Below are 113,222 nucleotides of genomic sequence, written 5' to 3'. Positions count from 1 at the left end.
ACGAGCATCTGGCCCCATTCGGGCGTCGGCGGCTGGATGCCGAGGCCGAGGAAGCTCAGCGTCGCCACGGCAAGGGCGGCGGTGCCGGCGTCGGCCGTGGCATACACCATCACCGCGCCGATGGTGCCGGGCAGCAGATGGCCGAAATAGATCCGCCACGGGCTGGCGCCCAGGACCCGCAGCGCCTCGATGTGCGGCTTGCTCATGATGCTCACGGCCACGGCACGGCTGATGCGGCCGCTCATCGGCCACCAGGCGAGCGCGAGCGCCATCACCATGGTCCAGTAGCCCGGGCCGACGATGCCGATCACCGCGAGCGCGATGATCAGGCTGGGGATGGAAAGGCCGACGTCGACCATGCGCATCAGCAGGTCGTCGACCCAGCCGCGGTGGTAGCCGGCGATCGTGCCCATGAGGATACCGATCGTCATGGCGATGCCGAGCACCGAGCCCACGCTGACGAGCGAGGTGTTGGCGGCAATGATCAGCCGGCTCAGCGTATCACGTCCGAGATGGTCGGTTCCGAGCCAATGTGCGGCGCTCGGCCCGAGGCTTGCGTCCAGAAGGTTCTGGGCGCTGGGATCCTGAGGGGCCAACCAGGGCGCGAAGGTGCCCAGGGCAACGAACAGGCCGATGGTGATCAATGCCGCGCGCGGCATCTTCTTCAACCGGGCCAGGATGGGATTGAGTTTGTCCATGATCAGCTCCATTGCCGCCGAATGCGGGGATCGGTCAGCAGAACCGCGAGATCGACGATCAGGTTCACGATGATGAAGAAGGTGAGGAAGATGAGCAGGCACGCCTGCACCACCATGAAGTCGCGGAAGCGCACGCCGTTGAGGAAGTAGTCCCCCAGTCCCTGCCAGGCGAAGAGCGGCTCGACGATGATGCCGGTCGCCGTCATCAGGCCGACCTGGGTGCCGAGCGCATTGATGAATACCGGCGTGATGTTCGGCAGCGCATCGCGGAACAGGATCGCGGTGCGACCCAGCCCCTTGCTCTTGGCGGTGAGCACGAAGGGGCTGGTCATCGCCTCCTCCAGCCCGACGCGCACGACGCGGCTCAGCACGGCGGCCGGCAGGACGGCGACGGTGAGCCACGGCAGGATCCAGCTTTCCAGACCTTCGAAGCCAAAGGACGGAAAGAGCTGGAAGGTGACGGAAAAGCCGTAGATCATCAGCGCCCCGACAAAGAATGTCGGTGTCGAGGCGCCGATGAGCGCCAGACCGCGCGATACGCGGTCCGGCAGTTTGTATGGCCAGAGGGCACCCAGGAAGCCAAGCGCAAGGCTGATCAGGGTGGCGATCACGGCGCCGCCGGCGATCAGCGTCCCCGTCACGAACATGCGCTTTGGCAGGTCCGCATTGATTTCCTGGCCAGTCCTGTAGGAGATGCCGAAATCTCCGCGAACGGCGTCGCCGAGCCAATCCACGTACCGCACCAGCAGTGGCTTGTTCAGGCCTATCTCTTCGGCAATCTGATCGACATATCCCGGAACCGAGACCGCACCACGCAGTTCGGCAATCAGGACCGCAACATTGCCCGGGGCAGAAACCACGAGCGTGAAGCAGACCACGGACGCAAGGAAGAGCAGGACCAGGGAGTGCTTCAGCCGCTTGCTGATGAAGTGGATCAAGGCAACCTCCCGTTAGTCGGCCAGCACGATGTTTTCGTACGGCATGTCGTATTCCGTGGCCGCAACGCTGAAGCCTTGGACCCGCTTGGAATGCGCCCAAATGGTGGGGACATAGATCAGCGGCGCGATCGCGTCGTTGTCCCGCAGCCAGTCGTAGAACTTCTGCAGGGCGGGCTCTACCTCGTCTTCCGAAGCCGACGCGGCGGCGTTGATCAGCGGATCGAGGTTGACCGGATCGGTGACCAGCTTGCCCTCGACGTCATTCTTGAACGTGGAGAGGAAGAGGCCGACGATGGTTCCGAAGGGCTCGAAGGGTGCACCATAGGTCAGGAAGAAGCCGAGATCGTACTTCTTCTCCAGCATGTCGGTGTGCTTCGAGGCATGGTCGACCGAACGGACGGTCAGGTCGATGCCGATCTCCTTGAGCTCGGACTGGATGACCTCGGCCACCACACGCGCGCCAGGTATTGCCTCCGGGCTGACGACCATCTCGAGTGTCAGCGGCTTGCCATCCTTCGAGCGCACCGGACCACCGGTCCAGCCGGCCTTCTCGAGCAGCGCAGACGCCGCCGCCACGTCGCGGACCGGAGCGTCATATTGCTTACCCGACAACGGCAGTGCATCGGAGAACAGGTTGCCGGCCGGCCTGGCGTAGCCGAGATAGAGCGCCTGGGCGATCGCGGCACGGTCGATGCCGGTGCTGATGGCCTTGCGCACCAGTGGGTCCTTGAGGACCTCGGCTCGGTCAGGGTTGAAGGCCATCACCAGCGTGACGTTGCCCGGATCGATGACGACGGGGACGCCGGCCGCGTCGAGCTGCTTGGCTTCGACCGGGGTCAACCCGGCCACCCAGAAGCCGCCGATCAAGTCGAGTTCGCCGGCCCGCAGTGCGGCGACGCGCGATCGCGGATCGGGGACGACCTTGGCTTCGAGACGGTCATAGGACGGCTTGTCGCCCCAGTAGCCGTCGTAGCGCTCGAACACGCTCTGGGTGTCGTCGGCGCTGATCTGGCGCCACGGTCCCGTACCTACGGGTTCGCCGAACTTGCCATCGGCTCCGACTGACTTGGGGCTCAGGAAGCGCGGCGGCCGGGTGTAGGAGAGTTCCTGCATCAGCGCGAGCGGGGCTTCCTTGAAACGCAGCGTGATGTGATAGTCGTCGACCACCTCGACCGACTGGAAATACTTGGAGCAGTTCATCCAGCTGAACTGATCCTTCCCCATCCAGCGATCGAGGTTCCACTTGCACGCGGTCGCGTCGAAGACGGTGCCGTCCTGGAAGGTGACGCCCTGGCGCAAGGTCAGCTGGAGCGTCTTGCCGCCGTCCTCATGCTTCCACTCGGTGGCAAGGCACGGTTCGATCTTGCCACCCTTGCCGTACTTCACCAGCGGCTCGAACATCAGGTCCTGGATGGCCCAGATCGCAAAGTGGCTTTGCGGATCGAGATTTCCTGCCGGCTTCGCGATCGCCACGCGCAGCGTGCCGCTCGCACCTTGCGCATAGGCAAGCTTGGTAAAGGCGGCCTCGGCCATGACCAGCCCCAGGGCGCCAGACGTGCCCTGCAAAAATGTACGCCTATTCAATGACATAGGTTTCTCCTCTCTAAGTTTTGGGTCCTCGGCGCCTCAAATCTGCCGTTACGTCAGAAGCGCTCTTTTTGTATAGACATATAATGTGTCTCATGTATACGATTGAACGTCAAGATCGTATTTTAGATGGAATGCGATTGTGATTGCCGACTGTATCGCCATACCGTGGAATGTGGGGCCAGCTCCCCCGGCGCATCGTGTGATCCGCCGGGAGCAACAACCGATCGCCCTGGGCAAACGCCGTGCCAGACAAGGATTTTTTGCACCTTCCGACATAAATCGGCACTGTCTTCGGCCGCATCCAATGCATGAGACGGGTGCTCTGCATCCCAGATATGCATACAACTGAAAATAAGATTGTATACTCAACGAAATACGAGGGGTAGGAAATGCAAATCAAGCTGATAAATCCGAACACGACCGCCTCCATGACTGAACTCATGGGAGAAGCTGCTCGTGCGGTCGCGGCGCCCGGCAGCGAAATTCTTCTCGCGACTTCGCGATCGGGGGCGGCGTCGATCGAAGGACACTACGACGAGGCCCTGAGCGTTCTCGGCGTCCTGGATCAGATTCTGGAGGGCGATCCGGCCGACGCCTATGTGATCGGCTGCTTCGGAGATCCGGGCCTGCTCGCCGCGCGCGAGGCGACCTCTTCTCCCGTCTTCGGCATTGCCGAGGCCGCCATGCACGCAGCGACGTTCGTGGCCACCAGCTTCTCTGTCGTCACCACGCTCGAACGCACCCGCGTGATCGCCGAGCATCTCGTGCGCAACTACGGCATGCAGGATCACTGCCGCCGGGTGAGAGCCACCGACGTGCCCGTCCTCGAACTCGACAGGCCGGAATCGAATGCTCGTGCCGTCATCCTGGCCGAGTGCGAGAAGGCGCTGCGCGAAGATCGCTCCGAAGCGATCGTGCTCGGCTGCGCCGGCATGGCGGACCTGGCGCAGTTTCTCGAAAGAGAGCTCGGCGTGCCGGTGATCGACGGCGTCGCCGCGGCCGTGAAATTCGCCGAGGCGATCGTCGGGATGGGTCTTCGCACCTCAAAGGCCGGCGATCTCGCCTATCCGCTGCCCAAGCCCTACATCGGAAAATTGTCCGGTTATGCTCCGGCGCGGCTGTTTCCAGCCAACGAGCGTCAACGCATCGCTCGCGCGGCGATATAGGGGAAAGACATGGACTTCGATTTCGCCGAACTGCCCGAGAAGGACCGCTACCGCCTGCTCAGCAACTTCGTCGGCCCGCGGCCGATCGCGCTCGTCACCACCATCGACGAGCACGGCTGCAACAACGCCGCCCCGATGAGCTTCTTCAACGTGTTCTCGCACGAGCCGCCGCTGCTCATCCTCGGCATGCAGACCAGGGCCGACGGCACCACCAAGGACACCGTCGCCAACATCCGCCGCTCGGGCGAGTTCGTCGTCCACATGGTCGACATGGCGATCGCAAAGGAGATGATCGTCACCGGCATCAACTTCCCCGCCGATGTCGACGAGATCGAGTTCGCCGGGCTGACCAGCACGCCTTCGGTCAAGGTGGCCGCGCCGCGCATCGAGGAATCGCCCTGCGCCATGGAATGCAAGGTATCGCAGATCCTCGACTACGGCCGCCGCACCATCGTCGTCGGCGAGGTGGTGCAGATGTATGTCCGCGACGAGTGCCTCGACGAGCGTGGCCACTATGTCCGGCCGGAGGTCTACCAGCCGATCGCCCGACTGCACGCCGACAACTACATCGTCGCCGACAACCAGTTCGTGCTGAAGAAGCCCGAGGACCTGCTCCACCACGAATTCTGGGCCAGCGGCGAAGCCCCCTCGAAGGACTAGAAGCGTCCCAGATGATGGGCAGCAGACAGCCAGCGGCAGCGTAGCCCGTATGCGCCTTGGCAGGCGCTCGCATCGGTCAGACGGCGAGCGCCCTCTCGAGCAGGTCCAGGCCTTCGTCGACGATCGCCTCAGGGGCCGTCAGCGGCACCAGGATGCGGATGGTGTTGGCGTTGACGCCGCAGGAGAGCAGCACCAGGCCGTTCTCGTAGGCGGCCCTGGTGACGCGCTTGGTGGACTCGGCATCCGGCACCTCGCCGGCGCGATCCTGGACAATGTCGAAGGCGACCATCGCGCCGGGGCCCCGCACGGCCGCGATCGGCAGCAGATCGTTGCGGGTCCTGAAGCTTTCGAGGCGGGCCCTGAGGCGCGCGCCGATGGCGTTGGCGCGCTCCAAAAGCTTCTCCTCCTCGAACACGTCGAGCACGGCCAGCGCCGCCGCGCAGGCGAGCGGGTTGCCTGCATAGGTGCCGCCCAGGCCGCCGGCCTCGGCCGCGTCCATGACCTCGGCGCGGCCGATGACGCCCGACAGCGGCAGGCCGCCGGCCAGGCTCTTGGCCACGCAGATCAGGTCGGCATGGACGTCGTAGTGCTCCATGGCAAACATCTTGCCGGTGCGGCCGTAGCCGGTCTGCACCTCGTCGGCGACGAGCAGGATGCCATGGTCGTCGCAGACCTTGCGCAGCCCCCGCATCAGGTCGGCCGGCGCCTGGTGGAAGCCGCCCTCGCCCTGCACCGGCTCGATGATGATGGCCGCGACGCGCGCCGGGTCGATGTCGGCCTTGAACAGGAACTGCAGGTATTTCAGCGACTCCTCTACCGAGACGTCGTTCTGCGGGCTCGGGAATGGCACATGCCAGGTCTCCGGCTGCGCCGGGCCGAGCCCCTTCTTGTAGGGCACCACCTTGCCGGTCATCGACATGGCCATGATGGTGCGGCCGTGGAAGCCGCCGGTAAAGGCGATGACGCCGGAGCGGCCGGTCGCGGCGCGAGCGATCTTGATGGCGTTCTCGGTCGCCTCGGCGCCGGTGGTGAAGAAACCGGTCTTGGCCGGCCCCTTGATCGGCGCCAGCGCGTTGATGCGCTCGGCCAGTTCGACATAGGGCTCGTAGAGCAGCACTTGGAAGCAGGTGTGGGTGAAGCGCTCCATCTGCTCGCGCACGGCGGCCACAACCTTGGGATGGCAGTGGCCGGTGTTCAGCACGGCGATGCCGCCGGCAAAATCGACATAGCGCCTGCCCTCGACGTCCCAGACCTCGGAATTCAACGCGCGCGCCGCCGATATCGGCGTGGCATGGCCGATGCCGCGCGGCACGGCGTTCTGTCGGCGGGCGTAAATTTCAGCGTTGGTGCTCACTGCAATTTCTCCGGAACAGAGGAATGCGAGGCGTTCACGATCGGCGGCAACAGGGACCCCGGGCCCGAGCCCCTGCGGGCAATCTGAACTCTATGCCGCCGTCGCCGGCGAGGCAAACGGCAGGGCGGCTACGACCGGCCGGCGCGCCGAGGCCGAGCAAGATGCCAGCCGAGGGCTGACTTGCAGTGTAGAGTTTACCGTTCGAGCCTCAGCACGGCCCGGCCGTGGCAGCGGCTAGCGCCGCCGCTTCGGCTTCTCCAGCAACGCCACCGCCTCGACGTGATGCGACCAGAGGAACTGGTCGATCGGCGTGACGCTCTTCAGCGTGTAGCCGCCGTCGATGAGGATCCTGAGATCCCGCGCCAGCGTCGCCGGGTTGCACGACACGGCCGCGACATAGGGCACGTCGGAGCGGGCGATCTGCTTGCACTGGTCCTCGGCCCCTGCCCGCGGCGGATCGAAGGCGATGCCGTCGAAAGCGTTGAGTTCCTTGAAGGTCAGCGGCCGGCGGTCGAGGTCGCGGCGCTCGACGGTCACGCGCTTCAACCCGCTGGCGAAGCGGAAGCCGCGGTCGAGGGCTGTGAGCGACGCGGCATCGCCTTCCACCGCATGGACCTCGGATTTCGCGGCGAGACGCAGCGAGAATGTCCCGCAGCCGGAATAGAGGTCCGCGACCTTCTTGGCCTTGCGCAGGTGTTCCACGACGAGCCCGGCCATAGCCTCCTCGGCAGCCGCGACCGCCTGGACGAAGCCGCCGGGAGGCGGGGTCACCATTGCGGAACCGAAGGACAGCGTCGGCTTGACCGGCTCGACGATGATCTCGCCGTCGATGGAAAGCCTGGCGATCCCGGACTTGACGACGAAATCGGTCGCGGCGCGGCGGATCGCTTCGGTCGGCTTGCCGCAATCGGCAGCCGCCACGTCGAAACCGGTCTCGGTGGCAGTGACCAGGAACTTGAAAGGCTTGGAGGTGTTGGAAATGATCCCGGCAAGGTGCCGCAAGGTGCCCGCCGCCTCGACGATGGACGGCAGCAGGACCGGGCATTCCTCGATATCGACGAGGGTGTGGGAAAACGCCTTGTTGTAGCCGAGGTGGAGCCCCGTCTCGGTGTTGCGCGCGGTGAAGGCCGCGCGCCTGCGGCTTTGCGGCGGGCAAGCAACCAATTCGCCAACCTGGACATCTATGCCCCTGCCCTTCAGCGCATGGGCCACCAGCCCGCGCTTCCATTCGCGATAGGCGCCGTCCTCGATATGCTGGATCGCGCAGCCGCCGCATTCGGTGAAGTGCCTGCAGGCGGGTGCGATGCGCTCCGGCGATGCGTCCAGCACGGCCAGCAGTTGCGCGCGGTCCTTGTCGCGCGCCGCGGTCACCGTCTCGCCGGGCAGCGTGAAGGGGATGAAGACATGGCCGCCATCGACGTCGGCGACGCCGTCGCCATGTCCGCCCAGCCGCGCGATCTCGAAACGCACCGTCATCGATCCTTCACTCCGCCGAGCAGAAATTCATGATTGCCGTCGCCGCCTTCGACGGGCGAGGCACAGATACCAAGCGCCCGCCAGCCGGGCATCGCGTCGAGCCAGGCGCGCAATTCCTCGGCCATCCGTGGGCCATCCGCCGGGTTCTTCAACAAGCCGCCCTTGCCGATCGCCTCGCGCCCCGCCTCGAATTGCGGCTTGACCAGGAACACGCCTTTGGCTCCGTCTGCAGCCAGTTCGAGCGCATTGGGCAGGGCCAGCCTGAGCGAGATGAAGCTCACGTCCGAGACCAAGAAATCCGGCCGGCGGCCGTCGAGATCGTCGAGCACGAGATTGCGCGCATTCAGCCCTTCCCGGCAGGTGACGCGTGGATCGGCCTTCAGCTCCTCGTCCATCTGGCCGTGTCCGACATCGATGGCGACCACGTGCGCCGCCCCTCGTTCGAGAAGCACCTGGGTGAAGCCGCCGGTGGAGGCGCCGATGTCGAGCGCCTGGGTGCCCGCCGGATCGAAGCCGAAATGGTCGAGGCCTGCGATCAGCTTGAGGGCCGCGCGAGACACATAGGCCCGTGCCGGGTCGTCGACGGCAATCTCGACACTAGCCGACACCGTCTGGCCGGGCTTCCTGGCCGGCTGGCCGTCGACCGTCACGGCACCGCGCGCCACCGCGTCGCGGGCGCGCGAGCGGCTGGCGAACAGCCCACGGCTGACGAGCAGCTCGTCGAGCCTAAGGCCGGCGCTTGCTTGCCTAGATGTTTCCATGGCCTTCAATGGCGAATGCGCAGCCGCAACGCAAGCGCCGGTCAGGCGCGCGCCGCCCGCACCGACTTGCCCAGCGCCGCGAATGCCGCCCGCACGATGCCTGCGGCATCGAGCCCGGCGTCGGCATACATCTTGTCGGGGTTGGCGTGGTCGACGAAGCGGTCGGGCAGCGTCATCGGCCTGACCTTGAGGCCGCTGTCGAGCAGGCCGTTGCGGGCGAGGAAATCCAGCACCTGGCTGGTGAAGCCGCCGACCGAGCCCTCCTCGACCAGCACCAGCACCTCGTGCGAGCGCGCCAGGCGGCGGATCAGGTCCTCGTCCAGCGGCTTGGCGAAGCGCGCGTCGGCAACCGTGGTCGAGAGACCGGCCGCGCCCAGCTCCTCGGCGGCGAGCAGGCAGTCCTTGAGGCGCGTGCCGAAGGACAGCAGCGCCACCTTGGTGCCTTCCTTGACGATGCGGCCCTTGCCGATCTCCAGCACCTGCCCGCGCTCGGGCATGTCGACGCCGACGCCGTTGCCGCGCGGATAGCGGAACGAGATCGGGCCTTCGTCATACTCGGCCGCCGTGCGCACCATGTGGCGCAGCTCGGCCTCGTCGCTTGCTGCCATCACCACGAAATCGGGCAGCGCCGCGAGATAGGCGGTGTCGAAAGCGCCGCAATGGGTCGGGCCGTCGGCCCCGACGAAGCCGGCGCGGTCGATGGGGAAGCGCACCGGCAGCTTCTGGATCGCCACGTCATGCACCACCTGGTCGTAGGCACGCTGCAGGAAGGTCGAGTAGATCGCCACGAACGGCTTGTAGCCCTCGGTCGCGATGCCTGCCGCAAACGTCACCGCGTGCTGCTCGGCGATCGCCACGTCGAAGGTGCGCGACGGAAACGCCTGGCCGAACAGGTCGAGGCCGGTGCCCGAGGGCATGGCCGCGGTAACGGCGACGATCTTGTCGTCCTCGCGCGCTTCCTGGATCAGGCTCTCGGCGAACACCTTGGTATAGCTCGGGGCGTTCGCCGGCGCCTTGGCCTGGGCGCCGGTGATGACGTCGAACTTGTTGACGCCGTGATACTTGTCGGCGGCGGCTTCCGCCGGGGCATAGCCCTTGCCCTTCTGGGTAACGACGTGGATCAGCACCGGCCCGGTGCCGTTGTCGCGCACGTTCTTCAGCACCGGCACGAGATGCTCGAGATTGTGGCCGTCGATCGGGCCGATGTGGAAGAAGCCCATCTCCTCGAACAGCGTGCCGCCGGTGACGAAGCCGCGCGCATGCTCGACGGCGCGGGTGATGGCGCGGTCGACGCGGCGGCCGAGATAGGAGGTCAGCTTCTTGCCGAGTTCGCGCACGCCCGCATAGGTGCGGCCCGAGGCGAGACGCGCCAGGTAGGCGCTCATCGCGCCGGCGGGCGGGGCGATCGACATGTCGTTGTCGTTGAGGATGACGATCAGCCGGGCGTCGAGCGCGCCGGCATTGTTCATCGCCTCATAGGCCATGCCGGCCGACATCGCGCCATCGCCGATCACGGCGATCACGTTGTTCCTGCCGCCCTGGAGATCGCGCGCCACGGCCATGCCGAGGCCGGCCGAGATCGAGGTCGACGAATGCGCCGTGCCGAACGGGTCGTACTCGCTCTCGGCTCGCTTGGTGAAGCCGGAGAGCCCGCCCTCCTGGCGCAGCGTGCGCATGCGCTCGCGCCGGCCGGTCAGGATCTTGTGCGGATAGGCCTGGTGGCCGACGTCCCAGATGATGCGGTCGTCCGGCGTGTCGAAGACGTAGTGCAGCGCCACCGTCAGCTCGACCACGCCGAGGCCCGCGCCGAGATGGCCGCCGGTCTGCGACACGACGTCGATCAGTTCCGCCCGCAGTTCGCTGGCGAGCTGCGGCAGCTGGGCTTCGTCCAGCGCACGCAGGTCCGCCGGCAGGCGAATCTTGTCGAGCAGTGGCGTTTCGGGCTTTGCGTTCATCAATCCGCACCAGTTGAACTTCGGCAGATACGGCGACGGGCCTGGAAAGTAAATGCGTGGCGGTACCGCGCTCACCCCTCAGGCAGCGGGATGAACTCCTCCTCATCGCCTGGAACGATATCGAAGCGGCCGGTCTTCCATTCATTCTTGGCCTGCTCGATGCGCTCCTTCGAGGAAGAGACGAAGTTCCACCAGATATAGCGCTTGGTGCCCAGCGACGCCCCGCCGAACAGCATGAAGTGGGCGCCACGCTCCGACGACACCACGATCTCGTCGCCGGGACGGAACACCAGCAGCCGCTCGATCGGGAAGCGGTCGCCCAGAATGTCGATCTCGCCGCCCAGGGTGTAGATCGCGCGCTCCTCGGCATCGGCCGGGATCTTGATCCTGGCGCCCGGGGCCAGCCGGATGTCGGCATAGAGCGTATCGGAAGCCTGGCGCACCGGCGATTTGACGCCCTTGAACTCGCCGATGATGAGGCGGCCGGAAGCGCCGTCGCCGTCGAAGGTCGGCAACCCGGCGGCGGCCGTGTTCTCGAACAGCGGCGCCATCTCCTCCCTGGCGTCTGGCAGCGCCAGCCAGGTCTGCAGGCCCGAGATCGACATCGGCGCGCCTCGCAGCTCCTCGGGCGTACGCTCGGAGTGCACGATGCCGCGGCCGGCGGTCATCAGGTTCACGTCGCCCGGCGCGATCACCATCTCGGTGCCGAGCGAATCGCGGTGCCTGATCTTGCCGTCGAACAGATAGGTGACGGTTGCGAGGCCGATATGCGGATGCGGACGCACGTCGAGCGCGTGCCCTGCCCTGAGGATCGCCGGCCCCATGCGGTCGAAGAAAATGAACGGCCCGACCAGCCGGCGCTTGGCAGTGGGCAGCGCGCGGCGAACCTGGAAGCCGTCTATGTCCTTGGCGTTGGGCACGACCATCAGTTCGATCTGGTCGCAGGAGAAGGCATCGCCCGGTGTCGGGTCTTCGGCTGGGAAGAAACTCATGGCTGCATCCTGAGCTGGTTGAAGCGTGGTTGTCGCCGGAGCCGGTCCACTCAGGCGAACCTCAGCGCCGAGCGCGCCTTCGCCTTGGCTGCCTCCTCCTCGCGATTGCGGGGATGCTGGTGCGTTTCCATCGCATGCAGCATCTCGTGCGCGGCGTCGGCAATCCGGTCCACCGCGAGGAAGAACGCCTCTTCGTTCTTCTTCGAGGGCTTCGTCGATCCGCTCAGCTTGCGGACGAACTGAAGTGCCGCGTCGCGGATTTCGTCATGCGTCGCCGGCGGTTCGAAATTGAACAGTGTCTTGATGTTGCGGCACATCGCCTGCTCCCGGGCTTCATCAACCTATGGGCACCCCTTAACTGGGCGCAACATACCGCGACGTCAAGCCATTCCGCCGCCGGTCACTCGGCGTCGAGCGGCTCCGTGCCGACGGGCTTGCCGTCGCGCGACAGGCGGATCTTCTCGACCTTGTCCTCGGCCGATTTCAGCAGCCGGTCGCAATGCGCCTTCAGTGCCTCGCCGCGCTCGTAGATCTTGATCGACTGGTCGAGCGGCACGTCGCCGCGCTCGAGGTCGTCGACGATCTTTTCCAGAGCGGCCAGCGCCTGCTCGAAGCTCATCGCCTTGATTTCGTCATTGGGCTCGACGGCCATGGTTCATCCTTTCATCAGGCGTTTAACGTGGGCGGCAACCGAGAAGGCCAGCCCCTGCAGGTCATAGCCGCCCTCGAGCAGGCTGACGAGGCGGTTCGACGAATGCCGCGCGGCGCGGTCCATCAATTGCCCCGTCGCCCAGTCGAAATCGGCTTCGGTCAGGTTGATCTCGGCCAGCGGATCGCGGTGATGCGCGTCGAAGCCGGCCGAAACGATGATCAGATCCGGTGCGAAATTGTCCAGCGCCGGCAGCACGCGCGAGCGGAACGCCTCGCGGAAATGGTCGCTGCCGGTGTCGGGCGACAGCGGCGCGTTGACGATGTTGCCGACGCCGGTCTCGCTCCTCGCGCCGGTGCCCGGAAACAGCGGCATCTGGTGGGTCGAGCAGTAAAGCACGCTCGGATCTTGCCAGAAGACGTCCTGCGTGCCGTTGCCGTGGTGCACGTCCCAGTCGACGATGGCGACGCGCTCGACACCATGCCGTCTCTGGGCATGTCGCGCCGCGATCGCCGCGTTGTTGAACAGGCAGAAGCCCATCGCCGTGGTCTTTTCGGCGTGATGGCCCGGCGGGCGCGAGGCGACAAAGACGTTGTCGGCCTTGCCGGCGAAAACGTCGTCGACGGCCGCATTGGCGGCACCGATCGCCGTCAGCGCCGCCTGCCAGCTCTTCGGGCTCAGCACCGTGTCGCCGTCGATCCGCTCCATGCCCTCCTCCGGCACCCTGCGGCGGATGCCTTCGACGAAGGGCTCGGGATGGACGTAGAGAATCGTCTGCTCGTCGCCGTCCGGCGCCTCGACGCGGTCGAGCGTTTCGAAAGGCTCGTCGTCGAGCACGCGCTGGATGGCGCGCAGCCGGTCAGGCCGCTCGGGATGGCCGGCGGGCGTCAGGTGTTCGAGGTAGATCGGATGGGTGTAGAGCCGCGTGGTCATCGCCCCACTCTATCAGCAATGGTCGGCCAGACCACGCACTACCTGCCAAAGCCCTGGGGAAAATGGGCGGGCTTCACCCGGCAGCCGCGCCGTCCCTTGCGCGCAGGCCTTCGAGCATCGCCTTGGTGGCCTTCACGGCTTTCGGCGCCACGGCCTTGGGATCGTCGGCATTGGCGATCCACTGGGCGGCGTGGATGGTGGCGCCGTTGATCAGCCGCGCCGCGGCCTCGGGATCGATGTCGACCAGCGTCCCGTCCTCGACCAGCCTGCGCAGGCTGTCGGTCATCGCGCGGATGCAGGCGCTCTGGGTCGGCCAGTTCCAGGGATCGCCGAGCACGGCGGGGCCGTCGCGCAGCATGATGCGCTGTATTTCCGGCTCCAGCGCCATTTCGAGGTAGGCGATGCACTCGTCGACGAAGCCCTGCCAGGGGGCTTCGGCCCGGGCGGCGACCGCGCACAGCCGCTCGGACATCTCGGCGTCGATCTGCAGGATCACCGCCTCCAGCAGCCCCTTCTTGTCGCCGAAATGATGGTAGAGCGCGCCGCGCGTCAGCCCCGCCGCGGCGGTGAAGTCGTCCATCGACGCATCGGCGTAGCCAACCGTGCCGAACGCGTGGCGCGCGGCGGCCGTGAGCTTGGCGCGCGTCTCGGCGATCATCTCCTTGCGCGGTTTGTGCATCAGCAAACCCTTAAATGACATACGCAATGTATGTGAATTGACATTTCCAGCTTGCGCCCCTAACTAACTCACATACGCGCCGTATGTAAGTGCCATGCGGCGGAAATTCCAGGATATTCCCATGCCAAACCCCTATGGCGAGATCTTCACCGCGCCTGGCGCGAAGGCCTTTTCGGCAGCAGGTTTCATCGCCCGCCTGCCGCTGTCGATGATCACGCTCGGCATTGTCACCATGCTTTCCGAAACCCACGGCGAATATTGGCTGGCCGGTGCGGTGGCTGCGACCTTCGCCTTCTCCAATGCCCTCATCGCGCCGCAGGTCTCGCGGCTGGTCGACCGCTTCGGCCAGCGCAGGATCATCATCCCCGGCACGCTCTTGACCGTCGCCGCCTTGACCGGGCTCATTCTGGCCACCCGCTACGGCGCGCCGAATTGGTTGCTGTTCGCCTTCGCGGTGCTTGCCGGCGCCATGCCGAGCATGAGCGCGATGATAAGGGCGCGCTGGACCGCGCTCTATAGCGGCACGCCCAAATTGCACACGGCGTTCGCCTTCGAATCTGTGGTCGACGAGGTCATATTCATGACCGGCCCGATCGTTGCCATCGGGCTCAGCGTCGGCGTCTTCCCCGAGGCGGGTCCGCTGGTCGCAACCGTCCTGCTCGCCATCGGCAACATGCTGTTTGCGGCGCAGACGGCGACCGAGCCGCCCGTCCAAGCACGCAACAGGAGCGACGGCGCCTCGGTGATCCGGCTCGGCTCGCTGCAGGTCATCGTGCTGACGCTGATCGCCATCGGCGCGATCTTCGGCACGGCCGAGGTGACGGCTGTGGCTTTCGCCGAGGGCCAGGGTAACAAGGCTGCCGCCGGCTTCGCGCTGTCGGCCTATGCCGCGGGCTCGCTGGTCGCCGGCCTCGCCTTCGGCGCGCTGAAGATCCGGATGCCGCTTGCCCGGCAGTTGCTGATGGCGATCGCGCTGGCGGCGCTGACGACCCTGCCGCTGATGATGGTCTCCAACATCGCCACGCTCGCCGTCGTGTTCTTCTTCGCCGGCCTGGCGGTGTCGCCGACCATCATCCTGTCGATGGCGCTGGTGGAAAAACTCGTGCCGTCGACGAAGCTGACCGAAGGCATGACCTGGGCGATCACCGGCATCTCCATAGGCATGGCCGCCGGCTCGTCGGCCTCTGGCTGGTTCATCGACGTGCTCGGCCCGACCAGCGGCTTCATGATCTCGCTTGCCGCCGGCTTCGTCGCCCTGATCATCACCTTCGTCGGCCAGGGAAAGCTGCATCGCGGCGTCCGCGCGCCCTCACCGGTGGCCGCGGAGTAGCCGGAACCGGCCGGCTGTGCCGCAACAGGCATCGCCGGCCGCACGCGCTGCGTCAGACGCGGCGCGGCGCGCCGTCCCAGCGCGAGGCCTCGCCCGAACCGAAGGCCTTTTCCTTCAGTTCGCGGAACTTGGACGAAGCCTCTTCGAGCTTCCGGTCCCATTCCGGGTTGGGCACCTGGCCCTCGATGACCCGGAAGTAGACCTGCATCAGCGATGCCACGGCGAAGGGCTCGATGAACGCCGCCTTGAAGGCCCAGGCGAACACGATCGCCAGCACGAAGGCCCAGCCGGCGAGCTGGCCCGGCATGAAGTAGAGGATGGCCCCGGCAGGGGCCAGCATGAACAGGAAGATCAGCAGCGACACCACCCAGACGAAAAGCGAGAGCCAGACGGCGTTCTTGACCATGGTCTTGCCGTTCTGGGCGTAGAGCACGACGCCTTGCCGCGCCGTCTGCCAGGGCGAATTGCTGCCGATGCGGATGTTGTAGCCGAGGATGATCTCGTCGACATAGGTGAGCGACATGCGGATCACCGTGTTGACGAACCTGACCAGCCCATCGAGGCCGGGGATGGGCAGGAACGCCGCGATCCCGCCGATGAGCCCGGTGATCGCGCGGACCGCACCCTTCACCAGTTGGTCGAGCACGAACAGGATGCTGGCTTCGCTGAAGCGCTCGGTCACAACTTCGCGGGCATAGGCGATCTGGTTCTGACCACCCGGGATCTCGCGCCCGTCGATCAGATGCACCATGGCCGCGATATGCCCGGCCTTGACCAGGTAGAGGATGTATTCGCGCACCCAGTAGACGGCGACGGAAACCACGCCGAAGCCGGCGATGCCGCCCCACAGCGCGAAGGACACCGGCCCGTCGGGGTCGGAGGCGATTTGGCCGACGCCGTAGCCGACGCCGGCGCCCGCGCCCGTGGCCACGATGTAGGCGAGCGTGATGCCGAAATAGACGACCATGCGCAGCACGATGAAAGGCCACGTACGCGCCATGATCGATAGGCTCTTGCCGATGTCGAAATCCCACATAGCCGACTCGCCCCCAAGAGACGGCACGAGAATGCGCCGACGCGGGCGGAAGTCAATCGCCGCGTCGGCCCCGGGCTCTTGGCTCCCGGCTAGCGGATTTCAGTCTTGGCGATGCGGATGCCGAAGCCCTCGAGGCCGACATACTGGCGCTCGCGCGACGAGACCAGGTTGATCGACGAGATGCCGAGATCCTTGAGGATCTGGGCGCCGAGGCCGATCTGGCGCCATTCGTCCTCGCGGCGCCGCGCCTCCTCGTGGTCCTCGCGTTCGGCCGAAGGCCGGTTGCGGCCGAGATTGGACACGCCGACCGAACCCTCGCGCAGGTAGACGATCACCCCGCGGTTGCACTCGCCGAACGTCTTCATGATGTCGGCCAGGCGGTTGCTGGTGCCGAACACGTCTGTCACCACGTCCTCCGTGTGCAGGCGCACGGGCACGTCCTCGCCGTCGCGGATGTCGCCGAAGACGATGGCGAGGTGGTGCATCACGTCCCAGGGCAGCGTGTAGGTGATCGCCTTGGCCTTGCCGGCCGGCGTCTCGATGTCGAACGTGTCGACACGCTCGATCAGCGTCTCCTGGCGCTGGCGATAGGCGATCAGGTCGGCGACCGACACCTGCTTCAGCCCGTTCTTCTCGGCGAAGGCCGCGACCTGCGGGCCGCGCATCACCGTGCCGTCGTCGTTCATCAGCTCGGAGATCACGCCGACCGGCGGCAGCCCGGCGAGCTTGCACAGGTCGACCGCGGCCTCGGTGTGGCCCGAGCGCATCAGCACGCCGCCCTCGCGGGCGATCAGCGGGAAGATGTGGCCCGGCCGCACGAAGTCGCCGCCGCCGACATTGGGATTGGCGAGGTTGCGCACGGTCAGCGTGCGGTCCTCGGCCGAGATGCCGGTGGTGGTGCCATGCTTGAAGTCGACGCTGACGGTGAAGGCGGTGGTGTGGGCCGAGTCGTTGTCGGCCACCATCGGCGCGAGGTTCAGCCGGCGGGCGTCCTCCTTCAGCATCGGCGTGCAGACGATGCCGGAAGTGTGGCGCACGATGAAGGCCATCTTCTCCGGCGTGCAGTGGACGGCCGCGACGATCAGGTCGCCCTCGTTCTCACGGCCGTCGTCGTCCATCACGACCACGATCTCACCGCGCTCGAAGGCCCTCAGCGCTTCGACTACTTTCTTCTGGTCGTATGGCATGGCGTTTCTCTCTTCTCGGAGGGGAGTAAGGCAGGGCAATAGGGCAGTACATGTCGGCGACTGCCTTACTGCCCTATTCCCCTACCCCCTAGATCCTTCCCGTCTGTCCTCGATGGCGCAGATAGTGGTCGGCAATGGCGCAGGCAACCATGGCCTCGCCGATCGGCACCGCGCGGATGCCGACGCAGGGGTCGTGCCTGCCCTTGGTCATGACGTCGACCTCCTTGCCGTCCTTGTCGATCGACTTGCGCGGCGTCAGGATCGACGAGGTCGGCTTGACCGCGAAACGCGCGATCACCGCCTGCCCGGTCGAGATGCCGCCCAGTATACCGCCGGCATGGTTGGACAGGAACTTGGGCTGTCCGTCATTGCCGATGCGCATCTCGTCGGCATTCTCCTCGCCGGTGATGCGCGCGGCCTCGAAGCCATTGCCGATCTCGACGCCCTTGACGGCGTTGATCGACATCAGGTTCGAGCCGATGTCCTGGTCGAGCTTGCCGTAGATCGGCGCGCCCAGCCCCGCCGGCACGCCCTCGGCGACGATCTCGATGACGGCGCCGACCGACGAACCCGCCTTGCGGATGCCGTCGAGATATTCGGCGAACACCGGCACCGAGGCGCGGTCGGGCGTGAAGAACGGGTTCTCGGCATCGCCGATGAAATCCCAGTCCCAGTTGGCGCGGTCGATCGACTTGGTGCCCATCGACACGAGCGCGCCGCGCACCACCAGGCCCGGCACGACCTTGCGGGCAATGGCACCTGCCGCAACGCGGGCGGCGGTCTCGCGCGCCGAGGAGCGGCCGCCGCCGCGATGGTCGCGCAGGCCGTATTTGACGTCATAGGCGTAGTCGGCGTGACCCGGCCGGAACTGCCGGGCGATCTCGCCATAGTCCTTGGAGCGCTGGTCGACGTTCTCGATCATCATCGAGATCGGCGTGCCCGTCGAAATCAGCGTCTCGCCGTCCTCGTCCAGGATGACGCCCGAGAGCACCTTGACCTCGTCGGGCTCTCGCCGCTGGGTGACGAAGCGCGACTGGCCCGGCTTGCGCTTGTCGAGCTCGTCCTGGATGTCCTTCAGCGTGAAGCGGATGCCGGGCGGGCAGCCGTCGACCACGCAGCCAAGCGCCGGCCCGTGGCTTTCGCCCCAGGTGGTGACGCGGAACAGATGGCCGAAAGTGTTGTGCGACATGGACTGGCCTTTCCAGGATACCGCCGCCTTCTAGCGCATGCCCTCGAAAAGGGAAATTGCTGATTTGCGCGGCGGACGCCCATCCAAAAAGCGACCGCCAAGCCTTGACCCGCGGCATCAACGGCCATAGCGGAGGGGCGGCTCTTGCAGGACGGGGAATTGCCGCATGAATGTCCTCCTTATCGGTTCCGGCGGTCGCGAGCACGCACTCGCCTGGAAGCTCGCCGCGTCGCCGATGCTGACCAGGCTCTATGCCGCGCCGGGCAATCCCGGTATCGCGCAGGAGGCCGAGCTGGTGGCGCTCGACGTCGCCGACCATTCCGCGGTGGCCGCGTTCTGCAAGGAGAAGGCGATCGACCTCGTCGTCGTCGGCCCCGAGGGTCCGCTGGTCGCCGGCATCGGCGACGATCTGCGCGCCCATGGCATCCGCGTCTTCGGACCGTCGAAGGCCGCCGCCCAGCTCGAAGGCTCGAAGGGCTTCACCAAGGATCTCTGCGCCCGCTACGGCATTCCGACGGCAGCCTACGGCCGCTTCGACGATGCGGCCTCGGCCCGCGCTTATGTCGAGAAGACGGGCGCGCCGATCGTCATCAAGGCCGACGGCCTTGCCGCCGGCAAGGGCGTGACGGTGGCGATGACGCTCGACGAGGCGCTCGAAGCTGTCGACGCCTGTTTCGAGGGCGCCTTCGGCGGCGCCGGCGCCTCGGTGGTGGTCGAGGAGTTCATGACCGGCGAGGAAGCGAGCTTCTTCTGCCTCTGCGACGGCAGGACGGCGCTGCCCTTCGGCACGGCGCAGGACCACAAGCGCGTCGGCGACGGCGACGTCGGTCCCAACACCGGCGGCATGGGCGCCTATTCGCCGGCGCCCGTCATGGACCCGGAGACGGTCGAGCGCACCATGCGCGAGATCGTCGAGCCGACCATGCGCGGCATGGCCGAGATGGGCGCGCCATTTGCCGGCGTGCTGTTCGCCGGCCTGATGCTGACCGACAAGGGCCCGAAGCTCATCGAATACAACACCCGCTTCGGCGATCCCGAATGCCAGGTCCTGATGATGCGGCTGAAGGAGGACCTTCTGGTCCTGCTCAACGCCGCCGCCGACGGCCAGCTGAGCCACGTCTGGGCCCGCTGGCGCGACGAGGCCGCGCTGACCGTCGTGATGGCCGCCCGGGGCTACCCCGGCACGCCGGAAAAGGGTTCTGCCATTTCGGGCATCGACAAGGCCGAAGCCTCCGGCGCCCAGGTGTTCCACGCCGGCACGGCGCTGAAGGACGGCAAGCTGGTCGCCAATGGCGGCCGCGTGCTCAACGTCACCGCATCGGGCGGCAACGTCAGCGAAGCGCAAGCCAAGGCCTACCAGGCGGTCGACCTCATCGATTGGCCGAAAGGTTTCTGCCGCCGCGACATCGGCTGGCGCGCGGTCGAGCGCGAGAACAACGGCTAGCGCAATTCCAGGAAAAGTGCGCAGCGGTTTTCCGTCCGGAATTGCGTCAAAACAAAGAGATAGAGTGTTTCCGCGATTCGAAGAAAAGCGGAAACGCTCTATCGTGCCGGGCGGTCGAGTTCGGTCGAGGCCGTCGATACCGGATCGAGATCGGCCCTGCGGTAGGCGACGGCCCGCACGCGCCTCTCCAGCTTGACGGCGGCATATTCGGCCATGCCATAGGCATAGCGGCTGCCGAGCGCCTTCACGGCCGGTACCGTGCCCAGCACCGCCTTGTTCCAGCTCGATCGCAAAGCGTTCGCAAGCAGGTCGAGCCGTACCGGATAGGCGACCGAAGCGTAGCGAATCCGGCTCTCGCCCTTCACACCGTCGTCGCGGGCAATCGGCACCGGCACGCTCGCCACGAATACGTCGGTGGCCTCGATGAGCCAGCCGAACGGCCAGGCGTTGCGCAGCGCATCCGCGTCCATCGGCGCGACGTTGACGTCGATGTCGTTGCCCGTGCCGGCGACGCGATAGGGGCAGCGGCGCTCGCCGCAATTGGCCTGTGCCGAGAACTGCCACAGCGTGTAGCCCTGCCAGTTGCCCTTCGGGAAATGAATGCCGATCTCCGGCTTGTAGCGCGCGTACCAGAGCGGAAGCCGCGACAGGAGGCGGTAGCGGTAGCGGTTGTCGGCGATGTACCGCGAGGTCGCTCCGTTGGTGTAGAGGATCGGATAACGCCCGGTACGCTGGAAGATGTAGCGCACGAATATCTCTGCATCCTCGAGCGACATCCACTTTTCCGGGTCGTTATCCTCGATGTCGAGCGCCATCAGGTCGTCGGGACCGGGCTCGGCGAAATCGAGGAAATTCTGCGCCTGCTCGATCGGATTGCCGGGACGGCCGAGATGGTAGGCGCCCCATTCGAGGCCGAGCGCCTTGGCCACGACCTTGCGGGTGTGGAACAGTTCGCGCGCCACCGCATGACGCTTCCACAGCGCCTTGCACAGCCGGATTTCGGTTTCGGTGCCCGAGCAGGCGTAGGGCGGCGGCAGGCCGTCGGAGCCCTTGTTGATGAAGCCTACGATGCGCTTGTCGCCGGAGAGCTTCTGCCAGTCGATGGAATTGTATTCGTAGGCGTCGACGACGAGTGCCCGGTCGGTCTTCTTCCAGGGTTCGGAAAAGTCCTGCTCGGCAGCTTTCCCCGTCCCGTGCATGGTCCCCGCGGCGAGCAGCGCGGCGAACGCAAATTTCTGCAGCTTAGACGCCAATCCCCTCAAAAGGCGACCCTCGGTGACCGGTAACCGATCCTGAACCCGCATGGTTAAGGAAATGCTGATAAAGCACCACCGCCCTAGGGTTGAAAGCGGCCGCTGCTACCTGAACCGGCTCGGGGCCGCGAATTCGAACGGGTCGGAGGCGGGTTCGGTCGGAAGGCTGCCTTCCGCCTGGCGCTTTCGGAAATGGGTCAGCGAGCATTTCGGCGAGCACAATATGCCGCGATCGGTCCAGTAGGCCGCGTCTTCCTCGACCTTGCCGCCATGATACCAGAAGCCTTCCGAACGGTACGGCAGGCCGCACTCGATACAGCTGTAGGGATCGGGACGGGCGAGCATGGCGAACCTCCTTGTTGCTCCCTTCTAGCAAGGCCCGACTTTAGTGCAAGTACGGCCCCAAAATTTGACGTTTACGTAAAAAGGAGCTTCCCCTCCCAGATCGAAGGCGGTTAGTGTGCGGTGCAAGTGGCCTGCGGCCACGGTGCCCATCAGCAGGAGGAGAGCGTCATGTACCGCGCGCCGGTGGAAGAGATAGGGTTTGCCCTGAAGCATGTTGCCGGGCTGAAGGCGGCGCTGGATGCGGGACGCTTCGGCGATCTCGGCGAGGATCTGGTCGACGCCATCCTTTCCGAGGCGGGGCGCTTTGCCACCGAGGAGGTCGCGCCGCTCTACGAGATCGGTGACAAGGTGGGTGCCAGGCTCAAGGACGCGGCGGTGACCATGCCGCCCGGCTGGAAGGAACTCTACCGGCATTGGACCGAAGGCGGCTGGAACGGCCTCAGCGCCCCCGAGGATTTCGGCGGCCAGGGGCTGCCGATCATGCTCGGCGTCGCCGCCCTCGAAATGTGGAACTCGGCCTCGATGGCCTTCGGCATCGGCCCGACGCTGACCATGGGGGCGATCGAGGCGCTGGAGAAGCATGCCTCGGAGGAGCTCAAGGCCACCTATCTCGAAAAGCTCGTCTCGGGCGAGTGGACGGGCACGATGAACCTGACCGAGCCGCAGGCGGGCTCCGACCTCGCCGCGCTGCGCAGCCGTGCCGAACGCGTCGGCGACGGCACCTACCGCATATTCGGCCAGAAGATCTTCATCACCTATGGCGAACACGACCTGACCGACAACATCGTGCATCTGGTGCTGGCGCGGCTGCCTGACGCGCCGGCCGGCACCCGCGGCATCTCGCTGTTTCTCGTGCCGAAACTCCTGCCCAATGCGGACGGCACGCCTGGGTCCCGCAACGACGTGTTCTGCTCGGGGATCGAGGAAAAGCTCGGCATCCACGCCTCGCCGACCTGCACCATGATCTATGGCGACGGCTTCGCCAAGGACCGTACGCCCGGCGCCATCGGCTGGCTGATCGGCGAGGAGAACAAGGGCCTAGCCTGCATGTTCACCATGATGAACAACGCCCGGCTGTCGGTCGGCATGCAGGGCGTGGCGGTGGCGGAAGCCGCCTTCCAGAAGGCGCTCGCCTATGCCAACGACCGCCGCCAGGGCAAGGCCTCGTCCTATTCCGGCGAGGGCATGGCGCCGATCGTCCATCACCCCGACGTGCAGCGCAACCTGTTGACCATGAAGGCGCTGACCCAGACCGCGCGCGCCATCGCCTACGCCTGCGCGCACGCGCTCGACTTGGCACGCGCGTCGGAGGGCGATGCGAAGGCCTATTGGCAGGACCGCGCCAACCTCCTGACGCCTGTGGCCAAGGCCTTCGCCACCGACGTCGGCGTGGACGTCGCCTCGCTCGGCGTGCAGGTGCATGGCGGCATGGGCTTCATCGAGGAGACGGGTGCGGCGCGGCTGCTGCGCGACGCCCGCATCGCGCCGATCTACGAGGGCACCAACGGCATCCAGGCGATCGACCTCGTCACCCGCAAGCTGCCGCTCGGCAATGGCGACCACGTCTTCGACTATATCGGCGAGCTCGACGCGGTCGCCAACGCGGTCGCGGCGCTGAACAGCGAGGACTACGGCCGCACCGCGGTCTGCCTCGAGCAGGCGCTCGACGACCTGCAGCAGACCACGCGCTTCCTGCGGCGGCAGCTCGAGGACGGCCGAACGGACGATGCGCTGGCCGGCGCCACGCCCTATCTCCGGCTGTTCGCGCTCGCCGCCGGCGGCGCCTATCTGGCACGCGCGGCGCTGGCCGAGGGCGAGGCCGCGCGCATCGCGCTCTGTCGTTTCTTCGCCGAGAACATGCTCGGCGAGACCGCGGCCCTCAGGGACCGCGTCACCATGGGTGCCGCGAGCCTCTCGGACGCCGCCAAGGCTCTGTTTGCGGTTTGAATTCTGGACGAGGGAACAGTCTGAAGTGAGCGACCATATTGTCATCGAGCGGCAGGACGCCGTGCAGATCATCCGGATGAACCGTCCGGACAAGAAGAACGCCATCACCCGCGCCATGTATGCCGAGATGGCGGCGGCGCTGAAGGCGGGCGACGCCGATCCCGCGGTGCGCGTCCATGTCTTCCTCGGCGTGCCCGGCGCCTTCTCGGCCGGCAACGACCTCGCCGACTTCATGGCGATCGCCACCGGCGGCGAAGGCGGCACCGAGGTATGGGATTTCCTCGCAGCCCTTGCGCTGGTCGAAAAGCCCATCGTGTCGGGCGTCGACGGTATCGCCGTCGGCATCGGCACGACCATCAACCTGCATTGCGACCTGACCTTCGCCACGCCGCGCACGGTCTTCCGCACGCCCTTCGTCGATCTCGGCCTGGTGCCGGAAGCCGGCTCCAGCCTGCTTGCGCCGCGCATTCTCGGTCGCCAGGGCGCCTTCGCCCTGCTCGGCCTCGGAGAAGGCTTCTCGGCCGAGCGCGCGCTGGCGAGCGGCCTGATCTACAAGGTGGTCGCCGAAGGCGAACTCGAGGCCGCCACCCTTGCCGCCGCCCGCGAGATCGCCGCCAAGCCGCCGCAGGCGCTGAAGATCGCGCGCGACCTGATGCGCGGCGACCCCGCGGAACTGGTGGCGCGCATCAAGGAGGAAGGCGAGCATTTCCGCGCCCGCCTCATGTCCGACGAGGCACGCGCGGCGCTCATGGCCTTCATGACGCGCAAGAAGTGAGGGCATTTACCCTCATCCGCAATGCAGAGCGGGGGGACTTCGGGGGCTTCTTCAACGTGCTGCGGCGCGACGGCCTTTACCCCCACCCCTGACCCCCTCCCCACAAGGGGGAGGGTCCGATGTCGTCACCGCCTTCGCCAAGAACAGTTGGTAACGCCTGAGCACCCCGGATAGCGCAAGTTTCCCCTCACCCTTGTGGGGAGGGGTCAGGGGTGGGGGTATGCCGATCTGAACGAGCCGGGGACGGTGAGCGGCTTACGGATAGAGCCTGTCCTTGTCCCAGCCGCCAGCAGCGTTGCGGGTGAAGACGACGCGGTCGTGCAGCCGGAAGGGGCGGTCGTGCCAGAATTCGATCTGGCTCGGCACGATGCGGAAGCCCGACCAGTAGGCCGGCCGGGGAATCTCGCCGATGGCGTAGCGGGCCGTGTATTCGGCCACCGCCTTCTCCAGCGCGAATCGGCTTTCGAGCGGGCGTGACTGCTTCGACGCCCAGGCGCCGATTCGGCTGCCGCGCGGGCGCGAGGCGAAATAGGCGTCTGCCTCCGCATCGGTGACGATTTCCACAGGTCCGCGCACGCGGACCTGGCGCCGCAGCGACTTCCAGTGGAAGCACATGGCAGCCTTCATCGTGGCCAGGATCTCGCGCCCCTTGGCGCTCTCGAAGTTGGTGTAGAAGACGAAGCCCTGCTCGTCGAAACCCTTGAGCAGCACCATGCGCGCGTCGGGCAGGCCGTCGGGGTCGACGGTCGCCAGCGCCACCGCATTGGGGTCGTTCGGCTCGCTCGCCGTCGCGTCCTTCAGCCACGCGGCAAACAGCCGGAAAGGCTCCGCGCTCTCGGTGAAGTCACCGCTTGTTAACTCAGTGTCCGTCATAGCTCTTACTCGACCTGCCCATGCCGACCGGAGAATGCCGATTGCCGCGCCCCGCGCAAGCCTTCGAAGGCCAGTGCCTCCCACGATTCCGCAAGCTGGCCCTAAGGAGCACCGTATTGCTTGGCCTGACCACCGTCAGCGCCTGCGCCGTCGGCGGCTTCAGCCTCGAGAAGGCCGAGGTGGACCGCAGCATCCTGACCGGCAGCGTGCCGGACGACCCCGACCGCGCCGCGGATTCCAGCCGGCTCTCCGACGAGACGACGATCCGCAACGCCGTGTCGTCCGCCGACATCGAGGGCCTGAACGGCCAGGCGATTCCCTGGGCCAACGCCGAGACCGGCTCGCGCGGCGCCGTCAGCGCGGTTTCCGAGAGCACCGAACGCGGCGTGCTCTGCCGGCGCTTTGCCGCCTCGCGCGAGAGCTTCGACGGCGTGCGCATGTTCACCGGCGAGATTTGCGCCGCCGGCGCCGGTGCCTGGCAGATGGTGTCGTTCCAGCCGGCCTGAAGCCCGCTCACCTCTGGAATTTCTTCCTAGCGAGGCGCATATAGGGGGAACCAACCCTTTCTCTGCGTGGATTCATCGTATGCGCGACCCCTATGAGGTGCTGGGCGTTGCCAGGAACGCCTCGGCCAAGGATATCAAGGCGGCCTTCCGCAAGCTCGCCAAGAAGCATCATCCGGACCAGAACCCGGACGATCCGAAGGCCAAGGAGCGGTTTGCGGCCGCAAACCAGGCCTATGAAATTCTCGGCGACGAGAAGAAGAAGGCGGCGTTCGACCGCGGCGAGATCGACGCCGAGGGCAAGCAGCGGTTCCACGGCTTCGAGGGTGCCGCCGGCGGCGACCCCTTCGGCGGGTTCCGCCGCCAGCAGGGCGGCCCGGGCGCCAGCCACTTCGAGTTCCGTTCCTCGGGACCGGGCGGCTTCGACACGGGCGACATCTTCAGCCAGATCTTCGGCGACGCCTTCGGCCAGCGCGCCGGCGGGCATGGAGCCGCCGGTCCGGGAGCAGGCGGACATGGTGCCGGCATGGGCGGCCAGCGCGCCCAGCCGGGCGCCGACATCAACGTCAACCTCGACGTGACCATCGAGGAAGCGGCGACCGCCCCCAAGGTGACGGCGCTGTTCCCCGACGGCCGCAAGATCGCCGTCAAGCTGCCGGACTTTGTCGAGGACGGCCAGACGATCAGGCTCAAGGGCCAGGGCGAACAGGGCTTCGGCGGCGCCGGCGACGCGCTGGTCAAGATCCGGTTCCGCCGCCATCCGCGCTATCGCGTCGAGGGCCGCGACCTCCACGCCGACCTGCCGGTCACCCTGCACGACGCGGTGCTCGGCACCAAGGCCGCGGTCGAGACGCCGACCGGCCGCATCGCGGTCAAGGTGCCGGAGTGGTCGAGCTCCGACAAGGTGCTGCGCATCAAGGGCCGCGGCCTGCCCGAGAAGGCCGGCGGTCACGGCGACCTCTACGTCCACGTGCGCGTCATGCTGCCCGAGGGCGGCGATGCGGCACTGGCCGAGTTCGTGCGCAAAACCTCCGGCTGACGCGCCTTGCGAGCGGGGCACCGGTGGTTCGGCTTATGAAAGCTTGAAGGCGGCTGGTGCCTATGCGATAGGGCAGCTTGAAAACCATTCAATTTCAGGAGTGCGTTCATATGGCGGGTGGACAGGGCCTGATGGCCGGCAAGCGCGGCCTTATTCTCGGCGTCGCCAACAACCGATCGATCGCCTGGGGCATCGCCAAGGCCTGCGCCGACCAGGGCGCGGAACTCGCATTCACCTATCAGGGCGATGCGCTGAAGAAGCGCGTCGAGCCGCTGGCCGCCGAGATCGGCGCCTTCGTCTGCGGCCATTGCGACGTGACCGACATGGCCAGCATCGACGCCGTGTTCGAGACGCTGGAGAAGAAGTGGGGCAAGCTCGACTTCGTCGTCCACGCCATCGGTTTCTCCGACAAGGAAGAGCTGACCGGCCGCTACGTCGACACCAGCCACGGCAACTTCCTCAAGACCATGGACATCTCGGTCTATTCGTTCACCGCGATCGCCCAGCGCGCCGAGAAGCTGATGCCGGACGGCGGCTCGCTCTTGACCATGACGTATTACGGCGCCGAGAAGGTCATGCCGAACTACAACGTCATGGGCGTCGCCAAGGCGGCGCTCGAGGCCAGCGTGAAATACCTCGCCGTCGACCTCGGCCCCAAGAAGATCCGCGTCAACGCCATCTCCGCCGGCCCGATCAAGACGCTCGCCGCCTCCGGCATCGACGACTTCCGCTACATCCTCAAGTGGAACGAGTACAACGCCCCGCTGCGCCGCACCGTCTCGATCGACGAGGTCGGCGATTCCGGCCTCTACTTCCTGTCGGACCTGTCGCGCGGCGTCACCGGCGAGGTGCACCACGTCGATTCGGGCTACCACGTCGTCGGCATGAAGGCCGTCGACGCGCCGGACATCTCCACCGTCAAGGATTGATGCCGCAGCAGACCGAACAGCCATGACGCAACTCGTCTATTTCGTGCGCCATGGCCAGACGGCCTGGAACGCCGAACAGCGCCTGCAGGGCCAGGCCGATACCGACATCAACGCGCTCGGCCGCAGCCAGGCCGACCGCAACGGCCGCAGGCTGGCCGAACTGATCGCCGATCCGCTGCGGTTCGATTTCGTCGCGAGCCCGATGCGGCGGACCCGCGAGACCATGGAGCGTGCGCGCGCGGCCATGGGGCTGGCGCCCGCCGCCTATCGTACCGACCCGCGCCTCGTCGAAGTCCATTTCGGCGACTGGCAAGGCCATACCTTCGCGGAACTGGAAGCCCGTCGGCCGGGGTCGACGCAGGCCCGCCGCTTCGACAAGTGGAACTTCGTGCCGCCCGGTGACAGCGCGGAAAGCTATGAAATGCTCACCGCCCGGGTCGCGGCGTGGTTTGCCGAGATTTCCGGACCGACCGTCTGCGTCACCCATGGCGGCGTGGTGCGCGCGATCTTCAGGCTCGTCGAAGGCATGTCCGAAAACAGAGCCGCGGCCCTGGAGGTTCCCCAGGACCGCGTGCTGAAACTCGAAGGCGGCCGGCTCGACTGGCTCTGAGCAATTCCGGGAAAAGCGCGAAGCGCTTTCCGGTCCGGAATTGCGTCAAGACAAGCAGAGCAGCCGCAGATGGCTCCTACTGCGACAGGTCCATGTCGGTGATCAGGTTCTCGCCGCCGACCTCGTCATAGGCGATCATGATGTCCATGCCAGGCTTGATGTTCGCGACGTCGAATTCACCCGGCAGCTTGTAGGACTTGCCGTTGTCGAGGGTGATGATCAGCTTTTCCTTGTCGATCGACTTGACCTGACCTTCCACCTCGGCGGCCAGCGCAGCGCCCGTGATCGCGAGAACGGCGGCTACGGCGCCAATAAGGGTACGCATTATCGTCCTCATTCTTCTTAGCCCCGCAGTCGCGGGGCGTGCTTGCATTGATCGGTCGGAGGGAAGCAGAAACCAACCGAATGTGTCAAAACTAAATCGGCTCCGATCACGCTTTGACCACGGCAAAAACGGCCGGTGAGCCCCTCCGCCCAAGGCCTCCGAAGGCCGCGGCTTGACGCGCGGGCGCCGGCCTGCCACTCCACGCCCATGGAACCCATACAGTCCAAAGCCGGCCAGGGCCGGGTCGCCGACGCCCCCAGCAGGCATTGGGTCTATCGCGCCCTGCCCCGCAGGCTCTGGCCCTACGCCCAGCTCGCCCGCTGGGACCGGCCGATCGGCTGGGTGCTCTTGCTGTGGCCATGCTGGTGGTCCTTGGCGATGGCGGCGAGCGCCTATGCCCGCCCCGGAGACAGCCTCGTCTCGCTGCTGCCCTCGCCCTGGTTCCTGGCGCTGTTCCTGCTCGGCGCCGTCGCCATGCGCGGCGCCGGCTGCACCTACAACGACCTCGTGGACGAGAACATCGACGCCCAGGTCGAACGGACGCGGTCCCGGCCGCTTCCGTCCGGCCAGGTCACCCGCCGGCAGGCGTGGAGCTTCCTCGTCCTCCAGGCGCTCGTCGGGCTGGTGGTGCTGCTCCAGTTCAACAGCTTCGCCGTCGTGCTCGGCATCTCGTCGCTGGCGATCGTGGCGATCTATCCGTTCATGAAGCGCATCACCAATTGGCCCCAGTTCGTGCTCGGCCTCGCCTTTTCCTGGGGTGCGCTGATGGGCTGGGCGGCGGAGTTCGGCGACATCGACGCGCCTGCCCTGCTGCTCTATTTCGGTTCGATCATGTGGGTGATCGGCTACGACACCATCTACGCCCACCAGGACAAGGAAGACGACGCGCTGGTCGGCGTGAAGTCGACGGCGCGCTATTTCGGCGAGAACACCAAGTCCTGGCTGGCCGGCCTCTACGGCGGCGCCCTGATCCTGTTCGCCACAGCCTTTGCCATGGCGCAGGTGCCGATGCCGGCGCTCGCCGGACTGGTCGCGGCTGGCGCGCATATGGCCCGCCAGATCGTCAGCCTCGACATCGACGACCCCGACCAATGCCTGAAGCTGTTCAGGTCGAACGGTCAGGTCGGCTGGATCATCTTCCTCGGGCTGGTGCTTGGCGGCGCCTGGGTGGCGCTCAAGCCGCTGGTCTGACCCGCGCCGTCAGGCGCGGGCGATGATCTCCTCGCCGTCGATGACGAGGCGGACGCCGAGGTGGCCGGACTTGCGTCGGGCAAGGAAGCGAGGCCGGCGCATGCGCGAGACACGGCCCTTGCGGCGGTCCACCGCGGTTCGGGTCTTGATCGCCGCGCCGAGCGATTCCTCCAGCGTGCGGGCCACGCCGTCCGCCTCGATCAGCAGCATCGGCATGCCGTAGAAATCGGCCCAGGCGCGCCAGTCGGCGGCGACGTCGTCGAGATCGTCGGCCACCAGTAGCGGCACGGAAAGCATCGGGTCGTTGTGCAGCAGTTCCAGCGTCACCGTGACGTTGCCGCAGTCGTCCTCCAGCGCCCGCGCGGCAACGCCCCTGAAGGCGCGCGCCGGCAGCGCGATGGTCACAGGCAGGCCGCTCTGCGCGAGCAGGCGACGAACGACGGCACCACGATGGTCGATCGTGAAGATGACATCGCCAAGGTCGTCGCGCGTGGCGTAGCTGACCATCTGCGGCAAGCGGAATGGGTCGAGGCGCATGTTGCGTCCCGCCCAGACTGGCTTCAGTCCGGTGTTCATGTTGTGCCTTCCTGTTTCTCCTGAGAGCCGGTTTCCGGTCTCTCCGGACCAGTTTTCCCGGTCTCGTTTATGGGAAGGACACTAGCGGGGCCTCCTTACCGCCCCGCTTAAGAAAGTCGGTTAAATTTTGCTGATCTCGGCGATGGTTATCGGATTGCCACCGGAATGGATCAAATCACCTTGCCGGGGTTCATGATGCCCGCGGGGTCGAAGACCGCCTTCACCCGGCGCATCAGCTCGATGGCGACCGGCGGTGCCGTGGCGATCAGTTCGTCGCGCTTGAGCTGGCCGATGCCATGCTCCGCCGAGATCGAGCCGTTGAAGCCGCGCACCACGTCGTGGACTGCATCGTTCATGCGCCGGTAGAGCGCCAGGAACGCCTCCCCTCCCAAGCCCACGGGCTGGGAGACGTTGTAGTGCAGGTTGCCGTCGCCCATGTGGCCGAAGCAGACCACGCGCGCCTCGGGGCTGATGCTTGCGACCGCCTTGCCCGCCTGTTCGATGAAAGCGGGTATGCTGGCGACCGGCACCGAAATGTCGTGCTTGATCGACGCGCCTTCGGCCTTCTGGGTTTCGGGCAGCATCTCGCGCAAGCGCCAGAACTCGTTGGCATGGCCGACGCTCGCGGCAATCGCGGCATCGCCGACCTGCCCGGCCTCGAAGCCTGAGGAGAGGATGTCCTCGATCAGCGTCCGCGCATCCTCCGCCGAGCGGCCGGAGGAGATCTCCATCAGCACCTGCCAGTCCCAGTCGCCCTCAAGCGGCGGCCTCGCGTCGGGGATGTGGCGCATGGCGAATTCCATCGGGATCCGTCCGATGAGTTCGAAGGCGGTGAGCGCCCCTCCGCCGAGATCCTGCGCGGTGTTGAGCAGCCCCAGCGCCGCCTCGGCCGAGGGCAGCCCGACCCAGGCAACCTCGCGGCCCTTCGGCTTGGGATAGAGCTTCAGCACCGCGGCGGTGATGACCCCGAGCGTGCCCTCTGCCCCGACGAACAGGTTCTTGAGGTCGTAGCCGGTATTGTCCTTCTTGAGCTTGCGCAGGTCGTCCAGCACCTCGCCGGTCGGCAGCACCACCTCGACGCCGAGGCAGAGTTCGCGCGCATTGCCGTAGGCCAGCACCGCCGTGCCGCCGGCATTGGACGAAAGGTTGCCGCCGATCTGGCACGAGCCCTGCGAGGCGAGCGACAGCGGATAGAGCCTGTCGACCGCGTCGGCGGCGTGGTGAAGCTGGTCGAGCACGACGCCGGCCTCGGCGATGACGGTGTTGGAGACGGGATCGATCTCGCGGATCCGGTTGAGCCGCGACAGCGACAGGACCACCTCGCCTCCCGAGCGATCCGGGACCTGGCCGCCGACGAGGCCGGTATTGCCGCCCTGTGGCACGACCGGCGTGCGCGTCTGGGTGGCGAGCTTCATGATCGCGCTCACCTCCTCGACGCTGCCGGGCCTGAGCACCAGCGAGGTCGCGCCCGTGAACAGCCCGCGCGGCTCGTGGACGTAGGGTTCGATGTCGGGCCCCTGTCTGACGGCGTAGCGCTCGCCGACGATCGCGGTGAAGCGCTCGGCTAGCGCGGGGTCGAGGCCGTTCGGGGTCTTGCTCATGGGATGAAGCTAGTTTCAGCCGTGCAGATTGTCACGTGGGGCAGCCGCACGCGCCAGCCGGTCGTTGATCGCCTCGCCGAGTTCCGCCACGGGGACCGGCTCGACGGCGATGGAGGCGGCGCCGCTCAGGTCCAGCGCCTGGAGGTGCGAGAACAGGTTGGCGGCCGCCTCGCGCAGGTCGCCGGTCTCGGAGAGGTTGAGGAATGCGCGGGCCGCCTGCCAGCCCTCGGCGCGCTGCGGCCCGAAGCCGAGCAGCGCCTCCCCCGCATCGACGCTGCCGGCATTGAGGCGCATGGCGGCGCCCGGAGCATAGTGCGAGGCCAGCATGCCCGGCGCCTCGATACCCGCGGTGACGCCGCGCAGCAGCGGCTGGCCGGCCACCGCCTCGATCTCGCCGGCCGCGATGCCGCCCGGTCGCAGCAGCCGCACGCGGCCGTCCTCGACCTTGACGATGGTCGATTCGAGCCCGACCGATGTCTGTCCGCCGTCGACGACCAGCGGTATCCTGCTGCCGAGGTCGCGCGCCACGGCCTCGCCGCTGGTCGAGCTGATCTTGCCCGAAGTGTTGGCGCTGGGGGCCGCGAGCGGTCGCCCCAGCCTCGCGATCAGCTTGCCGCCGAAGCCCAGGGGCATCCTGAGGGCAATGGTGTCGAGCCCGGCGGTGACCAGCGGGTGGATGCCGAATTCGGGTCTGAGCGGCACGACCAGCGTCAGCGGCCCCGGCCAGAACCTGTCGGCCAGCCTGCGCGACAGCGGATCGAACACGCCGATGCGCTCGGCCATCTCCATGTCGGCGACATGGGCGATCAGCGGATTGAAGCGCGGCCGCCCCTTGGCCTCGAATATGCGCGCGACCGCGGCCCCGTTGGTGGCGTCGCCGGCGAGCCCGTAGACGGTCTCGGTCGGAATGGCCACGACCTCGCCGGCGCCGAGCAGCGCGAGCGCGCGATCCATCGCGTTGTCCGCCGGGATCAGTTCGGTCACGTCGTCGTTTCCCTGTTCACCCGGTCCCTAACGCGGGGTGGCCGCCGCGGCAAGGCCGGGACAATCGAGAATCGCCAGACAGCTAAAATGCGCGGCATCCGCGCAATCGGACTGCAACCCGCGACGGTCTAAGCTGCGCTCCGAGATCGGTTCAATCCCAAGGGACAAATGCAGATCCTTGCCGCGCTATTCGCCGTCACCGTTGTGGCGGCCGCTCCCGCCCATGCCTCGTCGATCGTCGAACTCGGCGGCAACACCTCCGGTCCGTCGATCGTTATGTCCGGAGACGCCGGCCGGTCGGCCTCGGTCATCGAACGCGGCACGCCGACGGTCGATACGGGCAAGGTGGCTGCCATCGCCCGCGCGCCGGCCCGCATGGGCCCGGCGCCATTGGTCATCCGCGGCGGCGAAGTCGGCTCGTCCTCGCCGCGCCCCCCTGCTGTCGCAACCGCACCCGCCGCACCTGCAGCACCCGCCGCGGGCGCCCCGGCGCAACCGACCGCTTCCGCCGCCCCGGCGCCCGAGCCGGCCAAGGCCGACAGCGTCACGGTCGACCCGGCCTACCCGGAGACCGAGTAGGCAGGCCTAGAGCGCTTCCGCTTTCTTCGAATCGCGGAAACGCTCTATCTCTTTGTTTTGACGCAATTCCGGACGGAAAACCGCTGCGCACTTTTCCTGGAATTGCTCTAGCCGGCGATCTTGGAGAAGTCGGCGACCTGGTCGGTGGCGGCGCGGATGCGGGCGAGCAGCGCCAGGCGGTTCGCCCGCACGGCCGCGTCCTCGTCATTGACCAGAACCTTCTCGAAGAATGAATCGACCGGCTCGCGCAGCACGCTGAGCGCGCGCATGGCGCCGGAGAAGTCCTCGTTGCGGATCGCCTGGCCGGCTTCGCTCACGGCCTGGTTGACCGGCACGAACAGCGCATTCTCGGCCGGTTCGCGGAACAGGCCCGGGTCGACGCCGTCGGCGACGACCGTGCCCTTCTTTTCCTCGGCGGCCAGGATGTTGGCCGCGCGCTTGGTGCCGGCGAGCAGGTTCCTGCCGTCGTCGCTGTCGAGGAAGTGTCCCAGCGCCTCGACGCGGCGGGTGATGGTCAAGATGTCGTCGGCGTCGGGGGTGATCACCGCGTCGATCAGGTCGTAGCGGGCGCCGAGCTCGCGCAGGTACACCTTCAGCCGGTCGTGGAAGAACGCCAGCAGGTCGGCCTTGAGCGGGGCCGCGCGCTCGATCGTGTCGCGGCGGATTTCCGCCTCGAAGGCGGCAAGCGCATTGTCGACGTCCTGCTCGCCGTCGACGTCGCCGGTGTCGAGCTTCGCCTGCCCGGCCTCGAACTCGTCGATCCGCTTCTCGATCGAGGCTTCCGCCAGCTGCGTCAGCGCCGCATCGAACAGCGTCTTGAGCGGCAGCTTGCCGCGGGCGGCGAGAATGATGCGGATGACGCCAAGCGCGGCCCGACGCAGCGCATAGGGATCCTTCGAGCCCGTGGGCTTCTCGTCGATGGTCCAGAAGCCGACCAAAGTGTCGAGCTTGTCGGCCAGTGCGACGGTCACCGACACCGGGTCGGTCGGCACGCGGTCGGACGGGCCCTGCGGCTTGTAGTGCTCCTCGAGCGCCGCGGCCACCGAAGGGCTTTCACCCTGCAGCAACGCATATTTGCGGCCCATGGCGCCCTGGAGTTCGGGGAACTCGCCGACCACCTCGGTCTGGAGATCGGCCTTGGCGAGCACGGCGGCACGTTCGGCGAGCCTGGGATCGGCGCCGACCAGCGGCGCGATCTCGCGGGCCAGCGCGCGGATGCGCTCGACCCGCGCCCCTTGCGTGCCCAGCTTGGCGTGGAAGGTGACGCCGAGATGGTCGAGCCGCGCCATGCGCTGGTCGAGCGGCTTGCTCAGGTCGAGCCCGAAGACCAGCGCCGACTCCTTCAGCGTGCCGAGGTCCGGCAGGTCGCCCTGGTCGGTCTTCCAGAAATAGAGTGCGTCGGAAAGGCGGGCGCGCACCACCTTGCCGTTGCCGTGGGCGATTTCCCTGCCGCCGTCCTTGGCCTCGATGTTGGAGGTCAGGAGGAAGTGGTGCGAAAGCGCGTCCTCGCTGCCCTGCGGCCGCGTCACGAAGCACTTCTGGTTGGCGCGGATGGTAAGCCGGATCACCTCGGCCGGGATTTCGAGGAAAGCATCCTCGAACTGCCCCATCAGCACCACCGGCCATTCGACGAGCCCCGAGACCTCGTCCAGCAGCCCCTCGTCCTCGACCAGGTCGAGGCCCTGGGCAAAGGCCAGGTTGCGCGCGTCGGCAAGGATCATCTCCTTGCGGCGCTCGGCGTCGATGACGACCTTGGCCGCCTCGAGCTTGGCGGCATAGTCGTCGAAGCGGCGCACCGTGATCGCCTCGGGCGCGTGGAAGCGGTGGCCATAGGTGACGTTGCCGGAGCGGATGCCGTCGATCTCGAAGTCGATCACGACGGGCTCCTCGGTCTCCGGACCGAAGGTGCAGACGATCGACTGCAGCGGCCGCACCCAGCGCAGGCTGCCCGGCCTGGCCGAGGCCGGGCCCCAGCGCATGGACTTGGGCCACGGGAAGGCCTTGACGATGCCGGGCATCAGCTCGGCGACGATCTCTTCGGCGGCGCGGCCGGGCTTGGAGATGTGGGCGACGTAGAAGTCGCCCTTCTTCGGATCGCTGTGGACATGCGCCTCGGCGATCGAGGCGAGGCCGGCGCTGCGCAGGAAGCCCTGGATCGCCGCCTCGGGCGCCTTGGTGCTCGGGCCCTTGCGCTCCTCGCGGATGTCCTTCGAGCGGGCGGTCAGGCCGCGGATGTCGAGCGTCAGGCGCCGCGGCGTCCAATATTCGCGCGCCGCCTCATAGGTCAGGCCGGCCTCGACCAGGCCGTCGGTCAGCATCTTCTTCAGATCGCCGGCCGCCTTGCGCTGCATGCGGGCGGGGATTTCTTCGGAACGCAACTCAAGAAGCAGATCGGGCATCGGACGGCTCACACGGGGCAATTGGTCCGCGCGGAATAGCAACTCATCCGCCCGCTGTCACCTTCCCGCGCGCGATTGCGAAATTTGCCGCGCCTTGTCGGCACGTCCGCGGCGAAATCGTCCTTAGGGCAGACATTCCCGTGAACCAGTCAGCGCGCTGAAGCGACCAACGCTCAGGCAGACACCTTTTGGCTCGACGACGATGAAAACCGCTTCCGCCCTCCTCCAGATCCTCGCGCTCAGCGCCCTGTTCGCCATGCATGTGGCGGCACCGGCCGAATATCGCATGCCGGGCGTGCGCAGGGCGCTGGAGACCATCGCCATCTCCAGCAAGGTCGCTCTCGCCTGGACGGTCGAGGACATCGCCAGCGGGCTGGCAAGCTGACGGAGAACGATGATGAAGACGCTGTTGCTGATCGCCGCGGTCGCCGCCTCCTGGACGGCGGGCGACGCCATGGCCGGCCAGGCCGCAATGGCCAAGGCGCCCCAGGCGCTCGTGCAGGCCAAGGTGCTGCGCCCCGGCGACCTTGTCGGCCTCAGCCCGCAGCCCGAACCTCCTTCGGCGCGCAAGCGACCCTTGCCGGCCGGCAGCCTCGTTGGACTCAATCCACAGCCCGACCCGCCCTCGATGGGCGGCATCTCGCCAAAGCGGCGCTAGGAACGGCGCCGCCGCTTCACCCTTGCAGGGCGTACCCGCCGGCTTCCGTCTGCAGGAAGGCCTCGCCGCAAGCCTTGGCAAGGTTGCGGACCCGCAGGATGTAGCTCTGCCGCTCGGTCACCGAGATCACGCCACGTGCATCGAGCAGGTTGAAGACGTGGCTGGCCTTGATGGCCTGGTCGTAGGCCGGGAACACCATCTTGTGCTGGGCGGAATTGCCGCCCTCCGCCGGCGCGCCGGCGGCCAGCAGCGCCTTGCACTCGGCTTCCGCGTCATCGAAGTGGCGGAGCAGCATCGCCGTATTGGCATATTCGAAGTTGTGGCGCGAATATTCCTGCTCGGCCTGCAGGAAGACCTCGCCATAAGTGACCTTGTCGTCGCCCTCGAGGCCGTTGAAGTTGAGGTCGTAGACGTTGTCGACGCCCTGCACATACATGGCCAGGCGCTCGAGGCCATAGGTCAGCTCGCCGGCGACGGGCGCGCATTCGATACCGCAGACCTGCTGGAAATAGGTGAACTGCGACACTTCCATGCCGTCGCACCAGCACTCCCAGCCGAGTCCCCAGGCGCCGAGCGTCGGACTCTCCCAGTCGTCCTCGACGAAGCGGATGTCGTGCACCAGGGGATCGATGCCGATCGCCTTCAGCGAGCCGAGATAGAGCTCCTGCAGGTTGGCCGGGTTGGGCTTCAGGATTACCTGGTACTGGTAATAGTGCTGCAGCCGGTTCGGGTTCTCGCCGTAGCGGCCGTCCTTGGGCCGGCGCGAGGGCTGCACATAGGCAGCGTTCCAGCGCTTTGGTCCGAGCGCCCGCAAGGTGGTGGCGGGGTGGAACGTGCCGGCGCCCACTTCCATGTCGTAGGGCTGCAGGATGATGCAGCCGCGCTCCGCCCAGTAGTTATGCAGCGTCAGGATCAGCCCCTGGAATGAGCGGCTGGGATGCATGTGGGCGGGCAGACTGTTGGTCACGGTCAAAGCTCGATCATTGGCGCGCGCCCCAAACGAAAACGGGGCCTGAGTGGCCCCGTCCTATTCCGAGCGAAGATAAGGGTCAAGCAGGGGCAACTTCCGGCCGGTCCCGCGTCACTTGCCCGGCAGCCGCAGTTCCTGGCCCGGCGCGATCCGGCCGGGATCGCCGCGCAGGTCGGGATTGAGGTCGAGGATCTCGCGATAGCGGTCGCCGTCGCCCAGCACTTCGTTGGCGATCGACCACAGCGACTGCCCCGGCTGGACCTTGTAGGCGGCGGGAATGACCTTGGCGGCGGCATCGGCGGTCGCGGGCTTGTCGGCCTCGCTCTTCTTCTGCCCGTCCGTCACGGCCGGCTGCTCTGGGGCCACAGGCTGCTTGAGCGGCGATTCCTGCGCGGTCGGCTTCTCCGGCAGCTCCGGCAGCCCCTCGGCGATCTTCTTCTCCACCTCGGCCAGAAGGTTCGGCTCAGGCTTCATGTCGCGCGCATGGCGCCATTGGAAGGTGGCCTCCAGCTTGCGCCCGACCCGCCAGTAGGCGTCGCCGAGATGGTCGTTGACCACCGGATCGTCGGGCTTCAGCGAGACGGCCCGCTCCAGCTCGCGCACCGCGTCGTCGTAGCGGCCGAGACGGTAATAGGCCCAGCCGAGCGAATCGACGATGTAGCCGTCGCTGGGGCGCAGGTCGACGGCCTTCTTGATCATCGCGAGGCCTTCCTCGAGATTGACGTTCATGTCGACCCACGAATAGCCGAGATAGTTGAGTACCTGCGGCTGGTTGGGGAACATCTCCAGGGCCCTGCGGAAACTGGGCTCGGCCTTCGGCCATTCCTTCAGCCGTTCATAGGCGATGCCGCGCTGGTAGAAGATGTTCCAGTTGGCGTTGGTCGGCGTCTTCAGCCGCTCGACCGCCTTGTCGTAGACCTCGGCGGCGGCGCGATAGTTGTCGGTCGACGCATAGACCCCGCCCAGCGCGAGGTAGCCGCGCATGTCGTCGGGATTCTGCTCGACCAGGGCCGACAGGTGCTTGATGGCCTCGTCGGGGCGCTTGAGGTCGGCGAGGTTGAGGCCGAGCTGCAGTTCCGACAGGCGCTTGAGCGGCGAGCCGGCCGGGACGCGGCGATAGAGCTCGATCGCCCCTTTTCCGTCCTGCTGCTGTTCGGCGACGGCCGCGAGCTGCACCAGCAGTTCGTCGCTCTCCGGCTTGAGCGCCAGCGCATATTGCAGATAGAGCCGGACGAAGGGCTCGCCGCCGCCGCGATTGAGCGCAGTGGACAGGTTGAGCAGGATCTCGGCCGCGCCGTCGCTGGGTCCGGACACGAGCGGCGGGATCTTCTCGCCCTTGTTGATCTGGTCGCGCAGCGCGGCGATCGGCAGCTTGCCGGGCGAGAACTCGTCGGCGCGGTCGAGGATCGCGAGCGCCTCCTTGCTCTTGCCGTCGCGCGCCAGGAAGCCGGCATATGCCTCGGCCGCGCGCATCCAGGTCTCCGGCGCGGCACTGCCGGCGCCGAGATTGTCGATGGCCGAGCGATAGACCTTGTCGGCCTTGACCTTGTCGCCGGCGGCATCCGCGATCAGGGCGCCGTGGTAGGCCTTGAACAGCTCGTACCACTCCGGCCCCTCGAGTTTTTCTAGGAACCCGAGCGCGTCCGCGGGTCGGCCTTCGCCCTGCTTCGCCCAGGCCGTCATGGTTCCGGTGATGAGCCGGTCGAGATCGGATTCGAGCGCCAGCTTCAGCCAGTTCTCGGCAGCCGTATAATCCTTCTTGCGGATGGCATCGACGGCGAGCGCGAGCCGCGAGAAGCGCTCCGCCTCGGGAACCGTCTTCAGCATTTGCGCGTAGGGCAGCGATTCGTCGAAATGCCCCTGGGCGATGAGCGCAAGCATCACGCTCTGCTGCAGCGAAGCATCCTGCGGATCGAAGGCCAGCGCGCGCTTGTAGTAGGCGATCGCGCTGCCGAGGTCGTCGTCGGCCTCGGCGATCTGCGCCGCCAGGTAGGCCCCCGAGAACGAGTTTATCTCGACCGGGTCCGTGGGCTGTTTGGCATATCCCGGCTGGGTCAGGGCGGAAAAGCCGGCCAAAGCCGCCAGCCCGAGGAGCCAGATTGCGCGTCGCTGCCGCATGAATGTCCTTCCTAGTCGGATCGTACGGTCCCCATGCCACCCGAAACGGGTTTCATTCCGCGACCGGTTGTCGATGCCAAGCATGGCCTTTTTGGGGTCGCGCTTCAATCCGCCGCGGCTGCAGAATTCGACAACCGGCTAGCGACTTGCAGAAAGCAACGCCCGTCTTCGACCGGCTGCGGCTAGACGACGCGGCTGATGCAGAAGTCGATGACGTCGAGCAGCGCCGCCTTCTGCGGCGTGTTCTCCAGCGGCGCCAGGGCATCGCGCGCAATCTCGCCGAAATGGCTGGCACGCCCGATCGTATCGGCGATCGCGCCGTGCCGCGCCATCAGGCCGATGGCCTTTTCCAGGGCTGCGTCGTCCGACGCCCCCTCCTCGATCGCGCTCTTCCAGAAGGCCCGCTCGCCCGCGGTGCCGCGGCGGTAGCTCAGGATCACCGGAAGCGTCACCTTGCCCTCGCGGAAGTCGTCGCCGACGTTCTTGCCGAGGTCCTTGCTGGAGCCGCCGTAGTCGAGCGCATCGTCGATCAGCTGGAAGGCGAGACCGAGGTTCATGCCGTAGGAGCGCAGCGCCGCCTTGTCGTTCCTCGACGCGCCGGCGATCACCGGCCCGACCTCGGCGGCGGCCGAGAACAGTGCGGCGGTCTTGGCCTTGATGACGGCGAAGTGCTCGTCCTCGGTGGTCTCGAGGTTCTTCGCCGCCGCAAGCTGCATGACCTCGCCCTCGGCGATGATCGAGGCTGCGGTCGACAGGATGTCGAGCGCCTCGAGCGAACCGACGTCGACCATCATGCGGAAGGCCTGGCCGAGCAGGAAATCGCCGACCAGCACGCTCGCCTGGTTGCCCCAGATGGTGCGCGCCGTCTTCTTGCCGCGGCGCAGGTCGCTCTCGTCGACGACGTCGTCATGCAGAAGCGTCGCCGTATGCATGAACTCGACTGCGGTCGCGAGCTTGACGTGGTGCTCGCCGGAATAGCCGAACATCTGCGCTGCGGCCAGCGTCAGCATCGGCCGCAGCCGCTTGCCGCCGGACGAGATCAGGTGGTTGGCCACCTCCGGGATCATCTCGACATCGGAACCGGCCTTGGACAGGATCAGCTTGTTGACCCTGGCCATGTCGGCCGAGGTCAGGTCGATCAAATCCTTGATCGACGCGGCTTCCCGCTTCCCCTTCTCGATGTTGAGAACGACACCCAAGGCCAATACTCCCGTTGCACAGATGCGCGTTCGCGCGCGCAGCTTTTAGGCGATTCTATGGCGGCATGCACTGCACCTGCAAGTGGCGAATTGGCGCGGAACGACAAGTGCCGTTTACTTCGCCGCGCCGAACTGCAAATTTCGTGCCCATGATCGAGCTCATCCGCACCAACGACGCCGTCGTCCTGTCCTTCGTGCAATCGCTGCTGCGCGACGCCGGCATCGGCTGCTTCATCGCCGACCAGAACATGAGCGTGCTCGACGGCTCTATCGGCATCCTGCCGCGCCGCATCCTCATCGACGAGGACGACGCCGACGAGGCGCGCCAGCTGCTCAAGGATGCCGGCATCGAGCACGAAATCCGCCGCAAGTGACGGCCGTGCCGCAACATCCCGGCGGACCGCCCCTGCCGCCGCACACGCTGGACGCCTTCCACCGCGGCGACTTCTGGCTGGTGCAGCCGAAGAAGGGCGGGCACCGGGCCGGCATGGACGCGATGATGCTTGCCGCCGCCGTCCCCTCGGGCTTTCACGGTCGGCTCGCCGATTTCGGCGCCGGAGCGGGCGCCGCCGGGCTCGCCGTTGCCTCGCGCTGCAAGGGCGCTCAGGTGCTGCTGGTCGAACTGACCGCGGAAATGGCGGCCTTCGCCCGGGCGACGCTGGCCCATCCCTCAAATGCAGGCATCGCCCCGCGGGCCTCGGTGCTGGTGGCGGACGTGGCGCTCTCCGGCAAGGCCAGGGCCGCGGCCGGGCTGGCCGACGGTTCGCTCGACTGGGTCATCATGAACCCTCCCTTCAATCCCGCCCACCACCGGCCGACCCCGGACGCGCTGAAACGGCAGGCGCATGTCATGGAGGACGGCCTGTTCGAAGGCTGGATCCGAAGTGCGGCGGCGGTGGTCAAGCCGCGCGGCGGCTTTGCCATCATCGCCCGGCCTGAATCGCTTGCCGCCATTCTCGGTGCCATGGCCGGCCGCTTCGGCAGGGCCGAAGTCGTCCCCGTGCATCCGCGCGCCGACGCGCCCGCCATCCGGGTCGTCGTCCGCGCCGTACGGGCATCGCGCGCGACGATGGTGCTCTGCCCGCCGCTGGTCCTTCACGAGGAAGGCGACAGGTTCTCGCAACGCGCCGACGACATAAACAACGGCCGCTCGTCGCTTTTCGGCGATTGAGCATCCCCCAGGATTGCGGATCGCAGAAGAATGCATACATCCCGCATGACAGATACCGGAGAACCCGCGCCGTGAAAAAGCTGATCCGCCGCCTGCTGCCCAAGTCGATGCGCCCGGGCGAGGTGACGATCCCGGTCATCCGCCTGCAAGGGGCGATCATGTCGGGGGGCGGCCAGTTCCGGCCGACCCTGTCGCTCGCTACCACCGCCGGCCTGATCGAGAAGGCCTTCTCGTTCCCGGCCGCGCCCGTCGTCGCCATCTCGGTCAACTCGCCCGGCGGCTCGCCGGTGCAGGCGCGGCTCATCTACAAGCGCATCCGCGATCTCGCCGCCGAGAAGAACAAGAAGGTGCTGGTCTTCGTCGAGGACCTCGCCGCCTCGGGCGGCTACATGATCGCGGTCGCCGGCGACGAGATCATCGCCGATCCGTCCTCCATCGTCGGCTCGATCGGCGTGGTGTCGTCCTCCTTCGGCTTCCCGGAGCTTTTGAAGAAGATCGGCGTCGAGCGCCGGGTCTACACCGCGGGCAAGAACAAGGCGACGCTCGATCCGTTCCAGCCCGAGAAGAAGGAAGACGTCGAGCGGCTCAAGAAGCTGCAGGTCGAGGTGCACGAGACCTTCATCGATCTGGTCAAGGAACGCCGCGGCGCCAAGCTCAAGGACGATCCCGACCTGTTCACCGGCCTGTTCTGGTCCGGCAAGCGCAGCCTGGAACTGGGCCTGGTCGACGGGCTCGGCGATATGCGCACCGTCCTCAGGGACCGCTACGGACCGAAGACCGAGCTCAGGCTGATCACGCCGCCGCGCGGGCTGTTCGGGCGCAGGCTCGGCATGTTCGGCTCGTCCTCGCCCGCGCTGACGCCCGACATCGCCGCCTCGATCGCCTCCGGGCTCGTGGATGCGGCGGAAGAACGCGCCCTGTGGGGTCGCTTCGGACTTTGAAAATGGGCAGGCGGGGGACTATCATTCGCCCCTGCCCTGATCGGCCGGCGGGGCCACCGCCCGGCAAGGGAGGAAAACGGCCATGCCTCAGCTGATCTTCTTCGCGCTCGTCGTCGTCGTCGCCTATGTCGGCTACCGCTCGTTCATCAGGGAGGCCGACCGGGTGACCGCCAAGGTGCGCCGCCACGAGAAGCAGCGCCAGACCGGCGCCGACGGCACGCTGGTCAAGGACCCCAAGACCGGCGAATACCGGCTCGAGAAGGATTGACGGACAGCCCGTGACCTTCGACGCCGTTCCGCTCGCCGAACTCGCCCCGGCCAAGATCAATCTCGCGCTGCACGTCACCGGGCGCCGCGCCGACGGCTACCACCTGCTCGAAAGTCTGGTCGTGTTCGCCGAGCTCGGCGACACCGTCACCGTGTCGGCCGCCGACGAGGACCGCTTCCTGGTCGATGGTCCGTTCGCGGCGCTGGTCCCGCTCGACGGCGCAAACCTCGTGCTGCGCGCCCGTGACGCCCTGCGGGCGGCCTATCCCGCGCACGCATCCCAGCGGGTCGCGATCTCGCTCGAGAAGAACCTGCCGGTGGCCTCCGGCATCGGTGGCGGATCGAGCGACGCCGCAGCGGCGATCAGGGCGCTTGCGCGGCTCTGGGGCCTGCCGGCGACGGCCTCCGAACTCGTGCAGCTCTCCCTGCAGCTCGGCGCCGACCTGCCGATGTGCCTCACGGCCAGGCCGCTGGTCGCACGCGGCATCGGCGAGGAGTTGCAGCCGATCGACAGCCTGCCATGCCTTGCGCTCGTCCTCGTCAATCCCGGCATCGGCGTCGAGACGCCGAAAGTCTTCAGGGCGCTGGCCTCGCGCGACAACCAGCCGCTTGCGGCGCTGCCCGAAGCTGCGGCAATCGTCGAATGGCTGGCCTTTTCGCGCAACGATCTCGAAGCGCCGGCGATCGCGATCGAGCCGTCCATCGCCGACGCCCTTGGCGCGCTTCGGCGCGCCGGCGCCGCCTTCGCCCGCATGTCGGGGTCCGGCGCGACCTGCTTCGGCATCTTCGATAGTCCAGAGGCCGCCCGGGATGCGGCGGCTTCAATCGCAGCCGAGCGGCCCGGCTGGTTCACCGCCGCCACCACCACCAGGAGCTGAGCAAGATGGCAAGCGAGCCCCGTCCCTTCATCCCGGTCCGCATCGCCGTGCTCACCGTCTCCGACACGCGCACGCTCGCCGACGACAGGTCCGGCCAGACGCTGGCCGACCGGATCACCGAAGCCGGGCATGTCCTCGCGCTGCGCCACATCGTCACCGACGACAAGGACAAGATCCGGCAATGCGTCGCCGCCTGGTCGCGCGATCCCGACATCGACGTCATCATCACCACCGGCGGTACCGGCTTCACCGGCCGCGACGTGACGCCCGAAGCGCTGGAGCCGCTGTTCGAGAAGCGCATGGACGGCTTCTCCGAAGTCTTCCACCGCATCTCCTACGACAAGATCGGCACCTCGACGATCCAGTCGCGCGCCACCGGCGGCGTCGTCAACGCCACCTTCGTCTTTGCGCTTCCCGGTTCGCCCGGCGCCTGCCGCGACGCCTGGGACGGCATCCTCAAGCCGCAGCTCGACTACCGGCACATGCCCTGCAACTTCGTGGAGATCATGCCGCGGCTCGACGAGCACCTGCGGCGCGGCGGCAAATAGGCCTCAGGCGCTCGGCGCCGGCGCGACCACGATTTCGGCTTCCAGCGTCTTCATCGCCAGGCCTCGGGCGATGCCTTCCGCATCGGCGCCGTTGCGGCCGATAACGGCAGCCTGCTTCCTTGTGATCACCAGACCCTGCTCCAAAGCGCGCGGCCTCGACGTGACCCGCGCCCAGAACGGGCGGGCGCTCGCCTTCGAACGGGCGAAGCGCGCCGCCATCGTCACCCTCGACATGTGCCGCAACACCGCGTCGGTCCAGCCGTCGGTCAGCCGCGCCCCGGGCTCCAGCAGCAGGAGCCAGTCGCTCTTCGCCTGCGCTATGCCCGCGCCGACGCCGCCGTCGAGAAAGCTGCAGCCGGCATGCTCGGCGACATAGTGGGTCTGGTCGGTCGAGCCGCGGTCGCAGACGATCACCTCGCGGACGACGCCCTCGACGGCACCGCCGATCAGCGAGGCCAGCGTGCGCGCCAGCCCCTCCTCGTCGTTCCGCGTTTCGATCAGCACGCTCAGCATCCCTAGCCGCATATCCGAAAGCCGGCCGCAGCACCAGCCATCCCCGATGCGGCACAAAGTTCTTGCTTTGTTCTCATTCGTAAAATAGGAATAGTTTCATGTCGGCGAATCGACGTCCGGCAGGCTTCCCATCGGGAGACGGCGAAATGGAACCCATAGCGCGTGCCGACGTCGCGGCCTTCGGAGCCGGCAGGTCAGGGATGGCCAATGCCATGATCGAAGACAGCGGCATCCGCGTCCACCAGGAGCGCAGGCGCGGCCGTGGCGCCGGCGTCAATCCTTCGGGGCGCTACGAGCCGGTCAGCCGGCACGTCTTCGACGACGGCTGGAGCACCATCGAGGAACTGCCGCCGTTCAAGACCGAAGTGCAGGTCGAGAAGCCGCGCACCATCATCACACGCAACGACTCGCCGGACATCTCCTTCGACCGCTCGATCAATCCCTATCGCGGCTGCGAGCACGGCTGCGTCTACTGCTTCGCCAGGCCGACGCACAGCTACATGGGCCTGTCGGCCGGGCTCGACTTCGAATCCAAGCTGTTCGCCAAGCCGGACGCGGCGAGGCTGCTCGACCGCGAGCTTTCCAGGGACGGCTATCAGCCGCGCACCATCGCCATCGGCACCAACACGGATCCCTACCAGCCGATCGAGAAGCACTGGCGCATCATGCGCGAGGTGCTCGAAGTGCTGGAGGCGCGCAACCATCCGGTCGGCATCGTCACCAAGTCGGCGCTGGTCACGCGCGACATCGACATCCTCGCCCGCATGGCCGAGAAGGGCCTCGCCAAGGTGGCGCTGTCGGTGACGACGCTCGACCGGCTCCTGGCGCGAACCATGGAGCCGCGGGCGGCGACGCCGACGAAGCGGCTGGAGGCGATACGCCAGCTTTCCGATGCCGGCATTCCGGTTTCGGTCATGGTGGCGCCGATCGTTCCCGGCCTGACCGACCAGGAGATCGAACGCATCCTCGATTCCGCGCGCGCCGCCGGCGCCAGCGGTGCCGGCTATGTGGTGCTGCGCCTGCCGCTCGAAGTCAGCCCGATCTTCAAGGACTGGCTGCTGCGCCACTATCCGGACAGCTACCGGCACGTGATGTCGCTGATCCGCTCGATGCGCGACGGCAAGGACTATGATTCGGAATGGGGCAAGCGCATGCGCGGCAAGGGCCCCTATGCGTGGCAGATCGGCCGTCGCTTCGAGATCGCGGCCAAGCGCCTCGGCCTCAACTCCGAGCGTACCCCGCTTCGAACCGACCTGTTCAAGGCCGCTCCCAAGGAGCACGAGCAGCTGATGCTGCTCTGACGGCCGCGGGGCGCGCGCCCCGCGACTGCGAATTCCGTCCGGCCTTCCCCGTGGCCAGTAGACGGTGCCTTCCCTGACCGCTGCCCCTGTGGTCGGGAGGGTCTTGCGGAGAATCGGAGCCGATGCGAGCATCGCCGCACCATGGCTCGCCCGCGTTCCGATTCTCCGCTTCTCTTTGAAATCGTGGAAAAGCCCGATTTCTCCTTCGAACGGAAGGCGATCGCCGCCGGCCAATGGCCTTGTGCGGGCCTCGACGAGGCCGGGCGCGGTCCGCTTGCCGGACCCGTGGTCGCCGCAGCCGTGGTGCTCGATCCCGACAACATCCCCGACGGCCTGGACGATTCCAAGCGCCTGACCGCGCAGCAGCGCGAAGCCTTGTTCGACGAGGTGCTCAAGAAAGCGCTCGGCGTGGCCGTCGCTTCGGTCTCGGCCGACACCATCGACCGCACCGACATACGCAAGGCCAGCCTGGAGGCGATGCGCCGGGCGCTCGCCGGCCTGCCGATGGCGGCGAGGTCCGCCCTGGCCGATGGCCGCGACGTGCCGCCCGGGCTTGCCTGCACCTGCCGGGCCCTGGTCAAGGGCGACCAGCGCTCGCAGTCGATCGCCGCCGCATCCATCGTCGCCAAGGTGACCCGCGACCGGATGATGTCCGCCTGCGGCGCCAACGACAACCGCTACGGCTTCGAGATCCACATGGGCTACGCCACCGCGCGCCATCGCGCCGCGATCGTCGAACATGGCGCGGCACTCCGCATCCATCGCGTCTCGTTTGCGCCGTTCAAGGACTGACGTCGGTCGAGCGGCAGAGTCCTTCGAGGCCCGTCCTTCGGGCTCGCGCCTCAGGCTGAGAAACTTGGAGCCAAGAGCGTCCGGCAGCCCCATGGTGAGCCTGTCGAACCACGAGGGCGCTTGGCACTGTTCTGCTTGCCCAAAACCCCTGGTTCGACAGGACCACAATGAGAGTTTTGGGGAGCCCGGCTGAACCGACAATCAGCGCCACCACGATCCTCACTCTAAGGCTCGAGACCGAAAGGCACCACCTGCCGCCTCGACGCTCCAATGGATGAAGCTACCCCCGCAAACAAAAAAGCCGCCGGAAATCCAGCGGCTCTTTCCTGTTCTCGAGGCGGGCCCGCTCAGTTGAGCTTGCCCTTCACTTCCTGAACCGAACTCTTGAACAACTCGGCGGTCGTCTTGGCGTCCGCCTTGCCGGCGAGCAGCTGGCGCGAAGCCTCTACGGCGAGATCGACCGCATTGGCGCGGACCTCGTTGATCGCCTCGCGTTCGGCCTGGCCGATCTTGAGCTCGGAAAGAGCGGTGCGGCGGGCGACGTATTCCTCGGTCTTGGCGTGAGCCTCTTCGGCAAGAAGGCCAGCTTCGCGCTTGGCGATCTCGACGATCTCGGCCGCTTCCTTTTCCGCTTCCTTGCGCTTGCGCTGGTATTCCGCGAGCAGCTGCTGGGCCTCTTCGCGGAGCTTGCGGGCGTCCTCGAGTTCGGTGCGGATGCGATCCGCACGGTCGTCGAGCGACTTCGAGATCATGCCCGGCACCTTCAGGTAGAGCACGATGGCGACGAAGATGAAGAAAGCAACTGTGGCCCAGAATGTGGCGTCCATGGCCCTCTCCCTTACTTGCCCGCGGCCTTGACGGCAGCGGCGATGGCGGCCTTGTCGATCTTGCCGGCACCCAGCGCCTCGACGATCGCCGCGGTCGTGTCCTCCGCGATGGAGCCCACTTCCTTCATGGCGTTGGCCTTGATCGTGGCGATGCGCGCCTCTGCGGCGGCAAGCTTCTGTTCGAGGCCGGCCTCGACTTCCTTGCGCTTGGCTTCGGCCTCGGCCTTGGCAGCGTCACGCGCTTCCTGGCCGATGGCACCCGCCTTGGCCTTGGCCGTGGCGAGGTCCTGTTCGTATGCGGCAACGGCCGCATCCGCCTCGGACTTCATGCGAGCGGCCTGGTCGAGATCGCCGGCGATGCGATCGCGGCGAACCTCGAGCGTGCCGCCGACGCGCGGAAGCACGACCTTGCTCAAGAAGAGGTAGAACAGACCGAAAGTGATCGCGAGCCACAGGATCTGCGACGGATAGGTCGTCGAATCGAAAGGCGGAAATACCTTCTCGCCGCCCTGTTCGGTGGTCGTGGCCGTACCGTGCGCTTCTGCACCGGCTTGGGTTTGAGCTTCTCCCGCCGCAGGCGCTACTTCCTCGGCGTAACCCGGTGTCACAAACATCTCTTTCCCCTGTCCAACCCGACCGGCCGCCTTGGGCGGCCGGCACAATCGTCAGCCTGGCTCTTATGCGAAGAGCAGCAGGAGGGCGATGAGCAGCGAGAAGATGCCCAGAGCTTCCGTCACGGCGAAGCCGAACACCAGGCGGCCGAACTGGCCGTCAGCAGCCGACGGGTTGCGCAGGGCGCCCGAGAGGTAGCTGCCGAAGATGTTGCCGAGGCCGAGGGCCGTGCCGGCCATGCCGAACGTAGCCAGACCGGCGCCGAGGTACTTTGCTGCTTCTGCTTCCATTTTCAAACTCCTTGGTGGAACTGTTGGATTTTCTTACGCGCGGCGGAACACCCGCCGATTCTGGTCAGTGTCCGGGATGGACCGCGTCGTTGAGGTACATGCAGGTCAGCACTGCAAACACGTAGGCTTGCAGGAACGCGACCAGCACTTCCAGGGCAGTGATCGCGACCGTCATCATCAGCGGCAGCACCGAGCCGGCGATGCCGAACGCGCCGAGCGCGCTGAGCGAAGTCACGAAACCGGCGAAGACCTTCACCGTGATGTGTCCGGCCAGCATGTTGGCGAACAGACGGACCGAGAGGCTGACCGGGCGCGAGAGGAACGAGATCACCTCGATGATGACCACCAGCGGCACCAGGATCCCCGGGATGCCGCTCGGCACGAAAAGCTTGAGGAAGCCGAGGCCGTGCTTGGCGAAACCGTAGACGATCACCGTCCCGATCACCAGCAGGGCCAGGGCGAAGGTGACGATGATGTGGCTGGTGACGGTGAAGAAATAGGGGAACAGGCCGAGCAGGTTCGCGACCAGCACGAACATGAACAGCGAGAATACGAGCGGAAAGAACCGCATGCCGCCCGTGCCCGCCGCGTCCCTCAGCATCGAGGCGATGAATTCGTAGGACATTTCGGCGATCGACTGCGAACGGGTCGGCACCATGCTGCGGCTCGACGTCGTCAGGAACAGGAAGGCGCCGGCGGCGGCGACGGTCGCGACCATGAAGGCGGCCGAGTTGGTGAAGGAGAAGTCGAGACCACCAACCTCGATCGGAATCAATTTCGAGATCTGAAACTGATGGATAGGATCTGTGGCCACTTCGGCCCCCCTTCGCCTAAATCGCGCCGCTTAGGCGCCGTCTATTTCTTTTCCGTGCCGTCCGGTCGCTTCTCGGGCGCCCTGGAACCGGCATCTGCGATCATTCCGGCCGAGCGCAAGACATTCAGCACACCGGCTCCGAAACCGAGCAGCAGGAACACGATCAGGCCCCAGGGCGACGTGCCCGCAAACCGATCGGTGATCCAACCCAGGCCGACCCCCACCGCGATCCCGGCGATGAATTCGCTGGACAGCTTGAGTGCCTGGCCGTAGCCGGCCGTCGACCCTGCTTCCTTTCCTTCCTCGCGGCTTGCCGGCCGCCGTGAGGCAAGAGAGGCTTCGAGTTCACGCCGGCGGCGTTCGAGTTCGTCGTCGCGGCGGCCGGTTTCGTCTCGATTCTCAGGCCGGGAATTTCCGGTTTCGCCTGGCCCGACTGGCTTGGCCATTGCAAACTCCCGTCCGGTCCGAGCGTCACCGTTCGTCCGCTTCAAAGTCGCCGGCAACATAGTTAGAGCCCCCCTGCCCGTCAAGGTAGGCAAAGGCCCATCATACGAAGTATTTTATTCTATAAAATCAATTAGTTGGTAGAGTGCGACATCCTGCCCGAGCATCGACCGGACGATCTGCCGCCGAATCCGCGCCCAATCGCGGAGTGGCGGACGCATTCTTCGCACCGTGAAGCCCGGCTCAGCTCCAGCCGCCGCCGAAGGTGCGATAGAAGATATGCAGGCCGATCCTGGTCATCTTCTTCATCGACCGCGCCCAGTCGGGGCTGACGTAGTTGGCATAGTAGTGGGTCGCAGATCCGACCTCGGGGATGAAGATCTTTCCGGCGGTGACTGCCATGGCGACCTGCTCGGCCGTCCGGTAGCTGGCCCGGTCGGTCACCCGGTCCTTGATGCCGTCGCAGGCGAACGAGAACTGGCAGCGGTTGCGCAGGTCCTGGTTCTGGTAGACCACCTTGCAGATCGTCTCCGGGTAGGCCGGGTTGCGGACGCGGTTGAGCACGACCTGGGCGACCGCCGCCTGTCCCTTGACGTTTTCGCCGCGCGCCTCGAAGTAGACGGCGTTGGCCAGGCAGGTCTGCTCGGCCTTGGAGAACACGCTCGCGGGCAGCGGATTCTTGATCCAGGAATGGTCGCCCTTGCCCATCGGCGGAATGAAGCGGCCGCCCGCCGCCGCATCGTCGCGCAGCAGCGACTCGAACGGCGAGGTCGTGGCATAGTCGGGCTCGGCCGGGGCATAGGCCGTGGCCAGGATGTCGGGCTTGTCGTTGTTGACGAGGGCTGCAACCATCGGCGACATGCCGGCGGTCGCGGGCTTCCTGATTTCCTTGGGGTGGAACGCCGCGGCGATCTGGATCTCCTTGCCCTTGATCGGGGGCTTCTTGAAGGCGAGCTTCAGGCTGCTGTCGAGCGACGGGCGCATCAGCGAGCTGGTGCGCTCGAACACAGATCCGGCGGTGAAGTTCCTGGGCGGCGCCACCGGCGCGACCTCGACGAGGCGACCGCGCTTGTCGGCGCGCGTCACCCGGTCCTCGTCGGGCACGTCGGAGGCCATTGCCTTGCCGCGGAACGATACGGCGCCGACGCCCGCGACGTTGACGCCCGAACCCGAGATCGGGCCGGTGACGATGCCGTCGGCGAAGGGCATTTCGGCGGCATGGACCGCGCCTGCGACGGACTTCTCGACATAGGCGCCCCAGCGCGCCTTCTGGCCCTCGAGGCCGGAGACCATGCTGGTCATGTCCTGATAGGCGGCGACCGTCGGGAAGCCGAGCCAGATGCCCAGGCCGATGACGGCGGGCGCCAGGTACGAACGATTTTTCTCGCGGCCAGCAAGCCGCCGCGACGCAACTCGTCGATGCACGAAACTCTCCAGGACGCTACACACCCCACTGGAGAGAAAAATGATGCATTAACCTTGATGGAGCGTTAACGGACGCCCCTCGGCGACTGGACCGGACGGGCCTGCGACACTCTGGCAGGCCCGGCGTCAGCTCCGCTTCCGAGCCCGTCCGGCAAAGGGATTGTCGGAGGCGCGCAGCGCCATGCGGATCGGCACACCCGGCATGTCGAAGGCCTCGCGCAGGCTGTTGGTCAGATAGCGCACATAGGATTGCGGCATCGCATCGGGGCGCGAGCACGAGACGACGAAGCCCGGCGGGCGCGTCTTGGCCTGGGTGATGTATTTGACCTTGAGCCGGCGGCCGGCGACGGCGGGCGGCGGATGGTGGGCGATGATGCCCTCGAGCCAGCGGTTGAGACGGCCGGTCGAGACGCGGTTGTTCCAGACGCGATGGGTGCGGATGACCGCCTCCATCAGCTTGTCGAGGCCGCGGCCGGTCTCGGCCGACAGCGGCACCGCCTGGAGCCCGCGCACCTGCGGCAGGAGCCTCTCGGTCTTCTCGCGCAGATCGGCGAGCACGGCCTGGCGGTCCTCGATGAGGTCCCACTTGTTGAAGGCGATGACCGGCGCCCTGCCCTCGCGGATGATCAGGTCGGCGATCTGCAGGTCCTGCTTTTCGAAGGGGATCGTCGCGTCGAGCACGATGATGACGATCTCGGCGAAGCGGATGGCGCGCAGGCCGTCCTGCACCGAAAGCTTTTCCAGCTTCTCCTGGACCTTGGCCTTGCGGCGCATGCCGGCGGTGTCGAACAGCTTGATGCCGCGGCCGCGCCAAACCCAGTCGACGGAGATCGAATCGCGGGTGATGCCGGCCTCGGGCCCGGTGAGCAGGCGCTCCTCGCCGATGAGCGCGTTGATGAGCGTCGATTTGCCGGCGTTGGGACGGCCGACCACGGCGATGCGCAGCGGCTTGGTCTCGTCATAGGCGGGAACTTCCTCGGCGTCGGGATCGGCGATGTCCTCGCCGATCAGCACGTCGCTCTCGGCCGGCGTCTCGTCCTCTTTCTCGTCGTCCTCGAAGACACGCTCGTGGCCGAGCGCCTCGACCACGGCGTCGCGCAGGTCGGGCATGCCGATGCCGTGCTCGGCCGAAATCTGCACCGGCTCGCCCATGCCGAGTTCCCAGGCCTCGAGCGCGCCGCCCTGGGCGCCGCGGGCTTCCGCCTTGTTCGCGACCAGCACGGTCGGCTTGCCCGAGCGGCGGACGATCTCGACGAAGGTGCGGTCGTCGGGGGTGAGGCCCGCCTTGGCGTCGACCATGAAGAAGATGAGGTCGGCTTCCCGGATGGCGATCTCGGTCTGCGCCCGCATGCGGCCCTGGAGGGTCGCCGCGCCGGCGTCCTCGAAGCCCGCGGTGTCGATGACGTCGAAGACGAGATCGTAGAGCTTGGCCGCGTGCACGCGTCGGTCGCGGGTCACGCCCGGCGTGTCGTCGACGAGCGCGATCTTCTTGCCGACCAGGCGGTTGAAAAGCGTGGATTTGCCGACGTTGGGCCGGCCGATTATGGCGATCTTGAAAGCCATCGGGCCCGCGTCACGAAGCGTTGCCCGAACCGCGGATCAGTTCGGCTAGGATTTCGGCGCGCTGGCGCGCATTTCGCGGAGCCGCCTCGTCGGCGGAAATCTGCTCGAACAGCTTGAGCGCGTCGGCGAACTTGCCCTCCTTCCAGGCGGACAGGCCAAGCGCCTCGCGGGCCGAATGGCGCAGCGGGTTGGTGTCGGCGGTCAGCGCTTCGACGCGGCTCGACACATCCGCATAGGAGCCGTTGTCGACGAGCAGCAGGGCGGCGCGCAGGCGAGCCATGTCGCGAATGACCGAGGGGATGGAGCCGTCGGCGGCGACCTCGTCGAAACCGACGACGGCCGCCTTGAAGTCGCCCTTGTCGGCCTGGACCGTGGCGGCGCGCATGCGGGCGAGCAGCGGATAGGCGCCGTAGCCGTCCTTTTCCAGCGCCTCGAAGGCCGCAAGCGCCTCGTCGGCCTTGCCGGAATTGGCAAGCGTCAGGGCCTGCGAGAACTGGTCACCCGAGCGATTGGCCCTGCTGTCGACCCAATATTCCCAGGCCACGAAAAGGCCCGTGCCGAGAACGACCAGCACGGCGAGAAGGATGGCGATGGGGCCATAGCGGTCCCACAGTGCCCTCGCCTGCTCCTGGCGGATCTCCTCGTTGACTTCGCGGAAAAAGCTGTCGTCCGACATTCCATTCAACCGGTTGCGGCCCGCGGGCCTTCGTGAGCCTGCGTTTTAGCGGAATTTCGCGGCCATGGAAGGGGGCGGGGCGGAAAATCGGCAGCCGGGCGCGGTGGCCTGTTGGCGCACCTCGCTTCTGCCGCCCCGGGAGGCATGCGAGATCGCTTCACCTTCGCGTCTCAGGCACCCCTCCGCCATCGCGGGGGCGTCGCGCGCTGCCTCGGGCGACCCCACCCCGATCCTCAAGGGGGGAGACGCAGTCCTCGCGCCTGTGAGAGGACACCCACCGCCCGCTCATTCCTTCCCACCCCCCTCTGCCCTGCCGGCGTTCGTCGTTCGAAAAGCCAAGCAATTGGCTTTTCGTCGCCTTCGGCGACCACTCCTTACCCCCCGCAAGGGGGGAGATTGGCAGCTTCGGCGTCTCGCCCTTTTCTGCCTCTCCTTAAGGTCGGGACCTTGATGAAGGCCCGATCTCCCCCTTGCGGGGGAGATGTCCGACAGGACAGAGGGGGGTGTTGGCCCGCACACCTGTCCATTGCCACGCTCGCTTTCGCGCCTGGCCATTGTCAAAGAACGCTCCCTTGCCGGGAGGTGGTTCGGGAAGCGGGGCGCGAGGCCGAGCCTGCCGATAATCTAGTAACGTGGCGCGACGTCCGCGCCCCGCCCGGCTGCTTGCCCCGCTCAGTCGCCGCGATGCCTTTGCACCGCTGGCCGCCGCAAGGCCCGGGCTTGGGGGCTCATCACCCAGCGAGGAGAACCGACCTCCCGCCAGCCCGGCACCGGCGCTTCCCCCCGCTGCCCGGTGCGCACCGGGGTCCCGTGGAAGATCGCGAGGAGAATGATACGGGAGGTTTTCAGGGGGTGGAAAAACGGGAAGATTTTTCCACGCGCATTGCTGACAGAGTTACTGACAAGGGGCGCACATACGCGGAAGGCGAGCCTTCAGCCTCTCATTCCTTCCCACCCCCTCTGCCCTGAGCTTGTCGAAGGGCCGGGCATCTCCCCCTCAAGGGGGAAGATTGGCAGCTCCGGCGTCTCGCCCGAGGACTTGCATGCCTTGAAGGATATGACCGCCTGTACCCCCACCCCTAACCCCTCCCCACAAGGGGGAGGGGGACTTGCTTGCCGCCCTGCTGCAGAACATTGCGCACTCGATCACCACCAACCATCTTGCAGCCAAGATCGTTGACGGTTGGCGCATGACGGCCGCCACAGAATCCCCCTCCCCCCTGTGGGGAGGGGTTTGGGGTGGGGGTATGTTCAAATGCGATTGAGCGGGGTCAGGCGTGGTCGCCGAAGGTGACAAACGCCAGCAGAAGAAGCGAGGCGCCGGCGAGAAAAACTTCGCCGGCCGTGGAAACCCTTTCCACACCCGCCCTGATCTATGCATTTTCGCCGAAGGGATGCATTTGCCGGCGAACGCATCCGTGCCACATTTCGGCCCTAACGGCCGCTGACCGCAGTCTTACATGAAGTGCAGTCCAAGATGTCCAGTGCGTTCCGCGTCTGTGTCCTGTTGTCCGCGTCGATGGCGCTGCCGGCCTTTGCCGGCCCTGCCCCCAAGGTCGAGGAGGTGAAGGCCAAGCAGGTCGTGCTGATCTCGTTCGACGGCGCGCACGACGTGAGACAATGGCAGCGCAGCCGCAACCTCGCGGCGCGGACGGGCGCGCGCTTCACCTACTTCCTGTCCTGCGTGTTCCTGCTGTCCCGCGAGACCAAGGGCGAGTACCACGCGCCGGGCCGTTCGGCCGGCAGGTCCAATGTCGGTTTCGCCCAGTCGAGGCAGGAAGTGGCCGAGCGGCTGGCGCAGATCAACCTCGCGTCCGCGGAAGGCCACGAGATCGCCAGCCACGCCTGCGGCCATTTCGACGGCGGGGCGTGGAGCAAGGCCGACTGGGGCAAGGAGTTCGATGCCTTCTCGCGCATCGCGAGGGATGCCTACCGGATCAACGGCATATCGCCCGAGCCGGCCGGCTGGGCAAAGCTGGTCGCATCGATCAAGGGTTTTCGGGCGCCCTATCTCTCGCAGAGCAAGGCGCTGAACGCCGCCCTCCGGGAGCGGGGCTTTCTCTATAACGCCAGCGGCGTGTCGCGCGGGCCGGAGGCGCCGAAGCCGGACGAGGGGCTGACCGATTTCGCCCTGCCGCTGATCCCGGAAGGGCCGGCCGGCAAGCGCGTCATCGCGATGGACTACAATCTCTATGTGCGTCATTCGGGCGGCACGGAGAAGCTCGACGAGGCCGCGCAGTTCGAGACGCGAACGCTTGAGGCGTTCAGGGCCGCCTTCGACAAGCAGTATGGCGGCGCCCGAATCCCGCTGGAGATCGGCTTCCATTTCACGCTGATGAACGGCGGCGCCTACTGGCGCGCCCTGGAGCGCTTCGCCGGCGAGGTGTGCGTGAAGGCCGACGTCGAATGCATCAGCTATGCCGACTACATGAAGCGGAACGACGTGGCCGGGCCGCTGCAGGTAGACGGCTGAGCCGGGCGCGACATAAACCTCCCTCCCCCTTGTGGGGAGGGATCGAGGGTGGGGGTAGAATCTCAGCTGGGCGAGAGTCATCGCACCCCCACCCCTCCCCCCCCCAAGGGGAAGGGAGACGGCGAGGCCGCGCCATCACATGACCGGCTCGACCTCGGGCTGAGTGACTATCTTCCCGCGATCGAGCCCTCGACGTTCACCCCCACCCCGACCCTCCCCACAAGGGGGAGGGAGACGGTGACGTCGCGCCAGCACGTCACAGGATCCTCCTCGGGCTGAGCGCCCATCTTCCGGCGGTCGAGCCCTCGACGTTCACCCCCCCAAGGGGAAGGGAGACGGCGAGGCAGCGCCATCACATGACCGGCTCGTCCTCGGGCTGAGTGCCCACCTTCTGCCGCTCGAGATAGCGCTGGTCGATGTCGGGCAAGGCCTCACCCTGCAGCGTCGCCTCGAAGGCACGCAGACGCTTGTAGACCGAAAGCAGCTCGACGATGGTCGACCAGGAATTGACCAGGAACTGGAACGAGCTGGTGACCTGGGAGAAGGCGTAGCTGATCTGGTTCATCAGGCCGAGCGTCAGCTTGCCGGCGGCGATCGACGGCACCATGACGATCAGCGAGAACATGTTGTTCGCCTGCAGGTAGGTGTAGCGGACGACGTTGAAATAGACGTAGTGGAAATAGAGGCGGAAGTAGTTGCGGCGAACGTTTTCGAAGAGTTCGGCGACGGTGGCCGGCTCGGCTCGGTCGGCGTGATCCTCGCCGTAGACGAGTTCCTTGCGGTAGGCGGCCTCGACGCGCTGGTTGCGGAACTGCAGGCCCGGCAGTTTGAAGCCGGCAAGCGCCAGACTGACCGTACCGAAGACCGACCAGGCGATGGCGGCGACCACCAGCGGCTGCTTGATATCGCCGAAGATCGGCAGCGCGGTGATGTGCTGGGACAGCGATATCAGCACCGGCGTGAAGGCAATCAGCGTCATGATCGAATCGATGAAGTTGACCCCCAGACCTTCCATGATCTGGGCGAAGCGCATCGTGTCTTCCTGCACGCGCTGGGCGGCACCCTCGATGTGGCGCAGGCGCGGCCAGTGCTCCATGTAGTAGCCGTTCATCGCGATGCGCCAGCGGAAGATCCAGTGGCTGACGAAGAAGGCGTTGACGACGGCGACGTTCATGCCGACCAGCGCCAGGCCGGCGAAGCTGCCGATCTCGCGGTAGAGCTGTCCTTCGGTGGCGATCGTCTGCTTGGAAAGCACGTTCTGGATCAGGTCGTAGAAGGGGCCGTACCAGTTGTTGACGGCGACGCTGACCTGGACCTGGAAATAGACGACGAACAGGACGAGCGCCGAGCCGAGGATCGACCAACGCTGCCAGGGGTGCGGCGAATACCTGCTCCAGAAGGCGTAGAAGAGCAGGACGCCGACCGCGAAATAGATGTAGAACCACAGGAACGGCGGCGACCAGAACACCGAGATGCCGATGATGGGCGGCGCGCCTTCCGCCGCGGGCGGCATGCCGAAGCTGGCACCCAATTCTGCGCCGCCGAAGAACCACAGAAGTACGAGCACCAGGCTCCAGACGGCGGCCGAGGTGAAAAACAGCTTCGGCTGCGGGAAGAAGGATACGAACACGTTACCGGATTCCTTTAGGAAGCGGCGATATTGCCGGTTGGCCGCATGAAGTCACACTTCGCGGCGCAAGGGAATCCCCGGCCGCGCTCACTTCTTGCTTAGCACTCCCAGATCGTGGCGATTTTCAGCGCCGTCCCTGCTATCGGTGGGCAATAGGCCGCATTTTCGAGGAAAGAATGAACCAGACCGCCCTTGCCGCAGCTGGAATCTATGCCGCGCTCAACAGCTTCATCCTGCTGTGGCTGGCGGCGGCGACGGGGATGGTGCGACGCCGGCACAAGGTGAATGATCGGCGACGGCGGAGTGGAGCATCTGCGCCGGGTGATGCGCGGCCATGCCAACGCGATCGAAAACATGCCGGCGATGCTGATCCTGCTGGTGGTCGCGGCGGCGCTCGGCGCGCCGGCGGTGGCGATCCATGCGCTGGGGGCCGTGTTCACGCTGGGCCGGGCGATCCACGCCTGGCATTTCATCCGCGCCACGGCACCGCATTGGCAGCGCGCCGTGGGCTTCACGCTGAGCGCGGGAACGCTTGCCGTCACCGCGCTCGCCGTGCTCGGCCATGCAGTGGTGCTGCTCTAGAGCATTTCCGCTTTTCTTCGAATCGCGGAAACGCTCTATCTCCTTGTTTTTGCGCAATTCCGGACGGAAAACCGCTGCGCGCTTTTGCTGGAATTGCTCTAGCAGCGGCAGCAGGCGTCGGCGACCTGCGGGACCGAGCGGCGAAAGCCGCGGTTGAACGGCAGGTCGGCGAGCTCGCGCTCGTCCATGCGCTCGATGTCGGGATGGGCGAGCGGGTCGCGAACCCAGGCAAGGACGCGCTCGCTGTCGTTGCCACTTGCCTCGGCACGGCCGGCGACGAGACCTGCAAATATTGAGAAAATCTTCATTCGCCTTCTCCCAGGCTTTGACCCTCTCCGGTATAATTCGTTACGAACACTCACTCTTCAATCAAGAACATCGGAAGCGGAGTTTAGACAATCTCAACTCAGGCACTGAACCGCGTGCATCTCAACGGGCTTCGCGCGGTGGAGAGCGTGGCGCGCTGCGGCTCGCTGGTCAAGGCAGCCGAGGAGCTCGGCGTGTCGGTGAGCGCGGTGAGCCAGCAGATCGGCCGCACCGAGGCGCAGCTCGGCCGGACGCTGTTTGCGCGGGCAGGCGCGCGGCTGGTGCCGACGCAGTTCGGGGCGGCGTTCTGCGCCAGGCTGACGAGCGGGTTCCAGGAACTGGCGCGGGCCGTGGCGCTGGCCGACGAGGCGAGCTCCAACATGCTGGTGGTGTCGGTGGCGCCGGCGTTTGCCTCGCGCTTCCTGGTGCCGAGGCTCAACCGCTTCAACCAGCGCTTTCCCGAGCTGAGACTGAGGATCGACGCCTCGACCGGGCTGGTCGATCTCGACCATTCCGACGTCGACCTGGCGATCCGCATGGGCGACGGCAAATGGCCCGGCGTGCGGGCGGAGCTGCTCTTGGCGCAGGAGGTGTTTCCGGTGTGTGCGCCGGCGCTGGCCGCGCGGCTGAAGGTGCCGGCGGACCTGGCCGGGCTGCCGGTCATCGCCGACGAAAGCACGATGATCAGCTGGGAGCGCTGGTTCGAGGCGGCAGGGCTCGAGACGCCGTTCCCGGTGCAGCCGGTGGGACCATGCTTCACCGACCCGATCCTCGGCATCGACGCGGCGATCGCCGGCCAGGGCGTGGCGCTGGCCTGGCAGCTGCTGTCGGCCGACGCGCTGGCCGACGGGCGGCTGGTGGCGCCGTTCGGCATCACCGCGGCGAGCGGGCTCGGCTATTATCTGGTGAGTTCGGCGCTGCGGAAGCCGGGCCGCAAGGTGCGCGACTTTTCCGGCTGGCTGCGCGAGGAGGTGGACGCGACGATGGCGCGCTTCGGCAAGCGCCCCGCCGCTCAGGCCGGAAAGGCGGCCTCGTAGGCCTCGGGCTTGAAGCCGATGATGCGGCGGCCGCCGAGGTCGAGCATCGGCCGCTTGATCATCGACGGCTGGGCGAGCATCAGCGCGATCGCCTTGTCGGCGTCGAGGCCCTGCCTGTCGGCGTCGGGCAGTTTCCTGAAGGTGGTGCCGGCGCGGTTGAGCACGGTCTCCCAGCCGAATTCCCTCACCCATTTGCGCAGGCTGTCGCCGTCGATGCCCGCCGCCTTGTAGTCGTGGAAAGCGTAAGCCACGCCGCGGGCATCGAGCCAGGTGCGGGCCTTCTTGATCGTGTCGCAGTTCTTGATGCCGTACATGACGATGGACAAGATCGGGCCTCCGCAAGCGCGGCCGGGCGGGCGGACCCGACTCGGCCAGGTTCAGGTAGCGGCTAGGTTGACCGGCAAGGCGGCTTTGGCAAGCCTCAGCCGGTCGGGAGCGCCGCGAGCAGTTCGGCCGACAGATAGAGCCCGAGGCCGAAGACGGCGTGGGTCGCGAGGCTGCGCAGGCGGGCGCGGCCCGGACTGGGCGCTTTCGACGCGGCGATGCCGGCGCCCATGCCGGGCTGCATGACGAAGAACGGCGCGGCGACGCTCAAGATGCCGAAGGCGAGCGCCGGCAACAGCGTCGGCGCGCGGGCCCAGTCGAGACCGGCGATGCCGAGCAGTGCCGCGGCAAAGGCGATGCCGATGCCGTAGTGGGCGCCCCAGCCGAGTGCGGCCTCGCCGCTGACCGGAGCGGCCTTGCCGATGCCGGCATGGACGAAGCGGCCGTGGCGGAAATGGCCGATCCAGCGGCCGACCAGGCGATAGTCGAGCGTGGCGATGCCGAGGCCGCGGCGGAGGAACAGGCCCCAGGCATCCATGACCATGGTGGCGCCGACCCCGATCAGGATGGATCGGACCACAAATTGCAGCGTTTCGCTCATTCCTGTTCCTTTGCCTGCTTTTTTGCCTGCCATCGCCGAGGACCAAGCCTCCGGGAGCGCGCGCAAGGTAGAATCCCGCTTCATTCAATAGATTGATTGATTGATGTTGCAATGCTAGGCTGATGTCAATGACCGGGCCCGACATCCAGAACCGAATCTTTGCCGAGATCGCCGAACTCGCCCGCGCGGTGGGGCATGGCCACCGGCTGATGCTGCTCGAACACGTCGCCCAGGGCGAGCGCTCGGTCGAGAGGCTGGCGGAGCTCGCCGGGCTTTCGCTCGCCAATGCCTCGCAGCACCTGCAGCAGCTGCGCCGCGCAGGTTTGGTTGGGACGCGGCGCGACGGCAAGCGGGTGCTCTACCGGCTGGCGGACGGGCCGGTGGCGCCGCTGCTGGCAGCTCTCAGGCAACTGGCCGAGCACAACCGAGCTGACATTCGCGAACTGGTGGCCGGCAGCAGGCAGGCGGGCGTCGAGGCGATCTCGCGCGAGGAGCTGCTGGAGCGCATGCGCGAAGACAGCGTGATCCTGCTCGACGTGCGGCCGGCGGAAGAATTCGCGCTCGGGCATTTGCCGGGCGCGCTGAACATCCCTGGGCGCGAACTCGAGCGGCGGCTGGCGGAGCTGCCGGCCGGACAGGAGATCGTCGCCTATTGCCGCGGCCCCTATTGCGTGTTCTCGGCCGAGGCCGTGGCGCTGCTGCGCGCCAACGGATTCAGGGCGCGCAAGCTGGAGGCCGGCTTTCCCGACTGGAAAGCGGCCGGCCTCGAGGTCGAAGCTGCCTGACGCGGATCAGGTGCCGCCGCCGAGCGCGTGGCGCCAGGCGACCGCCTCGACCTCGACCAGGATCTCGGGCAGGACGAGCGCCGTGACGACCATGGCGGTGGCGGCCGGCGGGTTGTCGGCGAAGATGCGGTTCTTGACCGCGGCATAGGCCTGGTAGGCCGCCGCACTGCTCAGGTAGCAGCGCAGCGACACGACATGGCCGAGCGTCAGGCCGGCTTCGGCGAGCACCGCCTCGATGTTGCGGAACACCTGCTCGGTCTGCCCGGCGGGGTCGTCGACGCAGACGATCTGCCGGTCCTTCAGCGCCACCTGCCCCGAGACAAGCACGAAATCACCGCAGCCGACGGCCTGGCTCATGCCGGGAAAGGCCATGCCGGGCGGATTGAAACGTCCGACGTTGCTCATGGCCGTCCGGCTCCCGGTGCGGAGACGCGGACAACGTCGATGCGTCCTCCCCTCAGCTTCACCGTCATCTCGGGGTCGTGGTGCGGGGCGACGCAGATGAACAGGTCGCGGCCGTCGGCGCCGCCGAGCATGCAGGCATAGGGATTGGCGTCGGGAATGACGACGCTGTCGACGATCTGCCCTGCCGGGCTGACGCGCAGCACAGTCTTCTCGTAGGGCGATGCGGCCCAGACGTGGCCTTCGGCGTCGAGGCAGATGCCGTCGGGCACATGGCCGACGACGGAAGCGAACAGCCGGCGGTTCGACAGGCTGCCGTCGGCGCCGATGTCGAAGGCGGTGAGACGGGCGGCCATCGACTCGGCGATGACGAGCGTGCGGCCATCGGGCGAAATCACCGCGCCGTTGGGGCACATCAACCCCTCGGCGGCGACGCTGGCGGAACCATCCGGTGCGACCATGGCGAGCACCGTCGGCGCCGGCGGCTGGCCGGCATAGAAGTCGAAACCGATGTTGCCGACATAGGCGCGGCCCCCAGCGTCGACCACCATGTCATTCGAGTGGAACGGATGGACGCCGACAAGATCGGCGTGAAGCGTGAGCTTGCCCGCGGCGTTGCGGCGGAACAGCTTGCGGTCGTTCATAGAGACAACGAGCAGGTCGCCGTCGGGCAGCCAGCCCATGCCCGACGGGCCGCCCGGCACGGTGAAGCTTTCCCGCCGCGCGCCATCTGCCCCCAGCACATGGACGAGGCCGGCGTGCTGGTCGGCGAACCACAAATGGCCGTCATGCCAGCGGGGGCATTCGGGATAGACGAATTCCCCCGCGATCGTGCGAACAGATGGCGTCATGCCGGAACCCGGGCGCAGGCGCCGAGGATCTCGCCGAGCTTCCTGATGCCACGCTCGATGATGTCCTCGCTGACATGGCTGTAGGCCAGACGCAGGAACTGGCGGCCGTCGCTCTCGCCCATGAAGCGCTCGCCGGGGCGGAAGAAGATGCCTTCCCTGGCCGACAGCTCCGCGGCGCGCTGCCAGTCGACGCGCTCGTCGATCTCGAGCCACAGATAAAACGAACCCTGCGGCATGCGGAAGGTGACGTAGTTGCCGCAGTAGTCGCGCACGGCGCGGGCCGCCGTCTCGGCCTTGCTCTTGTAGACCTTGTTGACCTCGGCGATGTGCGCGTCGAGCAGGTCCTCGGCGATGTAGGAGGTCATGACGCGGGCGTGCCACTGGCCGACGCCGAGGTCCTGGCGAACGGCGGCGATGGGCTCGATGGCCGCCGCCGGGCCGGCGATCCAGCCGAGGCGCAGCGCGGGCGCGACGATCTTGGAGAAGCTGCCGCACTGGATGACGCGCTCGTCGGTGTCGAGGCTGAGCAGCGTCGGCAGTTCCTCGCCGGCAAAGCGCAGGTCGCCATAGACATTGTCCTCGATGACGAGGAAGTCATGATCCCTGGCGAGCTTCAAGAGCTGGTGGCGGCGCGGCACCGACATCTCGGTGCAGGTCGGTGTCTGGAAGGTCGGGATGGTGTAGACGACCTTGACCTTCTTGCCCTCGGCCCTGACCTTCCTGAGCAGGGCATCGAGCGCGTCGATGTCCATGCCGTGATCATCGACCGGAACGGTGCGCAGGTCGCCACCGGCCATCTGCATGAAGCGCAGCGCATAGGGAAAGGACGCCGCCTCGGCGACGACGACATCGCCCGGATTGACGTAGCCATTGGCAGCAAGCGCGATGCCCTGCACCGAGCCCGAGGTCAGAATGACGCCGAGCGTGCCGAGCTGCTTGCCCTGGGTACGCTCGATGCGGTCGGCGATCTCCTTGCGCAGTCCCTTGAAGCCGAAGACCAGCTCCTCGTAGCCGGTGGCGGGGTCGAAATAGTCGAGCACCTTGGCGCCATGCTCGTCCAGCGCCTTGCGGGCGAGCCGGACGAGGTCCTCGGTAGGAAAGGTCTCGGGTGCTGCGAGCCCCTGGTCGAAGTTGAAGACCGCCGGAACTTCCGGGTCCGGGAAAAACAGGGCCGGGCCGGAACCGGAGAGCTTGGCGCGCAGATGATCGACGGACATTGTTTCCTCCTGATGACTGTTTTCAGCTGATTGTCGTTGCATCCGGGGCGAAGGTGCCGGACGTGACCGGACTCTCGCGGTTGCGGCGCTTGAGCGAGCGGGCGAGCGTGCCCCGGAAGGCCTCCCAGCGTTCTCGCCAACCGGCGGCAAGGCCGGCCTGAACGACCCGGAGCGCGCCGTGGTCGGGAAACGGCTGGCCGGTCAGCGCGAGGCCGGCGAGCCGCCACAGGACGGAGCGCTTCTTGGTGCCATGGTCGTCGTGCATCGCCTCGAGCTCGGCGACGCTGAACGGCTCCTCGTGGATGTAGCCGGCGACCACCGCATCCTCGATCAGCTGCCTGCCGCGCTCGGTGCGGGCGATGTGCATGTTCCAGCCGTCGCCGGCCTCGCGATGGCTCGGCTTGCCGTTGTCCATGACCCAGCAGTCGCCGGCGACAACATCGGCGTGCTCGCCGACGCCATCGGCGCAGATCTTGCAGCGGAACATCAGTTCGTAGGTAAGGTTCGAGAACCAGGTCTCGTCATAGGTCTGGCGGTGCTCCCTGCCCTGCCGCGTGCGCAGATAGGTCGGGCCCGGCCAGCCGTGGCCGCGGTAGCGGAACTCGTCCACTTCGCGGTGATCCTCGCCGAAGCGGCGGACGATGTTGTAGGTGGCGGCGATGCTCGGATTGCCGCCGCAGAACATCGCCAGCATGTAGGGGATCTGCCTGTCGACGCGCGGATCGACGCGCGCGAGATTGCGCAGCGTCGCCACATCGCAGGGCTTGCCGACGAAGGCGAAGCGCCGGCCGCCGTCGAGCGCCGCATGCACGTCCTTGAGCGGCGCGGTCGGCCCGTAGCGTGAGCCGGCGCAGGCCACGATCCCGGCGCGGGTGGTGTTGAAGCGGACTTCGTTTTCCAGCGGGTTGCTGGTCGAGACGCCGACCTGGAGGACGGCGTCGACCTCGCCGCTTTCGAGAAGATAGACGGCAAGCGCGGTCAGCATGCCGCCGGTGGCGCTTTTGAAGCGTATCTGCCGATCAGTCGCGTGGCCCCTTGCCAGATGCAGCATGGTGCCGAAGATGCGGTGCGGCGCTGCCTCGGACGGCGCCGGACCGGGCTGGCTGCGCCCGGCGCAGACCTGCATCACCGCCTGCTGTTCGGAGATCTTGAGAGGACGCCGGCGGCGCGGGCGCATGAAGCCCTCGGGCGACAGCTCCATGCCGAGCACGTCCTTGCCCAGCAGGCTTTCGCAGGCCCCGCAACCCGTGCAGAGCCCGCGCTCGACAATCTCCTCCACCCGCTCGGCAACACGCATGCGCCCTCCCAAGGCGACGATCCTTCCGGCCTTCGCCACAGCGGGCCTGTTCCCGATGCGCGATGTTGGCCACAGTCTAGGGTGCGGGAATTTGCCGGGACAAATCGCCATTCGGAATGAACGACATCAGCCATGGTGATCCTGCTCGAGGGCTGCCTCCTTCAGCGGGAAGCAGCCCTCGAGCAGCTGCCTGACCCATTTGTGGGACGGGCTGCTTTCGGAAGCCGGGTGCCAGTAGAGCCAGGTCTGCAGCGGCGGCATGCGGAACGGGCGTTCGACGACCGCGAAGCGATCGGCCGGCAGGAAGTGCCGGACAAAGGAGGTCGGGATGGTGAGGCAGAGGTCGCTCTGCGCCAGGATCGCGCCGGCGGCCAGGCAATGCTCGACATGAACGCTGACGTGCCGCCTGCACCTGAGCCGCGCCAGGGCGCCGTCGACGAGGTTGGCAATGCGCGGGCGGTTGGAGATGTGCAGGTGCCCGAGGCCGAGATAGCGCTCGAAGCCGAAGGGCTCGGACAGGACCGGATGGTTCCTGCGCATGACGCAGACGAACTCGTCGCTGAACAGCAGCCGGTTGCCGAGGTCGGGATCGCCGAGGGGGTGCGACTCGACGGCGAAGTCGATCTCGCCGGAGGCAAGGCCCGAATAGAGGTCGCGCTCGGCGACGAAATGGTTGCGCACCGTGACCTTCGAGCCCAGGCGGTTGATCTCGCCGATCAGCGGGGCCAGCACGACCGCCTCGGCGAAGTCGCTCATGCTGAAGCACAGGATGCGCTCGGAGGTGAGCGGATCGAACGGCTCGTGGGTGGCGAGCGTGCGGTCGAGCGCGACCAGCGCGCCCCTGATCGGCTCGATCAGGCTGCGGGCGAGCGGCGTCGGCGCGATGCCCTGGCCGGCGCGGACGAACAGCTGGTCGCCGAAGACGTCGCGCAGGCGCGACAGGCTGTTGGAGACCGCCGGCTGGGTGACGTTGAGCGTCTCGGCCGCACGGGTGATGCTCGCCTCGCTGTAGACGGCCGCAAAGACATGCAGCAGGTTGAGGTCGAGCTTCGCCAAATTGCGCAGCACCATCGCATCACGCCTCACGAGCTTCGACCGGCAACTCTTTGCTCCCCGCCCTGCGGCCCGGCCCCTAGAGTGTTTCCGCTTTTCCTCGAATCGCGAATACACTCTAACTCTTTGTTTTGACGCAATTCCGGACGGAAAACCGCTGCGCACTTTTCCTGGAATTGCTCTAAGCCGGCCCGCCACGCGCATTAGGTTTCGCCGCAGCCGGCTTGGCCTCGTCCGAAGGGACTAGGGCGCCGACTGCAGCCGGAACGGGCCCTCCAAAAACAAAGAGGGCGCCGAAACGGCGCCCTCTTCATGCAAGGCACGGGGAGCATTCATGCCCTGCGGTAGGTCGGATAGCTCGACGAAAAGATCTCCTCGACCGTCGGGTGGCCGAAGGTGCGCAGCGGGTACTTGGCGATCACGCCCTCGAACTGCCGCTGCGCCCGCCTGCGGTACTCGCGGTCGTCGACGCCGGGGATGACGCCATCCTCCATGACGAAACGGCCATTGATCATCACCGTCTTCACCGACTGCGCCGAGGCGTTCTGCATCAGCGTCTGGATTGGGTCGATGGTCTGGCCCATGAACGGATCGTCGAAGTCGACCACGATCAGGTCGGCCATGGCGCCGGCCTGGAGGCGGCCGAGGTCGGGACGGTCGAGCGCGTCGGCGCCGCCCAGGGTCGCGGCATCATAGAAATCCTCGGAGCGGCAGCCGTCGGTGCCGCCTTCCTCGATGCGGCAGAGCATCATGCCGACCTGCATGTTGAGGAACATGTCCGGCGGATAGGTGTCGGTGCCGAGACCGATGCGGATGCCCATGTCGCGGTACTTGCGGAACGACTGCAGCGCATTGCCGTGGCGGGCCGAGACCAGCGGGCAATGGGCGATGGTGCCGCCGCCGTCGCGCAGGATATCGAGGTCCCGGCCCGGGCGGTCGATGCCGTTGCGGCCGCTGACATGGGTGCCGTGCGGCAGGATCGCGCGCGGCGACAGGAAGCCGAGGCTTTCGAGCCATTCGGCCGGGCTCATGCCGCGCAGCTTGAGCACGCTCTGGTACTCGAAGGGCGACTGGCAGCAATGCAGGCGGATCGGCACGTCGAGCTCTTCGGCGGCCGCGGCCGAACGCTTCAAGAGGTCTGGCGTGCAGGTCTCGATGCGGTCGGGCGCGAACATGGTGCGGATCAGGCCGCCGGCCTCGCCCTCGAACCTGCGGCAGAAGGCGATCGCGTCGGCGAGGCCCTTAAAGCCGCGTTCCTCGTCGAAATGGTAGTCGATGGTGCCGTCGTGGCGGACGAAGGAGTTGCCGGAGCGATAGGCCGGCCCGAGATAGACGCGCAGGCCGAGGTCGCGCGCGGCCTCAGCGGCCGCGGCGAATTCGCCGACCGTCTCGCCCCATTCGCGGTAGAACAGCGAGGCGATGGGGAGTGCCGTGGTGATGCCGGAGCGGATCAGGCGCGAGAAGGCGTAGCGCTTCTGGAAGGCCAGCTCCTCCTCCGAATACATCTCGAAGGGGCCGCTCTGCATATAGGTCTCGGGCCAGATGCGGCCCTTCTTCCACGATGGCTGGTTGTCGTAGCCGAGCACGGTGGTGTCGAGGTCGGAAAGCGCGTCGAGGTCGACGAAGCCGGGGCCGATCAGGGCGTTGCCATAGTCGATGCGGCGCGCGACCTGCCCTTCGTAGCCGTGGCCGACGAAGACGACACGGTCGCCGGACACGACGATCTCGCCGTTCGGATAGAGGCAGTGGCGGCCGTCGACGTGGCCGACCACCCAGCGGGCGGTGAGAAGCAATGGTCCGGTCATTTCAAAATGCTCATTCGACGGTGAAAAGGGGCTGGCCGTAGCGCGCGACCGGCTTGCCGCGCTTGAGCACCAGCTTGCGCCTCGGGCGGGCGGCGACCGCCTCGGGTACGGTCTCGGCCTCGACCAGGACGATGTCGGCGACGGCGCCCTCGCGCAGGCCGTAGTCCTTCAGCTCCATGACGTCGGCGCCGCCCTGGGTGCAGACATGGAGGGCGAATTCGACGTCGGAATCGTTGCGGAAGTTGTTGCGCAGGCCGATGAACAGCGCGCGTTCCAGCATGTCGAGATTGCCGTAGGGACCCCAGGTGTCGCGGATGCCGTCGGAGCCGGCGCAGAGCCGCACGCCGGCGCGGCGCAGCTCGGCCGCCGCCGGCACGGGGCGCGAGGCGGGCGCGGTGGTGGCGATGGCGATGTCCTCGCGGGCAAGCTGCTCGGTGAGGGCGGCAGCGCGGGCGCGGTCGGGCATGCCGAGGCAGAAGGCGTGGCTGACGGTGACCTTGCCGTGCATGCCGAGTGCTGCGGTGCGCTCGATGATCATCTCAAGCGAGAAGGCGCCGAGCTCGTCGGCCTCGTGAAGATGGATGTCGATCGGCTTGCCGTGCTTCTGGGCGAGGCCGAAGATCGCGTCGAGCTGTCCCTTGGGATCGCGGTCGATGCCGCAGGGGTCGAGGCCACCGACGACGTCGGCACCGTTGGCGAGTGCCGCGTCCATCAGCTCCAGCGTGCCGGGACGGATCATCAGGCCGGACTGCGGAAAGGCGACGATCTCGATGTCCATGACGTCGTGGAAACGCTCGCGCGTTTCGGCCACGCCCTCGAAGCACCAGAGCTTCTGGTCGGTGTCGACGTCGACATGGCTGCGGATGGCGGTGGTGCCGTGCGAGGCGGCGAGCGCCACCTGGCGCGCCGACTGGCGCCTCGGATCGATGTCGAGCTCGCGGCGCAGGCGCCGCTCGGTCGAGATCTTGTCCTCGAGCGAGGGGCCGGCCTGATGGACGTGCCAGCCCATGCCCCACAGCGACTTGTCGAGATGGGCGTGCGCCTCGACCAGGCCCGGGATGGCGATCGCGCCGCAGCCATCCTCGACCGCAGCCGCGCCCACCTCGCCCGCGCCGATGCGCGCGATGCGCCCGTCGCGGATGAGGATGTCGGTCGCAGCCCCACCGAAGGGCCTGACGTTCTTGAGGAGGAGTTCAGTCATATCGGCACCACTGCAAGTTCGGATTTCGGCTCGCCGGGCACGACGCCCGGCAAGTGGAGGGCACTCAGCCGGGAACCTTCTCCGGCTTCGGCTCGACGTAGCCCGCGGCTTCCTCGTGGTGGAGCAACTCTTCCGGCTTCTTCAGCACGAACTGGTTGTCGGCGACGATGTAGTTGTCGGCGTGCAGCCGCGCGATCGGCTGGTAAACCTCCGGCCGGACATAGTGGCCACGCTCGTCGAGGCACTCGTCGCGGACATACATCTGCACGACCTCGCCGATGACGATGGTGCGACGGCCGTAGTCGAGGATCTGCGATACCTTGCACTCCATGGCGCAAGGCGACTCCTCGATGCGCGGCGCGGCCACCTTGACCGAAGGCGTGCTGGTGAGACCGGCGACCTCGATCTCGTCGACGTCGGCGGGGAAGTTGATGCCGGTGACGATCATTTCCCTGGCGATCGCCATGTCGACCATGTGGACGACGAACTCGCCCGAGCGGCGGATGTTGGCGACGGTGTCCTTGGCGGTGCCGTCGGGCCTGGTCTGCATGCCGAGGATGAGCAGCGGCGGCTCGTGCGAGAACACGTTGAAGAAGCTCATCGGGGCGGCGTTGTTGCAGCCGTGCTCGTCGATGGTGGTGACGAGCGCGATCGGCCGCGGCCCGACGAAGCTGCACAGCAGCCTGTAGCGGTCCTTCTCGGGCAGTTCGGCGAAATCGAAATCCATGGTCTTTCCCTCAGACTGCGGCCTGGAGCGGCGCCGCCACCGGCCCCTGTGCGGCGATGGCCGCAGCGTCGCGCCCCTCCTCCGCCGCATGGCAGGAGGCGCGGGCGTCGCCATCATACACGCGAAGCGCGGGCGCCTCACGCCTGCAGCGATCGTTGGCGAGCGGGCAGCGCGGATGGAAATGGCAGCCAGCGGGCGGATTGATCGGGTTCGGCACCTCGCCCGCGACCGGCTGGCGGTCGCGCTTGGACATGTCGAGGTCCGGGATCGTGTCGAGCAGCAGCCGGGTGTAGGGGTGGCGCGGGTTGGCAAACAGCTCGGCTGCCGGCGACACCTCGACCAGGCGGCCGAGATACATGACGCCGATCCAGTCGGACATGAAGTTGACCACCGCCAGGTCGTGGCTGATGAACAGGTAGGTCAGCCCGAGTTCGCGCTGCATCTCGCGCATCAGGTTGAGGATCTGCGCCTGCACCGAGACGTCGAGCGCCGAGGTCGGTTCGTCGCAGACCAGGAACTCCGGCTTGGTCGAGATGGCGCGCGCGATCGAGATGCGCTGGCGCTGGCCGCCGGAGAATTCGTGCGGAAACTTGTCGCCGTCCTTGGCGTTGAGCCCGACGAACTCGAGCAGGCGGTCGACCTCGCGGCGCTCGGCCTCGCGCGTTTCGCACAGGCCGTAGGTGCGCAGCGGCTCGGCGATGATGTCCCCGACCCGCCAGCGCGGATTGAGGCTGGCATAGGGGTCCTGGAAGATCATCTGCATGCGGCGGCGGATGGCGGCGGGCTGGCCCGCCGGCGCCCGCGAAATGTCCGTACCATCGAACACAATGCTGCCGCCGGTCGGGTTCGACAGGCCCATGATGAGTCGGGCGACGGTCGACTTGCCGCAGCCGGATTCCCCGACCAGGCTCAGCGTCTTGCCGCGCGGGATCTCGAGGTCGAGGCCGTCGACGGCCTTGACCGTCTGCGTCTCGCCGCCTTCGAGCAGACGGTTGAGGAAGGGCTTCGACATGGCGAAGTGCTTCTTCAGGCCCTTGACCTGAAGCAGCGGCGCGCCGGTCGTGGCAATCGGTGCGTCGGTCATTGCGTCACTCCATCATAGAGCAGGCAGGCGGCGGCGCCGTCGGCAACGGGGCGGAGTTCGGGCCGGACCCGGTGGCACTGGTCGAAGGCCTTGGGGCAGCGCGGATTGAAGGCGCAGCCGCCGGGGATGTCGGTCAGGCGCGGCATCGAGCCCTCGATCTGGATCAGCCGGTCGGGGCGCGGGCCGACGCGCGGGATCGAGCCCATCAGCCCCGCGGTGTAGGGGTGGCTCGGGTTCTTCAGGACGCGGGCGACCGGGCCGATCTCGGCGAGGCGGCCGGCATACATGACCGCGACGCGGTCCGCCGTCTCGGCGATGACGCCCATGTCGTGGGTGACCAGGATCGCCGCCGCGTTGCGCTCGCGGCAGATGCGCTTGAGCAGCCCGATGATCTGCGCCTGGACCGAGACGTCGAGCGCGGTGGTCGGCTCGTCGGCGATGATCAGCCGCGGCTCGGCGCAGAGTGCGAGCGCGATGACGACACGCTGGCGCATGCCGCCCGAGAACTGGTGCGGATACTGGTCGATGCGCCGGTCGGGCGCCGGGATGCCGACCTCGGCGAGCCATTCGATGGCGCGCTTCTTCGCCTCGGCGGCCGACATCGGCAGATGGGTACGGATGGTCTCGACCAACTGCTCGCCGACGGTGAAGAGCGGATTGAGGCTGGTGAGCGGATCCTGGAACACGGCGCCGATGTGGCGGCCGCGAATCCGGCGCATCTCGTCGGGCGACAGATTGTCGATGCGCTTGCCGTCGAGGCGGATCTGGCCGCCGCCGATGCGTCCGGGCGGTTCGAGCAGGCCGATGACGGCGGCTCCGGTCATCGACTTGCCGGCGCCGGATTCGCCGACCACGCCAAGGATCTCGCCCTGTTCGACCGAGAAGGAGACATCGTCGACGGCGGTGAGCACGCCGCGGCGGGTGGGGAATTCGACCTTGAGGTTTTCGACTTCGAGCAGGGCCATGGCCTTACCTCAGCTTCGGGTTGAGCGCGTCGCGCAGCCAGTCGCCGATCAGATTGACGGCGAGCACGAGCACGGCGAGCGTGGCCGACGGGAAGATCACCACCCACCAGATGCCGGAGAACAGGTACTCGTTGCCGACGCGAATCAGCGTGCCGAGCGAGGGCTGGGTTGCCGGCATGCCGACGCCGAGGAAGGACAGCGTCGCCTCGGTGAGCACGGCCATGCCGAGGTTGATGGTGCCGATGACCAGCACCGGTCCGAGCACGTTGGGCAGGATGTGGGTGAGCATGATGCGCAGGCGGCCGACGCCGATGGTGCGCGCGGCCTGGACATATTCGCGCTGGCGCTCGACCAGGGTCGAACCGCGCACGGTGCGGGCGTACTGCACCCAGTTGGTGAGCCCGATGGCCAGCACGAGAACGAGGATGGCCGCGCTCTCGTGCTGGTTGGCGGGGAGGATGCCACGCATGACACCGTTGATGAGCAGTGCGACCAGGATCGCGGGAAAGCTGAGCAGCACGTCGGCGACGCGCATGATGACGGCGTCGACCATGCCGCCGACGAAGCCGCCGAGCAGGCCGAGGAAGACGCCCAGAACGGCGGCCAGGATGACGCTGGCGAAGCCGACGAAGAGCGAGATGCGCAGGCCGTACAGGATCGACGACAGCACGTCGCGCGCCTGGGTATCGGTGCCGAGCCAGTAGGCCGGGTTGCCGCCTTCGAGCCAGGACGGCGGCAGCTCGCTGTCGAGCAGGTTGAGGTTGGCGATGTCGAAGGGGTTGTGCGGGGCGATCAGAGGGGCGAAGACCGCGCCGACGAACAGCAGCGTGAGCGCGACCGCGGCGACGACCGTCGTCCTGGAACGGCGGAAGCTGTAGAACAGGTCGCTGTCGGCAAAGCTGCGCAGGCGCCCGGTGAAGGAAGTGTCGCTCATGACTTGGGCTCCCGTCAGGCGCCGCGGCCGGTCGCACGCGTGGGGTCGGTGCGAAGGCGCGGGTCGATGACGTTGTAGAGAAGGTCGACGCTGGTGTTGATGACGACGAAGATCAGCGAGACCATGACGAGATAGGCGGCCATGACCGGCACGTCGGTGAAGTTGACGGCCTGGATGAAGAGCGCGCCCATGCCCGGCCACTGGAACACCGTCTCGGTGATGATGGCGAAGGCGATGAGGCCGCCGAGCTGGAGCCCGAAGATGGTGACGACCGGGATCAGCGTGTTCTTGAGGGCATGGCGGAAGTGGATGGCGCGGTTCTTCAGGCCGCGGGCCTTGGCGAACTTGATGTAGTCGGCGCGCAGCACCTCCAGCATCTCGGCGCGCACCAGCCGCATGATCAGCGTGAGCTGGAACAGGCAGAGCATGAAGGACGGCAGGATCAGCGCCTTGAGGCCCGAGGCAGTGAGGAAGCCCGTCGACCACCAGCCGATGTCGACGACGTCGCCGCGGCCGAAGGACGGCAGCCAGCCGAGCCAGACGGAAAAGACCAGGATCAGCAGGATGCCGGTGACGAAGGTGGGCAGCGATATGCCGATGAGCGACATGATCTGCAGGCCCTGGCTCAGCACGCCGCGCGGCCTGAGCGCGGTGTAGATGCCGAGCGGAATGCCGAGGACGAGCGACAGCACGGCTGCGACGAGCACGAGTTCGGCGGTCGCCGGGAGGCGCTCGGCGAGCAGCGCGCTGACCGGGCGGCTGTTGCGGTAGGAGATGCCGAAATCGCCTTGGGCGGCGTTGACGACGAAGCGGCCGTACTGGACCACCAGCGGGTCGTCGAGGCGCAGGCGCTGGCGCACTTCCTCGCGCTGGGCCTGGGTGGCATCCTGGCTGACGATGTTGTTCACCGGATCGCCGAGGAAACGGAACATCAGGAAGGCGATGAATGCGACCGCGAGCATGACCATGACGGCCTGCAGCAAGCGGCGTACGAGGAACACGAACATCGTCCCAACTCCCTTGAGCGTTTCCACTTTTCTTCGAATCGTGGAAACGCTCTATCTCTTTGTTTTTGCGCAATTCCGGACGGAAAACCGCTGCGCACTTTTCCTGGAATTGCTCTAGAGGTAGGCCCACGTCGAGGCGGCGGGCTTGCCGGCAGCGAAAGGCCCCCGCCCTTGCGGGACAGGGGCCCGGTTCGACTTACTTGACCTTGACGTACCAGAGGCGGAGCAGGTCGTCGGCGGTCTGGACGACCTCGACGTTGTCACGCACCGCCCACGACAGCGGCTGCTGGTGCAGCGGCAGCCAGGCGACGTCATCCTTGGCGATGGCAAAGGCCTCGACCATCATCTGACGGCGCTTGGTCTCGTCGAGCTCGACGTCGATCTTCTTGACCAGTTCGTCGACCTTGGCGTTCGAGTAGCCGCCGGGATTCCAGGTGCCGAGCTTCTCCTCGGGCGAATGCAGCATGGCCGACAGCACCGAGAAGCCGTCGAGCATCGGCAGCGTCGCCCAGCCGATCATGAACATGTCGGTCTGCTTTTCCTGCGCCTTCTTGAAGGCCAGCGTGCGGGCCTCGGTGACGAGCTTCGGGGTGAGACCGACCTGGGCCAGCATCGCGGTGATCGCCTGGCAGACTTCCTCGTCGTTGACGTAGGCGTCGTTCGGGCAGTTCAGGTTGAACTGGAAGCCGTTGGGATAGCCGGCTTCGGCGAGCAGGGCCTTGGAGGCTGCCGGATCGTAGGGGAAGCGCTCGTTGAGCTTGGCGTCGAAGCCGGGCACTTCCGGGGCGATCTGCAAGCCGGCGTTGCGCGACTTGCCGCGCATGATCTTGTCACGCACCAGGTCCATGTTGATGGCCTGGTAGACGGCCTTGCGGACACGCACGTCCTTGAACGGATTGCCCTCGACGTTTCCGTCGACGAGCTTGTCGCGCATGTTGAAGTTCATCATGATGGTGCGGAGGCCGGGGTTCTCCAGCACCTTGGTGCCCGGATTGCCGGCGATGCGCTTGGCGTCCTGCAGCGGCGACGGCGTGATGATGTCGACCTCGCCCGACAGAAGCGCCGCGACGCGGGTGGCGTCGGAGGCGATCGGCGTGAAGATGATCTTGGTCAGGTTGTGCTCGGGCTTGTCCCACCAGCCCTCATTGACGACCAGCACGGTCTGGGCGTCGGGACGGCGGCTCTCGAGCTTGAACGGGCCGGTGCCGTTGGCGTTGGTGGAGGTGTAGCCTTCCTGGCCGAGCTCGGCGTTGATCGGCTTGACGGCGTTGTTCTTCTCGAGCCAGCCGGAATCGAAGATCGCGATGTTGGTCAGGTAGTTGTTGAGCAGCGGCGTCGGGCCGGAGAGGTGCAGGTCGACGGTGAAGTCGTCGATCTTCTCGACCGACTTGAGCGCCGGCAGGTTGCCCTTGATCGGCGAGTTCTCGTCGACGGCGCGCATCAAGGACATGACCACGTCGTCGGCGCCGAAGTCGGCGCCGTCATGGAACTTGACGCCCTGGCGCAGCTTGTAGCGGACGACGTCGGGCTTGACGAGCTCCCAGGACAGGGCCAGCGCCGGCTCGATCTTGAGCTCCTTGTTGTAGCGGACCAGCGGCTCGTAGATGTTCTGCAGGAAATTGTTGGAGAAGCTGTCGGTCATCGAATCCGGGTCGAGCCCGTAGATGTCGCCGGCAGCGGCGTAGCGCAACGTGTTGGCGCCAGCAGCACCCATCAGGCCAAGCTGGACCACGGCCGCGGCGGTGGCCGCGAGCAGGAATTTCCTCATCTCAATCCTCCCGTTTCAGGACACGAACCCGGGTCGTTCTCCTCGACCCTCCGGGCTCTTCCAGTTATTGCTGACATTATCGTTTCATATTGTCAACAATCTTTGTCGACAAATTTGTTGACTTGTGCGGCAAATGGGATTGAATAGGCTGCAGGTCGTCATCTTGGCCTGCGGGAGGAGGATTGGATGGACGCTGAAGCCGCCAGGCGGCCGGTCACCGATCAGGAGATCTACGAGAAAATCTGGGACGCGATCGCCGAGCGGCAGATCGGACCGGGCACGCGCCTCAAGGAAGAGCAGCTCTCCGACATCTTCTCGGTCAGCCGGGCGCGCGTGCGCCAGGTGCTGCAGAACCTTGCCCGCGACGGGCTGATCACGCTGGTGCCGAACCGCGGCGCCTTCGTCGCCAAGCCCTCCATCGAAGAAGCGCGCGACGTGTTCTTCGCCCGCCGCACGATCGAGGAGCGGCTGGTGGAGCGGCTGTGCTCGACCATCGGCGCCGAGGGCATCGAGCGGCTGCGCCGTCACGTCGACGACGAGCGCAAGGCGCATTCGGGCGGAGAGGTCGCCACCGCGATCCGCCTTTCGGGCGCCTTCCACCTGCTGATCGCGGACCTGGCGCAGTCGCAGATACTTGCGGGCCTGCTGCGCGACCTGATTTCGCGGACCTCGCTGATCATGGCGATGTACCAGCAGAAGGACGTGCTCAGCTGCGGCCCCGACGAGCATGCGGCGATCGTAGACAGCATCACCGCGCGCGACGCCAAGAAGGCGCTCGCCGTCATGCACCACCACCTCGCCCATATCGAGAACCAGCTCGACCTCGAAAGCGAGCGGGTGGTGGCGCGCGACCTCGAGGACATCCTCGGCCTCTAGGCGACAGCCCCCGAAGGCCCCATTTTCGAAAGGTAAAGACTGACATGGCGCAGCCAGACATCCTCGTGCGCAACGTGACCGCCGTGACGGTCGATCCCGACCGGCGGGTGCTCGACCGCGCCTGGCTGGCGATCACCGGAGATCGCATCAGCGCCATCGGCACGGAGCGCGACCCGGAGCCGGCCGGTGCCAAGCAGGTGATCGACGCCACCGGCATGGTGGCCATGCCCGGCCTGATCGACAACCATTCGCATGCCGGCCACGGGCTGGTGCGCAATGCGGGCGCCGGCGTCGACACCTGGTTCCAGGCCTGCGAGGAGATCTATGCGCGCGGCTCGACGCCGGCCTTCTGGCGCGCCGAGGCGCGCATGGTGCAGCTCGAAAGGCTGCGCGGCGGTGTGACCACGGCGATGACGCTGCTGGGCGGCGGCGCAGACATCTACCGCACCGACGACCCGGCCTCGGGCGACGCCCACTGCGAGGCGACGATCGAGGCGGGCCTGCGCACCTTCCTCGCCGTCGGGCCGGGCCGGCCGCCCTTCCCGCGCCGCTACCGCACGCTCGGCGGCGACGGCGCGTGGCACGACACGGAGGTGTCGTTCGAAAGGCAGCTCGAGGTCAGCGAGACGCTGATCGACCGCTGGAACGACGTGCTCGGCCGCGGCACCGGCATCTGCCTCGTGATGCCGGTCTACTATGCCCGCCACGTGGCCGAGGCGGAAGACCGCCGGCAGGTCATGGCGATGGGTGAAGCGGTCATGGATATGCGCCGTCGCAAGGACGTCCTGTTCACCCAGGACGGCCACCGCGACGGCTCGGTCGCGCTGGCGCGCGATCTCGGCGTCCTCGGTAAGTTCGCGCTGCTGGGCCATAGCGTCGACCTTACCGAGGACGATTTCACCGCGCTCAAGGAGACCGGCGCGTCGATCATCCACAACCCCTCGGCGATCATGTCGGTCTATGCCCGCTGCCCGGTGCCGGAGCTGATCGAGGCGGGCATCAATGTCTGCCTCGGCTCGGACGCCGCAGCCCCCGACCGCGGCTACGACATGTTCCGCCACATGGCGCAGTGCATGCACTACCACCGCCGCCACTTCCGCGACCCTGCCTACCTGCCGCCCGGAAAGACGCTGGAGATGGCGACGATCGACGCCGCGAAGGCGCTGGGCCTGGAGCATGAGATCGGCTCGCTGGAGGTCGGCAAGAAGGCCGACGTCGTGCTCGTCGACATGCGCAAGCCGCATCTCTATCCGCCGGTGATGCCGGTGACGCGCATCGCCCATTTCGCCAATGCCGCCGACGTCGACACCGTCATCGTCAACGGCCGGGTGCTGATGCGCGGCCGCAAGGCCGACCATCTCGACGCCAACGCGATCCTGGACGACGCCGCCGAACAGGCCGCGCTCGCCTTCGAGCGCACCGGGCTCACGCACCTGCTCGATGAGCCGCAGGAGTTCTGGCGGCTGGCGCGGCAGCCCTTGCCGGCAAGCTGAGCGCTGCGGCAGGCATCTGCGGACGGGTCGCACGCGCTGCCCGTCCTCGCATAGCTCGAAGGAGCTACTACCCTGCCGCCGCCGCTGTGGCAGATTAGCTGCGGCGGGTCTCCCTCAGAACCTGCCTGGCCGGCGCCCCACCGGCACTCGCGCAAGCGAGAGGCGCCGGCCTTTGCCCCCTACTCGGCTGCGATGCGCAGCCGCCCGCTTTCGTCGGACAGCGCCGCGGCAAGGCGCGGACGCAGCCGATCGGACAGCACGCGGACATAGGGCTCCAGCACCATGCTGTCGTGGTCGCCCGCCACCTCCTGCACTTCGAGTTCGGCCACGTATGGCGTCCAGCCATTGTCGTCGAGCGCGACGTTGCGACCCTCCTGGAGGCGCCGACCGCCGCTCAACCTGTAAAGGATGTTGAGCCTGGGCCTGAGCAGCAGCAGCTTGCCGGGATAGGGCTTGAGGTCGTAGCGGAGCAGCGCCGCGCGGAACGCCGCCTCGATCCTGGCATTCTGGAACTGCCTGCCCGCGTTTTCCGCCTCCGCGGCTTCGCGCTTGTCGCGCATTTCGGCCTGCCAGCGCCGGCGGTCGCGGATCCAGCCGGTGACGAAGGACAGCTTGTGGCGGCGCAGGTCCTGCAGCTTCATCTGCAACCGGTCGAAGGCGCTGAGCCGCGGCTGGGTCGGCAGCGGCGTGTCGAGCATGGCGACGAGCGCCACCTCCTCGCCCTCGGCGCGCAGCTGCTGCGCCATCTCGTAGGCGGCGAGCCCGCCGCCCGAGAATCCGGCCAGCAGATAGGGACCGCGGGGCTGGACCTTGCGGACTTCGGCGAGGTAGTCGCGCGCCATCTCCTCGAAGGTCGCGTGCGGTTCCTGGTCGCCATAGAGGCCGCGCGCCTGGAGCCCGTAGACCGGCCGGTCGACGCCGAGCCGCATGGCGAGCTGGCGCAGGTTGAGCACGTTGCCGAACATGCCGGCGCAGATGAAGACCGGCGGTGCCGACGGGTTCGTGCCCGCGCTCATCGCCACCAGATGCAGATGCTTTTCCGCAGGCGGCGAGACCTGGGAAGGTCCGGAGCCGCTGCCCTCGCCGGACGGCAGGTGGCTCGCGATCAGCTGCGCGCAGCCGGCGATGGTCGGCGCCTCGAACAGCACCGATATCGGCAGGTCGACGGCGTACTGCTTCTTGATCATGCGGAACAGGCGCACGGCGATCAGCGAATGGCCGCCGATGTCGAAGAAGCTGTCGTCGACGCCGATCCGGTCGACGCCGAGCAGTTCGCTCCAGAAACCGGCGAGCGTGCGTTCGATGTCGTTGCGCGGGGCGACATAGTCGCTGTCGAGCTCCGGCCGCTCGAACTGGTCACCGCCCTGCGGCGCGGCCACGGCCGGCACGGCAGCGCGCCGGCGCAAGGCTTCGAGATCCATCGAGCTTACGATCGGCTGCGACTGGCCGGTCGCCAGCGCGCGCCGGAGCGCCTCGAAACCCTCGCCGGGAAGAATGCCCTGGCTCACCTGGGCGGCAAGCTGCAGCGCGGCGGGCGACTGGCGATGGTCGTCGGCGGCGGCGGCGTTCCCCGCCGTACGCGGCGCCACGAGACCGAGGTCGCTGTCGAGACGCTTCATCACGAAACGCTGGATTTCGAGGAGGACCTGACCGGAGGCGTCGGCGATCGAGACATCGAAGGCGACATAGCCCTTGCCGTATTCGAAGCCGCGGCACAGCCGGACCCAGCTGGAAACGCGGTCCGGCAGCGGCCCGTGGACGGCGATCCGGCCATAAGACATCGGCGCCCATAGGACCGAGCCGTCATATTCGGGGTCGAGGCGCATGGCGAAGCCGGTGGCGATGTCGAGCAGCGCCGGATGGAGCAGCGTGGCATCGCCGCGATAGGCTTGCGGCAAAGCGAGTTCGGCAAAGGCCTCCGCGCGGCCGAAGGCGACGGAGCGGAGCACCTGCCAGCGCGGGCCGAAGCGCACATGCGGGGCCTGCACCGATGGCAGCGCATCCGCCCCTTCGGCGCGTTCGGCGACGACGCAGCGCCCGGCGGCTTCGGCCATCTCGGAACCGCTACGAACGGACTTCGGCAGCCCGCGCACGAAAGCCTCGGCAAAGGTCTCGAAGGACGCATCGCCCGCCTGCGAAGCCGTGACCTCGATGCGATGGCCGTCCGCCTCGGGCGTCATGCGGACGCGGATGGTGCTGGTGGCGCCGTCCTTCACGACCAGCGGCCGCAGGAAGACCAGGTCTTCGATCGAAGCGCGTGCGTCCAATCCGTATTCGCCGAGCGCCTGGGCGATGAGCTCGACATAGCCGGTTCCGGGCAGGACCGGCTCGCCCGAAACCATGCGGTGCTCGTCGAGCAGCCAGTGGGTGGCCGGGCCGATCAGGGCCTCGAGCCAGGGCGTGCCCTCGGCATCCTCGACCCAGGACCGGAAGAACGGCCCGCGGGCCGCATCCATCCGGGGCTCGTCGCTCGCCGCCAGGCCAGAACGTCCGACCGCGCGGGCGGCGAGCCCGACCTCGTTCCAGATGCCCCAGTGGACGGCGACGGTCCTGCGGCCGGTATCCCCGGCGCGGCTCTCGGCGTAGGCGTTGAGATAGGCGTTGGCGGCGACATAGTCGACCTGGCCGGCGGGGGCGGTGTCGGTGCTGGTCGAGGAGAACAGCACGAAGAGATCGAGCGGCACGTCGCGGAAGACGCGGTCGAGGACCGCCGTGCCGTGCAGCTTGGGCGCGAGCACCGCTTCCATGGCGTCGATCGACTTGAGCTGCAGCAGGTCGTCGTCGACCACGCCGGCGGTGTGGATGACGCCGTTGATCTCGCCGAATTCGGCGCGGGTCGCCGCAACCACCGCCGCCATCTGCTCGGGGTTGCCGACGTCGGCCGCCGTATAGGCGACCTTGTGGCCGGCAGCTTCCAGCGCAACGATGCGCTCCATGGCCTGCCGCAGGCGGTCGGAGCGCGCGCGGGTGCGCATGATCAGGGGCCATTGGCCGCGGGGCGGAAGCGGGCTGCGCCCGACCAGCATGACGCGGGCGTCGAACTCGTCGGCGAGGCCCTGCGCCATCACCTGCGCCAGGTCGCCGAGGCCGCCGGTGACGATGTAGACGCCCTGGCGGCGGAAGCCCTGGCGGCCCTCGCCGGCCGGGGCAAGCGGCAGCCTGCCATAGCCACGTGTCCAGCGTCGGCCGTCGCGATAGGCGACGACCTCTGATGCCGGCGCGGCGAACAGGTCGTCGCGCAGCTGCGCATGGATCTGCGCCATCGCCGCCGGCCCTTGCGCTGCGGTGCGGCGGAACGGGCCGCGCGCGGCTTCGGCGCGGGGCAATTGCAGGTCGATCAGGCGAACGCTCGTGCCCGGCATCTCCTTGGGGATGACGAGCCCGGGGCCGAGCACCGTAGCCTTCTCCGGATAGGGCAGAGGCTCGTCGCCGACGCGCTGCATGCCGTTGCTGACGACGGTCAGCTGCAAGTCGCTCGCGCCGGCGTCGCCGAGCGCCTGGGCGAGATGGACGAGGCTGTAGAAGCCCTGTTCCTGGTTGCGGTTGAAGAAGCTCGAGCCCGGCCGATGGCTCTCGTCGGCGGTGACGAGCCAAAGATGCAGGATTCGCTGCGGCAGCGCGCCCTCGGCGGCGATTGCCGCGAGCAGCGCATCGTAGCCGGCGCGGCCGTCCTCGGGGCAGACCGAATAGGCGTCCGTCGATTTGCGCGCGAAAGTGTCACCGACCTCGACGGTGGCCACCCGGTGGCCGCCGGCGCGCAGGCTCTCGACCAGCGGCCGGCCGAAGCCTGCCCGGTCGAGGAAGACGAGAAAGGAGGTCGGCTCCGCGCCCGCGTCGATCTCGACGTCGGCGACCGACTGGCGCCATGTCGGCCTGAAGCCCCAGTCGGCCATGTCGGGCAGCTTGCGCAGCACTTGCTCGGTCGCCTCGGCCGAGGCAGCGGCACCGGGCTCGATGAAATAGCGCTGGTGCTGGAACGGATAGGTGGGCAGCGACACGCGGCGGGCGCCGGTGCCCTCCCATAGACGCTCGAGCGGCACGTCCAGCCCCACCGCCCAGGCGCGGCCGAGTGCGGCGAGCAGGTGGACGCGGTCGTCGCTGTCGTCCTCCGCATGCGGCAGGCTGTTGATCACCTGGTTCGCAGCAATGGAGGGCTGCAGCTTGACCAGCGACGACAGCGCCCGGCCCGGCCCGACCTCGACGAAGACGCGGCCGGGCTCGCTCGCCAGAAGACCCATGCCCTTGCCGAATTGCACGGTGGAGCGCAGGTGGCGGACCCAGTAGAGCGGATCGCGGGCGTCCATCTCCGACAGCCAGGTGCCGGTGAGGTTGGAGACGATGGGAATCGACGGCGCGTTCAGCCGGATTCCGCGCAGGAAAACCTCGAAGCGGCCGAGGATCGGCTCGAGCATGCGCGAATGGGCGGCGATGTCGATGGCGATGCGCGAGGCGTCGATGCCCCGCTCGCGCAGCGCCGCCCGGAAGCCGTCGAGGTCCTCGTTGCGCCCCGAGACGACGCAGAGTTCGGGCGCGTTGACCGAGGCGAGATCGAGTTCCGGCGGCATGATCTCGGCGAGGGCGGCGGCCGACAGGGGCACGCTCAGCATGCCGCCCGGCTCGACCGTGTCGAACAGTTCGCCGCGCAGGCGGACGAGGTTGACCGCGTCACGCAAGCTGATGACCCCGGCGATGCAGGCGGCCGCGTTCTCGCCCATCGAATGGCCGATGAGGGCAGACGGCTTGACGCCGCGATCGATCCACCAGCGGGCGACGGCCACCTCCACGATCAGAATCGCCGGCAACTGCACCGAGGGCCGCAGGAAGGCGGCCTCCGCCTCGGCGCGGTCGGTGCCCCGGTCGAGCCAGACGCGGCGGATCTCCGCCGCCGCGGCAGGATCGAGATAGGAAATGCCCTCGTCGACGGTCGCGCGGAACCGCTGGTCGCCGTCGTAGAGCGCGCGGGCCATGCCGACATGCTGGGCGCCGCCGCCGGGGAACAGGAAGACCGGGCCGGAGGCATTGTCGAGCGCCGAATGGGTGAAGCCGCGCTTGCTCTCGGGATCGGAGAGGACCGCGACGGCGTCGGCGCGGTCGCGCACGGCGACGACGCGGCGATGCTCGAAATGCCTGCGGCCGGCAAGAAGGGTGTAGGCGGCGTCGCCCAGGCCGAGATCGGGCCGGCGGACCATTTCAGCGCCGAGCCGCACGGTCGCCTGGTCGAGCGCCTTGCGGCTCCTGGCGGCAAAGACCAGGAGCTGCGGCGCGTCCTCGGCGGCGGCGCGGCCGGCGGACAGCGCCGGCGCCTGCTCGATGATGGCGTGCGCATTGGTGCCGCCGACGCCGAGCGAATTGACGGCGGCGCGGCGCGGGCCCGGCGTATGCGGCCACGGCGTCAGCCGGTCGTTGACGATGAACGGGCTGCGCTCGAAGGCGATGGCCGGGTTCGGCTTCTCGAAACCCAGCGTCGGCGGGATTTCGCCGTGCTTCACCGCGAGCGAGGCCTTGATCAGGCTGACGACGCCGGCGGCCGTGTCGAGATGGCCGATGTTCGATTTGACCGAGCCGACGCGGCAGAAGCCGGTCCGGTCGGTGCCCTGGCGGAACGCCTGCGTCAGCGCCTCGATCTCGATCGGGTCGCCGAGATAGGTGCCGGTGCCGTGGCACTCGACATACTGGATCGAGCCGGCGTCGACGCCGGCCAGGCCCTGCGCCTCGATGATCGCCTCGGCCTGGCCGTTGACGCTGGGCGCGAGATAGCCGGCCTTGCCGGCGCCGTCGTTGTTGACGGCCGTGCCCTTGATCACGGCGTGGACGATGTCGCCGTCGGCGATCGCGTCGGAGAGGCGACGCAGCACGACCACGCCGACGCCGCTGCCGAAGACGGTGCCGGCGGCCCGGTGGTCGAAAGCGCGGCAACGGCCGTCGGGCGAAAGGATCTCGCCCTCCTGGTACATGTAGCCGCGGCGGTGCGGCAGGTCGATCGTGACGCCGCCGGCCAGCGCCATCTCGCACTCGCCGGCAAGCAGGCTCTGGCAGGCCGAATGCACCGCCACCAGCGAGGTGGAGCAGGCGGTCTGGATGTTGACGCTCGGTCCGCGCAGGTCGAAGGCGAAGGAGGCGCGGGTGGCGAGGAAATCCTTGTCGTTGCCGGTGTGCCTGAGCAGGAACATGCCGACCTGGTCGACCAGCTGGCGGTTGCTGCAGACGTTGAAGTAGAAGTAGCTGCCCATGCCGCAGCCGGCGAAGACGCCGACCGGGCCGCCGCTGGAATCGGGCGTGCGGCCGGCATCCTCCATCGCCTCCCAGGCGCATTCCAGGAACTGGCGGTGCTGCGGGTCCATGATCGCCGCCTCCTTCGGGCTCAGCCCGAAGAACTCGGCGTCGAACATTTCCATGGCCGGGAGCTCGGCGGTGCGGCGCACGTAGTTGGGATGGTGGATGCGGCCCGGCTGCTCACCCGCCGCCAGCAGTTCCTCTTCCGTGAGATCGCGGATAGATTCGACGCCGTCGCGCAGATTGGCCCAGAATTGGCCGACATCGCGCGCGCCGGGAACGCGCAGCGCCATGCCAACGATGGCGATGTCGTTCGGGGAGAACTGGTCGGGACTATCGGTCATGGCTTGTACCTGCTGCAGGCGCCATCCGTCGCGGTCCAGGAATCTTCGAGGCGCAGGACGCGCCCCGCAGCCTTACCACCCCACTTAGCGCCCCATGTGCTTCGTATCGCCGGGAAAATTGAACATGCCGTTAAACGGCGCCGGAAATCCCGTCCGATGGTGCAGAGCAAGGACTATGGGCAGGACCCAAAGCAACTGACTTAACCAGCTGTTACGATGCTGATGATAATTCCAGGCACCATCATAACGTTCATTTACGCTGGCCAGTATAAGAGCCACTGCATTCGGGGCAAGCACAGGGGCGGTCTCACGACATGGTTAACGGACACTTCGATTGCGTCTTGATCGGCGACGAGTCGCTTCTGGTGCAATGCGCCGAGACTTTGCGGGGCCGCGGACACCGAATCTGCGCGATCGTGACCGAGAGCCCCAGCATCCGCGGCTATGCCGAACGCAGCGGCATACATTCGACCGGCTGGGGAGAGGACCTTGCGCGCCAGCTTGACGGCACCGGCTACGACTGGCTGTTCAGCGCCGCCAACCTCAGGCTCATTCCCGAATCGGTGTGGCGCAAGGCAAGGATGGGCGCGGCCAATTTCCACGACGGCCCCCTGCCCCGCTATGCCGGACTGAACGCGCCGGCCTGGGCGATCCTCAACGGCGAGGAGACGCATGGCGTGACCTGGCATGCGCTGGCCTCCGGCGTCGACCAGGGCGCAATCTACGTGCAGCGGATGTTCGACATCGCACCGGACGAGACCGCGCTGATGCTCAACACCAAGTGCTTCGAGGCGGGGATTGGCAGTTTCGCCGAACTGCTCGACGGTATCGAGCGCGGAACGCTCGCCGGACGTCCGCAGGACCTCGCCGGACGCAGCTATTTCGGCAGGAAGCAGCGCCCCGAAGCTGCTGGAACGCTTCGCTTCGACCAGCCGGCCCACAGCCTCGAACGGCTGGTGCGAGCGCTCGACTTCGGCGCCGGATACGCCAATCCGCTGGTCACGCCGAAACTGCGCGCCGAAAGCGGCCTCTACGCCGTGAGCGGGCTGACCGTCACCGGCGATGCCCCGCACGGCGCGCCGGGCACGGTGATGTCGGTCTCGCCGGAAGGCGCGGTGATCGCGGCGGCGGACGCTGCGGTGCTGGTCGAGGCGTCGCGCATCGGCGACGGCGAGCCGCTGTGGACGGCGTTGCGGCCGGGCATGGTGCTGCCCGGCATGGACGAGGCTTTTTCGCGCGAGCTGACCGGGGCAGTGGCAGAGGCCGCGGGCCACGAGGCGGAAGCGCAGGCGGCGATCGCCGCGGCGCAGGACATCGACCTCCTCGACATCAAGCCATGGACGGCGGGCCAGGCGGCGGATGTCGCGACGATTCCGCTCGACCTGCCGCGCACGCTCGACCGCGACGCGAGGATAGCGGCCGTCGCCGCCTTCGTGCTCCGCCTCGCAGGCCAGGCCGAGGCGTCGCTGGCCTTTTCCAGCCAGGCGGCCAGGGCGCACGCCGCCGCCTTCCCGGGCTATTTTTCCGATATATCGCCGCTGAACCTCAAGGCTGCCGACGACGTGAGCCTGGGCGCTTTCAAAAGCCAGGTGGCCGACGCCATCGCCGCCGCGCGTGACCGCGGGGCCTGGCTGTCGGACCTGACGCGCCGCGTCCCCGGCCTCAAGGAACCGCGGCTGACGATCGGGCTGGTCGAAGGCCCCGGCGAACGGGACGCGCTGCCCGCGGGCTGCGCGCTGGCCTTCGCCCTCGGCGAAGACGCGGATACCGATGCCCTGCAGTTCGACCGGGCGCGGATGAGCGAGGCGCAGGCGCGCGACATCGCCCTGCGTCTCTCGGTGCTCGCCAGGGCCTTCGCGGAAGGCAGCGGCACCTTGGCCGAGCTGCCGCTGATGACCAAGGACGAGCAGCATCGCGTGCTGCACGCATGGAACGACACGGCCCGCGACTATGACCGCGGCGCCCTGATGCACCGGCTGGTGGAGCGGCAGGTCGACCGGACGCCGGACGCGGTGGTGGTGGCCGCGGGCGAGGACCAGCTGACCTATCGCCAGCTCGACGAGCAGGCCAACACCGTCGCCCATGCGCTGATCGCCCTCGGCGTCGGCCCGGACACCATGGTCGGTCTCAACGTATCGCGCTCGGTCGAACTCGTCGTCGGCGCGCTCGCCATCCAGAAGGCGGGCGGCGCCTATGTGCCGCTCGATCCGATGTTCCCCGGCGACCGGCTGGCGCTGATGGTCGAGGACAGTGCCGCGCCGATCGTGCTGACCGAGCGCGCGCTCAAGGGCGCGCTGCCGGTCCACACCGCCAGGCTGGTCTGCATCGAGGATCTTTTGGAAGCCGGCGGGCGCACGGACAGACCGGCAAGCCCGGCGACGTCCGGCAACCTGGCCTACGTGATCTACACCTCGGGCTCGACCGGGCGCCCGAAGGGCGTGATGATCGAGCACCGCAACGTGGCGAACTTCTTCGCCGGCATGGACGAGCGCGTCACCGTGCCGGAAAGCGGCCAGCCGGTGTGGCTGGCGGTGACCAGCCTGTCCTTCGACATCTCGGTGCTGGAGCTGTTCTGGACGCTGACGCGCGGCTTCAAGGTCGTGATCCATTCGAGCGAGGTCAAGGCCCACAAGGGGCGCGGGGCGGCTCGGGACAAGCAGCTCGACTTCAGCCTGTTCTACTGGGGCAACGACGACGGCGCCGGCCCCGCCAAGTACCGGCTGCTGCTCGAGGGCGCCAAGTTCGCCGACACGCACGGCTTCCAGGCGCTGTGGACGCCAGAGCGCCACTTCCACGCTTTCGGCGGCCCCTATCCGAACCCTTCGGTGACCGGCGCGGCCGTCGCCGCGGTGACGCGCAACCTGTCGATCCGCGCCGGCAGCTGCGTGCTGCCGCTGCACCATCCGGCCCGCGTCGCCGAGGAATGGGCCGTGCTCGACAACATCAGCAACGGCCGCGTCGGGCTCGCCTTCGCCTCGGGCTGGATGCCGGAGGACTTCGTGCTGCGGCCGGAGAACGCGCCGCCGCACAACAAGTCGGCGATGCTGCGCGACATCGAGACGGTGCGGAAGCTGTGGCGCGGCGAGAAGGTCGAATTCGATTTCGGCAGCGGCAAGGTCGGCGTCGTCACGCAGCCGCGGCCGGTGCAGAAGGAACTGCCCGTGTGGGTGACCACGGCCGGCAATCCGGAAACCTACCGCGAGGCCGCCCGGCTCGGCGCCAACGTGCTCACCCACCTGCTCGGCCAGTCGGTCGACGAGCTCGCCGACAAGATCCGCATCTACAGGCAGGCGCTGGTGGAAGCCGGACGCAACCCGGCCGACCACAAGGTTACGCTGATGCTGCACACGCTTGTCGGCGCCGACCGCGAGGAGGTGCGCCGGCAGGCGCGCGAGCCGATGAAGGACTATCTGCGCAGCGCCGCAGCCCTCATCAAGCAGTATGCCTGGGCCTTCCCGGCGTTCAAGAAGCCGCAGGGCGTGGCGCAGCCGATGGACATCGACCTGCAGTCGCTGGCGGCCGACGAACTCGACGCGATCCTCGAATTTGCCTTCCTGCGCTACTTCGAGGACAGCGGCCTCTTCGGCACAGTCGAGGACGCGCTGCACCGCATCGAACAGGTGGCAGCCATCGGCGTCGACGAGGTGGCCTGCCTGATCGACTTCGGCGTGGCGAGCGAACTGGTGCTCGAGCGGCTGGTGCCGCTGGCCGACGTGGTGGCGCGGTCGCGTGCGACCGTTTCGCACGAGGCGGCCGATGGCGGCAGCCTTGCCGAGGAGATCGAACGCCACGGCGTGACGCACCTGCAGTGCACGCCCTCGATGGCGCGCATGTTCCTGATGAACGACGACGACCGGCGCGCGCTGGCCAGGGTGCGACACCTGTTCATCGGCGGCGAGGCCTTGCCGTCGTCGCTGCTTGCGGACCTGCGCAAGACGACCGCGGCGAGCGTCGAGAACATGTACGGACCGACGGAGACGACGATCTGGTCGTCGACAACGCCCGCCAATGTGGGCGAAGGGGTGGTGCCGCTGGGCAAGCCCATCGCCAACACCCAGCTCTACGTCCTCGACGCCGCGCAACGCCCGGTTCCGCCCGGCACTCAGGGCGAACTCTATATCGGCGGCGACGGGGTGGCGCGCGGCTACCACAACCGGCCGGACCTCACCGCCGAGCGCTTCCTGGCCAACCTCTTCGCCGGCGGCCGGTTCTACCGGACAGGCGACCTGGCGCGCTTCACCGCGGACGGGACGCTGCAGTTCCTCGGCCGCGCCGACCACCAGGTGAAGGTGCGCGGCTACCGCATCGAACTCGGCGAGATCGAGGAGCGCATCGCGGCCTTCCCCGGCATCGCCGAGGTCGTGGTGATGGCACGCGAGGACCGAAAGGACGACGTGCGCCTCGTCGCCTATCTGCGCCAGACGGGCGGCCGGATCGACGAGGATGCGCTCAGGCAGGCGCTTGCCAGGACGCTGCCGGACTACATGGTGCCGGTCCACTTCGTCACCCTGGAGGCATTTCCGCTGACGCCCAACGCCAAGGTCGACCGCAAGGCGCTGCCGAAGCCGGACGCGGTCGCCGCGCCGGCCATCGCTGCCGCCTATGTCGAGCCGACGGACACTGTTGAGCGCGCCATCGCCGACACCTTCCGCCGCATCCTCGGCATAGAGAGGGTCGGCCTGTCGGACAGCTTCTTCGCACTCGGCGGGCATTCCCTGCTCGCGGTACAGGCGCATCGCGAACTGAAGGCGGGCATCGCCCCGGACATGCTCATCACCGACCTGTTCCGCTTCCCGACGGTGAAGGCGCTGTCCGAGCATCTTGCGCAGGGCGGCAAGGCGGACGACCGGCTGAGCAAGGTGGCGGACCGCGCCGCCATGCGCAGGGCGGCACTCGGCGACAGGCGGGCGGCACTGATGCGGCCGCGCGGCACGGGATGAGCGTGGCGCTCGCCCGGCTGTTCGAACCGGACGTCGCGGTCGCCCAGGGCGACCCGCGCGGCGACTGGGGCGCGCCTTTGCCCGGCGAGGAGGAAGCGATCGCCAGGGCATCGGCGGCGCGGCGGCGCGAATTCATGGCGGGACGCGCTCTGGCGCGCACGGCCATGCGCGAACTCGGCCTCGCCCCGGCAGCCGTTCCGGCCGGCGGCGACCGCGCACCTGCCTGGCCGGCGGGCACGACGGGCAGCATCAGCCATTGCGCCGACTGGTGCGTGGCGGCGGTCGCCCGCAGCGCCGACGGCTACCTGTCGGTCGGCCTCGACATCGAGCCGGCCCTGCCGCTCGACGCCGGACTGGTCGAGGAGATCTGCACGGCGGACGAGCGCGCATGGCTGGCCGCCCAGCCCGCAGGGCGCCGCGGCCTGCTGGCGCGCGCCGTCTTCAGCGCCAAGGAATGCGCCTATAAATGCCAGTACCCGCTCTCGGGCAAGCTGTTCGGGTTCGACGCGATGTCCGTGCGCCTCGACCTTGCCTCCGGAACGTTCGTCGCCCGCTTCGAGGCCGATGCCGGGCCGTTTTCGAGAGGCGAACAACTGGCCGGCCGCATGGCGATCGGACGCGACCATGTCGTCACGGCAATGACGCTCAAGCACGCCGGCGGGTGCCGGCAGGGGGCGGCCGGCCTGGCTGCGCAGCATGCGTGACCGGCGTCTGGCCCGCCACGGCATAGCCGGCGTGCTTTTTGCCGCGCTCAGCTTCGGCATGACCGCAAAGGCCGTCGCACCCGCCCTCGGCACGGCGCCCGTGGTGGCTGCGGATGCGGGGCAGTTCTTCGTCTCGGGGCACAGCCTCACCGACCGGCCCTTCCCCGACATGCTGGAGGCGATCGCGGCCGCGAGCGGCCGACGCCTCACCTGGGAACGGCAGCACATCGGCGGCTCGTCGATCCGGCAGCGGACGCTGGGGCCGGACGGCAGTCCGCCCGGCTCGGGCTACGGCGCGGGGGTCGGCCGCGACGGCAAGCCGATCGACGTGATCGCCGAATTGGCAGTGCGCCGCTACGACGTGCTCATCGTCACCGAATGGCACAGGGTGCTCGACGCGATGCTGAGCGAAGGCACCGCGACCTACATGGGCGAGCTGCAGGACAGGTTCATGGCCGGCAATCCGCGCGGCATGAGCTATTTCCTCGCGCCCTGGGCGGACCTCTCCGACCTTACCGCCCCCGGCGACTGGATCGACTACGAGCGCGCCGCCTCGCCGGTCTGGCAATGCCTGGTGGAAGGCATCAACCGCAAGCTGGCCGGGCAAGACCGGCAGGATCGCATCCGCTTCATCCCGGCGTCGCTGGCGCTCGCCGAACTGGTCGCGCGCCTCACCTCCGCCCAGCCGGTCGCGGGCTTCGAGGGGCTGGCCGCGGAGGGCGTGACGGCCGCATTGTTCACCGATCGCGTGCACCTGACCGAGCTCGGCAACTACTTCGTCGCCGTGGCCGCCTATGCGACGGTTTTCGGCAACGAGGCGGCCACGGCGCCAGTGCCGGCTGCGCTCGACCAGGCCCGCGCGGAAAGCCTGAGATCCATTGCGCTGGAGCTCGTCGCCCAGTGGCGGGTACGGCAGGCATTCGGCCCCGACGGCGGATGCGAGGGCGTGCCGGCACGCTTCGTCATCGCCTACACCGGCTACATGGAACGCACCTACACCCGGCCGGAGCGGGGATATGTCGTGGCCCGGGCGAAGCGCATCCGCGACACCGTTCGGCTGATATGGTCGCTGCGGCGCGGGGTGCCGGGGCTCGAGCCGGCGGAGGCGGGCTGAGCGGCCCCGTATCTTTTCGGGATCAGTCCGGGCGCCGCCGGTCGGTGCGGATCCAGGTGCCGACCCGCGAGCCGAGCGCCAGGCGGGGATAGAGGGCAAGCTTGCGCAGCACATAGGGGAACACGCGCAACAGCGACATCGGCGGCAGCACCTGGCGTCCGAACGCTGTCCAGGCGACCAGCGCCGAGAGCCCGAACAGGGCGAGGCAGAGCAACGAAACGGCCAGCGCGAACGGGGCGAGCGACAGGTCATAGGTTGCAAGCGCGGTCACGACGAAGGCCGCAGCGAGGAGCAGCACAAGCAGGGTAATCGGCGGCACCAGCACGTCGAGCACGAGCGCTGCGGCGCCCGTGTTTCCGGACCGGACCGCGGCGGGCAGAGACCGCAGTGCCTGGGCGATCATGCCGAGATGCCCCTCCTCCCAGCGGCGGCGCTGCGACGACGCACCCACCTGCGAAAAGGGAAAATGGCTGTCGATGCGGGCGTCCTCGCAGAACGCAGCGCCCCTGCCGGCGAGCGCCAGGTCGAGCCCGAGCTTCATGTCCTCGACGAGGCTGGCATGGGCGAGGTGGGCGTCGCGGATGACCACCCAGGGGAAGGCCATGCCCGAGCCGGTGAGATGGCAGGGGAAGCCGAGCCGGTGCAGGCCCGCCGCCCGGACCCTGTTCTTGACCAGGAAGGCGAACTCGGCGACCTGCAGGTTGAGCCCCGCGCCTGCCGGCGCCGACATCAGGTAGAGGCCCTGCGCGGGGCGCTGGGTCGCGGAGGCGCGCGCGACGAGACGGTCGATGCAGCCGGGCCGGAGGCTGCAGTCGGCGTCGACGATCACCACCACTTCGGGCGGCGCCGCGGCGAGGTGGCGGACGCCGAAATCGAGCGCGAAACCCTTGCCGCGCCGCGACGGGTCCTGGCGCTCGATCACTTCCGCGCCGGCCTCGCGGGCGAGCCTCGCCGTGTCGTCGGCGCAATTGTCGGCGACGACGAGCAGCCGGTCGCCCGGCCGCAGCTGCCCGCGCAGGCCGCGTACCGTCGCGGCGATGCCCTCGGCCTCGTCATGAGCCGGCACGAGAATTGCGGCCGAGGGGCGGACCGAGGGTAACGGCGCAGGTTGGCGCCGACCCCGGCTTACGGCCGAAAATATCTCCACGGCGAAGACCAGAACCGGAATCAGCAACGCCAGATTGGCCAAGGACAGCAGGACAAGGATGATTTCGGTCATATTTGCTTTCACGTCGCGGGCGCTCAGCCCATACTTACGCGATGGAATTTAACGATCTTCTGTGATTTGGCGATCTTGGCGGCAACCCAGGCTTGACGTTGGTGGATCGCCAATGTTGTTAGAGGGTCAAGGCTGGAAGGCGGGAGGCGCAGGCGCCAGGCCAGGCGCACCTCAGGGGTTACATCTTGGCACTCGTGCAAAGCAACGGCATCGCGAAAGACCCCGTCATCCAACGCCAGCACTTTCTCAACGTCCCGTTCGACATCATCAAGTTCGACGACGTCGTCGAGCTGATCGCGGCGACGCGCAACGCCGACGGCTTCCGCTATGTCGTGACCCCCAATGTCGACCACGTCGTCCGCCTCTCCGCCCATGCCGAGCTGAAGCCGCTCTACGAGGCGGCCTGGCTGACGCTCTGCGACAGCAAACCGCTGGTGCTGCTGGCGCGCGCCATGCCGCTGAAACTGCCGCGCGTGACCGGCGCCGACCTGACCGCCTGCCTGTTCGGCACCGTCGTCAAGGACGGTGACCACATCGCCCTGGTCGCGCCGAACGAGGCGGTCGTCGCGAGGATGCGGGCAAAGTTTCCGCGCCTCAGCATTGGTGCGCACGTTCCACCCTTCGGCGTCGGCAACAATCCGGCCGAACTCGCCAAGTGCGTCGACTTCGTGGTGCGCGAGAAGGCCGCCTTCACCTTCCTCGCCATCGGCTCGCCGCAGTCCGAAAAGATCGCCCATGCCATCGCGATGGATGGGCGGGCAGTCGGCACGGCGCTGTGCATCGGCGCTTCGCTCGAATTCATGACCGGAATGAAGCGGCGGGCGCCGCGCTGGATGAGCAGGGCCGGCATCGAGTGGGTGCACCGCCTGGCCACCGACCCGAAGCGGCTGTGGCGCCGCTATGTCTTCTCGGTGCTGCCACTGCTGCGGCTTACGCTGGCGGAGTTCCGGCAACGCAGGACCGCGCGGGTGCCCGCGTCGCGCTGATGGCTGGTCACTGCCCGTCAAGATAGAGCGCCAGCCCCGCCATCGTGCCGATCGTCTGCTGGACGGTGTATTCCTGCTGCATCACCACGGCTGGATGCTCGACGAGATATTCGTAGAAGGGCATCGAGAAGCGCGGCGGATCCATCCGCCGCTCGTCCGACCCCACTTCGGCCAGCGGCGACCACCGGGGACCGAACACCCAGCCCTGGGCGGTGGCTGCCTGGGATGCCCAGCCATAGACGGTGATGCCGATGGGTGCGGCGACACCCATGGCGATGCTGTCCTCGTGCAGCGGATTGGCGACGGGGCGGACGCCGGCCCCCGTCATCAGGGAAAGCCCCAGCTGGTTGGCGCCGAGCAGGGCGTGGTGGGCGCGCTGCATGGTCTTGAGGATGGCGGGGTCCCCGCCGAGGCGATGGGCGCGGATGAGCAGCATCAGCTGGCTGTAGTCGGGCGCACCGCCCTGCCCCCAGCCGGCGGGCGCGGCCGGGTGCTTCATCGCCGGATAGGCCAGGCGCTCCTGGGCGGACACGACGAGGCGGGCATCGGCCAGGAATGCCTCGCGGATCTGCGCTGCGATGCCCGGATCGGCGGCCGGGCCGTTCAAATAGTCCCAGGCCGCGTCGCCCTTGTGCGCATAGAGGTCCCAGCCGTCACGCCAGCGCGCTTCGAAGAGCGCTGCGAAGGCAGGCTCGCCCGTCAGCCTGAACAGGGCCGCCGCGGCGGCGGCACGGTACTCGCCGGCCTGGGCCTGCAAGCCGCTCTTGCGCTCGTCCCAGCCCACCCCGGCAAAGGCGCCTGACGCCTCGCCGGCCGCGATGGCGTCGGCATAGTAGCGGTCGGGATCGGCGAAGCCGCGCTCGGCCGCCTGCCAGGCAGCGCGTGCGCTCGCGCGGTAGACGGACGCCAGCCTGTCGCTGCCCAACCCGCTCAAGACGCGCGCCAGCTTCGCAGCGGCGGCGGCGTATCGGTAGCTCGACACGTGGTCGGGCGCATAGGCGAAGACCTGGCGATGCTCGAGAAAGCTCGGCTCGCCCTTGAGCGGGTGCGCGGCACTTTCGATGCCGCCGCGGATGCTGCCGTCGGCCATCTGCAGGCGGCGGAAGAAATCCAGCCCCCAGATCGCCTCGTGGACGAGGTCCGGCAAGGCGTCGGTTCCGCGATAGAGTTCGGGATCGAGCACCTCCGCGGACTTCGGCAGGCCGAGATCGACGCCGCGTCTTTCCGGCGCGATGCTCTCGAAGACCTCGAGCAGGAGCGACGACACCTCGACGTGCTGGATGCGCCGGTCCCAGTCGCCCGCGTCCATGTAGCCGCCCCAGTAGCTGTCCGGCGCGATCCGGTCCGTCAGCCAGGCGGGCTTGGCGCCCTCCTCGAACGGCACGAAGCCGGCGAATTCCGAGGACCAGGCCAGCGGCAGCCGGCTCTCGCGTATCGCCATGCCCTCGCCGGGGCGAAAGGCGGCCGGGCGCTCGTAGCCGAAACGCCCGTCGAGGGCGATGCCGCTGCGCTGGTTGTAGAGGCCGGCGATGGAAAGCCGCGCCGAGCGCAGCCATACGTCCTCGGCGATCACGATCGGATCGGAGACGCCGAGGCCAGCGATCCGGAGCCGGTAGACGCCGTCCTTCTCCGGCCGCCAGTCCGAATAGTCGAGTTCGAAAACATAGGTGCCGGCGCGATTGGCGACATGGGCCGGCGTCGCAACGGCGCCCGACGCCAGCGTCGCCGGCAGCGTGCCGTCGACGTCGACGACGTCGAAGCCGATCTCCGTGACCGTGCCGACGGTGGCGAAGACGGCTCCGGCGTCCTCGTCGCCTTGCAGGCGCCGGAGCGCCACGCGCTGGCCGCGAGCCAGGCCGTGCGGCCGCGCGGCGACGAACGAATTGCCATCGATGCGCGACAGCGGCACCGGCTCGGCCGCCGCGTCGGCGTAGTCGACCAGTTCGCGCGGCAGCCCGTTGCCGGGCTCGGGGTCATCGGGACCGGCGCGCAGGCCGATGGCCGCGTCGAAGACCTCCCGCCCCTTGTCGTCGAGCACGCTGAAACGGTCGATACCGTAGCGGCGGAAATCGACGGCACCCCGATCCGGCCCTCCCGGCAGCCACAGCGCGAGGTAGGCGACCTTGGCGGTGTCGGAGCGACGATGCCCCAGCTGGGTCGCGCGGATCGCCACCGCCCGCGTCGCCCGGTCGTCCACCACGATGCGGGTTCCGTCCGGCAGCGGCCCGGGGCCGGCAACCGGATAGGTTCCGGCGGCAAGCGGTCCATCGAGCTGCAGGTAGAGATAATGCTTGAAACTGGCCCCGGCCTGGGTGTCGCCGCCGGACCCGCGGAACAGGCCCGAATCATAGGGCATGGACTTGCGGTAGACCGCGACCACCTTGCGCCCTCCGATCGGCGCATAGGCGGAGGCCGCGTCGACGGCACCGCGATCGAGAACCATGCCGGGCGGCGTGTCGGCGATGCGCAGCCGGTCGCGGTCGGGCCCGATGACCAGCCCCCAGGCGCCCTGGTAGCGTATCCAGTTGCCGACGGGCTCGGCACGCGGACGGTCCAGGCCGACGATGCGTCCGCGCCGGAAAGCCGGTTCGCGCAGCTCGATCGAGACGATGTCGGGCGCCGCCATGGCGACTTCCGCCACCGTGATCTCCTGCGAACGGGCACCAGCGCTCATCGCGACAAGCAGAAAGACCGCAAGTATCCAGAGTCCTTGCCGAAGACGCATGAGCATTTCTTCTTGTTAACCTTAAGACCCGATCGAACCGACCGTTAACTCGGAAGGTCGCCCCACCGTGATATGTGCCAGATGTTAATACTCCGAGGCAATTTGCTTGAAATTCGTCGTCCTGATCATGGCGCTGGCCAGCGCGTTTCCGCTCAGCCTCGGCGTGCGCGGCAATGCCGCGTTCGCCCGCCTGTTCTGGACGCTGTTCGGCCTGCTGCCCTTCCTGGCCGCGGCGCTGCCGCTGTTCGACATCGGCATCATTTCCTGGGCGGGCGAGTGGGTCGGTTTCGTCTACAGCCTCGAGATCACGATCGTCGACATCCTGGCGCTCGCGGCACTGCTTGCGGTGCCAGGCGGGCCGGTGCCATGGGCATACAAGGTGCCGCTGCTCGTCTATATCGCGGTCGCGTCGCTTTCGATCTTCCAGGCCACGGAGCCGCTGGCCGCGACCTTCGGCATCTGGCAGTTCATGCGCATGTTCCTGGTGGTGGTGGCGGTGACGCGCGCTGCGCGCCACGACCCGAAGGTCGTCGTCGACATACTGCGCGGCATGGCCATCGGCATGGGCATGAACGTCATCGCCGTGGTCTACCAGCGATTCGGCCTCGACCTGACCCAGACGCGCGGGCTGTTCGTGCACCAGAACACGCTCGGCCTGACCACGCATTTCGTGCTGTTTCCGCATCTGGCGATGCTGCTCTACGGCTACGGGCGCCTGCGCTATCTCGTGCCAGCGATCATGGCGACGGTGCTCGTGGTGATCTTCACGGCGTCGCGCGCGGCCGTCGGGCTCGCGGCAATCGGCATGGTCATCACATACTGCGCACTGGCGCTCGCCGGGCTGACGCAGCGCAAGGTGATGCTTGCGCTGGCGGCTGCGGTGGCGCTGGCGGCGGTTGCGCCGATGGCGATCTCGACCTTCCAGAACCGCTTCGAGGCGGTGCCGCTCACCGAGGAAGAATACGACGAGCGGGCAGCCTTCGAGCTGGCCGCGTCCTACATCGTGGCCGACTATCCGGCCGGCGTGGGCGTCAACCACTATGTCTACATCGCCAAGAATTTCGGCTACTCCGAGCGGGCCAACGTTTCGCCCAGCGAAGGCAACCGCAACAACATCGTCCACAACGCCTACTGGCTGGCCGCGGTCGAGACCGGCTATCTCGGCCTGTTCGCTTTCGTCCTCATGCTTGCCGTTCCCCTTGTCACCGCGCTGAAATGGGGCTGGCGCGAGCGGATGACCGCCGAGGGCAATCTGCTGCTCGGCATGGGCGTGGCGATGCTGATCGCCTATGTGCATTCGATGTACGAGTGGGTCATATTCGCGCGCGAGATCCAGTACCTGCTGTTCAGCACGATGGGCATGGCGTTCGGACTGTCGCTCCGCGCCGCGGTCAAGTGGCGGACAGCGCCGGCCGGCCGCTCCACGGCGAGGAGCGCCTATGCGGCCGCGCCGGCCCACCCGTCGGCGATGCCGGCGCGCTGGCAGGCAACACGATAGAAGCGAAGTGCGGCCGACCATGAAGATCGCCTATTTCCTGAACACCTACCCGGCGCCGAGCGCAACCTTCATCCGCGGCGAGATCGCCGCCCTGGAGGAACTCGGCGTGGAGGTCGTCCGCCTGGCGGTGCGGCGCTTCGACGGCCCGCTGGTCGACCCGGCGGACTGGCAGGAGGTGGACATGACGCGCTACCTGCTCGACGGCAACGTCAAGGGCCTGTTCAAGGCCGCGTTGCGCGAACTGCTCGTCAATCCCGCGGGGCTGGTCCGGGCGCTGCCTGCCTGGTGGACGCTGCTTGCCAACGCACGGGGTGGAGCGGTCCGCCACGTCGCCTACATGATGCAGGCGGCGGCGCTGCGGCAGCAGGCGAAGCGGCTCGGGATAGGCCACGTGCATTCGCACTACAGCAACAACGCCGCGGCTGTGGCGATGCTGTCCTCCATCCTCGGCGGCCCCAGCTACAGCTTCACCGCCCATGGTCCCGACGAGTTCATCGAACCCGAACGGCTGAGCTTCAACGAAAAGATCGCCCGCTCGGCCTTCGCGGTGGCGATCTCCAACTACGGCCGCGGCCTGCTTGCCTCCCTGGCGGGGCCCGAGGATGCCGGCAAGATCCACGTCGTGCGCTGCGGCATAGACCTCGGCGACTTCGAACCCGCGCCAGCGCCGTCGCCGGACAACCTGACGCTGGTCTGCGTCGGTCGCCTGTGCGCCGCCAAGGGCCAGGTGCACATCCCGGCCGCCGTGGCCGCACTCAAGCGCGACTTTCCCGGGATCAGGGTGGTGCTGGTGGGCGACGGCGACAAGCGCCAGGAGATCGAGGCCGAGATCGTCCGGCATGGCGTGGCGCAGGAGGTCAGGCTGCACGGCTGGGCGAGCAATGGCGAAGTGCGCCGCATGGTCGCCGAGGCGCGGGCGCTGTTGCTGCCGAGCTATGCCGAGGGCCTGCCCATCGTCATCATGGAGGCGTTTGCCCTGGGGCGGCCGGTGATCTCGACGACGGTGGCCGGCATTCCAGAGCTCGTCGACGACAGCTGCGGCTGGCTGGTCACGCCCGGCGATCACGGCCAGCTGGTGGGTGCCATGCGCGCGGCGCTCGCGGCCAGTCCGGACGAGCTGCAGCGGATGGGGAGCGTGGGGCGCGCGCGCGTCGAGCAGAGCCACGACCGCCACCGGCTGGGGCGCGAGCTGCTGCAGCTGTTCGCCGCCGCCGATGGGGAAGCCCCGGCCCGGCCATTCTCGCAACCGCCGGCCGACCGCTCCGCCGAGGCGGCCGAATAGCGCTACTTGTATTCGATGATGCCAGCCCGGCGCCTGAGCAGCCGTCCTGCGTAGAAGCGGACCACGCCCTGCGCCTCGGGGAACTTGGCCAGGGTGACGAACAGGGCATAGGTCCAGCCGGAGCGGCCGGCCGCCCTTTCGCGAAGCGCGATCCGTGCCATCTGAAGCGGATAGAGCAGAAGCAGCCCGAGGAAGGCCGGATGGACCAGTGCCGCTGCGGCCAGGATCGCGGCTGGCAGGGCAAGACCCCAGAGCAGCGCGCGGCGCACGTTGGCACCCCATATGGCATAGGGCGAGTTGGCATGCCGGGCCGCGACCTCGGCATAGGCATGGCCGGCGCGCGTGGCGCGGCGCCACCATTGGCCGAAGCGCATGATGTTGGCGTCGTGCAGCGTCATCTCGGCGTCGAGGCGCCAGATGCGCCAGCCCGCGCCGCGCAGCCTTACGCACATTTCCGGCTCCTCGCCGGCGATCAGGTCGGGGGCGTAGCCGCCCACCTTTCGGAACGCCGCGGCCCGGACGAGGCAGTCGCCGCCGGTCTCGCTCGCCTCGCCGACGGGCGTGTCCCATTCGCGGTCGCACAGCGCGTTGTAGACCGATTGCCCGGGTGCCCGCTCGCGCCGCCGGCCGGCGACGACGGCGACATCGTCATGCGCGGCGAGGAAGGCGTGGGCTCGCGTGATCCATTCGGGGGCGAGCGTGCAGTCGCCGTCGACGAACTGCACGAATTCCAGCTCCGGCTGGTCCATGCACGCGAAGCCGGCATTGCGGGCGCGGGCCGCGGTGAACGGCACGCCCATGTCCAGCTCGACGACCTCGGCGCCCAGGCGCCTCGCCGCTTCGGCGCTGCCGTCGGTCGATCCGGAATCGACATAGACCGTGCTTGCCGCCAGCTCGCCGAGCGAGAGCAGGCAGGAGATCAGCCGCGCGCCCTCGTTCCTGCCGATGACGACGACGCCGACACTTGCCTCAGCCGCCTTCATCTCAGCCCGCGGCTCCGTCGAAGGTGGTGCCGAAGCCCAGCTGCTGGCGCAGCAGAGTCAGGCAAGCCAGGAGACCGAGCATGAGGATGCTGAGCAGAACGTCCTGGGCGAAGAAGGAAATGCGCTCGCGACGCTGGCCGAAGAGGATGATCAAGTAGCGGCAGAGGTCGCTGAGGGCGATGACGAGAATGGCGCCGAGCAGCCCCTGGAAATAGAGGCCGGCCGGGATGCCGATCGCCAGCGATGCCAGCTTGGCCATGTTGCCGGCGGCGCCGTAGAGCGGTTTGCCGACGCCGAGAAGGGCATATTCGTTGATGCTGCAGAGGATGGCGCCCCAGACTCCGACCAGCAGGATCGGCAGCATCCAGGTGGCCTCGTGGTAGCGGGCGTCGTAGATGATGCGCACGGCGACGTCGGCGAAGGCGATGCCGAGGGCCATGCAGACCGCGCAGGCGAGCAGCAGCTTGAGCCGCAGCGGGACCAGGCGCTTGCGCAATTCGGCGCGCGGCTTGTCCTTTTCCCGGGAGATCAGCGGGAACACCACGGAATAGCCCAGGCGCGCACTCAGCATCGCCGGAAGGTCGGCGATGTTGCGGGCGATGCCGTAGACGCCCAGCATGGCCAGCGGGATGCTCTGGCCGAGGAACAGCTTGTCGAAGCTGGAGCTCAGGAACGACAGCAGCGAGGCGATGTAGATCCACTTGCCGAAATGCAGGATCTGGTGGGCGTAGTTCGGCTGCCAGGCAAACCAGTTGCGCCCGTAGGGAAGCAGGTATGTCGAGCAGGCCCTGACCGCGGCCCCCAGCACACCGGCCAGGATCAGCGACCAGATCGTCGGGCTGTAGAGGGCAAGGCCCACGACCAGAAGCGCGCCGATGACATCCATCGACAGGTCGAAGAGGTTGAGGCGGATGAGCTGCATCCGCCGCTGCAGGATGTAGATCGAAACCGACGCCGCGCCCATGATCGCAAGGCTGAGCGACGCGAACTGGATGGCGGTGGTGGGCAGCGAATAGAGCCGGCCGAGCGGGGCGGCGGCGAGGAACATGATGCCGAACAGGATCATGCCGCGCAGGATCTGGATGGTCCAGGCCGTGTCGCGGAAGGATTTCTCCTCGCCATGGCTGTTGTGGATGATGTTCTGGCCGATGCCGACGTCCGAGATCAGCTCGATGCCGCTGCGCAGCGTGTTGATGACCAGCATGATGCCGAAGACTTCAGGCATCACCAGGCGCGACAGGATGACGTTGGAACCGAAGCGGAGGACGACCGAAAGGCCATAGGTGCCGATCGTCCAGACGGCGCCCCGCATCACCAGCTTTTCGGAAAGTTGCATCAGTCGTTACACGCAAGGCATTCGTCGTGGGCGGGCAGCTGCCCTTCAGGCACAGCGGCGAAATCGATGCATGAAACCACGAAGAGATTAGCGGATTCTTGCCTTGCGGGCCTGGCCGGCATGCGCGGAGGCGGCCGGCGCATCCCGCCGCGCGCCGCCCCACGCCAGCCTGGAAGCGGGATGCTCCTAGTGGGCCACCTGCGCCGCCGCGGTCTGGCGGATGACGAACGGGTCGCCGTCGGTCGCCGAGGGCGACAGGCCCGTGGCCACGACCGACACCTTGAACTGTCCCGCCAGGGACTGGTCGAAGATGGCACCGACGATGATGTCGGCATCGTCGCCGACCTCTTCGCGAATGCGGGTTGCCGCCTCGTCGACCTCGAACAGCGTCATGTCCATGCCGCCCGATATCGAGATCAGCACGCCACGGGCGCCCTTCATCGAACGCTCGTCAAGCAGAGGATTGGCGATGGAGGCTTCCGCCGCCTTCATGGCGCGGTTGTCGCCCGTGCCGATGCCGGTGCCCATCATCGCGCGCCCCATGCCGCGCATCACCGTCTTGACGTCGGCGAAGTCGAGATTGATCAGACCTTCCTTGACAATGAGATCGGTGATGCAGCTGACCCCGGATAGGAGGACCTGGTCGGCAATGCCGAACGCCATCTCGAAGGTCGTGCTGGCGTTGGCGACCCTGAACAGGTTCTGGTTGGGGATGACGATGACGGTGTCGGCGGCCTCGCGCAGGAGCTCGATGCCGCGCTCGGCCATCTGCATGCGGCGCTTGCCCTCGAAGGCGAAGGGTTTTGTCACCACCGCAACCGTCAGGATGCCGGCTTCGCGAGCCGCCCTGGCGATGACCGGGGCAGCGCCCGTGCCCGTGCCGCCGCCCATGCCGGCGGTGACGAAGCACATATGGGTGTCCGACAGGTAGTCCATCACCTCGTCGATCGACTCCTCGGCCGCCGCCTGGCCGATCTCCGGCAAGGAGCCCGCGCCGAGCCCCTCGGTCACAAGCGCGCCGAGCTGGATCAGTCGCGGCGCCTTGGACATGGTGAGTGCCTGGGCGTCGGTGTTGGCGACGATGAAATCGGTGCCGGCCAAGCCCTGGGCGATCATGTTGTTGACGGCGTTGCCGCCACCACCGCCGACCCCGATGACGGTCAGCTTCGGCCTCATTTCTGAAATCTCTGGCTTCCTGGAAGAGCTCATCTAGTCCGGTTCCTGCACGATGCCCCAGCCCGAATCGGATCATGTCTAGGGAATCAGATCGATGGCCACGCCGCAAGGCTGCCCTTTCGTCGCTCAACCGGATTTCCGCCAAGGCGAGCCTTCAGCGAAAACCGAAGGACCGGCCGGAATTCGCAGCGGGCAGAGAAAACCCGTGGAATCTCCCCGAGAATCAATCACATTGGGCCGTCGCTCGGGCAGCCGTCCGCAAACGGCGCGAGCCCCCTTCCGTCGCTCGAACCCGCCGAAGCCAGATGCCCATTCACGAACTTGCCGCACTTGGAGCCGCCGTCTGCTGGGCCATGACCGGGCTGATCTCGGCCGGGCCTGCCGGGCATCTCGGCGCGCCCGCCTTCAACCGGGTCCGCCAGATCTTCGTGACGGTGATGCTGGCGCTCTACGTGCTCGCCACCGGCGCCTGGCGCGAACTCGACGCCAGCAATGTCGGCCCGCTGCTGCTCTCCGGCCTGGTCGGCATCTTCATCGGCGACACGCTGCTGTTCGCAGCGCTCAACCGGCTCGGGCCGCGGCGCTCGGGCATCCTGTTCGCGCTCAACGCGCCGATCGCCGCCCTGCTCGGCTGGCTGGCGCTCGGCGAGGACCTGTCGCAAACCGCGATCGCCGGCATCGGCCTGACGGTCGCGGGCGTGCTGCTCGCCATCCTGTTCGGCAAGCGGCGGGCGCAATTGCATGAATGGGAGGCGGTCAAGGGCCCGCTGTGGATCGGGGTCGCGCTCGGCCTCGGCGCCGCGACCGGCCAGGCGGTCGGCTCGATCATCGCCCGCCCGGTCATGGCGACGGGCATCGACCCGTTCGCCGCCTCGATGCTGCGGGTGGGCATCGCCGCTCTCTGCCTCAGCGTGCTGATCCAGCTGCCGATCCCCGCCGTCAAGCCGAAGGGGCCGCTGACCTGGAAGGTGGCGGCGATGACGGCGCTGACCGGCATCATCGCGCTCGCCATCGGCATGACGCTCTTGTTGTTCGCGCTGTCGGGCGGCAAGGTCGGCATCGTGTCGACGCTGTCGGCCACCTCGCCGGTCATCATCCTGCCGATGCTGTGGGCGAAGACGGGCGAACGCCCCGCCGGCGGCGCCTGGGCCGGGGCGGCGCTGGTGGTCGCAGGCATGGCGCTGATCTTCTTGCGCTGAGCAGGGACGCGGCGACCTCGCCGCGGCATCCGGCGGCTCAGGCGGCCGCTTCGACCGGCAGGCCCGCAGCCTTCCATTCGGGATAGCCGTCTTCCAGCCGGCGGACGAGATAGCCCCGCGCCCTCAGCGCAGCGACGGCTTCGAAGGACATGACGCAGTAGGGCCCGCGGCAGTAGGCGATCACCTCGCGGTCCGACGGGAGTTCGCCGAGGCGGCGCTGGAGGTCCGTGACCGGGATGTTGAGGGCGCCGGGAAGATGGCCGGCCACGAACTCGTCCTCCGGCCGCACGTCCAGCACCGTCACCGATCCCTCGTGCAGCCTGGCGACGAGGTCCTTGCGCGACACCGGCTCCAGCGCGTCGCGGGCGCGAAAATAGTCGGCCATGACGCGGTCGATCTCGGCCATGTTGCGCTCGCCGAGACGGCCGAGCGCGCCCATGACGTCGACCACCTCGGCCTCGCCGGCGAGGCGATAGAAGATATGCTTGCCGCGGCGCTCGGTGTCGACGAGGCGCGCCCGACGGAGGATCTGCAGGTGGCGCGAGGTGTTGGCGAAGGTCAGGCGCGTGCGGGCCGACAACTCCTCGACGCTGCGCACGCCCTGGGCGAGATGCTCGAGCAACTCAAGCCGGTGCGGGTGCCCGAGCGCCTGCGCAACCTCGGAAAGGCTGCCGTAGATCGCCTGCTTCGGTCCGACGCTTGACATGAGACCTCCTCAATGGAACATTCAGCAGAATGATTGAATGTTATCCGTTCATGGAATGGAGTTCAAGCCCATGATCCTGCGCCAGTTCCTTCACGCCGACCCGGTCGGCATTTCCTACCTTTTCGGCTGCGGCGGCAAGGCCACCGGCACGGTGGTCGACCCCGTCGGCGACGTCGAGTTCTACCTGCGCGCGGCGAATGCCGCGGGCATGCGCATCAATTTCGTCGTCGACACGCATGTCCACGCCGACCACATTTCCACGGGCCGTGCGCTCGCCGAGGCGGCCGGCGCGGAATACGTGCTCGCGGCGGACGCGGAGGTGGCATTCCCGTTCAGGGGGGCTGCCGACGGCGACGTGCTGCCGCTCGGCAATGTCACGGCCACGGTGATGCACACCCCAGGCCACACGCCCGAGCACATCTGCCTTCTGGTCAGCGACCACACCCGCGCCGACGAGACCTGGTTCGTCCTGACCGGCCATACGCTGATGGCAGGCGACCTCGGCCGCACCGAACTCGCGGTTAGCGCCGAACAGGGAGCGAGGGATCTGTTCCGAAGCGTGCAGCGGCTGAAGGCGCTTCCGGACCATGTCGAGGTCATGCCCGGCGCTTATGCCGGCTCGGTGTGCGGCCGGCGCCTGAGCGGCAAGCCCTGGTCGACCATCGGCTTCGAGAAGCGCCACAACCAGGCCTTCGGCATCGACGACGAGACGGCATTCATCCGCTTCATGCTGACCGACATCCCGCCGGCGCCGCCGGAGGCCGCCCGCATCAGGGCGGCGAATTCCAGCCTCTCGGCCACGGCGGCTTGACCATGAACGAAACCACATCGACCGCCCAGGACGCCAAGGCGCATATCAGGCTCGGGCTCAAGGAAAACTGGCGCCAGTTCGCGCTTCTGGTGCTGATCAACGCCTTCGTGGGTGGCATGGTCGGCATCGAGCGCACCGTCGTGCCACTCATCGGCTCCGAGGAGTTCGGCATCGCCTCGACGACGCTGGTGGTCTCCTTCATCGTCAGCTTCGGCGTGGTCAAGGCGCTTGCCAACCTTGTGTCGGGGCAACTGGCCGACCATTGGGGCCGCAAGCGCGTGCTGGTTCTGGGATGGCTCGTCGGCCTGCCGGTTCCGTTCATGATCATCTGGGCGCCGACCTGGGAATGGGTGATCGCCGCCAACGCCCTACTGGGCATCAACCAGGGGCTCGCCTGGTCGATGACGGTGATCATGAAGGTCGATCTCGTCGGGCCGAAATCGCGCGGCCTGGCGGTGGGCCTCAACGAGTTCGCCGGCTACCTCACCGTCGGCGTGACGGCATTCCTCACCGGCTACATCGCCTCGCGCTACGGCCTGAGGCCGGCCCCGATCTATCTCGGCGTCGGCTACGCGGTGATCGGGGCGGCGCTGTCGATCCTGCTGGTCAAGGACACGCGCGACCACGTCCGGCTGGAAGCCGCCACGCACGCCAAGGAGGCCTCGCCGCTCGGCTTCCGCGAGGTGTTCGCGCTCACCTCGTTCAAGGACCGCAACCTGTTCGCAGCGTCCCAGGCCGGACTCGTCAATAACCTCAACGACGGTATGAGCTGGGGCATCCTGCCGCTGTTCTTCACCTCCTTCGGGCTCGGTGTCGAGCGCATCGGCATCCTCAAGGCGGTCTATCCGGCGGCGTGGGGCATCCTGCAGGTCGCCACCGGCCCCCTGAGCGACCGCTGGGGGCGCAAGGGGCTGATCGTGGCGGGCATGTGGGTCCAGGCTGGCGGCCTGTTCCTGACCGCGGCGACGCGATCCTTCGAGTGGTGGCTGCTCGGCAGCCTGCTGCTTGGGCTCGGCACGGCGATGGTCTATCCGAGCCTGATCGCCGCCGTCTCCGACGCCTCGCATCCGAGCTGGCGGGCGCGGTCGCTGAGCGTCTACCGGTTCTGGCGCGACCTCGGCTATGCCATCGGCGCCCTCTCCGCCGGCCTGATCGCCGACCGCTTCGGGCTGTCCTGGGCGATCACATCGATCGCCGCGCTGACATTCGTCTCGGGCATCGTGGTCGCGGTCTGCATGCGCGAGCGGGCGCCCGGCCACGTCGCCGTCGCCTCCCCGATACGCGACGACGAGGCGGCCGACGAAAGCGCGGAGAATTCCAGGAAATAATTCCCGGGCCCGGGCACTCCGGTGCCACCATCAGCCGCAGGCCGCCTGAACGACCGTGACGGCGATCATGTGAAAGACGTCGTCGGCACTGCAGCCGCGCGACAGGTCGTTGGCCGGCTTGGCGAGGCCCTGCAGGATCGGCCCGATGGCTTCCGCCCCGCCGATGCGCTGGGCGATCTTGTAGCCGATGTTGGCGGCGTCGAGATTGGGGAAGACGAAGACGTTGGCCTCGCCATGCAGCGCCGAGTTCGGCGCCTTGGCAGCGCTCACCGCCTCGACGAAGGCGGTGTCGAACTGCAATTCGCCGTCGATGACGAGGTCGGGGTCGGCGGCATGTGCCAGGCGCGTCGCCTCGACAACCTTCGAGACGCGCTCATGGGCGGCGCTGCCATTGGTCGAGAACGACAGCATCGCCACCTTGGCAGGCGCACCGGCGAGAGCCTGGTAGGAACGCGCGGACATGCGGGCGATGTCGGCGAGGCCGGCAGCGTCGGGATCGACCACCAGGCCGCAGTCGGCAAATACGAAGGCGCCCTTCTTCACGTGGTGCGGCTGGCACAGCATCATCAGGAAGAAGCTGGAGACGAGGCCGATGCCGGGCGCGCGGCCGATGCATTGCAGGGCGGCCCGCACCGTGTCGGCCGTGGTGGCGACCGCGCCGCCGACGGTGCCGTAGGCGTGGCCCTCGCGCACCATCATCGCGGCGAAGACGAGGGGAGTGGTCACCGCTTCAGCGGCAGCCGCTGGGTCGATGCCCTTGCCCTTGCGCAGCTCGTGATAGGCAGCGGCGAGGTGCTGCGTCAGCGGCGAGCCGGCGGGGTCCTCGATGCGGACGTGCTCGCCCGACGCTCCGGCGGCCGCGAGGCGCTGCTCGACGATCTCACGGCGTCCGACGAGCGTGATCTCCGCGACCCCCTCGCGGACCGAGCGCAGGGCGGCCTCCACCACGCGCGGGTCCTCGCCCTCGGGCAGCACGATGCGGCGCGGTGCGGATTTGGCTGCAAGGAGGATGCGCTCCAGCGGTTTCATCAGGCGTGTCCCAGATAGTAGATGCCGGCGAGGATGAAGACGCCGATGAAGACGGTCTCGGCGACGATGAGGGCGACGGCGTCGCCGCCGACGTCGAGCACCCGGCGCAGCGAGGTCTTCATGCCGACGGCGACGATGCCGGCGAGCAGCGCCCAGCGCGATGCCTCCATGCCGATTTTCGACACCGCCTCGGGCACGAGGCCGAAGGAGTTGGCGGCGGCAAGCAAGAGGAAGGCAATGACGAAGCCCGGCAAAAGCGGCGGGCGCTTGCCCGCCTCGCCGACCGGGCCGACGTTGCGGGTGGCGAGCGAGAAGATCAGCACGACTGGCGCCAGCATGGTGACGCGGATGAGCTTGACCAGCGTTGCCGTCTCACCCGCCTCGGGGGACACGGAGAAGCCCGCGCCGACGACCTGGGCGACGTCGTGGATGGTGCCGCCGAAGAAGATGCCGGTGGCGCGGGCGTCGAGGCCGATGGCCTGGGCGATCATCGGGTAGAAGATCATGGCGAGCGTCGAGAGCACCGTCACCGACAGCACGGTGAAGATCAGGTTGCGCTCGGAGAATTCGTTCTTGGGCAACACCGCGGCGATCGCCATGGCGGCGGAGGCGCCGCAGATGGCGACGGAGCCGCTGGTGATCAGCGCCAGCCGCCAGCCGCGGCCGAGCAGCTTGGCGGCGGCAAGGCCGAACAGGATCGTGGCGGCGATCGCCGAGACGAGCAGCAGGATGGTGCCGGCGCCGAGCCCGACGAGCAGGTCGACGCTGATGCGCATGCCGAGCAAGGCGACGCCGATCCTGAGCACCTTCTTGGCGCTGAGGTCGATGCCGGCGACGCAGCGGCCCTCTTCCGACAGGAAGTTGAAGGCGATGCCGAGCAGCAGCGCCATCAGCATCGCCGGCGCGCCATAGTGGTCCGACAGGAACTGGGCGGCGATGGCCACGGCCGCGGTCACGGCGAGGCCGGGCCACCAGGCCTGCACGACCGACGGCAGGCCATTGAAACGTTGGGTCGCGGCGGCGGTGTTCATCGGCTCATTCCCGGATCGTGAAGCTTTTGTCGTCCGCCCGCCCGGCGGCCCGGGCGGGCGGTTTGTCGCCAGATCAGGCGCGCTGCTGCGGGCGCATGTCGGCGCGGTCGATGCCCGCCACCGGCACCGGCTTCTTCATCGCGTCGCGGCGGAAGGGTTCGCCGAGTTCCTGGTTGAGGATGACCTCGACGAAGGTGGTGATGCCCTTGGACTGGTCGTCGATGGCCTTGGCCAGCGCCTCGGTCAGCTTGGCGGTGGTGTCGACGACGACGCCCTTCAGGCCGCAGCCCTCAGCCACCTTGGCGTAGCTGAGGTTGGGGTTGAGTTCGGTGCCGACGAAGTTGTTGGCGTACCACAGCGTCGTGTTGCGCTTCTCCGCGCCCCACTGGTAGTTGCGGAAGATCACCATGGTGATCGCCGGCCAGCCGTCGCGGCCGATGGCGCCCATCTCGTTCATCGAGATGCCGAAGGCGCCGTCGCCGGCGAAGCCCACCACCGGCACGTCGGGGCAGCCGATCTTGGCACCGACGATCGACGGGAAGCCGTAGCCGCAGGGGCCGAACATGCCCGGCGCGAGATACTTCCGGCCCTGCTCGAAGCTCGGATAGGCGTTGCCGATGGCGCAGTTGTTGCCGATGTCGGTCGAGATGATCGCTTCCTTTGGCAGGGCGGCCTGGATCGCCCGCCAGGCCTGGCGCGGCGACATGCGGTCGGCCTCGCGCAGGCGGGCACTCGCATTCCACTCGGTGCCGACGTCGTCTTCCTCGTGGTCCATCGACGACAGCTGCTGCAGCCAGGCCGAGCGGGTCTGGTGGATCGCCGCCTTGCGCTGCTCGCGGCCTTCGTTGCCGGCCGACGGGGTCAGCTGCTCGAGGATCTGGCGGGCGACCTGCCTGGCGTCGCCGCAGATGCCGACCGACACCTTCTTGGTCAGGCCGATGCGGTCGGCATTGATGTCGACCTGGATGATCGCGGCATTCTTCGGCCAGTAGTCGATGCCGTAGCCCGGCAGCGTCGAGAACGGGTTGAGGCGGGTGCCGAGCGCCAGCACCACGTCGGCCTTGGCGATCAGCTCCATCGCCGCCTTCGAGCCGTTGTAGCCGAGCGGGCCGGCGGCGAGGCGATGGCTGCCGGGGAAGGCGTCGTTGTGCTGGTAGCCGCAGCACACCGGCGCATCGAGCCGCTCGGCAAGCGCCATCGATTCCTGGATGGCGTTGCCGATGACGACGCCGGCGCCGTTGAGGATGACCGGGAACTTTGCCTCCGACAGCAGGCGTGCGGCCTCCGTGATCGCCTGAGGGCCGCCGGCCGGGCGCTCGAAACGCACGATGGAAGGCAGGTCGACGTCGATGACATGGGTCCAGAAGTCGCGCGGGATGTTGATCTGCGCGGGCGCACAGCCGCGCCAGGCCTTCTCGATGACGCGGTTCAGCACCTCGGGAATGCGCGAGGGGTCGCGCACCTCTTCCTGGTAGCAGACCATTTCCTCGAACATCGCCATCTGGTCGACTTCCTGGAAGCCGCCCTGGCCGATGGTCTTGTTGGCCGCCTGCGGGGTGACCATCAACAGCGGCGTGTGGTTCCAGTAGGCGGTCTTCATGGCGGTGATGAAGCCGGTGACGCCGGGGCCGTTCTGGCCGATGGCCATCGACATGGTGCCGGTGGCGCGGCTGAAGCCGTCGGCCATCATGCCGGCATTGGTCTCGTGGGCGCAGTCCCAGAATTTGATGCCGGCCTTGGGGAACAGGTCCGACACCGGCATCATGGCCGAGCCGATGATGCCGAAGGCGTGCTCGATGCCATGCATCTGCAGGACTTTGACGAATGCTTCTTCGGTGGTCATCTTCATTTCTTGGTTCCTTTCGATTGGGGGGCGGTCCGGCGCGGGAGGGCTAGAGAATTTCGTCCTTGAGGTAATACCAGCGGTACATGCCCCACTGGCCGAGGCGCCTGAACGGCGTGAGCAGGCCGTGGCTGGGGAGCGGCGAGGTGAAGATCGGCAGGTCGAGCACAGTGCCCTTGCCCGCCACCATCTGGGCCATGCGGCGGCCGGCCTGGGCCGAATACATGACGCCGTTGCCGCCGTAGCCCATGGCGTAGAACAGCCGCTGCTTCGGGTCGGGCTGGAAGATGCGCGGCATCATGTCGTGGCTGACGTCGACCCAACCCCACCAGGAGTAGTCGACCTCGATGCCGCGCAGGATCGGGAACTTGCGGTACAGCCCGGCCAGCAGCAGGTCGAGATGCTTGGGATTGCCCGCGTCGCGACCGGTGATGGCGCTGCGGCTGCCGATCTGCACCCGACCGTCGGGCAGCATGCGGTAATAGTGGCGCAGCGTGCGCGTGTCGGTGAGCGGGATCCGCGCCTTGAAGTTCAGCGCCTCGCGCTCGCCCACGGACAGCGGCCGGGTGACGATCGAGTTGGACAGGATCGGCATCAGCCGATGGCGCGTGAGTTCGTGCAGGCCGGGCGAGGTGTAGCCGGCGGTGGCGATGCAGACCGCACGGGCGCGCACCGTGCCGCCCGGCGTGCGGAGATGATGGACGCCGCCCTTGAGTTCGCTGCCGAGCACCGGGCTCGACGTGTGCACCCTGGCGCCGAGGTTGCGCGCCAGCTTGAGATAGCCGAAGGCGAGCTTGGCGGCGTGGATGCCGATGCCGTCGGGCTCGTACATCGCCCCCCTCGCCTCGGCATCGCGGACGAAGTCGCTGTGCACCTCGTCGCGGCCGACCATGCGGGCGCGGTAGCCGAACACCTCGTTGAGCAGGCGCGTCTCCTTCTCCAGCGCCGGCAGCACCTTGTCGCGGTGGGCGATGTAGAGGTGGCCGCCATCCTGCGGATCGCAGTCGATCTCCGGCTCGCGGATCAGGCCACGGAACAGTTCGAAGGCCTCGGCGATCTCGGCGTGCATCTTCCGGGCGACGTCGACGCCCCAGCGCTCGATCCACTGCGAGCGCTTGAGCCGGCCCGAGGAAATCTGCGCCTGGCCGCCATTGCGGGTGGAGCAGCCCCAGGCGACGCCGTTGGCCTCGAGCACGGTCGCCTTGATGCCGTGCTCCCTGGCGAGATGGATGGCGCAGGAGAGGCCGGTGTAGCCGGACCCGACGATCGCGACGTCGACGTCGATGTCCTGCGTGACCGGACCATCGTCCTCCGGCTCGGGGCCGGCCGTGGCGATCCAGTAGGTCGGCGCATAGTCCTTGCCGTCGCCCGGATTGGGCGCGTGCACCGGGTCATAGGCCGGATCGAACGGCTTGCGCTGCGCCGACGGCCTGACGAGCTGATGTTCCATTTTCGCCGTTCCTCTCCTGACCGATCAGGCGCCTGCCGAAAGCAGCGGCCGGTTCTTGCGGAAGGCCTGCTTGCGCACGATCCTGCCGCCGGCAATCGTGAACAGGTCGCAACCTTCCGCTTCGATGCGGCTGCCGTCGGCATTGGTGCCGGTGAACGTCCATTCCGAGACGGCGCGGTCGCCGTGGACGAAGTGGCCGTGATGAGCCCAGTGCGCGTCGGGCATCGCCCTCCACACGCCGCTGAAGGCGTTGGCGATGGCCGCCGAACCTTCGAAGCGGGCGCCGTGGACCTCCGGGCCGCCGACCGCGTTGAAGACGCACGTCTCGGCGAAGAAGCTCATCACGCCGTCGATGTCGTGCCGGTTGAAGGCGTCGAACAGCTTGGCAAGGTCGTCGGCGGTCAGCGCCATGGTATGGTCCTCGTATTTCCGGGGCGGCGCCGGGCATGGCTCCGCCGTCGCCGGGCAAGCCGGCCGATTGATCTCGTTCGGTGGTTCGGGTTCTAGGCGGCGGCCTCAGCCGGGCGGCGACGTCGCCGGATGCATGAGCGCTGCCATCAGATCTTGCCCTTCCAGGGGATCAGCGCCTTCTCCAGGTAGCGGAGCAGGAGGTCGAAGGCGAAGGCGAAGACGCCGATGACGATGATGCCCATGATGACGGTGTCGCTGGCGAGGTATTCGGCAGCGTTGAGCACCATGAAGCCGAGGCCCCGGTGCGCGGCCACCATCTCGGCGGCGACGAGCGTGGTCCAGCCGACGCCGATGCCGATGCGCATGCCGGTGAAGATTTCGGGCAGCGCGGCCTTGAGGATGACCTGGCTGATGACCTGGGCGCGGGTGGCGCCCATCGCATA

The 113,222-nt window shown here is 67.5% G+C and carries 102 protein-coding genes (2 of these 102 only partly in view); 37 read left to right on the top strand and 65 right to left on the bottom strand.

Annotated elements, in window-relative coordinates; genetic code table 11:
- The 3 genes in view from PV773_RS01870 to PV773_RS01860 are tightly spaced (at most 12 nt apart) and all read right to left on the bottom strand, a layout consistent with a single transcriptional unit that may run on beyond the window.
- On the bottom strand, positions 1 to 710 hold the 5' portion of the coding sequence (locus tag PV773_RS01870) for an ABC transporter permease (protein WP_347964699.1). 199 nt of this gene lie to the left of the window's left edge; the window shows 710 of its 909 coding nt (coding positions 1-710); it begins with the start codon at positions 708 to 710; the stop codon falls past the left edge of the window.
- The gene (locus PV773_RS01865) at positions 701 to 1,636 is read right to left on the bottom strand and encodes an ABC transporter permease (protein ID WP_347964698.1); all 936 of its coding nucleotides are present in this window, start codon (positions 1,634 to 1,636) and stop codon (positions 701 to 703) included. Before PV773_RS01865 ends, PV773_RS01870 begins: the two co-directional genes overlap by 10 nt.
- A 12-nt stretch (positions 1,637 to 1,648) precedes the next feature.
- Positions 1,649 to 3,226: a nickel ABC transporter substrate-binding protein gene (locus PV773_RS01860; protein WP_347964697.1), complete on the bottom strand. Its 1,578-nt coding sequence runs from the start codon at positions 3,224 to 3,226 to the stop codon at positions 1,649 to 1,651.
- A 389-nt stretch (positions 3,227 to 3,615) separates the two neighbouring features.
- Here PV773_RS01860 and PV773_RS01855 point away from each other — a divergent pair, with 389 nt between their 5' ends.
- Positions 3,616 to 4,392 carry an aspartate/glutamate racemase family protein gene (locus PV773_RS01855; RefSeq protein ID WP_347964696.1) on the top strand — a complete coding sequence of 259 codons (777 nt, stop codon included), beginning with the start codon at positions 3,616 to 3,618 and terminating at the stop codon, positions 4,390 to 4,392.
- 9 nt (positions 4,393 to 4,401) lie between these two features.
- On the top strand, positions 4,402 to 5,052 hold the full coding sequence (locus PV773_RS01850; protein ID WP_347964695.1) for a flavin reductase family protein: 651 nt from the start codon (positions 4,402 to 4,404) through the stop codon (positions 5,050 to 5,052).
- A 76-nt stretch (positions 5,053 to 5,128) separates the two neighbouring features.
- Here PV773_RS01850 and gabT read toward each other — a convergent pair whose 3' ends face one another.
- From gabT to PV773_RS01805, 9 genes are all read right to left on the bottom strand, one after another.
- Positions 5,129 to 6,406 (bottom strand): 4-aminobutyrate--2-oxoglutarate transaminase, encoded by a 1,278-nt coding sequence (gabT, locus tag PV773_RS01845; RefSeq protein WP_347964694.1) that lies wholly within the window; start codon positions 6,404 to 6,406, stop codon positions 5,129 to 5,131.
- 234 nt (positions 6,407 to 6,640) lie between these two features.
- Complete coding sequence (locus PV773_RS01840; protein WP_347964693.1) at positions 6,641 to 7,882, bottom strand: class I SAM-dependent RNA methyltransferase; 1,242 nt, start codon at positions 7,880 to 7,882, stop codon at positions 6,641 to 6,643.
- Positions 7,879 to 8,643: a TlyA family RNA methyltransferase gene (locus PV773_RS01835; RefSeq protein ID WP_347964692.1), complete on the bottom strand. Its 765-nt coding sequence runs from the start codon at positions 8,641 to 8,643 to the stop codon at positions 7,879 to 7,881. Before PV773_RS01835 ends, PV773_RS01840 begins: the two co-directional genes overlap by 4 nt.
- A gap of 41 nt (positions 8,644 to 8,684) precedes the next feature.
- Entirely contained in the window at positions 8,685 to 10,598 is a 1,914-nt protein-coding gene (dxs, locus tag PV773_RS01830) for a 1-deoxy-D-xylulose-5-phosphate synthase (RefSeq protein WP_347964691.1), read from the bottom strand.
- A gap of 71 nt (positions 10,599 to 10,669) precedes the next feature.
- The gene (locus PV773_RS01825; protein WP_347964690.1) at positions 10,670 to 11,590 is read right to left on the bottom strand and encodes a pirin family protein; all 921 of its coding nucleotides are present in this window, start codon (positions 11,588 to 11,590) and stop codon (positions 10,670 to 10,672) included.
- Positions 11,591 to 11,640: 50 nt separating this feature from the next.
- Positions 11,641 to 11,907: a DUF2277 domain-containing protein gene (locus PV773_RS01820; protein ID WP_347964689.1), complete on the bottom strand. Its 267-nt coding sequence runs from the start codon at positions 11,905 to 11,907 to the stop codon at positions 11,641 to 11,643.
- A gap of 83 nt (positions 11,908 to 11,990) precedes the next feature.
- Positions 11,991 to 12,242, bottom strand: a complete 252-nt coding sequence (locus PV773_RS01815; RefSeq protein WP_018426797.1) for an exodeoxyribonuclease VII small subunit — start codon at positions 12,240 to 12,242, stop codon at positions 11,991 to 11,993.
- 3 nt (positions 12,243 to 12,245) lie between these two features.
- A complete protein-coding gene (locus tag PV773_RS01810; protein ID WP_347964688.1) occupies positions 12,246 to 13,172 on the bottom strand; it encodes a histone deacetylase family protein in 927 nt (308 codons plus the stop codon).
- A gap of 73 nt (positions 13,173 to 13,245) precedes the next feature.
- A complete protein-coding gene (locus PV773_RS01805) occupies positions 13,246 to 13,851 on the bottom strand; it encodes a TetR/AcrR family transcriptional regulator (protein ID WP_347964687.1) in 606 nt (201 codons plus the stop codon).
- A 121-nt stretch (positions 13,852 to 13,972) separates the two neighbouring features.
- On the opposite strand from PV773_RS01805, the gene PV773_RS01800 reads away from it, so the two are divergent.
- On the top strand, positions 13,973 to 15,181 hold the full coding sequence (locus PV773_RS01800) for an MFS transporter (RefSeq protein ID WP_347964686.1): 1,209 nt from the start codon (positions 13,973 to 13,975) through the stop codon (positions 15,179 to 15,181).
- A gap of 52 nt (positions 15,182 to 15,233) precedes the next feature.
- Here the strand turns inward: PV773_RS01800 and PV773_RS01795 are convergent, their stop codons facing one another.
- The 3 genes from PV773_RS01795 to aroC all read right to left on the bottom strand — a co-directional run bounded on the left by PV773_RS01795 (position 15,234) and on the right by aroC (position 18,593).
- A complete protein-coding gene (locus PV773_RS01795) occupies positions 15,234 to 16,217 on the bottom strand; it encodes a hypothetical protein (protein ID WP_347964685.1) in 984 nt (327 codons plus the stop codon).
- A gap of 89 nt (positions 16,218 to 16,306) precedes the next feature.
- The gene (ribB, locus tag PV773_RS01790) at positions 16,307 to 17,404 is read right to left on the bottom strand and encodes a 3,4-dihydroxy-2-butanone-4-phosphate synthase (protein WP_347964684.1); all 1,098 of its coding nucleotides are present in this window, start codon (positions 17,402 to 17,404) and stop codon (positions 16,307 to 16,309) included.
- Positions 17,405 to 17,492: 88 nt separating this feature from the next.
- Positions 17,493 to 18,593: a chorismate synthase gene (aroC, locus tag PV773_RS01785; protein ID WP_347964683.1), complete on the bottom strand. Its 1,101-nt coding sequence runs from the start codon at positions 18,591 to 18,593 to the stop codon at positions 17,493 to 17,495.
- Positions 18,594 to 18,759: 166 nt separating this feature from the next.
- Between aroC and purD the strand changes: the two genes are divergently transcribed.
- Entirely contained in the window at positions 18,760 to 20,037 is a 1,278-nt protein-coding gene (gene purD, locus PV773_RS01780) for a phosphoribosylamine--glycine ligase (RefSeq protein ID WP_347964682.1), read from the top strand.
- Positions 20,038 to 20,135: 98 nt separating this feature from the next.
- Here the strand turns inward: purD and PV773_RS01775 are convergent, their stop codons facing one another.
- Complete coding sequence (locus tag PV773_RS01775; RefSeq protein WP_347964914.1) at positions 20,136 to 21,236, bottom strand: GH25 family lysozyme; 1,101 nt, start codon at positions 21,234 to 21,236, stop codon at positions 20,136 to 20,138.
- A 159-nt stretch (positions 21,237 to 21,395) separates the two neighbouring features.
- The gene (locus PV773_RS01770; RefSeq protein WP_347964681.1) at positions 21,396 to 21,635 is read right to left on the bottom strand and encodes a hypothetical protein; all 240 of its coding nucleotides are present in this window, start codon (positions 21,633 to 21,635) and stop codon (positions 21,396 to 21,398) included.
- Positions 21,636 to 21,803: 168 nt separating this feature from the next.
- Here PV773_RS01770 and PV773_RS01765 point away from each other — a divergent pair, with 168 nt between their 5' ends.
- Together PV773_RS01765 and PV773_RS01760 are read left to right on the top strand one after the other, a co-directional pair.
- Entirely contained in the window at positions 21,804 to 23,582 is a 1,779-nt protein-coding gene (locus PV773_RS01765; protein WP_347964680.1) for an acyl-CoA dehydrogenase, read from the top strand.
- 25 nt (positions 23,583 to 23,607) lie between these two features.
- Complete coding sequence (locus PV773_RS01760) at positions 23,608 to 24,357, top strand: crotonase/enoyl-CoA hydratase family protein (protein WP_347964679.1); 750 nt, start codon at positions 23,608 to 23,610, stop codon at positions 24,355 to 24,357.
- Positions 24,358 to 24,612: 255 nt separating this feature from the next.
- Here PV773_RS01760 and pdxH read toward each other — a convergent pair whose 3' ends face one another.
- Positions 24,613 to 25,230, bottom strand: coding sequence for a pyridoxamine 5'-phosphate oxidase (pdxH, locus tag PV773_RS01755; RefSeq protein ID WP_347964678.1), 618 nt, complete (start codon positions 25,228 to 25,230; stop codon positions 24,613 to 24,615).
- Between the two features lie 116 nt (positions 25,231 to 25,346).
- On the opposite strand from pdxH, the gene PV773_RS01750 reads away from it, so the two are divergent.
- The 4 genes from PV773_RS01750 (at position 25,347) to PV773_RS01735 (ending at position 28,311) form a co-directional block, all read left to right on the top strand.
- On the top strand, positions 25,347 to 25,736 hold the full coding sequence (locus PV773_RS01750) for an RT0821/Lpp0805 family surface protein (RefSeq protein ID WP_347964677.1): 390 nt from the start codon (positions 25,347 to 25,349) through the stop codon (positions 25,734 to 25,736).
- 79 nt (positions 25,737 to 25,815) lie between these two features.
- Complete coding sequence (locus PV773_RS01745) at positions 25,816 to 26,772, top strand: J domain-containing protein (protein WP_347964676.1); 957 nt, start codon at positions 25,816 to 25,818, stop codon at positions 26,770 to 26,772.
- 110 nt (positions 26,773 to 26,882) lie between these two features.
- Positions 26,883 to 27,701 carry an enoyl-ACP reductase FabI gene (gene fabI / locus PV773_RS01740; protein ID WP_347964675.1) on the top strand — a complete coding sequence of 273 codons (819 nt, stop codon included), beginning with the start codon at positions 26,883 to 26,885 and terminating at the stop codon, positions 27,699 to 27,701.
- Between the two features lie 22 nt (positions 27,702 to 27,723).
- Entirely contained in the window at positions 27,724 to 28,311 is a 588-nt protein-coding gene (locus PV773_RS01735) for a histidine phosphatase family protein (protein WP_347964674.1), read from the top strand.
- 76 nt (positions 28,312 to 28,387) lie between these two features.
- On the opposite strand, the gene PV773_RS01730 is transcribed toward PV773_RS01735, so the two are convergent.
- Positions 28,388 to 28,636 (bottom strand): DUF1344 domain-containing protein, encoded by a 249-nt coding sequence (locus PV773_RS01730; RefSeq protein ID WP_347964673.1) that lies wholly within the window; start codon positions 28,634 to 28,636, stop codon positions 28,388 to 28,390.
- Positions 28,637 to 28,843: 207 nt separating this feature from the next.
- Between PV773_RS01730 and ubiA the strand changes: the two genes are divergently transcribed.
- The gene (ubiA, locus tag PV773_RS01725; protein WP_347964672.1) at positions 28,844 to 29,827 is read left to right on the top strand and encodes a 4-hydroxybenzoate octaprenyltransferase; all 984 of its coding nucleotides are present in this window, start codon (positions 28,844 to 28,846) and stop codon (positions 29,825 to 29,827) included.
- A 9-nt stretch (positions 29,828 to 29,836) separates the two neighbouring features.
- On the opposite strand, the gene PV773_RS01720 is transcribed toward ubiA, so the two are convergent.
- From PV773_RS01720 to PV773_RS01710, 3 genes are all read right to left on the bottom strand, one after another.
- The gene (locus PV773_RS01720) at positions 29,837 to 30,403 is read right to left on the bottom strand and encodes a DUF6101 family protein (protein WP_347964671.1); all 567 of its coding nucleotides are present in this window, start codon (positions 30,401 to 30,403) and stop codon (positions 29,837 to 29,839) included.
- A 170-nt stretch (positions 30,404 to 30,573) separates the two neighbouring features.
- Positions 30,574 to 32,004, bottom strand: coding sequence for an FAD-binding oxidoreductase (locus PV773_RS01715; protein WP_347964670.1), 1,431 nt, complete (start codon positions 32,002 to 32,004; stop codon positions 30,574 to 30,576).
- A gap of 15 nt (positions 32,005 to 32,019) precedes the next feature.
- The gene (locus PV773_RS01710; RefSeq protein WP_347964669.1) at positions 32,020 to 32,988 is read right to left on the bottom strand and encodes an L-threonylcarbamoyladenylate synthase; all 969 of its coding nucleotides are present in this window, start codon (positions 32,986 to 32,988) and stop codon (positions 32,020 to 32,022) included.
- 168 nt (positions 32,989 to 33,156) lie between these two features.
- Between PV773_RS01710 and PV773_RS01705 the strand changes: the two genes are divergently transcribed.
- Positions 33,157 to 33,567 carry a hypothetical protein gene (locus tag PV773_RS01705; RefSeq protein ID WP_347964668.1) on the top strand — a complete coding sequence of 137 codons (411 nt, stop codon included), beginning with the start codon at positions 33,157 to 33,159 and terminating at the stop codon, positions 33,565 to 33,567.
- A gap of 107 nt (positions 33,568 to 33,674) precedes the next feature.
- Here the strand turns inward: PV773_RS01705 and glyS are convergent, their stop codons facing one another.
- The gene (gene glyS / locus PV773_RS01700; protein WP_347964667.1) at positions 33,675 to 35,966 is read right to left on the bottom strand and encodes a glycine--tRNA ligase subunit beta; all 2,292 of its coding nucleotides are present in this window, start codon (positions 35,964 to 35,966) and stop codon (positions 33,675 to 33,677) included.
- A 202-nt stretch (positions 35,967 to 36,168) separates the two neighbouring features.
- Between glyS and PV773_RS01695 the strand changes: the two genes are divergently transcribed.
- A complete protein-coding gene (locus PV773_RS01695) occupies positions 36,169 to 36,351 on the top strand; it encodes a hypothetical protein (protein WP_347964666.1) in 183 nt (60 codons plus the stop codon).
- A gap of 12 nt (positions 36,352 to 36,363) precedes the next feature.
- The gene (locus PV773_RS01690; RefSeq protein ID WP_347964665.1) at positions 36,364 to 36,624 is read left to right on the top strand and encodes a hypothetical protein; all 261 of its coding nucleotides are present in this window, start codon (positions 36,364 to 36,366) and stop codon (positions 36,622 to 36,624) included.
- A 16-nt stretch (positions 36,625 to 36,640) separates the two neighbouring features.
- On the opposite strand, the gene PV773_RS01685 is transcribed toward PV773_RS01690, so the two are convergent.
- The 3 genes from PV773_RS01685 to PV773_RS01675 all read right to left on the bottom strand — a co-directional run bounded on the left by PV773_RS01685 (position 36,641) and on the right by PV773_RS01675 (position 40,911).
- Positions 36,641 to 37,591: a glycine--tRNA ligase subunit alpha gene (locus tag PV773_RS01685; RefSeq protein WP_347964664.1), complete on the bottom strand. Its 951-nt coding sequence runs from the start codon at positions 37,589 to 37,591 to the stop codon at positions 36,641 to 36,643.
- Between the two features lie 114 nt (positions 37,592 to 37,705).
- A complete protein-coding gene (locus PV773_RS01680; RefSeq protein WP_347964663.1) occupies positions 37,706 to 39,712 on the bottom strand; it encodes a tetratricopeptide repeat protein in 2,007 nt (668 codons plus the stop codon).
- Between the two features lie 182 nt (positions 39,713 to 39,894).
- Positions 39,895 to 40,911 carry a polyprenyl synthetase family protein gene (locus PV773_RS01675; protein WP_347964662.1) on the bottom strand — a complete coding sequence of 339 codons (1,017 nt, stop codon included), beginning with the start codon at positions 40,909 to 40,911 and terminating at the stop codon, positions 39,895 to 39,897.
- A 149-nt stretch (positions 40,912 to 41,060) separates the two neighbouring features.
- On the opposite strand from PV773_RS01675, the gene PV773_RS01670 reads away from it, so the two are divergent.
- The 6 genes from PV773_RS01670 to moaB all read left to right on the top strand — a co-directional run bounded on the left by PV773_RS01670 (position 41,061) and on the right by moaB (position 44,716).
- On the top strand, positions 41,061 to 41,285 hold the full coding sequence (locus PV773_RS01670) for a DUF2007 domain-containing protein (protein WP_347964661.1): 225 nt from the start codon (positions 41,061 to 41,063) through the stop codon (positions 41,283 to 41,285).
- Positions 41,286 to 41,290: 5 nt separating this feature from the next.
- Complete coding sequence (locus tag PV773_RS01665) at positions 41,291 to 42,082, top strand: methyltransferase (RefSeq protein WP_347964660.1); 792 nt, start codon at positions 41,291 to 41,293, stop codon at positions 42,080 to 42,082.
- Positions 42,083 to 42,153: 71 nt separating this feature from the next.
- On the top strand, positions 42,154 to 43,023 hold the full coding sequence (locus PV773_RS01660; protein ID WP_347964659.1) for a S49 family peptidase: 870 nt from the start codon (positions 42,154 to 42,156) through the stop codon (positions 43,021 to 43,023).
- 82 nt (positions 43,024 to 43,105) lie between these two features.
- Entirely contained in the window at positions 43,106 to 43,291 is a 186-nt protein-coding gene (locus tag PV773_RS01655) for a hypothetical protein (protein ID WP_340035425.1), read from the top strand.
- Positions 43,292 to 43,301: 10 nt separating this feature from the next.
- Positions 43,302 to 44,168 carry a 4-(cytidine 5'-diphospho)-2-C-methyl-D-erythritol kinase gene (locus tag PV773_RS01650; protein WP_347964658.1) on the top strand — a complete coding sequence of 289 codons (867 nt, stop codon included), beginning with the start codon at positions 43,302 to 43,304 and terminating at the stop codon, positions 44,166 to 44,168.
- Between the two features lie 5 nt (positions 44,169 to 44,173).
- On the top strand, positions 44,174 to 44,716 hold the full coding sequence (moaB, locus tag PV773_RS01645) for a molybdenum cofactor biosynthesis protein B (RefSeq protein ID WP_347964657.1): 543 nt from the start codon (positions 44,174 to 44,176) through the stop codon (positions 44,714 to 44,716).
- Between the two features lie 3 nt (positions 44,717 to 44,719).
- Here the strand turns inward: moaB and PV773_RS01640 are convergent, their stop codons facing one another.
- Entirely contained in the window at positions 44,720 to 45,229 is a 510-nt protein-coding gene (locus tag PV773_RS01640; protein ID WP_347964656.1) for a glycosyltransferase, read from the bottom strand.
- Positions 45,230 to 45,375: 146 nt separating this feature from the next.
- On the opposite strand from PV773_RS01640, the gene PV773_RS01635 reads away from it, so the two are divergent.
- Both PV773_RS01635 and PV773_RS01630 read left to right on the top strand, forming a co-directional pair.
- Entirely contained in the window at positions 45,376 to 46,530 is a 1,155-nt protein-coding gene (locus tag PV773_RS01635) for a PA0069 family radical SAM protein (RefSeq protein ID WP_347964655.1), read from the top strand.
- Between the two features lie 141 nt (positions 46,531 to 46,671).
- Complete coding sequence (locus PV773_RS01630) at positions 46,672 to 47,322, top strand: ribonuclease HII (RefSeq protein WP_347964654.1); 651 nt, start codon at positions 46,672 to 46,674, stop codon at positions 47,320 to 47,322.
- 347 nt (positions 47,323 to 47,669) lie between these two features.
- Here PV773_RS01630 and PV773_RS01625 read toward each other — a convergent pair whose 3' ends face one another.
- The 8 genes from PV773_RS01625 to PV773_RS01590 form a co-directional block, all read right to left on the bottom strand.
- The gene (locus PV773_RS01625; RefSeq protein ID WP_347964653.1) at positions 47,670 to 48,149 is read right to left on the bottom strand and encodes a F0F1 ATP synthase subunit B; all 480 of its coding nucleotides are present in this window, start codon (positions 48,147 to 48,149) and stop codon (positions 47,670 to 47,672) included.
- A gap of 11 nt (positions 48,150 to 48,160) precedes the next feature.
- Positions 48,161 to 48,763 carry a F0F1 ATP synthase subunit B gene (locus PV773_RS01620; RefSeq protein WP_340035418.1) on the bottom strand — a complete coding sequence of 201 codons (603 nt, stop codon included), beginning with the start codon at positions 48,761 to 48,763 and terminating at the stop codon, positions 48,161 to 48,163.
- Between the two features lie 63 nt (positions 48,764 to 48,826).
- Positions 48,827 to 49,051 (bottom strand): F0F1 ATP synthase subunit C, encoded by a 225-nt coding sequence (locus tag PV773_RS01615; RefSeq protein ID WP_340035417.1) that lies wholly within the window; start codon positions 49,049 to 49,051, stop codon positions 48,827 to 48,829.
- Between the two features lie 64 nt (positions 49,052 to 49,115).
- The gene (locus tag PV773_RS01610) at positions 49,116 to 49,865 is read right to left on the bottom strand and encodes a F0F1 ATP synthase subunit A (RefSeq protein ID WP_347964652.1); all 750 of its coding nucleotides are present in this window, start codon (positions 49,863 to 49,865) and stop codon (positions 49,116 to 49,118) included.
- A gap of 41 nt (positions 49,866 to 49,906) precedes the next feature.
- Complete coding sequence (locus tag PV773_RS01605; protein WP_347964651.1) at positions 49,907 to 50,311, bottom strand: AtpZ/AtpI family protein; 405 nt, start codon at positions 50,309 to 50,311, stop codon at positions 49,907 to 49,909.
- Positions 50,312 to 50,552: 241 nt separating this feature from the next.
- Positions 50,553 to 51,734, bottom strand: a complete 1,182-nt coding sequence (locus PV773_RS01600) for a cell wall hydrolase (protein WP_347964650.1) — start codon at positions 51,732 to 51,734, stop codon at positions 50,553 to 50,555.
- A gap of 126 nt (positions 51,735 to 51,860) precedes the next feature.
- A complete protein-coding gene (der, locus tag PV773_RS01595) occupies positions 51,861 to 53,297 on the bottom strand; it encodes a ribosome biogenesis GTPase Der (protein WP_347964649.1) in 1,437 nt (478 codons plus the stop codon).
- A 10-nt stretch (positions 53,298 to 53,307) separates the two neighbouring features.
- Positions 53,308 to 53,973, bottom strand: a complete 666-nt coding sequence (locus PV773_RS01590; RefSeq protein WP_347964648.1) for a tetratricopeptide repeat protein — start codon at positions 53,971 to 53,973, stop codon at positions 53,308 to 53,310.
- Positions 53,974 to 55,450: 1,477 nt separating this feature from the next.
- On the opposite strand from PV773_RS01590, the gene PV773_RS01585 reads away from it, so the two are divergent.
- Positions 55,451 to 56,446 (top strand): polysaccharide deacetylase, encoded by a 996-nt coding sequence (locus PV773_RS01585; protein WP_347964647.1) that lies wholly within the window; start codon positions 55,451 to 55,453, stop codon positions 56,444 to 56,446.
- Positions 56,447 to 56,798: 352 nt separating this feature from the next.
- Here PV773_RS01585 and sbmA read toward each other — a convergent pair whose 3' ends face one another.
- Positions 56,799 to 58,076, bottom strand: coding sequence for a peptide antibiotic transporter SbmA (gene sbmA / locus PV773_RS01580; protein ID WP_347964646.1), 1,278 nt, complete (start codon positions 58,074 to 58,076; stop codon positions 56,799 to 56,801).
- Positions 58,077 to 58,379: 303 nt separating this feature from the next.
- Between sbmA and PV773_RS01575 the strand changes: the two genes are divergently transcribed.
- Positions 58,380 to 58,658: an MAPEG family protein gene (locus tag PV773_RS01575; RefSeq protein WP_347964645.1), complete on the top strand. Its 279-nt coding sequence runs from the start codon at positions 58,380 to 58,382 to the stop codon at positions 58,656 to 58,658.
- A 98-nt stretch (positions 58,659 to 58,756) separates the two neighbouring features.
- Here the strand turns inward: PV773_RS01575 and PV773_RS01570 are convergent, their stop codons facing one another.
- Positions 58,757 to 58,966, bottom strand: a complete 210-nt coding sequence (locus PV773_RS01570) for a hypothetical protein (RefSeq protein WP_347964644.1) — start codon at positions 58,964 to 58,966, stop codon at positions 58,757 to 58,759.
- A 114-nt stretch (positions 58,967 to 59,080) separates the two neighbouring features.
- Here PV773_RS01570 and PV773_RS01565 point away from each other — a divergent pair, with 114 nt between their 5' ends.
- Positions 59,081 to 60,001: a LysR substrate-binding domain-containing protein gene (locus tag PV773_RS01565; protein WP_347964643.1), complete on the top strand. Its 921-nt coding sequence runs from the start codon at positions 59,081 to 59,083 to the stop codon at positions 59,999 to 60,001.
- Here the strand turns inward: PV773_RS01565 and PV773_RS01560 are convergent.
- Entirely contained in the window at positions 59,977 to 60,327 is a 351-nt protein-coding gene (locus tag PV773_RS01560; protein WP_347964642.1) for an ArsC family reductase, read from the bottom strand. The genes PV773_RS01565 and PV773_RS01560 overlap by 25 nt on opposite strands.
- A 95-nt stretch (positions 60,328 to 60,422) precedes the next feature.
- A complete protein-coding gene (locus PV773_RS01555; RefSeq protein ID WP_347964641.1) occupies positions 60,423 to 60,926 on the bottom strand; it encodes a DUF2938 domain-containing protein in 504 nt (167 codons plus the stop codon).
- Positions 60,927 to 61,054: 128 nt separating this feature from the next.
- On the opposite strand from PV773_RS01555, the gene PV773_RS01550 reads away from it, so the two are divergent.
- Complete coding sequence (locus PV773_RS01550) at positions 61,055 to 61,711, top strand: metalloregulator ArsR/SmtB family transcription factor (protein ID WP_347964640.1); 657 nt, start codon at positions 61,055 to 61,057, stop codon at positions 61,709 to 61,711.
- Positions 61,712 to 61,717: 6 nt separating this feature from the next.
- On the opposite strand, the gene PV773_RS01545 is transcribed toward PV773_RS01550, so the two are convergent.
- The 13 genes from PV773_RS01545 to PV773_RS01485 form a co-directional block, all read right to left on the bottom strand.
- Positions 61,718 to 62,116, bottom strand: a complete 399-nt coding sequence (locus PV773_RS01545; protein ID WP_347964639.1) for a RidA family protein — start codon at positions 62,114 to 62,116, stop codon at positions 61,718 to 61,720.
- Entirely contained in the window at positions 62,113 to 62,964 is an 852-nt protein-coding gene (locus PV773_RS01540; RefSeq protein WP_347964638.1) for an SMP-30/gluconolactonase/LRE family protein, read from the bottom strand. The genes PV773_RS01545 and PV773_RS01540 overlap by 4 nt, the downstream gene beginning before the upstream one ends.
- Positions 62,961 to 64,181 carry a PLP-dependent aminotransferase family protein gene (locus PV773_RS01535; RefSeq protein ID WP_347964637.1) on the bottom strand — a complete coding sequence of 407 codons (1,221 nt, stop codon included), beginning with the start codon at positions 64,179 to 64,181 and terminating at the stop codon, positions 62,961 to 62,963. Before PV773_RS01535 ends, PV773_RS01540 begins: the two co-directional genes overlap by 4 nt.
- A gap of 22 nt (positions 64,182 to 64,203) precedes the next feature.
- Complete coding sequence (locus PV773_RS01530; protein WP_347964636.1) at positions 64,204 to 65,478, bottom strand: Coenzyme F420 hydrogenase/dehydrogenase, beta subunit C-terminal domain; 1,275 nt, start codon at positions 65,476 to 65,478, stop codon at positions 64,204 to 64,206.
- Between the two features lie 126 nt (positions 65,479 to 65,604).
- Positions 65,605 to 66,549 (bottom strand): LysR family transcriptional regulator, encoded by a 945-nt coding sequence (locus tag PV773_RS01525; RefSeq protein ID WP_347964635.1) that lies wholly within the window; start codon positions 66,547 to 66,549, stop codon positions 65,605 to 65,607.
- Between the two features lie 314 nt (positions 66,550 to 66,863).
- Complete coding sequence (locus tag PV773_RS01520; protein ID WP_347964634.1) at positions 66,864 to 68,336, bottom strand: amidohydrolase family protein; 1,473 nt, start codon at positions 68,334 to 68,336, stop codon at positions 66,864 to 66,866.
- Between the two features lie 10 nt (positions 68,337 to 68,346).
- A complete protein-coding gene (locus PV773_RS01515; RefSeq protein ID WP_347964633.1) occupies positions 68,347 to 69,537 on the bottom strand; it encodes an amidohydrolase family protein in 1,191 nt (396 codons plus the stop codon).
- Positions 69,538 to 69,601: 64 nt separating this feature from the next.
- Complete coding sequence (locus PV773_RS01510) at positions 69,602 to 70,264, bottom strand: flavin reductase family protein (protein ID WP_347964632.1); 663 nt, start codon at positions 70,262 to 70,264, stop codon at positions 69,602 to 69,604.
- A gap of 10 nt (positions 70,265 to 70,274) precedes the next feature.
- On the bottom strand, positions 70,275 to 71,348 hold the full coding sequence (locus tag PV773_RS01505; RefSeq protein WP_347964631.1) for an oligopeptide/dipeptide ABC transporter ATP-binding protein: 1,074 nt from the start codon (positions 71,346 to 71,348) through the stop codon (positions 70,275 to 70,277).
- Positions 71,345 to 72,313, bottom strand: coding sequence for an ABC transporter ATP-binding protein (locus PV773_RS01500; protein WP_347964630.1), 969 nt, complete (start codon positions 72,311 to 72,313; stop codon positions 71,345 to 71,347). The genes PV773_RS01505 and PV773_RS01500 overlap by 4 nt, the downstream gene beginning before the upstream one ends.
- Positions 72,314 to 72,317: 4 nt before the next feature.
- A complete protein-coding gene (locus PV773_RS01495; protein WP_347964629.1) occupies positions 72,318 to 73,247 on the bottom strand; it encodes an ABC transporter permease in 930 nt (309 codons plus the stop codon).
- Positions 73,248 to 73,261: 14 nt separating this feature from the next.
- A complete protein-coding gene (locus tag PV773_RS01490; protein ID WP_347964628.1) occupies positions 73,262 to 74,254 on the bottom strand; it encodes an ABC transporter permease in 993 nt (330 codons plus the stop codon).
- A gap of 196 nt (positions 74,255 to 74,450) precedes the next feature.
- A complete protein-coding gene (locus PV773_RS01485; RefSeq protein WP_347964627.1) occupies positions 74,451 to 76,022 on the bottom strand; it encodes an ABC transporter substrate-binding protein in 1,572 nt (523 codons plus the stop codon).
- Positions 76,023 to 76,208: 186 nt separating this feature from the next.
- On the opposite strand from PV773_RS01485, the gene PV773_RS01480 reads away from it, so the two are divergent.
- Positions 76,209 to 76,898 carry a GntR family transcriptional regulator gene (locus PV773_RS01480; RefSeq protein WP_347964626.1) on the top strand — a complete coding sequence of 230 codons (690 nt, stop codon included), beginning with the start codon at positions 76,209 to 76,211 and terminating at the stop codon, positions 76,896 to 76,898.
- 44 nt (positions 76,899 to 76,942) lie between these two features.
- A complete protein-coding gene (locus tag PV773_RS01475; protein WP_347964625.1) occupies positions 76,943 to 78,391 on the top strand; it encodes an amidohydrolase family protein in 1,449 nt (482 codons plus the stop codon).
- Positions 78,392 to 78,570: 179 nt separating this feature from the next.
- Here the strand turns inward: PV773_RS01475 and PV773_RS01470 are convergent, their stop codons facing one another.
- Positions 78,571 to 85,008, bottom strand: coding sequence for an SDR family oxidoreductase (locus PV773_RS01470; RefSeq protein ID WP_347964624.1), 6,438 nt, complete (start codon positions 85,006 to 85,008; stop codon positions 78,571 to 78,573).
- Positions 85,009 to 85,424: 416 nt separating this feature from the next.
- On the opposite strand from PV773_RS01470, the gene PV773_RS01465 reads away from it, so the two are divergent.
- Genes PV773_RS01465 through PV773_RS01455 form a run of 3 tightly spaced genes read left to right on the top strand, consistent with a single transcriptional unit; the run spans position 85,425 to position 91,766 of the window.
- Entirely contained in the window at positions 85,425 to 89,948 is a 4,524-nt protein-coding gene (locus PV773_RS01465; protein WP_347964623.1) for a MupA/Atu3671 family FMN-dependent luciferase-like monooxygenase, read from the top strand.
- The gene (locus PV773_RS01460; RefSeq protein ID WP_347964622.1) at positions 89,945 to 90,652 is read left to right on the top strand and encodes a 4'-phosphopantetheinyl transferase superfamily protein; all 708 of its coding nucleotides are present in this window, start codon (positions 89,945 to 89,947) and stop codon (positions 90,650 to 90,652) included. The genes PV773_RS01465 and PV773_RS01460 overlap by 4 nt, the downstream gene beginning before the upstream one ends.
- The gene (locus PV773_RS01455; protein ID WP_347964621.1) at positions 90,645 to 91,766 is read left to right on the top strand and encodes a hypothetical protein; all 1,122 of its coding nucleotides are present in this window, start codon (positions 90,645 to 90,647) and stop codon (positions 91,764 to 91,766) included. The genes PV773_RS01460 and PV773_RS01455 overlap by 8 nt, the downstream gene beginning before the upstream one ends.
- Positions 91,767 to 91,788: 22 nt before the next feature.
- Here PV773_RS01455 and PV773_RS01450 read toward each other — a convergent pair whose 3' ends face one another.
- Positions 91,789 to 92,985, bottom strand: a complete 1,197-nt coding sequence (locus tag PV773_RS01450) for a glycosyltransferase family 2 protein (RefSeq protein ID WP_347964620.1) — start codon at positions 92,983 to 92,985, stop codon at positions 91,789 to 91,791.
- A gap of 194 nt (positions 92,986 to 93,179) precedes the next feature.
- Here PV773_RS01450 and PV773_RS01445 point away from each other — a divergent pair, with 194 nt between their 5' ends.
- On the top strand, positions 93,180 to 93,971 hold the full coding sequence (locus tag PV773_RS01445; RefSeq protein ID WP_347964913.1) for a WecB/TagA/CpsF family glycosyltransferase: 792 nt from the start codon (positions 93,180 to 93,182) through the stop codon (positions 93,969 to 93,971).
- Positions 93,972 to 93,978: 7 nt separating this feature from the next.
- On the opposite strand, the gene PV773_RS01440 is transcribed toward PV773_RS01445, so the two are convergent.
- Complete coding sequence (locus tag PV773_RS01440) at positions 93,979 to 96,645, bottom strand: glycoside hydrolase family 9 protein (protein ID WP_347964619.1); 2,667 nt, start codon at positions 96,643 to 96,645, stop codon at positions 93,979 to 93,981.
- A gap of 157 nt (positions 96,646 to 96,802) precedes the next feature.
- Between PV773_RS01440 and PV773_RS01435 the strand changes: the two genes are divergently transcribed.
- Entirely contained in the window at positions 96,803 to 98,194 is a 1,392-nt protein-coding gene (locus tag PV773_RS01435) for an O-antigen ligase family protein (RefSeq protein WP_347964618.1), read from the top strand.
- Positions 98,195 to 98,201: 7 nt separating this feature from the next.
- Positions 98,202 to 99,476 (top strand): glycosyltransferase family 4 protein, encoded by a 1,275-nt coding sequence (locus PV773_RS01430; protein WP_347964617.1) that lies wholly within the window; start codon positions 98,202 to 98,204, stop codon positions 99,474 to 99,476.
- A gap of 2 nt (positions 99,477 to 99,478) precedes the next feature.
- Here PV773_RS01430 and PV773_RS01425 read toward each other — a convergent pair whose 3' ends face one another.
- From PV773_RS01425 to ftsZ, 3 genes are all read right to left on the bottom strand, one after another.
- The gene (locus PV773_RS01425; protein ID WP_347964616.1) at positions 99,479 to 100,459 is read right to left on the bottom strand and encodes a glycosyltransferase family A protein; all 981 of its coding nucleotides are present in this window, start codon (positions 100,457 to 100,459) and stop codon (positions 99,479 to 99,481) included.
- Position 100,460: 1 nt separating this feature from the next.
- On the bottom strand, positions 100,461 to 101,795 hold the full coding sequence (locus tag PV773_RS01420; RefSeq protein WP_347964615.1) for an oligosaccharide flippase family protein: 1,335 nt from the start codon (positions 101,793 to 101,795) through the stop codon (positions 100,461 to 100,463).
- Positions 101,796 to 101,981: 186 nt separating this feature from the next.
- Entirely contained in the window at positions 101,982 to 103,004 is a 1,023-nt protein-coding gene (gene ftsZ / locus PV773_RS01415; RefSeq protein WP_347964614.1) for a cell division protein FtsZ, read from the bottom strand.
- 272 nt (positions 103,005 to 103,276) lie between these two features.
- Here ftsZ and PV773_RS01410 point away from each other — a divergent pair, with 272 nt between their 5' ends.
- On the top strand, positions 103,277 to 104,170 hold the full coding sequence (locus PV773_RS01410; RefSeq protein ID WP_347964613.1) for a DMT family transporter: 894 nt from the start codon (positions 103,277 to 103,279) through the stop codon (positions 104,168 to 104,170).
- Positions 104,171 to 104,207: 37 nt separating this feature from the next.
- On the opposite strand, the gene PV773_RS01405 is transcribed toward PV773_RS01410, so the two are convergent.
- Positions 104,208 to 104,876, bottom strand: coding sequence for a metalloregulator ArsR/SmtB family transcription factor (locus PV773_RS01405; RefSeq protein ID WP_347964612.1), 669 nt, complete (start codon positions 104,874 to 104,876; stop codon positions 104,208 to 104,210).
- A gap of 37 nt (positions 104,877 to 104,913) precedes the next feature.
- Here PV773_RS01405 and PV773_RS01400 point away from each other — a divergent pair, with 37 nt between their 5' ends.
- A complete protein-coding gene (locus tag PV773_RS01400) occupies positions 104,914 to 105,687 on the top strand; it encodes an MBL fold metallo-hydrolase (RefSeq protein ID WP_347964611.1) in 774 nt (257 codons plus the stop codon).
- A gap of 2 nt (positions 105,688 to 105,689) precedes the next feature.
- On the top strand, positions 105,690 to 107,015 hold the full coding sequence (locus PV773_RS01395; RefSeq protein ID WP_347964610.1) for an MFS transporter: 1,326 nt from the start codon (positions 105,690 to 105,692) through the stop codon (positions 107,013 to 107,015).
- Positions 107,016 to 107,045: 30 nt separating this feature from the next.
- On the opposite strand, the gene pta is transcribed toward PV773_RS01395, so the two are convergent.
- The 6 genes from pta to PV773_RS01365 form a co-directional block, all read right to left on the bottom strand.
- Positions 107,046 to 108,044, bottom strand: coding sequence for a phosphate acetyltransferase (pta, locus tag PV773_RS01390; RefSeq protein WP_347964609.1), 999 nt, complete (start codon positions 108,042 to 108,044; stop codon positions 107,046 to 107,048).
- The gene (locus PV773_RS01385) at positions 108,044 to 109,075 is read right to left on the bottom strand and encodes a YeiH family protein (protein ID WP_347964608.1); all 1,032 of its coding nucleotides are present in this window, start codon (positions 109,073 to 109,075) and stop codon (positions 108,044 to 108,046) included. The genes pta and PV773_RS01385 overlap by 1 nt, the downstream gene beginning before the upstream one ends.
- 73 nt (positions 109,076 to 109,148) lie before the next feature.
- Positions 109,149 to 110,924, bottom strand: a complete 1,776-nt coding sequence (gene xsc / locus PV773_RS01380) for a sulfoacetaldehyde acetyltransferase (protein WP_347964607.1) — start codon at positions 110,922 to 110,924, stop codon at positions 109,149 to 109,151.
- A 43-nt stretch (positions 110,925 to 110,967) separates the two neighbouring features.
- Positions 110,968 to 112,368, bottom strand: a complete 1,401-nt coding sequence (locus tag PV773_RS01375) for an FAD-binding oxidoreductase (protein WP_347964606.1) — start codon at positions 112,366 to 112,368, stop codon at positions 110,968 to 110,970.
- 24 nt (positions 112,369 to 112,392) lie between these two features.
- Positions 112,393 to 112,773: a nuclear transport factor 2 family protein gene (locus tag PV773_RS01370; RefSeq protein WP_347964912.1), complete on the bottom strand. Its 381-nt coding sequence runs from the start codon at positions 112,771 to 112,773 to the stop codon at positions 112,393 to 112,395.
- A gap of 152 nt (positions 112,774 to 112,925) precedes the next feature.
- Positions 112,926 to 113,222: the final stretch of an ABC transporter permease subunit gene (locus tag PV773_RS01365; RefSeq protein WP_347964605.1), read on the bottom strand. The gene runs 531 nt beyond the window's last position; only the last 297 of its 828 coding nucleotides appear in the window; its start codon lies beyond the right edge, outside the window — the gene reads right to left on this strand; its stop codon occupies positions 112,926 to 112,928.

Source organism: Mesorhizobium sp. CC13 (genome assembly GCF_039907765.1).
GTDB lineage: Bacteria > Pseudomonadota > Alphaproteobacteria > Rhizobiales > Rhizobiaceae > Aminobacter.
This window is presented reverse-complemented; position numbering and strand designations above follow the sequence as displayed.

Excerpts from the sequence above, each read along its gene's own strand:
- PV773_RS01860 (WP_347964697.1), bottom strand. The coding sequence starts at position 3,226 with ATGTCATTGAATAGGCGTACATTTTTGCAGGGCACGTCTGGCGCCCTG.
- PV773_RS01855 (WP_347964696.1), top strand. The coding sequence starts at position 3,616 with ATGCAAATCAAGCTGATAAATCCGAACACGACCGCCTCCATGACTGAA.
- PV773_RS01850 (WP_347964695.1), top strand. The coding sequence starts at position 4,402 with ATGGACTTCGATTTCGCCGAACTGCCCGAGAAGGACCGCTACCGCCTG.
- PV773_RS01840 (WP_347964693.1), bottom strand. The coding sequence starts at position 7,882 with ATGACGGTGCGTTTCGAGATCGCGCGGCTGGGCGGACATGGCGACGGC.
- PV773_RS01835 (WP_347964692.1), bottom strand. The coding sequence starts at position 8,643 with ATGGAAACATCTAGGCAAGCAAGCGCCGGCCTTAGGCTCGACGAGCTG.
- dxs (WP_347964691.1), bottom strand. The coding sequence starts at position 10,598 with ATGAACGCAAAGCCCGAAACGCCACTGCTCGACAAGATTCGCCTGCCG.
- PV773_RS01825 (WP_347964690.1), bottom strand. The coding sequence starts at position 11,590 with ATGAGTTTCTTCCCAGCCGAAGACCCGACACCGGGCGATGCCTTCTCC.
- PV773_RS01820 (WP_347964689.1), bottom strand. The coding sequence starts at position 11,907 with ATGTGCCGCAACATCAAGACACTGTTCAATTTCGAACCGCCGGCGACG.
- PV773_RS01815 (WP_018426797.1), bottom strand. The coding sequence starts at position 12,242 with ATGGCCGTCGAGCCCAATGACGAAATCAAGGCGATGAGCTTCGAGCAG.
- PV773_RS01810 (WP_347964688.1), bottom strand. The coding sequence starts at position 13,172 with ATGACCACGCGGCTCTACACCCATCCGATCTACCTCGAACACCTGACG.
- PV773_RS01805 (WP_347964687.1), bottom strand. The coding sequence starts at position 13,851 with ATGCACAAACCGCGCAAGGAGATGATCGCCGAGACGCGCGCCAAGCTC.
- PV773_RS01800 (WP_347964686.1), top strand. The coding sequence starts at position 13,973 with ATGCCAAACCCCTATGGCGAGATCTTCACCGCGCCTGGCGCGAAGGCC.
- PV773_RS01795 (WP_347964685.1), bottom strand. The coding sequence starts at position 16,217 with ATGTGGGATTTCGACATCGGCAAGAGCCTATCGATCATGGCGCGTACG.
- ribB (WP_347964684.1), bottom strand. The coding sequence starts at position 17,404 with ATGCCATACGACCAGAAGAAAGTAGTCGAAGCGCTGAGGGCCTTCGAG.
- aroC (WP_347964683.1), bottom strand. The coding sequence starts at position 18,593 with ATGTCGCACAACACTTTCGGCCATCTGTTCCGCGTCACCACCTGGGGC.
- purD (WP_347964682.1), top strand. The coding sequence starts at position 18,760 with ATGAATGTCCTCCTTATCGGTTCCGGCGGTCGCGAGCACGCACTCGCC.
- PV773_RS01775 (WP_347964914.1), bottom strand. The coding sequence starts at position 21,236 with ATGCACGGGACGGGGAAAGCTGCCGAGCAGGACTTTTCCGAACCCTGG.
- PV773_RS01770 (WP_347964681.1), bottom strand. The coding sequence starts at position 21,635 with ATGCTCGCCCGTCCCGATCCCTACAGCTGTATCGAGTGCGGCCTGCCG.
- PV773_RS01765 (WP_347964680.1), top strand. The coding sequence starts at position 21,804 with ATGTACCGCGCGCCGGTGGAAGAGATAGGGTTTGCCCTGAAGCATGTT.
- pdxH (WP_347964678.1), bottom strand. The coding sequence starts at position 25,230 with ATGACGGACACTGAGTTAACAAGCGGTGACTTCACCGAGAGCGCGGAG.
- PV773_RS01745 (WP_347964676.1), top strand. The coding sequence starts at position 25,816 with ATGCGCGACCCCTATGAGGTGCTGGGCGTTGCCAGGAACGCCTCGGCC.
- fabI (WP_347964675.1), top strand. The coding sequence starts at position 26,883 with ATGGCGGGTGGACAGGGCCTGATGGCCGGCAAGCGCGGCCTTATTCTC.
- PV773_RS01735 (WP_347964674.1), top strand. The coding sequence starts at position 27,724 with ATGACGCAACTCGTCTATTTCGTGCGCCATGGCCAGACGGCCTGGAAC.
- PV773_RS01730 (WP_347964673.1), bottom strand. The coding sequence starts at position 28,636 with ATGCGTACCCTTATTGGCGCCGTAGCCGCCGTTCTCGCGATCACGGGC.
- ubiA (WP_347964672.1), top strand. The coding sequence starts at position 28,844 with ATGGAACCCATACAGTCCAAAGCCGGCCAGGGCCGGGTCGCCGACGCC.
- PV773_RS01720 (WP_347964671.1), bottom strand. The coding sequence starts at position 30,403 with ATGAACACCGGACTGAAGCCAGTCTGGGCGGGACGCAACATGCGCCTC.
- PV773_RS01715 (WP_347964670.1), bottom strand. The coding sequence starts at position 32,004 with ATGAGCAAGACCCCGAACGGCCTCGACCCCGCGCTAGCCGAGCGCTTC.
- PV773_RS01705 (WP_347964668.1), top strand. The coding sequence starts at position 33,157 with ATGCAGATCCTTGCCGCGCTATTCGCCGTCACCGTTGTGGCGGCCGCT.
- glyS (WP_347964667.1), bottom strand. The coding sequence starts at position 35,966 with ATGCCCGATCTGCTTCTTGAGTTGCGTTCCGAAGAAATCCCCGCCCGC.
- PV773_RS01695 (WP_347964666.1), top strand. The coding sequence starts at position 36,169 with ATGAAAACCGCTTCCGCCCTCCTCCAGATCCTCGCGCTCAGCGCCCTG.
- PV773_RS01690 (WP_347964665.1), top strand. The coding sequence starts at position 36,364 with ATGAAGACGCTGTTGCTGATCGCCGCGGTCGCCGCCTCCTGGACGGCG.
- PV773_RS01680 (WP_347964663.1), bottom strand. The coding sequence starts at position 39,712 with ATGCGGCAGCGACGCGCAATCTGGCTCCTCGGGCTGGCGGCTTTGGCC.
- PV773_RS01670 (WP_347964661.1), top strand. The coding sequence starts at position 41,061 with ATGATCGAGCTCATCCGCACCAACGACGCCGTCGTCCTGTCCTTCGTG.
- PV773_RS01655 (WP_340035425.1), top strand. The coding sequence starts at position 43,106 with ATGCCTCAGCTGATCTTCTTCGCGCTCGTCGTCGTCGTCGCCTATGTC.
- moaB (WP_347964657.1), top strand. The coding sequence starts at position 44,174 with ATGGCAAGCGAGCCCCGTCCCTTCATCCCGGTCCGCATCGCCGTGCTC.
- PV773_RS01640 (WP_347964656.1), bottom strand. The coding sequence starts at position 45,229 with ATGCTGAGCGTGCTGATCGAAACGCGGAACGACGAGGAGGGGCTGGCG.
- PV773_RS01635 (WP_347964655.1), top strand. The coding sequence starts at position 45,376 with ATGGAACCCATAGCGCGTGCCGACGTCGCGGCCTTCGGAGCCGGCAGG.
- PV773_RS01630 (WP_347964654.1), top strand. The coding sequence starts at position 46,672 with ATGGCTCGCCCGCGTTCCGATTCTCCGCTTCTCTTTGAAATCGTGGAA.
- PV773_RS01625 (WP_347964653.1), bottom strand. The coding sequence starts at position 48,149 with ATGGACGCCACATTCTGGGCCACAGTTGCTTTCTTCATCTTCGTCGCC.
- PV773_RS01620 (WP_340035418.1), bottom strand. The coding sequence starts at position 48,763 with ATGTTTGTGACACCGGGTTACGCCGAGGAAGTAGCGCCTGCGGCGGGA.
- PV773_RS01615 (WP_340035417.1), bottom strand. The coding sequence starts at position 49,051 with ATGGAAGCAGAAGCAGCAAAGTACCTCGGCGCCGGTCTGGCTACGTTC.
- PV773_RS01605 (WP_347964651.1), bottom strand. The coding sequence starts at position 50,311 with ATGGCCAAGCCAGTCGGGCCAGGCGAAACCGGAAATTCCCGGCCTGAG.
- der (WP_347964649.1), bottom strand. The coding sequence starts at position 53,297 with ATGGCTTTCAAGATCGCCATAATCGGCCGGCCCAACGTCGGCAAATCC.
- PV773_RS01590 (WP_347964648.1), bottom strand. The coding sequence starts at position 53,973 with ATGTCGGACGACAGCTTTTTCCGCGAAGTCAACGAGGAGATCCGCCAG.
- PV773_RS01585 (WP_347964647.1), top strand. The coding sequence starts at position 55,451 with ATGTCCAGTGCGTTCCGCGTCTGTGTCCTGTTGTCCGCGTCGATGGCG.
- PV773_RS01570 (WP_347964644.1), bottom strand. The coding sequence starts at position 58,966 with ATGAAGATTTTCTCAATATTTGCAGGTCTCGTCGCCGGCCGTGCCGAG.
- PV773_RS01555 (WP_347964641.1), bottom strand. The coding sequence starts at position 60,926 with ATGAGCGAAACGCTGCAATTTGTGGTCCGATCCATCCTGATCGGGGTC.
- PV773_RS01550 (WP_347964640.1), top strand. The coding sequence starts at position 61,055 with ATGACCGGGCCCGACATCCAGAACCGAATCTTTGCCGAGATCGCCGAA.
- PV773_RS01545 (WP_347964639.1), bottom strand. The coding sequence starts at position 62,116 with ATGAGCAACGTCGGACGTTTCAATCCGCCCGGCATGGCCTTTCCCGGC.
- PV773_RS01540 (WP_347964638.1), bottom strand. The coding sequence starts at position 62,964 with ATGACGCCATCTGTTCGCACGATCGCGGGGGAATTCGTCTATCCCGAA.
- PV773_RS01535 (WP_347964637.1), bottom strand. The coding sequence starts at position 64,181 with ATGTCCGTCGATCATCTGCGCGCCAAGCTCTCCGGTTCCGGCCCGGCC.
- PV773_RS01530 (WP_347964636.1), bottom strand. The coding sequence starts at position 65,478 with ATGCGTGTTGCCGAGCGGGTGGAGGAGATTGTCGAGCGCGGGCTCTGC.
- PV773_RS01525 (WP_347964635.1), bottom strand. The coding sequence starts at position 66,549 with ATGGTGCTGCGCAATTTGGCGAAGCTCGACCTCAACCTGCTGCATGTC.
- PV773_RS01520 (WP_347964634.1), bottom strand. The coding sequence starts at position 68,336 with ATGACCGGACCATTGCTTCTCACCGCCCGCTGGGTGGTCGGCCACGTC.
- PV773_RS01515 (WP_347964633.1), bottom strand. The coding sequence starts at position 69,537 with ATGACTGAACTCCTCCTCAAGAACGTCAGGCCCTTCGGTGGGGCTGCG.
- PV773_RS01510 (WP_347964632.1), bottom strand. The coding sequence starts at position 70,264 with ATGGATTTCGATTTCGCCGAACTGCCCGAGAAGGACCGCTACAGGCTG.
- PV773_RS01505 (WP_347964631.1), bottom strand. The coding sequence starts at position 71,348 with ATGACCGACGCACCGATTGCCACGACCGGCGCGCCGCTGCTTCAGGTC.
- PV773_RS01500 (WP_347964630.1), bottom strand. The coding sequence starts at position 72,313 with ATGGCCCTGCTCGAAGTCGAAAACCTCAAGGTCGAATTCCCCACCCGC.
- PV773_RS01495 (WP_347964629.1), bottom strand. The coding sequence starts at position 73,247 with ATGAGCGACACTTCCTTCACCGGGCGCCTGCGCAGCTTTGCCGACAGC.
- PV773_RS01490 (WP_347964628.1), bottom strand. The coding sequence starts at position 74,254 with ATGTTCGTGTTCCTCGTACGCCGCTTGCTGCAGGCCGTCATGGTCATG.
- PV773_RS01485 (WP_347964627.1), bottom strand. The coding sequence starts at position 76,022 with ATGAGGAAATTCCTGCTCGCGGCCACCGCCGCGGCCGTGGTCCAGCTT.
- PV773_RS01480 (WP_347964626.1), top strand. The coding sequence starts at position 76,209 with ATGGACGCTGAAGCCGCCAGGCGGCCGGTCACCGATCAGGAGATCTAC.
- PV773_RS01475 (WP_347964625.1), top strand. The coding sequence starts at position 76,943 with ATGGCGCAGCCAGACATCCTCGTGCGCAACGTGACCGCCGTGACGGTC.
- PV773_RS01470 (WP_347964624.1), bottom strand. The coding sequence starts at position 85,008 with ATGACCGATAGTCCCGACCAGTTCTCCCCGAACGACATCGCCATCGTT.
- PV773_RS01460 (WP_347964622.1), top strand. The coding sequence starts at position 89,945 with ATGAGCGTGGCGCTCGCCCGGCTGTTCGAACCGGACGTCGCGGTCGCC.
- PV773_RS01455 (WP_347964621.1), top strand. The coding sequence starts at position 90,645 with ATGCGTGACCGGCGTCTGGCCCGCCACGGCATAGCCGGCGTGCTTTTT.
- PV773_RS01450 (WP_347964620.1), bottom strand. The coding sequence starts at position 92,985 with ATGACCGAAATCATCCTTGTCCTGCTGTCCTTGGCCAATCTGGCGTTG.
- PV773_RS01440 (WP_347964619.1), bottom strand. The coding sequence starts at position 96,645 with ATGAGCGCTGGTGCCCGTTCGCAGGAGATCACGGTGGCGGAAGTCGCC.
- PV773_RS01425 (WP_347964616.1), bottom strand. The coding sequence starts at position 100,459 with ATGAAGGCGGCTGAGGCAAGTGTCGGCGTCGTCGTCATCGGCAGGAAC.
- PV773_RS01420 (WP_347964615.1), bottom strand. The coding sequence starts at position 101,795 with ATGCAACTTTCCGAAAAGCTGGTGATGCGGGGCGCCGTCTGGACGATC.
- ftsZ (WP_347964614.1), bottom strand. The coding sequence starts at position 103,004 with ATGAGCTCTTCCAGGAAGCCAGAGATTTCAGAAATGAGGCCGAAGCTG.
- PV773_RS01410 (WP_347964613.1), top strand. The coding sequence starts at position 103,277 with ATGCCCATTCACGAACTTGCCGCACTTGGAGCCGCCGTCTGCTGGGCC.
- PV773_RS01405 (WP_347964612.1), bottom strand. The coding sequence starts at position 104,876 with ATGTCAAGCGTCGGACCGAAGCAGGCGATCTACGGCAGCCTTTCCGAG.
- PV773_RS01400 (WP_347964611.1), top strand. The coding sequence starts at position 104,914 with ATGTTATCCGTTCATGGAATGGAGTTCAAGCCCATGATCCTGCGCCAG.
- PV773_RS01395 (WP_347964610.1), top strand. The coding sequence starts at position 105,690 with ATGAACGAAACCACATCGACCGCCCAGGACGCCAAGGCGCATATCAGG.
- pta (WP_347964609.1), bottom strand. The coding sequence starts at position 108,044 with ATGAAACCGCTGGAGCGCATCCTCCTTGCAGCCAAATCCGCACCGCGC.
- PV773_RS01385 (WP_347964608.1), bottom strand. The coding sequence starts at position 109,075 with ATGAACACCGCCGCCGCGACCCAACGTTTCAATGGCCTGCCGTCGGTC.
- xsc (WP_347964607.1), bottom strand. The coding sequence starts at position 110,924 with ATGAAGATGACCACCGAAGAAGCATTCGTCAAAGTCCTGCAGATGCAT.
- PV773_RS01375 (WP_347964606.1), bottom strand. The coding sequence starts at position 112,368 with ATGGAACATCAGCTCGTCAGGCCGTCGGCGCAGCGCAAGCCGTTCGAT.